Genomic DNA, 110921 nt, shown 5'->3' with positions numbered 1-110921 from the left:
ACCCCGCCGATCCCGGAGAACTCCATCGTGAAGCCGCCGAGCGCCGAGCTGCGCCCGGGCCAGGTGGACACGGACTCGCTGCCGGACTACCCGGTGCTCGACGCGATCCTGGAGCTGTACGTGGACCGCGACCAGGGCATCGACGCGATCGTCGGAGCCGGCTTCGACCGCGCGCTGGTGGCCAGGACCCTGCGGATGGTGGACACGGCGGAGTACAAGCGCCGCCAGTACCCGCCGGGCACGAAGATCTCCGCGAAGGGCTTCGGCAAGGACCGCCGGCTGCCCATCACGAACGGCTGGCGCGAGCACGCGTAGCCGCGGCCGCCGGGCCGGACGAGGGAAGGGGGCCCCGCCGCCCGGGCGGCGGGGCCCCCTTCCTCACCCGTACGGATGTACGGATGTGCGGATGTACGGGGGCTACGGCTTCACCGTCACCCGCGCGGCGACCGGCAGGTGGTCGCTGCCGGTGCGCGGCAGGGTCCAGGAGGCTTCCGGGGTGATCCCGCGCACCATGATCTGGTCGATCCGGGCCATCGGGAACTGGGCCGGCCAGCTGAACCCGAAGCCGTCGCCCGCCGCGCCCTGCGTGGAACGCATCTGCGAGGTGACGTCGGACAGGGACCGGTCGTTCATGGTTCCGTTGAGGTCGCCGAGCAGGATGACCTTCTTCAGCGGCTCGGCGGCGAGCGCGTTGCCCAGGGCCGCGGCGCTGTTGTCGCGCTGGTTGGCGGTGAAGCCGGCGTTGAGCTTGACGCGCACGGAGGGCAGGTGGGCGGCGAAGACGGCGATCTTGCCGTACGGGCTGTCCACGGTGGTGCGCATGGCGCGGGTCCAGCCCATCTTGATGTCGACGGGCGTGCTGGAGCTCAGCGGGTACTTGCTCCACACGCCGACCGTGCCCTCGACGGAGTGGTACTTGTACACGCCCGCGAGGGCCTGTTCGTAGACGGGGACGACACTGCCCTTGAGCTCGGTCAGGGCCAGCACGTCGGCGCCGGACCGGGCGATCTGGGCGGCGGTGCCGTGCGGGTCGGGGTTGTCGGCGTCGACGTTGTGGGTGGTGACCACCAGGTTGCCGCCGGAGCCGGACTTGTCGAGGACCAGGCTGCCGAAGAGGTTGACCCACACGACGGCCGTCAGCAGTATCGCGATCAGCGCGGTGGCCGACTTGCGCATGACGGCGGCGGCGAGCAGGAGCGGCACGGCCAGCCCCAGCCAGGGCAGGAAGGTCTCGGTGAGGCTGCCGAGGTTGCCCACGTCGTTCGGCAGCTCGGCGTGGAAGATCATGATCAGCGAGATCAGGGCGGCCAGGGCCGCGGTGACGATCCCGCGCCGCCAGATGCCCCGGTCCCGGCTCAGCCCGGCCATTCGGCGCCGGAGGCGGGATCGGGAGGGCTCGGGCTCCGAGCCGCCGTTCCCCGTCTCCGTCATGTACGCCTGTGCCATGCCACTGCCCTCGCTGCCGTGCTTGCGCTCCGTCCCCGCACCTTGACCCTAGGCGATCGACGAAGCCTTCCGTGCCGTTGTTCCGGCCGTACGTCCGGGAGGACGAACGGCCGTGTGGCCGAGGTTCCGCTTGTCACGAAACGCGCACATTGGCTCCGGCGCGCGCCGAATCGCCGGGGAGGGGACCATGAGAGGGCCAAGAGGGGGCCATGAGGGTGCAGGGGGTGCCCCTCGCGCGCGGCAGGAGTGTGACGCACGGGTCCTCCCACCACTTTCCCCACGGCCCCGGCAGGTGCCACCATGGTGGGTGAGTCCGGGGACGCCGTAAGGGCGCCTCGAGATGACATCAAGGAGCAGTTGCAATGACGCATGCCGTTTCGCCTGCCCGCGAAGCCGCCTCCCCCACCCTGTACGGAGGCACGGGCACCCGGCGGATCACCGTCCGCGACCTCACCCTCGCCAAGGAGCGCGGCGAGAAGTGGCCCATGCTCACCGCCTACGACGCGATGACCGCGTCCGTCTTCGACGAGGCCGGCATCCCGGTCATCCTCGTCGGCGACTCCATGGGCAACTGTCACCTCGGCTACGAGAACACCGTCCCCGTGACGATGGACGAGATGACCATGCTGTCGGCCGCCGTCGTACGGGGCACCGGCCGGGCCCTGGTCGTCGGCGACCTGCCCTTCGGCTCGTACCAGGAAGGCGCCGTGCAGGCGCTGCGCAGTGCCACCCGCCTCGTGAAGGAGGCCGGCGTCGGAGCCGTGAAGCTGGAGGGCGGCGAGCGTTCGCTGCACCAGACCGAGATGATCGTGCAGTCCGGCATCCCCGTCATGTCCCACCTGGGCCTGACCCCGCAGTCCGTGAACGCCATGGGCTACCGGGTGCAGGGACGCGGCGACGAGGCCGCCCACCAGCTGCTGCGCGACGCCAAGGCGGCGCAGGACGCGGGCGCGTTCGCGGTGGTGCTGGAGCTGGTCCCGGCCGAGCTGGCCGCCGAGGTCACCCGGTCCCTGCACATCCCGACGGTCGGCATCGGGGCCGGCGCGGAGTGCGACGCGCAGGTACTGGTGTGGACCGACATGATGGGTCTGACCGGCGGGAAGATGCCGAAGTTCGTGAAGCAGTACGCGAACCTGCGCGCGACGATGGGCGACGCGGCGAAGGCCTTCGCCGAGGACGTGGTCGGCGGAACGTTCCCGCAGGCCGAGCACAGCTTCCACTGATCGCGCAGCCCCGTACCGGAAGCCCGCCGACGCCCCGTCGGCGGGCTTCCGGCTTCCGGTCGGCTGCCGGTCCGCAAGCCGGTCGTCCGCCGGTCGTCTCCCTGTCGGTCGTCTGTCGGTCCGCTGTCGGTGCGTTGTCGGTGGCGGATGGTCCCATGGTGGACATGACGCGAAACGACAAGAATCCCGTGCACGGCTCGCACGCCGTCGAGGTACGGGGGCTGGTCAAGCACTACGGCGAGACCAAGGCCCTGGACGGGGTCGACCTGGACGTCCGCGAGGGCACGGTCCTCGGTGTCCTCGGCCCCAACGGCGCGGGCAAGACCACCCTGGTGCGCTGCCTCTCCACCCTGATCGTCCCGGACGCCGGGACCGCGACCGTCGCCGGCTACGACGTGGTCCGCCAGCCGCGGCAGCTGCGCCGGACCATAGGCCTCACCGGCCAGTACGCCTCGGTCGACGAGAAGCTCTCCGGCTGGGAGAACCTCTACATGATCGGCCGGCTGCTCGACCTGTCCCGCAAGGACGCCCGGTCGCGCGCCGACGAGCTGCTGGAGCGCTTCTCGCTCACCGACGCCGCCAAGAAGGCCGCGATGAACTACTCGGGCGGCATGCGCCGCCGGCTCGACCTGGCCGCCTCGATGATCGGCCGCCCGGCCGTGCTCTACCTGGACGAGCCGACCACCGGCCTCGACCCCCGCACCCGCAACGAGGTGTGGGACGAGGTGCAGCGGATGGTCGCCGAGGGGGCCACCGTCCTGCTCACCACGCAGTACATGGAGGAGGCCGAGCAGCTCGCGAACGAGCTGACGGTCATCGACAAGGGCAAGGTCATCGCCAACGGCAAGGTCGACGAGCTGAAGGCCCGCGTCGGCGGCCGCACCCTGCGGATCCGCCCCGTCGACTCCTCCGACCTGCCGGGCATGGCCCGTTCGCTGGCCGAGACCGGACTGGACGGGGTCGCCGGCTCGCAGGCCGTCCCGGACGAGGGCGTGCTGCTCGTCCCGATCCTGAGCGACGAGCAGCTGACCGCCGTGGTCGGTCTGCTGGCCGCCCGCGGGTACGCGATCGCCGACCTCGGCACCTACCTGCCCAGCCTCGACGAGGTGTTCCTGGCCATCACGGGCCAGCGCCCCACCCCCGTCGAGGACTCCGTTCCCACCGAGAAGACCGAGGAGGTCGCGGCATGAGCACCGTAACCACGACGAAGCCCGCTCCCACCGCGTCCGGTCCGGCTCCGGTGGACGGCCGCTCCGGCGAGGGCCGGATCGGCCTGCGGGCCAATCTGCGGCACATCGGCGCCCTCGTGCGCCGCAACGCCCTGCAGATCAAGCAGGACCCCGAGTCGATGTTCGACGTCCTGTTCATGCCGATCATCTTCACGCTGCTGTTCGTGTTCGTCTTCGGCGGCGCGATCTCCGGCAAGGGCCAGCAGGAGGCGTACGTCAACTACGTCGTCCCCGGCCTGATGGCCATGATGGGCATGAACATCGCGATGGGTGTCGGCACCGGCGTCAACGACGACTTCAAGAAGGGCGTGATGGACCGGTTCCGGTCCATGCCGATCGCCCGGTCCTCCGTCCTGATCGCCAAGATCGTCGTCGAGCTCGGCCGGATGATGGTCGCCATCGCGATCCTGCTGACCGTGGGCTTCATGCTCGGCCTGTCGATCAAGACCTCGGTGTTCGACCTGCTGCTGTCCATCGGCCTGTCGGCGGTCTTCGGCGCCTCGCTGATGTGGATCTTCATCCTGCTCGGCCTCACCATGAAGACCGCGCAGGCCGTCCAGGGCATGGCGATGCTGGTCCTGATGCCGCTCCAGTTCGGCAGCTCGATCTTCGCCCCGCCGTCGACCATGCCCGGCTGGCTGCAGTCCTTCACGGACTACAACCCGCTGTCCAACCTGGCCGACGCGGCCCGCGGCCTGATCAACGGGGGCGCCGTCGCCCACCCGGTGACGGTGACCCTGATCTGGTCGGTGGCCATCACGGCGGTCACCATGCCGCTGGCGGTCCGCAAGTTCCGCCAGAAGACCTGATCCGGTCCGGTCGGTCCGTTCCGGATCGCGTCCCGGACGGGCCCCGTACGGGGGACCGGGTCAGATGAGGGCGGTGGCCTCCTCCAGGGTGAGGCCGCCGCCTTCGGCGTACGCCGAGGCGTACGCGGCCCCGCCGAGCGCGGCCCGCGTCAGCTCCTCGGCGCGGGCCGCGTCCTCGCGTTCCGTGCTGACCGGGAAGTGCTGGGCCGGCAGGTGCGCCCGGTACGCGCCGAGCAGCCGCGCGGCGTCGTACGCGTGCCTCCCGCCGCCCAGGCTGACGTGCGAGACGGCCGCCGTCAGCAGGTACACGGCGGGCATCTGCGGGGCGACCATGAGGGCGAGGGGGTCCCGGGCGGTGTCCATGGCCTTGCGGAGCTGGGCGAGGGCGTCCGCGTACTCGCCGTCCTGGTTGTCCAGCCAGGCCATCGTGCCGAGCAGGAAGCCGTCGAAGATGGCGAAGGCGCCGAGCGCGAACTCCTCGCGCAGCAGCCGGAGCTGGCGGCGGGCCTCGGGGATGCGGCCGGTGCGGCCGTAGACGCCCGCGAGGAACATCCGGGCGGCCGGCATGGCCTCGTTGCCGTGGGTGAGGGGGGTGCCCACGATCTCGGTGAGGATCTCCTCGGCCCGGGCCGTCTCGCCGCTCTCGACGAGGGTCCCGGCCATCCGCACCCGCAGGACCGTGACCTGGGACAGGGCGCCGAGCCGCTCGGCGTGCTCGATCGCGGCCCGGAAGTCCTCGCCTGCCGCCGCGAACTCGCCGCGCTTCTCCCGGGATTCGGCGCGCGCGGAGAGCGCCTCGGCGCAGCCCCAGTCGTCGCCCAGCGACTCGAAGATGGCATGGCTCTCGTCGGCGTCGCGGGCCGCGTCCCCGGACCAGGCCGCCCGGTTGGCCAGCACGTTGGCCCGTACCTGGAGGGCGGAGGCCAGCTCCCAGCGGTAGTCGAGCTCCCGGCAGGTTTCCACGGAGGCGTCGAGGACCTGCTGGAGCAGGGGCGCGTCCCCCGCGATCATCACGGCGTAGATCCACAGACCTCCGGGGATCCGGCAGGTCTGCGGCAGCCCGGGACGGTAGGCGGCGACGATCCCCTCGATCCGGTCCCGGATCTCCGGCGCGTTCCAGCTCTCGTTGGTCTGGTCGCGGGAGGCGAGCTGGATCAGCCGGATGCCGCGCCAGGCTTCGGTGAGCAGCTCCCCGCCGTACGGCGGGGGCGTGTCGGTGAGTTCCGCGTACACCGGCTCGGCGGGGGTGACGGGCTCGCGGAAGGGGTCGGGGACGAGTGCGCAGGCGGCGTCGGACCAGTGCCGGGACTCGGCGCGCAGGTCGTGCATCTGCCAGTACCAGGCGAGGGAGTGGACGAGGCAGAGCACCTCGTCGGTGTCGCGTACGGCGACGGCGCGGCGCAGCGCGGTACGGAGGTTCTCGTACTCGGTGGCGAGCCGCCCGGTGGCCTCGCGCTGGCGGCGGCCGCGCAGCAGCGGCGAGGTGGTGCGCGCGAGTTCGCGGTAGTACGTGAGGTGGCGGCGTTCGGTGGCCTCGCGGTCCCCGGCGGCCTCGGCGAGGCGCTCGGCGGCGTACTCGGCGACGGTCTCCAGGAGGCGGTAGCGCATGCCGGCGCCGTCGGGGCCCGGCGCGGCGACGACGAGGGACTTGTCGACGAGGGAGCCGAGGAGGCCGAGGGTGTCGGGGTCGGCGCACACGGCTTCGGCGGCGGCCACGTCGCAGCCGCCGGCGAAGACGGAGAGGCGGCGCAGGACGGCGCGTTCCGGTGCGTCGAGCAGGTCCCAGGACCAGTCGACGACGGCGCGCAGGGTCTGCTGGCGGGGCAGTACGGTGCGGGCGCCGCCGGTCAGGAGCCGGAAGCGGTCGTCGAGCCGGTCGGCGATCTGGCGCGGGGTGAGCAGCCGCAGCCGGGCCGCGGCCAGCTCGATGGCGAGCGGCAGGCCGTCGAGGCGGCGGCAGATCTCGGCGGCGGCCCCGGGGTCGTCGTCGGTGGTGAACCCGGGCCGGGCGGCGGCCCCGCGCTCGGCCAGCAGCCGGAGCGCGACGGGGTCCGGCAGCGGCTCCACCGGCCGCAGGAACTCCCCCGGCACGCCGAGGGGTTCGCGGCTGGTGGCCAGGATCCGGACGCCGGGGCAGCGGGCGAGGAGCTCCTCGGCGAGCTCGGCGGCGGCGCCGATGACGTGCTCGCAGTTGTCCAGGATCAGCAGCATCCGCCGCCGGGCACAGTGTTCCGCGAGCCGCTCCAGGGGCTGGTCCCCGGAGCGTTCGGTCAGTGCCCGCAGCTCCTCGGCGGCGCCGCCGCGCAGCTTGGTCTCGCGTGCGCCGAGCGCGCTGAGGGCGGCCTCGGCGACGGCCTCGGCGACGTCCTCGGGGGCGTCGGGCCCGTCCGGGCCGTCGATGGGCGCCAGCTCCACGAACCACACCCCGTCGGGCCAGTCCTGGGGGGCGTGCTCGGCGGCCTCCTGGGACAGCCTCGTCTTCCCGGCACCGCCGGGCCCGAGCAGCGTGACGAGCCGCGCCCGCGCGAGGTCCTCCCCGATGACCCGGATGTCCCCCTCGCGCCCCACGAAGCTGGTCAGGCGCGTCCGCAGGTTCCCCGGCCGCGCGGCCCCGGCCCCGCCCGCCGGCGGTGCACCACCCGGCGCCCCGGCGGGGCCGGGCTGCGACGGGCCGGGCTGCGACGGGCCGGGCTGCGACGGGCCGGGGGCCGGCTTCGGGTCCGGGCGCACGGCACCGGGCGCCCCGGCCGGACCCGAAGCCGGCCCGCCGGGGGCGGAGGGCGGGGGCTCCGCGGCGCCGCCGTACCCGCCCGCCGCGGCCGGGGCCGGCCGCGCGGGCGCGGGCGGTGGTTCGGGGGGCGGGGCGAGGAGTTGGGCGTGGAGGGTGCGCAGGGCCGGTCCCGGGCTCGTGCCCAGGCGGGCGGCCAGGTCCCGCCGGACGGCTTCGTAGGCGGCCAGGGCCTCCGCAGGGCGGCCCGTGTCGCGCAGGGCCCGGATCCGCAGCACCTGGAACGGCTCGTCCAGCGGGCGCTCCCCGCACAGGACGGTCAGCTCCGGCAGCGCCCGCTCGGCCTCGCCCAGCGCGAGGGCCGCGGCGAGCCGGCCCCGGCGCGCGTCCAGACGCAGGGCCTCCCAGCGGGCGGACTCGCCCGCCGCGTCCGGCAGATCGGCCAGCGCAGGGCCGCGCCACAGCGCCAGCGCCTCCTCGTACAGCGCCGCCGCCTCGGCCGGGTGCTGGGCCGTCGCGCCGGCCCGGGCGAGCCGCTCGAAGCGGTACAGGTCGACGTCTTCGCCCGCCGCGGCGAGCAGGTACCCGCCCTCCACCGAGCGCACCGCCCCGTGCCCCAGCGCCCTGCGCAGCCGGCCCACCAGCGCCTGGAGCGCGGCCGGTGCGTCCGCCGGCCGGTCTCCGTCCCACACCTGCTGCACCAGCAGGTGCACCGGTACGGCCCGCCCCGGGCGCAGCGCGAGCGCGGTCAGCAGCGCCCTCAGGCGCGCTCCGCCGACGGCGACGGGGCTCCCGTCGTCGCGGCTGGCCTGGGCAATGCCGAGAATCGCGTAGCGCACCGGCCCATTGTCGCTGGCCCGGGGCCCGACCCCGTACTCCTTTTGGCTCCCTGCCCGAGGTAGGTTTCGCCGCATGGGTCATCAGGGCGGCCGCGGCGAGCGGCAGATCAGTTCCGTATTCCTCGGCATCTTCGCCGTCATGGCGGTCACCGGCTGGGCCGTGTGGACGGGGTACTCGACAAGCACCGGGCTCGCCGTGTTCCTCTTCGTCACCTCGGCCTGGATCGTCTCCCTCTGCCTGCACGAGTACGCGCACGCCCGCACCGCCCTGCACAGCGGCGACCTCTCGGTCGGGGCCAAGGGCTACCTGACGCTGAACCCGCTGAAGTACACGCACGCGCTGCTGAGCATCGTCCTCCCGGTGATCTTCGTGATCATGGGCGGCCTCGGCCTCCCGGGCGGCGCGGTCTACATCGAGCGCGACCGCATCCAGGGCCGCTGGAAGCACAGCCTCATCTCCGCGGCGGGCCCGCTGACCAACGTGGCCTTCGCCGTCGTCTGCACGGCGCCGTTCTGGCTGAACGCCCTCGACGGGGTCCCGATGGCGTTCCGCTTCGCGCTCGCCTTCCTCGCGTTGCTCCAGGTCTCGGCGGCGATCTTGAACTTCCTTCCGGTTCCGGGCCTGGACGGCTACGGCATCATCGAGCCCTGGCTCTCGTACCGGATCCGCCGCGAGGTCGCGCCGCTGGCCCCGTTCGGCCTCATCGCGGTCTTCGCCCTCCTCTGGATCCCGGAGGTCAACGGGTACTTCTTCGACGTGGTCCGCAACCTGCTGTCCGCCCTGGGCGTGTCCGACCTGGAGACCTTCTGCGGCCGCGACCTCTACCGCTTCTGGCAGGACACGAACGGCTTCTGCGCGGTCCCGCAGGGCTGACCCGGAGGCCGTCGGGACCGGCGGGGAGCCCCGTACGCCGGCCGGCGTGGGGCGGCAGCAGTACGAAGCGCTGCCCGGGCGCGGCGCGGGATCCGGCCGACGTGGGCCGGGTCCGGACCGTCCCCGACCGGAACCTGCGGCGCCGCCAGGGGTGTCTTGTCGATCAGGCCGCGAGCCCGGCGTGAGCGACTAGGGCGTGTCCGCAAAGTCCCGCCTGCCCCGCGACGCCCGGCACGCGCTCTCGGCGCACCGGGCGAAATCCCGAGTACGTCCAGTACAAGCGCTTCCGCCCGGCACACCGAGAGCACGCACCGGACGCCGCGCGACCACCCTCCGGGCGGACGGCGCTACTTTGCGGACACCCCCTAGGAGGTGCGCGCGGAGCCGGCGGCCTTCTCGGCCTTCGCCTTGCGCAGGTAGAACCAGGCCATGTTCGACGTGAGGCCGGCCAGCAGCACCCAGATGATCCCCAGGAAGCTGCCCTCCACGAAGGCGACCACGGCCGCGGCCACGGACAGGACGCAGACGACGATGGCGAACACGGCAAGGCGGGGCATGGGGCACAGCTCCTCGGCGACACCGAACGGGGTAGAGCCCCACCAGTGTCCCCCATGCCCCGCAGTGCTCCCGTAAAGGCGTCCCCTGCGCCCCGCATTCCGCTTGCGTCCCTCTTTCGGCGTTTCCCGATCTTCCGCGCGGCACGCCGCTACGGTCGCCGGGTAGGGAAGAACGACAGTCCGGCCCGCACGGTCCGCCACGGCCGGAGCCGGGCGAACCGGGGGGACGGACGGACATGCAGGAGATCTCAAAGGGCGCCAACGTCAGCCTGACGGCCCTCAGCGAGGACGCCGGGGCCGTTGTGGTGAGCCTGAGCTGGAGCAGTGTGTCGGGGGCCGGCGACGCCGACGTCTCGGTGCTCCTCCTGGACGCGAACGGCAAGGTCCGCAGCGAGGACGACTTCTACTTCTACAACAACCCGGCCGCCGCCGACGGAAGCGTGCAGCTGCTGGGGAAGACCCCGACCGGGAACGGGGACGAGGACCGGATCGGCGTGGACCTGACCGCCGTGCCCGAGGGGGTCGAGCGGATCGTGGTGGCGGCCAGCCAGTACGGGGGCGCCCGGTTCGGCGACCTGGACGACCTGAGGATGACGGTCGCGGACCGGTCCGGGGAACCGCTGGTCGGTTTCTCCATCCACGACGCGGGCGTGGAGACCGCGTTCATCTTCGGTGAGCTGTACCGACGCGGCGAGGAGTGGAAGTTCCGCGCGGTCGGGCAGGGCTACGAGACCGGACTGGCCGGGCTGGCCACCGATTTCGGCATCGCCGTGAACGAGGAGGCGGAGGGGCCGGAGGGGCCGGAGGAGGCCGGTGACCCGGGCGGGGCGGGCCACGGCGCCGACGCCGTCGCCATGGAGAAGGCACCCGACGCGGAGCCCGAACCGGTCGCCCCGGCCCCGGCCCCGGCGGAGCCCGTCGCCGTGCCCGCCCAGGCCCGCGGCCGGGGTCCCCGTACGACCACGACCAAGAAGAAGGTCACCCTCCCCAAGGTGGCCAAGAGCTCGCTCGCCGAGAACGATTCCTGGCGCCCGGCCCGGCTGTTCCCGGTGCCGACGCTCAAGAGCGACAAGGAGCGGGAGGTGCGGGCCACCTCCGTGCTGCTGTCCGTGATGGCGCAGGTCCCGGAGTTCGGCCGCCGCCTCACCGCCGCGTTCGGCGCCCCCGCCGGACGGATGCAGACCTTCACCGAGGTGTCCCTCCCCCACGGCGACACCCCGCGCCGCCCGGACGGCGTGATCCGGGTCGAACGCGCCGGGAAGCTCTGGACGGCCCTGGTCGAGACGAAGACGAACGGCAACCCGCTCAAGCCGGAGCAGGTGCAGGAGTACATGGACATCGCCACCCGCCGCGGCTACGAGGCCGTGATCACGCTCTCCAACGACGTGGCCCTCGAAGGCGCGCCCATGGTGGACGTCAAGATCGACGGGCGGCGCAAGCACAAGGTCAGCCTCTGGCACCTGTCCTGGGCCGAGGTGGCCCACCAGGCCCAGATGCTGATCCGCCACGAGGGCGTGGGCAACGCCGCGCACGCCTGGCTGCTCCAGGAGCTGCTGGAGTACCTCCGGCACGACCAGTCGGGCTGCCACGGGTTCCAGAACATGGGCGCCGCATGGGTGCCCGTACGCAAGGGGATCGAGGACGAGACCCTCGCCTGCGACGACCCGCGCGCCGTCGAGGTCGTCGAGAGCTGGGAGCGGCTGATCCGCCAGGTCTGCCTGCGCCTGGGCGGGGAGCTCGGGCAGAAGGCGCTCCCGGTGCAGCGCGTGCGGCGCGGCAGCGACCCGCGGGCGCGCCGTGCGGCCGCGGCCGAGAGGCTCTGTCTGGACGGGCGGCTCACCGCGGAGCTGCGCATCGACGGGACGAGCAGCGTCATCGCGGTGACCGCCGATCTGCGGACGGGCAAGGTCCGCACCTGCGTGGACGTGCCGGCGCCGGAGGGCTCGTACCCGCTGACCACGGTGAAGCGGCTGGTCCGGCTGCTGGCCGAGGCCCCGGCGGACCTGCACGTGGAGACCCTCGTCGAGGCCGGGAACGGACCGCGCGGCACGCTGGAGCGGCTGCGCCCCGAGCCGGGCGACCTGCTGCCCAGGGGCGGGGCGGCCCTCACCGGGTTCCGCCTGTCGCTGATCAAGGGCATGGGCAACACCCGCGGCAACACGGAGTCCGGTTTCATCCGCAGCGTCGACGAGGCCGTGGCCCGCTTCCACCAGGGGGTCGTGGCGCACCTGGGCCCGGTCGAGGCGCGCGCCGGCCGCCAGGGCTGACGCGGCCCCCGCGCCCGGCTGCCGCCGGGCGCGGGGCGGCGGGATCAGACGTCCGTGACGCGCAGGCCCGTGTGGGCCTTGTAGCGGCGGTTGGTGGAGATGAGGTTGGCCACCAGGGACTCGACCTGGTGGGCGTTGCGCAGGCGGCCCGCGAAGACTCCGCGCATGCCCGGGATGCGGGCCGCCAGGGCCTGGACGATGTCGGTGTCGGCGCGGACTTCGCCGAGGACCATCACGTCGGTGTCGATCTCCTCGACCGACTCGTCCTGGAGCAGGACCGCCGAGAGGTGGTGGAAGGCCGCCGTCACGCGGGAGTCGGGGAGCAGGGCGGCGGCCTGCTGGGCCGCGCTGCCCTCTTCGACCCGCAGCGCGTAGGCGCCCTGCTTGTCGAAGCCGAGGGGGTTGACGCAGTCGACCACGAGCTTGCCCGCGAGGTCCTCGCGCAGGGCTTCGAGGGTCTTGGCGTGGCCCTCCCACGGCACCGCGATGATGACGATGTCGCTGCGGCGCGCGCACTCGGCGTTGTCCGCGCCCTCCACGCCGAGGCCCAGCTCGTCGGCGGCGCTCTGCGCGCGGTCGGCGGCGCGCGAGCCGATGATCACCTTCTGGCCGGCCCGGGCGAGCCGGTAGGCCAGGCCCCGGCCCTGGTCGCCGGTGCCGCCGAGGACGCCGACGACGAGGCCGGAGACGTCCGGCAGGTCCCACGGGTCCTTGGCCGGTGCCTTCGCCGCTGCCGGGGCGGGCGGATTCTGAGTGCTGTCTGTGGAGGTCATGGGGGCGAGGGTAATGCCGTGATCCCGAGAGGCGAACGGACATGCACCGCCACCATCGGGCGAAGCGGGGCGAAGTCCTCCCGCGGGTCCCTTTCCTGCGGCAGGATGCCGATATGGACGCCGTCAGGGTCGCGCTGCTGCGCGAGGTGCTCGCCGGTACGCAGTGGCCCGGCGACGCGCGCCGCTTCGCCGGGTCGCTGCGGCACTCGGTCGTACCGGCCGGCGGGAACCTGCTGCTGGTGGGGACCGAGCAGTACGAGCCCTGGCACCTGGCGGCGCACCTGGTGGACGAGGCCGCCTGGTCCGGGCTGCCCGAGCTGGCGCCCACCCTCGTACGGCACCGGGTGCGGCCCGGGCAGCCGCCGCACCTGTCGGTGGGACTGGGCCGGCTGGAGGCGGCCCGGCGCGGGCACACGCTGCTGGTGGTGGCCCCGGAGCAGCCCGGGGCGGGGCTGCTGGAGCGGGTGCACGACGCCCGGCGCGCGGGGGCGACCGTACTGTCGCTGCACGGCGGCGTCCCGGACCTCGCCGCGCTCGCGCACGACGCCCTGTCCGTACGGGAGGGCGCCGGCGAGCCGGGCCTGGACACGGTGCAGCACCTGGTCGGCGCGGCGGCCGGGGAGAACGGCCTGCCGGTGCAGCGCGGGCCGCGGCGGCTGCGGGACCGGCTGGCGCGGCTGGCCGACCAGCTGACCGCGCCGCCGCCCGCCCGCTGGTAGCCCGCGGGGCACGGGCCCCGAGGCCCGGCGCCCCTGCGTTCCTACGGCGCGCTCGTGCCCTCGTCCTCTTCGCGGGACTTGTCGTTCCACTTGGGGTCGTTCTGCCATTCGAGGTTGCGTTCCTGCGCCGTCTCCATGGCGTGGTTCGCCTCCTCGGGCGTGGCGTAGGGGCCGAACCGGTCCTTCGCCGGGCAGTCCGGGCCTTCCTCGACCTTGTGGTGGACCAGGCAGTAGTACCACTCGCCGGCTTTGCCCACCTGGCGCTTCTTGAACAGGGCCATCGTCTCCGGGCTCCTCTCGATACCACTCTCTGCCGCCATGCTGCCCCATGCCCGCTGGATACACTCGCATGCATGTCTGGCCAGTCGCTGCTCGTACCAGGCGAGCTCTCTCCCGCCCGTTCCGTTCCCGGAAACATCCGTCGGCCCGAGTACGTGGGCAAGCCCGCGCCCACTCCGTACACCGGACCGGAGGTGCAGTCCGCCGCGACCGTCGAGGCCATGCGCATCGCCGGCCGGATCGCCGCCCAGGCGATGGAAGAGGCCGCCAAGCTGATCGCCCCGGGGGTGACCACCGACGAGCTGGACCGGGTCGCGCACGAGTACATGTGCGACCACGGCGCCTACCCGTCGACGCTGGGCTACCGGGGCTTCCCGAAGTCCCTGTGCTCCTCGGTGAACGAGGTCATCTGTCACGGCATCCCCGACTCCACCGTCCTGCGCGACGGCGACATCGTGAACCTCGACGTCACCGCGTTCATCGGCGGCGTGCACGGTGACAACAACGCCACGTACCTGTGCGGGGAGGTGGACGAGGAGTCGCGGCTGCTGGTGGAGCGCACCCGCGAGGCCCTGAACCGCGCCATCAAGGCCGTCAAGCCGGGCCGCCAGATCAACGTGATCGGCCGGGTCATCGAGTCGTACGCGAAGCGCTTCGGCTACGGCGTGGTCCGGGACTTCACCGGGCACGGCATCAACTCGTCCTTCCACTCCGGCCTGATCATCCCGCACTACGACAGCCCGCACGCCACGACCGTCATCGAGCCCGGGATGACCTTCACGATCGAGCCGATGCTGACCCTGGGCACGCACGAGTACGACATGTGGGCGGACGGCTGGACGGTCGTCACGAAGGACCGCAAGCGCACCGCGCAGTTCGAGCACACACTGGTCGTGACGGACACGGGCGCCGAGATCCTCACCCTTCCGTAGCGGCCCACCGGGAAAAGCTCCTCCCAAAAGTTCTCCGGAGGAGTTTTACCGACAAGGCGTCGGGAAGACATTGACTTAGGTAACCCTAAGCGCGAGGATCGGGCGTGGCGGCCGTGCCGTCACGCCCACCGGGCCCGTTGTTCCTCGTCCCGTCTCCGGAGGATTGTTTTGGACGCCTTCTCTACGGTCATCCGTGTCGCGTCGCACGAGCAGCACACCGAGGCAGAGACCTCGACCTTCATGAGCGACCTGCTCGGCGGCCGGCTCGGGGTGGACGCGTACACGCGCTACACCGAGCAGCTGTGGTTCGTGTACCGGGCCCTGGAGGACGCGGCCGAGTCCCTGAAGGACGACCCGGTGGCGGGCCCGTTCATACAGCCCGAGCTGATGCGCGTGGCCGAGATCGAGCGCGACCTGGCGCACCTGCGCGGCCCGTCCTGGCGCGAGACGCTGGTCGCGCTGCCCGCCACCGAGTCCTACGCGGACCGCGTGGCCGAGTGCGCGGCCACCTGGCCCGGCGGGTACGTCGCCCACCACTACACGCGGTACCTGGGGGACCTCTCGGGCGGCCAGATCATCCGCGACAAGGCGGAGCGGACCTGGGGCTTCACCCGCAAGGGTGACGGCGTGCGGTTCTACGTCTTCGCCGAGATCGCCAACCCCGCGGCCTTCAAGCGGACCTACCGCGAGCTGCTGGACGCGATCGCCGCGGACGACCTGGAGAAGCAGCGCATCATCGACGAGTGCAAGCGCGCCTTCGACTTCAACGGCGCGGTCTTCCGGGAGCTGGGCGCGGAGTTCCCGCTGAGCGCCTGAGCATCCCCGTCCGCGGGCGACGCGTCCGCGGACGACGCGGCACCCCCGGCACCGAGCCGCGCCGGGGGTGCCGTCGCCGTTTCGCCGTCAGTCGCCGTGGATCAGCCAGAGGGCCAGGCCGAGGAACATGAGCACGGCCTCGACGGCCTTGGCGCAGAAGAGGGCCAGTCCGGCGCCGATGCTGCCCGCCACAATGCGGTTCGTACGCTGCGCCGGGGTCCGGGGCCGTCGCCAGGCGAGGGCCGCCAGGCCCAGCGGGATCAGGTACGGGAGGGAGAACCAGAGCGGGCAGCGCGGCAGGTACGAGGAGGCGTAGCCGAGGCCCCCGGCCACGAGCGTCAGCGCCGTGAAGAGCGCCGGGACCAGCAGCCACCGCTGCGTCTCGTCGGGGTGCGGGTACGTCTGCGGCTGCGGCTGCGGCTGCCGGGGCCAGCCTGCGCTCGATGGCGTGTTCATGCAGCCATGGAACCGCTGCACGCCGCCGCGACCCCAGCGCCGAGGTACTCAATCGGGCGTGCGCACCTACTCAGTTCGCGTCCGCTCGGTGCGCCTGCTCGGTGCGCGGCGGCGGGAGCTTCGCGAAGCGGACGCGGCCGCCGATCTCGACGGTGCCGTCCGGTCCGGGTGCGGTGAGGATCTGGGAGCCCGCGCCCTGGGTGATGTTCAGGGCCCGGTTCAGCTCGGCGGTCAGCAGTATCGCGGCCGATCCGGTGGCCTCGTCCTCGGCGATGACCCCGTCGGGGCGGCGCGGGAAACCGCGGGCCCGGATGCGGCCCGCCGTCTCGTCCTCCCAGGCCCAGGCGTACAGCCAGCCCTCGCCGGGCGGCGGCGCGGGCAGCGCGTCGACCTCTGCGGGGCTCGCGTACTGCCGGGTGCGCTTACCCTCGACCCACTCGGGGAGGGCCGTGATCCAGGTGAACTCCCCGTCGTCACGCGCCCATACGGAGCCGGCCGGCGGCTGGAGCTCCTCGATGTCCAGCAGCCAGGCGACCCCGACCAGCGGATGGCCGGCGAAGGACATCCGCGTGCCGGGGGTGCGGATGTCGACGACCCCGCGCTCGGGGTCGTCGACGAACACCGTCTCGCTGTAGCCGAGTTCGGCGGCCAGCGCCTGCCGCGACGCGTCGTCGGGGCAGGTCCGGCCGTCACGGACGACGCCGAGCAGGTTGCCGTGCCGTCCGTCACCCGCACAGAAGACCTTGAGTACATCGAGATCGTTCACGCGGGAAATTGAAACACGGTTCAGATCTGGGCCGCGCGCCGCCTGCGGGCGAGGAAGACGGCTCCGGCACCGGCGGCGACGACCGCGCCGGAGGTGGCGAGCAGCGCTCCGGCCGGGATTTCGGCGCCGGTGCTGGCGAGGTTGCCGCCGACGCTGCCGCCACCGCCCACGGTGCCGCCCGTGCCGCCGGTCCCGCCGGTCCCGCCGGTGGAGGTGGGCGTGGTGGTGGGCGCCGTGGTGGGGATCACCACGTCCTTGTCGACGGAGACCGCGAGGGTCACGGGGTCGGTCGGCTTGCCCTCGGCGTAGTCCGGGCTCGGGGCGCCGATCGCGGCCGCGCCCTCGGCGGTGAAGGCGGCCGGGACGGCGTTCAGCGTGAGCAGGCCGCCCGAGGTCCGGTACTCGGCCTTCGACAGGTCGAGCGTGGCGAACGGGACGTTCACCTTGGTGGCGGTGGGCGACGTGACGTCCAGGACGAGGGTGCCCTTCTTGCCCTCGGCGTTGACGCGGACGTTGGCGAAGGTCATGTCGACGCCGTGGTCGGCGCGCTGGAAGCGCAGGCTGCCCGCGAAGGTGGCGCTCAGCTTCTGCTTCTTGACGTCGAGCTCGCCCTTGCCGAGGGGGAAGGCGAAGGTGTCGCCGCTCGCGACGGCCCCGCCCGCCGGGGTGACCGAGCCGCCGCCCTTCACCACGTACGAGCGGAAACCTTCCTTCACGCCCCAGGTGAGCCGGCCGCCGAGGAGCTGCTGCGGGCCGTCGGCCGCGGGGGAGCTCGTGCCCTGCGAGGGGGTCGCGGAGTTCGACGGACCCGAGGGGGTCGGGGACGGGGAGGCGGAGGCGGAAGACGAAGGCGAGGGGGTCACGGACGGGGACGGGGAGGGGGACGGCTGTCCGAACTGCAGGGCGGCCGTGAGCGGGTCGCCGGCCAGACCGGCGTACTTGTCCGAACCGAGCTGGTCCGCCGCCTCCTTGGTGAGGGTGGTGCCGAGCTTGTCCATGGACTGCCCGGCGAAGGCCACGTCGGCCATGGGGACGTTCGGGGTGAGGGTGCCGTTCTTGGTGACGTCGGCCGTCAGCTTCTTCGTGCCCGTGTCGAAGCGGAGGTTGGCGAGGGTCAGCTTGAAGCCGTGCATGGGGGCGTCGAAGGTGACGCTGCCCTTGAAGGCGGCGGTCACGACGTGCCCTCCGTCCTTGCCGTACTGGCCGGTCGCCGAGGTGAAGCGGAAGGTGCCGTCGGCGTTCAGGGCGGCCCCGTCCGCCGGGGTGATCGTGCCCTTGGCGATGTTCAGGACGTACGAGCGGTAGCTCGCCAGGACCCCCCAGTCGAGGGTGCCGTTCACGATCGGCATCGGCGCGGAGGCGACGGCCGCGGAGGCCTGCCCGCCGCCCGGCGCCGTCGCGGGCAGGACGAAGGCGGTGGCGCCGAGTGCGGCTGCCGTGGCGACGGCCGCGGCGAGTGCGAGCGAGCGGCGGTGGGACGAGGACATGCGAGGGCCTCCTGGAAGGCGACGGGGGTGAGGGTCGGGACGGGGGTGAGGTGAGGCGAGGCGAGGTGGGAGCGGGAGCGGGTCAGGGCTGGGACGTCGGCGGCGTGTCCGCGGCCCCCGCGGCCTCCGTGGCTTCCGCACGCTCCGCGGCTCCCGCGGCCTCCGCAGGCTCCGCGGCTCCCGCCGCCGCGGCGCGGTTGCGGCGCCGGAGGAGGAAGGCGGCGCCGGCGGCCAGGAGCAGGACGGCCACTCCGAGGGCGGCGTACAGGCCGGTGTTCGAGGACTCCCCGGCCTTCGCCGCGGGGGCGGGCGACGGGCCGGAGGCCGCCGGTGAAGCGGGCGGGGCCGTCGAGCCCAGATCGGGCAGGGCCGGCAGTTTCGCGGTGGCGTCCAGCGCGACGGAGAGCGAGACGGGGTCCATCTCGGTGCCGGCTTTGTACATCGAGTCGAAGGCCTGCGCACCGCCCTCGGTGAGCGTGGCGGGGGCCTCGGTGAGCGTGGCGAGTGACCCCTCGGTCTTCAGCCCCTCGGCGTCGAACTCGACGAGCGCGACCGCGCTCTTCGTCTCGGTGCCGGTGGTGACGTCGGCGGACAGGACGCCCTTGCCGTTCTCGACCTTGACGCTCACCTTGCCGAGCTTCAGGTCCAGATGGGCGCCGGTGAAGTGGACGGTGCCGGCGAAAGCGGCGTCAAGTGCCCCCTTCCGGCCGTCGTACGCGCCCTTGCCCTGCGGGAAGCGGAACAGCGCGCCGCCGTCCCGGGCCCCCTCGGCGAGGGTCCACTTGCCCTGGCCGACGGAGCCGGTGACGTACTCGCGGAACGTACGCCGCACGCCCCAGTCGACGGCGGCGTCGGCGAACGCCCCCTGGGGGGCCTGCGGATCCTGCGAGGGCTGGGCCGACGCGCTCGGGGAGGGCGCGGTCCCGGCGGCCGGGGCCTTGACGTCCGCGGAGAGCGAGACCGGGTCGAGCTGCGCGCCCGCCGAGTAGTAGCCGGCGAAGGCCCTGGCGCCCTGCTCGGTGAGGGTGGCCGGGATGCCCGTCAGGGCGATCGGACTGCCGCCGCCCTTCATGTCGACCCCGCCGAGGCCGAGCGTGGCGAAGGGGACCTGGATCTGGGTGGTGACCGCACCGGTGTCCTTGGCCTTGCTGGAGACGTCCGCGTACAGCGTGCCGCGGCCGCCGTCGATCTTGACGGTGGGGCGGCTGACCGTCAGGTCCAGCTCGTACGTGCCGTCCGGCTTCTGGTGGCCCTGGAAGCCGACGCCGCCGCTGAACGCCGCCTCGAACGCGCCGGAGTCCGGGTCGTAGGAGCCGGTGGCCGAATGGAAGCGGAACAGGCTGCCGCCGACCGTGGCGGCTCCGTTCTTCAGCTTGAAAGCGCCTTTCGCGACGGGACCGGTGACATAACTCTGGAACGACGACTTGATGCCCCAGTCGAGCCTGCCCCCCTGCACGGTGCGGCCGGCCGCATGGGCCGCGGTGGCTGGGAACAGGGCGCCGAGCAAGGCCGCCAGGGTCGCCAACAGGGCGACTGCCGACGCGCGGGCGGGTCTTGCGGGCATGTTGTCCCCTCCCAGGGCTGGTTAATAAGGTTAGGCTAACCTAAGCTACCTCCAGTCAGAGGGGAACCCCCGGTTCCCCGGAACCTCAACACGACAGCCGGACGAACAGCCGGACGATCAGGACGGTGCCTTCGTGTCCACGCCCGCCGCGTCAACCCGCTTCCTCCGCCGCGCCCTTGCCCTTGCGGTCGCCTTCTCCGCACTGGCCCTGGCCACCCTGACGGGCTGCGGGGGCACCTCCGCCACCGGCGCCGGACCCGGCACCGCCGCCCGCCCGGCCGCCGCGCCCGACCGGGTGGAGCCACTGGCCCCGGCGCCGCTGCCCGCCCTCCCGGTCACCGCGGCCTCGGCGGACGGCCGCCAGGTGACGGTGGCGGCGGCGGACCGGATCGTCCCGCTGAGCGGCAGCCTGAACGAGATCGTCCAGACCCTGGGCCTGGGCCCGCAGGTCGTCGCCCGCGACATCACGGCCACCTTCGAACAGGCCGCGCAGCTGCCGGTGGTGACCCGGGGCCATGACGTCTCGGCGGAGAGCGTGCTGTCGCTGCGCCCCACGCTGGTGCTGGCCGAGACCACCTCCGGCCCGGCCGAGGCGATCCGGCAGATCCGCGACGCGGGCATCCCCCTGCTGGTCGTCGCCCCGGCCAAATCGCTGGACGACGTACCGAAGCGGATCGAGACGGTCGCCGCCGCGCTGGGCGTCAAGGACGCGGGCGCCCGGCTGAACGAGCGCACCGCCGAGCGGATCGCCGCCGCCCGCAAGGCAATCCCCGCCTCCGCGGCCTCCGGTAAGAAGCCCCGGGTGGCCTTCCTCTACCTGCGCGGCACCGCCTCCGTGTACCTGCTGGGCGGCTCGGACTCGGGAGCGGCCTCGCTGCTCGAAGCGGCCGGCGCGGTGGACACGGGCAAGGAGTCGGGGCTCGGCAAGGACTTCACCCCGATCACGAGCGAGGCGCTGGCGGCCGCCGCGCCCGATGCCGTCCTCGTCATGTCCAAGGGGCTGGAGTCCGTGGGCGGTACGGACGGCCTCGTGAAGATCCCGGGCGTCGCCCAGACCCCGGCGGGGATGGACCGGCGCGTGGTCACCGTCGACGACGGGGTCCTGCTGAACTACGGTCCGCGCACCGACCAGGTGCTGAGCTCGCTGATCTCCCAGCTGTACGGAAAGACGGCGTGACGTGACGGAACAGGAATCGGGCGCGGTCACCCTGCCCGGGGCCGGCCCCCGAACGCCCGCGCCCGCGACGCCGACCGGTCCGGCAGCGCCGACCGGACAGAACGCGCCGACCGGGCAGGACGCGCCCACGAAGGCCGGGGCGCCCGGGGCCCGGACCGGGGCCGTGCTCATCGCGGTGCTCCTCGTCGTGCTCGCGGGCCTGGCCCTGGTCTCCGCCGGGGTCGGGGCCTACGGGATCCCCGTCGCCGACGTGCTCGGCTCGGCGCAGCACCGGCTCGGGCTCGGCGGGGCCACCCTCGACCGGGTCGGCGAGAGCGTGCTGTGGAACGTACGGCTCCCCCGGATCGTGCTCGCGCTGCTCGTCGGCTCCAGCCTGGGCTGCGCGGGGGCCCTGATGCAGGGGGTGTTCGGGAACCCGCTCGCCGAGCCCGGCGTCATCGGGATCTCCGCGGGCGCGGCCGTCGGCGCGGTGGCCGCCATCGGGCTCGGCCTCAGCTTCTTCGGCAACTGGACCATCACCGCCTGCGCGTTCGCCGCCGGACTGATCACCGTCGGCTCCGTCTACCTCCTCTCCCGCAACGGCGGCAGGACCGAGGTCGTCACGCTCATCCTCACCGGCATCGCCGTCAACGCCTTCGCCGGCGCCCTGATCGGCCTGTTCGTCTTCTTCGCGGACAGCGGCCAGGTCAACCAGATCACCTTCTGGCAGCTCGGCTCCCTCGCCCAGGCCACCTGGCCCAAGGTGCTCGCCGTCCTGCCCTGCGCGCTCGCCGGCCTGCTGATCGCCCCCTTCCACGCCCGCAAGCTGGACCTGCTCTCCCTCGGCGAACGCCCCGCCCGCCACCTCGGGGTGGACGTGGAGCGGCTGCGCCTCGCGCTCATCCTCGTCGTCGCGCTGCTCACCGCGGCCGCCGTGGCCGTGGCCGGCATCATCACCTTCGTCGGGCTGCTCGTCCCGCACCTGCTGCGCATGGTGAACGGGCCCGGGCACCGATTCCTGGTCCCCGGCAGCGCGCTGGCCGGAGCCGTGGTCCTGCTCGCGGGCGATCTGGCCGCGCGGACCATCGCCAGGCCCGCCGAGCTGCCGCTCGGGGTGCTGACCGCGCTGATCGGCAGCCCCTTCTTCTTCTGGCTGCTGCGCCGCACCCGCCGCAAGCAGGGGGGCTGGGCATGAGCATCCCGTTCCTGCGGCGCGGCAGGCGCGGCATCCCCGCCCGGCCGGCCCCCGGCACCGCCTTCGCCGAAGCGGTCGGCCTGCGCGTCCGGCTCGGCGAGCGCGAGGTGCTGGCCGGGATCGACCTGAGCGCCCGGGCCGGCGAGGTCCTGGCCCTGGTCGGCCCGAACGGCGCCGGCAAGTCCACGCTGCTGGCCGCCCTGTCGGCGGACCTGCCCGCCGCCGGGGGGATCGTACGGATCGACGGGCGGCCGGTGGGCGACTGGGCGGCCCCCGATCTGGCCCTGCGCCGGTCCGTGCTCCCCCAGTCGGCGCAGATGTCCTTCCCGTTCCCCGTCGCGGACGTCGTACGGATGGGCCGCGCCCCCTGGGCCGGCACCCCGCTCGCCGACTCCGACGAGGAGGCGGTGGCCGCCGCGATGGCCGCCACGGAGGTGGCCGGCTTCGCCGCCCGCCCCTTCTCGGCGCTCTCCGGCGGTGAACGCGCCCGGGTCGCGCTGGCCCGCGTACTGGCCCAGCGGGCCCCGCTGCTGCTGCTCGACGAACCCACCGCGGCCCTGGACCTGCGCCACCAGGAGCTGGTGCTGCGGATCTGCCGGGAGCGGGCCGCGGCCGGGGACGCGGTCGTCGTCGTCCTGCACGACCTGGGCCTGGCCGCCGCGTACGCCGACCGGGCCGCCGTGCTGCACGACGGGCGGATCGCGGCGGACGGACCGCCGGCCGGGGTGTTCGAGGGCGAGCTGCTGAGCCGGGTCTACCGCCAGCCGGTGGAAGTGCTGCCCCATCCGCGCACCGGGATTCCGCTCGTGGTCCCCGTACGGGACGGCGAGCGGGACCCCGCGCGGGCCGGGGACCGTTCCGCCATGCGGAACGACCACCCCGGCTTGACCTCCGCTTGACCCTCTCATGGGTTGGCCCTGGAGACCCCGTGACGGCCCCGTGTCCGGCGGCCCGCTGTGTGCGCTGAATCACTGGACGTGCGGGTATGAGTCAGGTAAGCCTCGGTTAAGTTAGGTCCGCCTCACCGGCCGCCCTTCCCGATCGGGGCGGCCGTCTGCCGAACGCCAGACAGCCAGGAGCCCGCATGCGTCCCGCCCGCCTCACCGTCCTCACCGCGGTCGCCGCCGTGGCCGCGCTCACCGCAGTCACCGGCTGCGCGGAGAAGAGCACCGGCGGCGACGGCACGATCAAGGTCGCGGCTTCCGACACCGCCTGCGAGCTCTCCAAGACCGAGTTCCCGGCCGGCAAGGTCTCCATCGAGGTCGAGAACAAGGGCTCCAAGGTCACCGAGCTGTACGTCCTCTTCCCGGACGACCGGATCGTCGCCGAGCGGGAGAACATCGGCCCCGGCACCAAGGCGACCATCACCGCCGAGATCAAGGCCGGCGACTACGAGTTCGCCTGCAAGCCCGGCATGAAGGGCGACGGCATCCGCCAGAAGGTCAAGGCCACCGGCGGCGCCGCCGAGAAGCGCAGCCCCGAGCTGGACGCCGCGGTCGCCGAGTACCGCAAGTACGTGCAGGCGCAGGCCGACGAGACCCTCCCCAAGGCGCAGGCCTTCGCGGACGCGGTCAAGGCCGGTGACCTGGAGGCCGCCAAGAAGGCGTACGCCGCGTCCCGCATCGGCTGGGAGCGCACCGAGCCGGTCGCCGAGTCCTTCGGCGACATCGACCCGAAGGTCGACGTCCGCGAGGACGGCCTGGAGGCCGGCCAGGACCCGGCCAAGGACTGGACAGGCTGGCACCGCCTGGAGAAGGCCCTGTTCGCCGACAAGAAGATCGGCGACGACGAGAAGAAGCTCGCCGACCAGCTGATGACCGACCTCACCGACTGGCAGAAGAAGGTCGGCCAGGCGGAGATCACCCCCACCTCGATGGCCAACGGTGCCAAGGAGCTGCTGGACGAGGTCGCCAGCGGCAAGGTCACCGGTGAGGAAGAGCGCTACAGCCACACCGACCTGGTCGACTTCAAGGCCAACGTCGAGGGCGCCGAGAAGGCCTACGAGCTGCTGAAGCCGGTCGCCGCGAAGAACGACCCGGCCCTCTCCGCCGAGCTGGACAAGCAGTTCGCCGCGATGAACACGCTGCTCGACAAGTACCGCGCCGACAAGAACGGCTACGACTTCACCGCCTACGACACGGTCGGCCAGGACCAGCGCAAGGAGCTCTCGGACGCTGTCAGCGCCCTCGGTGAGCCGCTCTCCAAGCTCGCCGCCGCCGTCGCCAAGTAACGCGTGATCAGGGGTACGGACCATGTCTGACGACACCAGCACCACCGGCTCGGGCGCCGAGGCCGCCGAGCCGGCCGACTCCGCCGCCTCCGCCGCGTCCGCCGCGGGCGGGCCGTCGCGCCGGTCCGTGCTCGGCTGGGGCGGTGCCGGGCTCGCGCTCGGCGCCGCCGCGGCGGGCGGCACCGTCGCCGCGCTGACCGGTGACGGCGATCCCGTCCCGGCCGCGCTCAGCGGCTCCTCGGTGCCCTTCCACGGCACCCACCAGGCCGGCATCGCCTCCGCCGTCCAGGACCGGCTGCACTTCGCCGCGTTCGACGTGAAGACGAAGGACCGCGCCGAGCTCGTCCGGCTCCTCAAGGACTGGACGCGGGCGGCCGAGCGGATGACCGCCGGGCTCCCCGTCGGCGAGGGCGCCGTCGGCGGCCTCCCCGAGGCCCCGCCGGACGACACCGGCGAGGCCCTCGGCCTCAAGCCGTCCCGGCTGACGCTCACCGTCGGCTTCGGCGCCTCGCTCTTCGCCAAGGACCGGTTCGGCCTGGAGGGCAGGCGCCCCGAGGCCCTGGTCGACCTGGAGCAGTTCCCCGGCGACAACCTCGACCCCGCCAAGAGCGGCGGCGACCTCTGCGTGCAGGCCTGCGCGGACGACCCGCAGGTCGCGGTGCACGCGATCCGCCAGCTCGCCCGCATCGGCTTCGGCAAGGTCGCGGTGCGCTGGTCGCAGCTCGGCTTCGGCAAGACCTCGTCCACCACCCCGGACGAGCAGACCCCGCGCAACATGATGGGCTTCAAGGACGGCACCCGGAACATCGCGGGCACCGACGGGGCCGCCCTCGACAAGTTCGTCTGGGTCGGGGACGAGGCCAAGGACGGCTCGGCGTGGATGGCCGGCGGCTCGTACCTGGTCGCCCGCCGGATCCGCATGCACATCGAGACCTGGGACCGCACTCCGCTCCAGGAGCAGGAGGACATCTTCGGCCGGGACAAGGGCGAGGGCGCTCCGGTCGGGAAGTCGAAGGAGCGCGACGAGCCGTTCCTGAAGGCGATGAAGCCGCAGGCGCACGTGCGCCTCGCGCACCCGGACACCAACAGCGGTGCCACGATCCTGCGGCGCGGCTATTCCTTCACCGACGGATCGGACGGGCTGGGCCGCCTCGACGCGGGCCTGTTCTTCCTCGCCTACCAGCGCGACGTCCGCAAGGGCTTCATCCCGATCCAGCGCAACCTCTCCAAGAACGACGGGCTCAACGAGTACATCCAGCACGTGAGCTCGGCCCTCTTCGCCATCCCGCCGGGCGTCCGCGACAAGGACGACTGGTGGGGCCGGGCGCTGTTCGCGTAGTTCCGCGGACTCGAAAGGAACCGACGTGTTCAGCAACTATCTGATCGGCCTGCGCGAGGGGCTGGAGGCCAGCCTGGTCGTCTGCATCCTCATCGCGTACCTGGTGAAGACCGGGAACAAGGACAAGCTGGGTCCGCTGTGGCTCGGCGTCGGCCTCGCGGCCGCGCTCAGCCTGGCCTTCGGCGCGGGGCTCGAGTTCGGCACCTCGGAGCTGACCTTCCAGGCGCAGGAGGCGATCGGCGGCAGCCTGTCGATCGTCTCGGTGGGCCTGGTGACGTGGATGGTCTTCTGGATGAAGCGCACCGCGCGGCACATGAAGGCCGAGCTGCAGGACAAGCTCGACGCGGCCCTCGCGATGGGCACGGGCGCCCTGGTGACCACGGCGTTCCTGGCCGTCGGCCGGGAGGGCCTGGAGACCTCGCTGTTCGTGTGGCGGTCGGTGCACGCGGCCGGTGACGGCGCGGGTCCGCTGGTGGGCGTGCTGCTCGGCATCGGATCGTCGATCCTGCTGGGCTGGCTGTTCTACCGCGGCGCACTGAAGATCAACCTGTCCAGGTTCTTCACGTGGACCGGCGGCATGCTGGTCGTGGTCGCCGCGGGCGTGCTCGCGTACGGGGTGCACGACCTCCAGGAGGCCGAGTTCCTGCCGGGCCTGATGAACAAGGCCTTCGACATCACCACGGCCGTCCCGCCGGACAGCTGGTACGGGACCCTGCTGAAGGGCACGTTCAACTTCCAGCCGGACCCGACCTGGCTCCAGGTCGGCGTGTGGGTGGCCTACCTGGTTCCGACGCTGCTGCTGTTCTTCGGCGTGTTCGCCCGTACGAAGGCGCCGGCGCCGGCCGCGCCCGCGCGGACCGGGAGCGGCTCGTAGGGCTGCGGCCCGCACGGCGTGCGGAAGGGGCCCGGATCATCTCGATCCGGGCCCCTTCCGCACGTCCGGGTCCGAGTCCGGGTCACCACAGCCTGTCGACGAGCCCCGGGTACAGGGCGATCCGCGCACCCGTGAACGCGGCGGCCTCGGTGTCCGTTCCGGGGAAGTCGGCCAGGACCTCCTTGGCGAAACCGGGCGCGTCCGTGGCCAGCGGCTGACCGGGCGTCCCGCCGAGCAGCACGGTCCCGGGCAGCCGGGTGAAGCCGGCCGCCTCGTAGAAGGGGACGAGCGGCCGGTCGCAGCTGAACAGGACGAGGTCCACCGCGGGATCGGCGGCCAGGGCCGTACGGGCCGCCGCCACCAGCCGCCCGCCGTACCCGCGCCCCCGCGCGGTGTCCCGGGTCACCACGGCGCTGAGCCCGGCGGCCCGGTACGTCCGCCCGCCGTGCCGGACCGGCTTGAACAGCAGTGCGAGGGAGGCGGCCACCGTGCCCTCCTCGTCGACGAGCACCATCACCCGCGGGGCCAGCGCCGGGTCGTGCCCGGGCGCGGCGCCGGGCCAGGCCTGTGCCTCCAGGCTCGCGACCTGCGCCGCGAGGTCCGGCGGCAGCTCGGCTTCCGCGTACGTCCGCACCCTCATCCGATGCGGACCGCGCTCCCGCCCACCCGGATCCGGGCGTCGCCCGGGCGCAGTTCCACCGTCAGGACGCCCGGGCGTCCCATGTCCCGGCCCTGGTGGAGGGTGAGGACGGCGGCCTCGGGGGCCAGGCCGAGTTCGCGCGCGTACGCGCCGAAGGCGGCCGCGGCGGCTCCGGTCGCGGGGTCCTCGACGACGCCGCCGACCGGGAAGGGGTCCCGTACGTCGTACAGCGCCGGGCCCGTGCGGTGCACCAGCTGGACCGTGGTCAGGTCCAGGCGCCGCATCAGCGCCTCCAGCCGGGGGAAGTCGTAGGCGAGGTCCGCGAGACGTGCCCGGGTGGCGGCGCCGAGCACCAGGTGGCGGGCTCCGGCGTAGGCGATGCGGGGCGGGATGCCCGGGTCCAGATCGGCCTCCGGCCAGTCCAGCGCGGCCAGCGCCTCGGCGAGGTCGGCCGGGTCGACGTCCTCGACGTACGGCTCGACGCTGGTCAGCACGGCCCGCAGGCCCCCGTCCGCCGCGGTGACCGAGACGGGCACGGTACCGGCCGGGGTGGCGAACACCAGCTCGCCCGGGCCGATCCGCTCCGCCAGCGCCACGGCGGTGGCCACGGTGGCGTGCCCGCAGAAGGGCACTTCCGCCTTGGGGCTGAAGTACCGCACGGTGAAGGACCTGCCCTCCGCGCCGCCGTGGCCCTCGGGCGGGGCGGTCAGGAAGGCCGTCTCGCTGTAGCCCAGGCCGGCGGCGATCCGGAGCATGCCGGCCTCGTCCAGTCCGCTCGCGTCGAGCACGACCCCGGCGGGGTTGCCACCGGCCGGGTCGTCCGAGAAGGCGGTGTAACGCAGTACCTCAGTCATGATCGTCCCAACTCCCGGGCCGGCGCCCGCATTCCCGCCCGGCCCAGCCCGGCTCCGCCCCGCCCCGGCCGGGCTCCGCCCGGTCCCCACCCGCCCCGTCGGGGGGTCAGCCGCGCCCGATGTACGGCATCGCCGTCGCCATGACCGTCGCGAACTGCACGTTCGCCTCCAGCGGCAGCTCCGCCATGTGCAGCACCGTGCGCGCCACGTCCGCGGCGTCCATCACCGGCTCCACCGCCAGTTGCCCGTTCGCCTGGAGGATCCCGGACTGCATCCGCTCGGTCATCTCGGTGGCCGCGTTTCCGATGTCGATCTGCCCGCAGGCGATCCGGTACGGCCGCCCGTCCAGCGAGAGGGACTTCGTCAGGCCCGTCATCGCGTGCTTCGTCGCGGTGTAGGCGATCGAGTTCGGCCGCGGCACGTGCGCGGAGATCGAGCCGTTGTTGACGATCCGGCCGCCCTGCGGGTCCTGCGCCTTCATCTGCCGGAAGGCCGCCTGCGCGCACAGGAAGGCCCCGGTCAGATTGACGTCCACCACCTGGCGCCAGGCCTCGTACGTGATGTCCTCCAGCGGGACCCCGCCCGGGCCGAAGGTCCCGGCGTTGTTGAAGAGGAGGTCGAGGCGCCCGTACCGCTCCCGTACCGCGGCGAACAGCGCGGCCACGTCGTCCGGGTCGCTCACGTCCGCCCGTACGCACAGCACGTCCGCGTCGGCCCCGGCCGCCTTCGCGGTCTCCTCCAGCGGTCCGGTCCGGCGGCCCGCCACGGCCACCGACCAGCCGGCGGCGGCCAGGGTAAGGGCGACGGAGCGGCCGATGCCGGAGCCCGCCCCGGTCACGACGGCGATCTTCTTCCCACTTGCGCTCATGGGGCCGCAGGGTACGTCACATGTCGCATCGGTCCACGGACGTTCCGATAGCTGAGAGCATGGGTCGGTCGGGGGTGTGAAAAGACGACGAAAAGACTGGAGTTCCGCATGTCGGAGAGAGGCCCCGCGACGGCCCCCTCGCACGAGCCGCCGCCCGAAACGCCCTCCGCACCGCAGACCGCTTCCGCGCCGAAGACCGTCGCCGTACCGGCGCAGGCCCCTTCCGCACCGCTCACGGCCGCCCGCCGTACCGGACTGCTCGTCACCTTCATACTCGGAGGGCTCAGCGCCCTCCCCCCGCTGTCCATGGACATGTACCTGCCGGCACTGCCGCAGGTGACCGGCGCCCTGCACAGCCCTGCCGCCACCATCCAGCTCACCCTCACCGCCTGCCTCGCCGGCATGGCACTGGGCCAGCTCGTCATCGGCCCGATGAGCGACAAGTGGGGCCGCCGCAAGCCCCTGCTGATCGGCATGGTCGTCTACGTCCTCGCCACCGCGATCTGCGCCCTCGCGCCGACCGCCGAGCTGCTGATCGGCTTCCGGCTGCTCCAGGGCCTGGCCGGGTCGGCCGCGATCGTCATCGCGCGGGCCGTCGTGCGCGACCTGTACGACGGGGTCGAGATGGCCCGGTTCTTCTCCACCCTGATGCTGATCTCCGGCGTGGCCCCGATCATCGCCCCGCTCATCGGCGGACAGATCCTGCGCTTCGCCGACTGGCGGGGGGTGTTCGTCGTCCTCACCGGCGTCGGCGCCGTGCTCACCCTCGTCGTCTGGCGCAGCCTCGGGGAGACCCTGCCGCCCGAGCAGCGGCAGACCGGCGGCGTGGGCTCCGCGCTGCGGACCATGCGCGGGCTGCTCGCCGACCGCGCCTTCGCCGGGTACACGCTGGCCGGCGGCTTCGCCTTCGCCACGCTGTTCTCGTACATCTCGGCCTCGCCGTTCGTGGTGCAGGAGATCTACGGGGCTTCGCCGCAGGCCTTCAGCCTGCTGTTCGGCCTCAACTCCGTCGGCCTGATCGCCGCCGGGCAGGTCAACGGCAAGCTGCTGGTCGGCCGGGTCCGGCTGGACAAGGTGCTGGGCTTCGGGCTCGCCGTCATCACGACGGCCTCGCTCTGCCTGCTGCTGATGTCCACCGGGGTGTTCGGGGAGGTCGGGCTCGTCCCGATCGCGTCGGCGCTGTTCGTCCTGATGTCGGCGATGGGCCTGGTCCTGCCGAACACCAACGCGCTGGCCCTGATGCGCACCCCGCACGCGGCCGGCTCGGCCTCGGCCCTGCTGGGCACCTCCTCCTTCCTGGTCGGGGCGATCGCCTCACCGCTGGTCGGCATCGCGGGCGAGGACACGGCGGTGCCGATGGCACTGGTCCAGCTGGTGTGCTCGCTGCTGGCGGTGGCCTGCTTCACCGCCATGTGCCGGCCCTGGCAGAACCGGGACGCCGCCGTCTGAGCCGGGCTTCCGCGCCGCCCCGGGGGGTGTCGTCGAAGGAGCGCCGGCCGCCCGTGAGGCCGGCCGGACGGGACTTCGACGACACCCCCCGGCGGCGTCCCGGACCCCGCGGGCGCCGTAAACTTCGCTGGTGAACGCCTCCGCCTCCGTGCCCACCTCCGCCGAATCCCTGCGCACCGCGCTGGGCGGACTCCTCGACGGGCTCCCGCCGAAGCAGGCCACGGCCGCCGTCGACCGGCTCATCGCCAGCTACCGCGGCCGGACCCCGACCGACGCGCCCGTCCTGCGCGACCGCTCCGACGTGGCGGCGTACGCGGCGTACCGGATGCCGGCCACCTTCGAGGCCGTACGGTCCGCCCTGGACGCCCTCGCCGAGGCCGCCCCGCAGTGGTCCCCGGGCTCCCACGTGGACGTGGGCGGCGGCACGGGCGCGGCGACCTGGGCGGTGGACGCCACTTGGGACGGCCCGCGCGGCACCACGGTCCTGGACTGGGCGGAGCCGGCACTGGCCCTCGGGAAAGAGCTCGCGGCGGCCTCCCCTTCGCAGGCGCTGCGCGCGGCCGAGTGGCGCCGGGCCGTCATCGGTGCCGGGCTGGTCCTGCCGGAGGCGGACCTCGTGACGGTGTCGTACGTACTCGGCGAGCTGACGCCGGAGGCCCGCCGGGCCGTGGTCGCCGAGGCGGCCCGCGCCGGGCAGGCCGTGGTGCTGGTGGAGCCGGGCACGCCCGAGGGGTACCTGCGCATCCGCGAGGCCCGCGACCAGCTGATCGCGGCGGGTCTGAAGGTCGCCGCCCCCTGCCCGCACGACGGCACCTGCCCGATCGAGGTCGGCCAGGACTGGTGCCACTTCTCGGCACGGGTCAGCCGGTCCTCGCTGCACCGGAAGGTCAAGGGCGGCTCCCTCCCGTACGAGGACGAGAAGTTCAGCTACGTGGCCGCGGCCCGCTTCCCGGTGGAGCCGGCCCCCTCCCGGATCACGCGCAGGCCGCAGATCCGGAAGGGGCTCGTCCTGCTGGACCTGTGCGGTCCGCAGGGCGAGGGTCTGACCCGGGCCACCGTGACCAAGCGCCACGGTGACCTCTACAAGGCGGCGCGGGACGCCGACTGGGGCCGGGAGTGGCCGCCGGCCACCCCGTGACCGCGCGGCGGGGGCTCACATCCGCAGCTCCTGGGTGCAGCACTTCACGCTGCCGCCGCCCTTGAGCAGCTCGCCCAGGTCCATCGGGACCGGCTCGAAGCCCCGCTCCCGCAGCGGCTCGAACAGCCCGGTCGCCGCCTGCGGGAGCAGCACGTTGAGGCCGTCCGAGACCGCGTTCAGGCCGAGGGCCGCGGCGTCCTCGTCGCCTGCGGTCAGCGCGTCCGGGAAGAGCCGCTCGAGCACGGCCCGGCTGCCGGGCGAGAACGCGGGCGGGTAGTACATGACCTCGTCACCGTCGAGCACGCAGAGCGCCGTGTCCAGGTGGTAGTAGCGCGGGTCCACCAGGTCGAGGCCGATGACCGGGCGGCCGAAGAACTCCTGGGCCTCGTCGTGCGAGAGCGGGCTGGAGCGGAAGCCCCGGCCGGCCAGGATGTAGGTGGCGGTGACGGCGAAGTCGCCCTCGCCCTCGTTGACGTGGGACGGCTCGTGGACGTGCTCGAAGCCGTGGGACCGGAACCAGTCGAGGTGGATCTCCGCCTCGGCGGCGCGCTCCGGGTAGGCGAACCGGGCGCCGAGCACCCGGCCGTCGACGACGAGGGCGCCGTTCGCGGCGAAGACCATGTCGGGGAGCTCGGGGTCCGGTACGAGCGTCTCGACCGTGTGGCCGAGCGAGCGGTAGCGGTCCCGGAGATCTTCCCACTGGGCGTGTGCGAGGGGCAGGTCCACCGGTTTCGTGGGGTCCATCCACGGATTGATGGAGTACGTGACCTTGAAGTGTGCGGGTGGGCACATCAAGTAGCGCCGGGGTGTGGCGACTCTGCGCAAAGAAGGCTCCTCACGGCTCACGAGAGTTGTCGAGAGAATCGTCTCTCCTCAAGGGAAACCGCGCAGTGAACTGATTGGGTGGTTTACGGAATGACACAAAGACGAGACGTCCCGCGTTGATAATTTGTCCGAATGAGCAGCAGATCACCTGACGCGAAGGCCCCCGACCCGGCCCGCCGCAACGACCGCTCCCGGCGGGCCATCCTCGACGCGTCGCTCGCGCTGGTCGCGGAGGTCGGCTACAACAAGCTGACCATCGAGGCCATCGCCGCCCGGGCGGGCGTCGGCAAGCAGACGATCTACCGCTGGTGGCCGTCGAAGGCGGCGGTCCTGCTGGACGCCTCGCTCGCGCTCGCCGATGACGCCAAGACCGAGGGCGGCTGGACCGGCTTCCCGGACACCGGGGACCTCGCGGCGGACCTCAAGACGGTGCTGCGGGCGACGGTGGACCAGTTCAACGACGAGAAGTACGAGGCGCCCATGCGCGCCCTGACCGCCGCCGGAGCGACCGACCCCGACCTGAGCGCCCGCTTCACCGAGCAGCTGCTGAAGCCGCAGCTGGCCCTGTACGAGGAACGGTTGCGGGCGGCCCGGGAGGCCGGCGGGCTCGCGCCGGACGCGGACCTTCCCCTGACGGTGGAGATGCTGGTGGGGCCGCTGACGTACCGCTGGCTGATGGGAACGGCCCCGCTGACGCACGCGTTCGCGGACGAGCTGGTGGACCGGGTGCTCGGTGGGGTGTCGAAGGTCACCGAGGGCTGACGGGGCGGTGACCGGTCAGGAACAATTGGCTGAATTTCACCGGAATGTGACGGTATTCCGCGTGCTGTCGTGCGCTCTCCGTGCACCCGTCCCCCACCCCCCGGTGGGGGAGAGCGGTCACCCGGACCGCAGGATGGTGGGACCATGTGAGGGTCTGCCGGGGAAACGGTGAGGTGAGGGGATAGATGGGGTCTGAGTCCGGCCGCGTCAAACGCGGCGAGCAGAGCAGGATTTCCCAGTGGCTGCGCCGACGGCCCAAACCCTCCCCCGAAGATCCCGAGCACGTACGCGAGGAGCTCCTGCTGTCCGCGGCCGCCGCGGGCCTGCCGCTCGCCCCCGCCGCCCATCCCGCCGGGTACCGGTGTTCGTGCGACCGGATCGGCTGTCCCACCCCCGCACGCCACCCCCTCTCCTTCGCCTGGCAGACGCAGTCGACGACCGACTCCGCGCAGATCGAGCGCTGGGCGCGCAACCAGCCTCAGGCGAACTTCATCACCGCGACCGGCATGGTCCACGACGTACTGGACGTCCCGCTCGAAGCCGGGGCGAGCGCGCTGGGCCGCCTGCTGGCGGCCGGCGTCGAGGTCGGCCCGGTCGCGGAATCGGGCGGCACGGGCGACCAGGCCCGGATGCTCTTCTTCACCGCGACGCGCGGCACCCCCGAGGACGAGGACGAGTGGTGGCCCTGCGAGCTGGACTGCCACCCCGAGACGATGGACGAGCACCCGGGCCTGCGCTGGCACTGCCGCGGCAGCTACGTCCTGGTCCCCCCGGCCACCCTCCCCGGTGACCTGGCGGTGACCTGGATCCGCGGCATGGAACACCCCCTCCCGGACCCGCTCACCCTCCTCGAGACCCTGACGGACGCCTGCGCCGCATACGCGGTCGCGGCCGACCAGACCCCCTCGGCGGCCTGGCCCCTGAGCCGCTAGGGGGTGCCCGCGAAGTGGCGCCGTCCGCCCGGAGGGCAGGCGGGACTTTGCGGACACCCCTAGGGCGTGATCCGTTGCGCGGGGCGGGCCCCGCGCAACGGAATCCCGGCCGGCGGCGTACCGGACCCGGGACGGGCGGCCGTCAGTGGATCTGGGTGACGACCACGTCGAGGGACCAGGCCTTCGCGGGCTTGGCGGGGGCCTCGGCCTCGACCGCGTAGCCCAGGTCGCGCAGCGCCGTGACCAGTTCGGCAGGGGTCGCGGGGGCGGCCCCGGCGACGAGCAGGTCCCGCACCAGCCGCCCCTTCGTGGCCTTGTTGAAGTGGCTCACCACCGACCGCTTCTCCACCCCGTCCACGATCTGCGAGTGCAGCACCCGCACCGTGGCCGTGCGCCCCGCCACCTCGCCCTTCGGCTTCCACGCCGACGCGTAGGCCGAGGACCGCAGGTCCAGCACCAGCCCCTCCCCCGCGGCTTGCGGCATCACCGCCGCCATCGGCTCCCGCCAGTACGCCCCCAGCGCGCCCAGCCCCGGCAGCTTCACGCCCATCGAGCAGCGGTACGAGGGGATGCGGTCGGTCACCCGGACCGCTCCCCACAGCCCCGAGAACACCAGCAGCGACCGCTCCGCCCGCGTCCGCGCCGCCGCCGGCAGGTCGGCCAGGCCCAGCGCGTCGTACAGCACGCCGGTGTAGATCTCCCCCGCCGGCCGGGCCACCGCGGAGCGCAGACCGGCGTTCTTCGCCACCTCGCCGCGCAGCCCCTCGCTCAGGCCGAGCACCTCGCGGGCCTTCAGCTCGTCACCCGCGCACAGCTCGACGAGCTCCTCCAGCACGGCCGCCCGCGCCCCGGCCAGTCCCGGCAACGACAGCGCCTGCGGCTCCAGGGGCGCGCCGGAGCCGCCGGCGGCCTTTCCCTCGGACGGCGGCAGCAGCACGAGCACGGTGGTTCTCCTTCGGTACGACACGGCGCAGGGGGTGCGGCCCCCGAGCCAGGGTAAGGCTCTCGCCGCGCCCCCGGCCGCCACCCGCAATACGCTCGACCCATGCCACGCCGTCATATGCACATGACCGGCGCAGACGGGGCTGCCCTGCGGGCCGCGCTGCGTGACCTGCGGACGGAGCTGGGCGTGCCCGGCGAGTTCCCGGCCCCGGTGCTCGCCGAGGCCGAGCGGGCGGCCCGCGCTCCGCGGCAGCCCGCCCTCGACGCCACCGACCTCCCCCTGTTCACCGTCGACCCGCCCGCCTCCCGCGATCTGGACCAGGCCATGCACCTGGCGAAGCGCCCCGGCGGCAACGGGTACCGCGTGCACTACGCCATCGCCGACGTCGCCGCCTTCGTCACCCCCGGCGGCGCCCTCGACGCCGAGGCCCACCACCGCGTCACGACCCTCTACTTCCCCGACGGCAAGGTCCCCCTCCATCCGCCCGTCCTCTCCGAGGGCGCGGCCAGCCTCCTGCCCGGCCAGACCCGCCCGGCGCTGCTGTGGCGCTTCGACCTGGACTCCGCCGGCCGCGTGGAGACCACCGAGGTCCGCCGCGCCCTGGTCCGCAGCCGGGCCAAACTGGACTACGACGGCGTGCAGCGGGCCATCGACTCCGGCACCGCCGAAGAACCCGTCGCCCTGCTCCGGGACGTCGGCCGGCTCCGCGAGACCCTGGAGCAGGAGCGCGGCGGGATCTCCCTGAACGTGCCCGAGCAGGAGATCGTCGCGAGCGGCGGCTCGTACACGCTCGCCTACCGGGCCCCGCTCCCCGCGGACGGCTGGAACGCCCAGATCTCCCTGATGACCGGCATGGCCGCCGCCGAGCTGATGCTCGCCGCCGGCGCCGGCATCCTGCGCACCCTCCCCAGCGCCCCCGACGGGGCCGTCGGCCGGCTCCGGCGGACCGCCGCCGCCCTGCGGATCGACTGGCCGCACCACGTGCCGTACGCCGAGCTCGTCCGCACCCTCGACCCGCACCTGCCCGCCCACGCCGCGTTCCTCCAGGAGTGCACGGCCCTGCTGCGCGGCGCGGGCTACACGGTGTTCACCGGCGGCCGGACCCCGGACCCCCTCCTGCACGCCGCGGTGGCGGCCCCGTACGCGCACTGCACCGCCCCGCTGCGCCGGCTCGTCGACCGGTACGCGGGCGAGCTGTGCGTGGCGGCGGTGGCCGGGGCCGAGCCCCCGCAGTGGGCGGCGGCCGCGCTGGAGGAGCTGCCGCAGCGGATGGCCGACGGGAACAGGCTGGCCAACACGGCCGAGCGGGAGTGCGTGGACCTCGTCGAGGCGGCCCTGCTGAAGGACCACGTCGGCGAGACCTTCGAGGCGACCGTGATCGACGTGAAGGAGCACGAGCCGCTCGTGGGCACCGTCCACCTGGAGGAGCCGGCGGTGGTCGGCCGGGTCGAATCCCCGTCCGCGCGGCTGCCGCTGGGCGACCGCATCCGGGTCCGGCTGACGGAGGCCGACCCGGGCCGCGCGAAGGTGCTGTTCGCGCCCGCGTGAGCGGACGGCCCCGGCCGGCTATGGCCCCGGGCGCCCGCCGCCTGTCATCATCTGCGCAGCAGGCGGGGGAGGCCGGCGATGGGTTCCGTCGACATGTCCGTACGGCCGGGCGCACCGGCCACGGCGACGCCGGCCGGGTCTTCGGACGCGCGCCGCCGCGGTCCCGCCGCCGTGCTGCGCCCGCACATCGTCAACTACACGGGATTCCGTACGGAGTTCACGGCCCCCCGGCGGCGGCTGGAGCTGCCCACCGGGTACGTGACGCTCGTCTTCCCCTTCGACGAGGGGCTGTGGGTCTCCCGGGGCGGGGAGGAGCCGTCCGCGCGGCTGCGGCCCGCCGCCGGGGTCCTGGTCAGCGGTCCGCGCACCGGCTGGGCGATCGGGGTGCACGCGGGCGCCGTCCACGGGCTGGAGGTCAACATGAGCCCGCTCGGCGCCTACCGGCTCTTCGGCACCCCCGTCGCGCACTTCGGTGAGACCCGCGTGGACCCCGCCGAGGTGCTCGGGCCAGGCGGCCGGTTCCTGGCCGAGCGGCTGCGGGCGCTCGGCTCCTGGCCCGAGCGGTTCGACCTGCTCGACGCGGTGTTCACCGCCCGCCTGGAGCGGGGTCCGGTCGCGGCGCCCGAAGTGCGCGGGGCGCTGTCCCGGCTGTGGGCCGACAGCGGTTCGCTGGCGCTGGCCGCCGCGGAGACCGGCTGGAGCGCCCGGACGCTGCGCGCCCGTTTCCGCGAACAGGTCGGCCTGTCCCCCAAGGGGGTGGCCCGGGTGTTCCGGCTCCAGCACGCCCTGCGGATGCTGGCCGCCGGGATGGCTCCGGCGCAGGTCGCCGCGGCCTGCGGCTATCACGACCAGGCCCACTTCGGCCGGGACGTGAAGGAGCTGACCGGGCTGCCGCCCTCCCGGCTGGCGGCCCTGCGCGGAGGGCTGCCGCCGGGCTCGGCCCTGGACCGCGTGCCGGGCCGGATCACCAGCCTGCTGCTCCCCGACGAGGGAGCTGCCGGGCAGGGTTCGTGAGCTGCGGTGCGGACCACGGTCCGTGAACGTCGGCCGGAAATCGCCCTCGCGTGCCGTTTTTGACAAGACACGGCCGCCTGTTCCTTGCCACGCTCGGCGCACGACTCCTCATCCCCCCGGAGAGTCCCGACGCAGTGCGGCAGCCCGTCACGGGGGTGCGGGTTGCCGCAGTGCGGCCACCAGCGTGCGCGGGTCGTCGGCGTGGAAGCGGATCGTACGGGCCTCGGCCCGGGCGCCGAGGGGCCGGGTGAAGGGGAGCGGCCGGGTCAGCTCCACCGTCACCGTGGTCTGGCCGCCGACGATCAGGTCGAGCACCCCGTCCTCGGAGAGCGCGACGAGCCGCCCCTGCGGGTAGCGCCGGTCCACCCGGACCGAGGCCACCGCCTCCGGCGGGACGACGAGGTCGAACAGGGCCCCGTACCGGATCCGCAGGGAACCGTCCCGGCGGACCACGTGCGGCCGGGTCACGCAGGCGGCGTGCATCGCGAGCATCAGCAGCACCCCGTACACGTCGAGGACGAGCACCACCCGGTGCACGGCCGGCCAGGGGACCAGGACGGACAGGGCGACCGTCTCGACCAGCGCCACGAACACCAGCCCGTACATCATGGCCGTCTGCGGTCCCGTGTACGCGGCGCCGAGCTCCCCCGCGCCCACCCCGTGCGGCGGCCGGCGCAGCGCCCACCGCCCCAGCGAGGCGGCCGCGCGCAGCTCGTGCCGCAGCAGCCTCCGTACGGGCACGGGCACGCGGGCCCGCACCGCCGCGCGCACCGTCCGGATCCCGCTCATCCCCGTCCCCTCTGCGTGAACGCCTCCATGACCCGGCGCACGACCTCCGCCTGCGCCGGGGTGAACTCCGCGAGCAGCGCCTCCTTGAACCCCTCGCCCGCCACCCCGCCGCCGGCCGGGACCGCGTCGAGGATCCCGGCGGGCACGGCCGCGACCATGGCGGCGGCGAGCGGCGGGATGCGCGGGTCGTCGACGGCGGCGTCGGCGAGCTCGTCGAGCCGCTCGTACAGGGCGAGGACCGCCGGATCGGCGGCCAGCGGGCCGAGCGCCGCGTACAGTTCGGCGCCGCCGACACCCGCCGCGTCCAGCAGCGTCAGGTGCTCGCGGTCCAGTGCGGCGGTCGGCGAGTCCGTATCCGGGGCCTTGGCGAGCAGCGCGGCGAGGGCGGGCGAGAGCGGCCCGTCCTCCCCGGGCGGTGCGGCGCGCAGCGCGGCGAGCCGCTGCCGGCGCTCCCCGATCGCGGCCTCCTGCCGGGCCAGGTCGGCGTCGAGTTCTTCGAGTACGTCGGCCAGCTCGCGCCCCGCGTCGTCCGCGAGGACGTCGCGCACCTCGTCGAGGCTGAGCCCGAGCTCGGTGAGCCGGCGCACCCGCGCCAGCAGGACGGCGTCGCGCACGCTGTACGCGCGGTAGCCGTTGGGGCGCCGCTCCGGCTCCGGGAGCAGTCCGACATGGTGGTAGTGCCGGATCGCCCGGGTCGTGACCCCGACGAGCGCGGCGATCTCTCCGATCCGCATGCCCTCCAGTAGAAACCCTGCCGCTGCGTCAAGGTCAAGCGCGGCGCCGGGCGCGGGTAGCATGGTCACTCGCAGAACAACCGGAGCGGGCGGCCGCGTCGGGATCCCCGGATCCCGCCGAGGAACGTCCGGGCTCCACAGGGCAGGGTGGTGGCTAACGGCCACCCGGGGTGACCCGCGGGACAGTGCCACAGAAAACAGACCGCCGGGGCTTCGGCCCTCGGTAAGGGTGAAACGGTGGTGTAAGAGACCACCAGCGCCTGGGGTGACCCAGGCGGCTAGGTAAACCCCACCCGGAGCAAGGTCAAGAGGAGTCGTCTTCGGACGGCTCTGCGCGAACGTTCGAGGGCTGCCCGCCCGAGTTCGCGGGTAGACCGCACGAGGCCGGCGGCAACGCCGGTCCTAGATGGATGGCCGTCTCCCCGGCGACCGCGAGGTCACCGGGCGACAGAACCCGGCGTACAGCTCCGGTTGTTCTGCACTCGACGAAGCCGAAGGGCCCGTCCCCGTCAGGGGGCGGGCCCTTCGGCGTCTCCGCCGTGCGTCCCGCTAGCGCAGGTGCGAGGTGTCGTTCAGGAGGCGGACCGAGGCGTTGCCGTCGGCGTAGTAGGCCACCGCCGAGAGGGAGGCCGCGGAGAGCTCCATCTTGAACAGCGCCTCCGGCGGGGCTCCCAGCGCGAGCCGGACCAGGATCTTGACCGGGGTCACGTGCGTGACCAGCAGCACCGTGCGGCCCGCGTGTGCGGCCAGCAGCCGGTCCCGGGTCGCCGAGATGCGGCGGGTGGCGGCCGCGAAGCTCTCGCCGCCACCGGTCGGGGCGGCCTTCGGGGAGTCCAGCCAGGCCTGGAGGTCGTCCGGGAAGCGCTCGCGCACCTCGGCGAACGTCAGGCCCTCCCAGGCCCCGAAGTCCACCTCGCGCAGCCCCTCCTCGACGGTGACCGTGAGGCCGAGGCGGTCCGCGACGGCCTGCGCGGTCTCCCGGCAGCGGCGCAGCGGGGAGCTGACGATCGTCTGGACGGTGCCGCGGGCGGCCAGGGCCTCGGCCACCGCCGATGCCTGGCGGCGGCCGGCCTCGGACAGCTCCGGATCGGTGCCGCCGCTGCCGGAGAAGCGCTTCTGCGGGGTGAGGGCCGTCTCCCCGTGGCGCAGCAGCACGAAGGTCGCCGGGGTCCCCATGTCGGGTCCCCAGCCCGGCGTGGCGGCAGGGGCCTCGGCCGGGCCCGGTGCCGGGGCGGGGATGCGTCCCGATGCGGTGGCGTCGTGCTCCGCGAACAGGGTGTCGGCCCCCGCCTCCTCGCGTGCCGGTGCGGTGGCCGACGTACCGGAGGCGGTGGCGAGGGCCGCCCGTACGGCCGCGGCCCCCTTCGCCGCGTCCCCCGGAGGGCCGGCGGGCGGGGTCGCCAGGGCGCGGGCCGCCGAGGCGTCCAGGGCCGCCGAAGAGGCCGACGGCTCCCACTGCCCGCCGCGCTTGCCCGCGTCCATCGCCTCGTTGGCGAGCCGGTCCGCGTGCTTGTTCCGCTCGCGCGGGATCCACTCGTAGGTGACCTGCGCGCGCGGCAGGATCTTCGCCGCCTCCGCCGCGAGCGGCTTCATGTCCGGGTGCTTGATCTTCCAGCGGCCCGACATCTGCTCGACGACCAGCTTGGAGTCCATGCGGACCTGCACGACGGCGTCCGGGGACAGCTCGCGGGCGGCCTTCAGGCCGGCGATCAGGCCCTTGTACTCGGCCACGTTGTTCGTCGCGACGCCGATGTACTCCGCGCGCTCGGCCAGCGTCTCGCCCGTCGCCGGGTCGAGGACGACCGCGCCGTAGCCCGCGGGCCCCGGGTTGCCCCGGGAGCCGCCGTCCGCCTCCACCACGAACCGGACACGGCCCTGCATCAGATGCCCGAGTCGGCCGTACGGACCAGGATGCGGCCGCAGTTCTCGTGGCGCACGACCTGGTCGCGGGCGGCGGCCTTGATCTCGTTCACCTCGGCCATGTCGAGCTCCAGGCGGCAGCCCTCGCAGCGGCGCTGGTACAGGCGGGCGGCGCCGACGCCGCCCTGCTTGACGCGGATCTTCTCGTACAGGGCCATCAGGTCGGTCGGCATCGACGCGACGATGACCTCGCGGTCCTTGGTCACCTTCGCGGCCTCGGCGTCGAGTTCGCCGGTGGCCGCGTCGCGGCGGGCGGTGGCGTCCGTCAGCTTGGCTTCGAGGGCGGCGACCCGCTCGGTCAGCTCGGTGACCCGCTCCTGGGCACCCTCCAGGCGCTCCATGACCTCCAGGACCACGTCCTCCAGGTCGGCCTGGCGCTTGGCGAGGGAGACGACCTCGCTCTGCAGGTTCGCCAGGTCGCGGGCGGAGATGCCCGCGCCGGAGTCGAGCCGCTGCTGGTCGCGGGCCGCGCGCTGGCGCACCTGGTCGACGTCCTGCTCCGCCTTGGTCTGCTCGCGGGCGGCGTCGCTCGCCTGCGTCTGGGCCGCGACGAGCAGGTCGCGCTGCTGCGTCAGGTCCTTGGTCAGGGACTCGACCTCGGTGTGCTCCGGCAGCGACTTGCGCTTGTGGGCGAGCTGAGACAGCCGGACGTCCAGGGCCTGGACGTCGAGAAGTCGGATCTGGTCGGCGGGCTCGGCGTTCAGTTGGGGGCTCCTGAGATAGAAGAGGGAGATGAAGGAACGTCGGACGGCGCGTGCGCCGTCCACGGGTCGGTGACCGTGCGCGAGACGTGGGTGCGCAGACCCCAGCCGTGGCGCTCGGAGATCGCGTCGAGCTGCGCGGCCGCCTGCTCGCACCAGGGCCACTCGGTGGCCCAGTGCGCGGCGTCGACGAGGGCGAGCGGGCCCCGCTCGCGGGCCTCGGACACCGGGTGGTGGCGCAGGTCGGCGGTGAGGAACACGTCCACGCCGGCGGCCCGGACCTGGTCGAAGAGGCTGTCGCCGGAGCCGCCGCTGACGGCGACGGTACGGACGAGTGCCTCGGGGTCGCCGGCGACGCGGATGCCCTGCGCGGTGCGCGGCAGCCGGGCGGCGGCGCGGGCGGCGAACGCGCTCAGGGTCTCGGGGTGGTCCAGTTCGCAGATCCGGCCGAGGCCCCGGCGGCCCTCGGGGTCGGTGGGATCGGGGACGAGCGGGCCGGTGATGCGCAGGTCGAGGGCGCCGGCGAGGGCGTCGGAGACGCCGGGGTCGGCGGTGTCCGCGTTGGTGTGGGCGACGTGCAGCGCGATGTCGTTCTTGATCAGCGTGTGCACGACGCGGCCCTTGAAGGTGCCGGCCTCGACGGTGGTGGTGCCGCGCAGGTAGAGGGGGTGGTGGGTGACGACCAGGTCGGCGCCCAGCTTCACGGCCTCGTCGACGATGTCCTGCACGGGGTCGACGGCGAACAGGACGCGCGAGACCTCGGCGTCGGGATCGCCGCAGACGGTTCCGACGGCGTCCCACTGTTCGGCCCGCGACGGGGGCCAGAGGGCGTCCAGCGCGGCGATGACTTCGGAGAGACGGGGCACAGGCCAAGGCTACCGTCCGTACGGGAGCGGGTCCGTCCCCGCGGGGCGGCGGCCTTGAGGGGGGCGCCCCGCCGCACGGCCTCCGCGCCCGGGATGCCGTCGCCGCCCGGTCGCCGTCCGGTCGTCGTCCGGCCGTCGTCCGGCCGTCGCACAGCACAATCGCCGCCGCGGGCAGAGCCGAACCGCCGGGCGGCCACCCGTACGTGTGAAGCGGGGAAGGTCGTGTTGTTCGGCCCGAACTGCGAAAACTAGCTTCCTCCCCGGAGGTGACGCACGGATGACTGTCTGTGCCATCGAGATCACGACGACTGCCCCGTTCACCATCGCCGCGGACGGGTCGTACGCGGCCCGGCTCGCCGGGGACGGGGAGGCCCGGTACCCGGAGCGCTGGACCCTGGCCGGGCCCGAGCCGTACGCGGTGCCGCTGCCGCTCGCCCAGCCCGAGGAAGCCGACAGCGAGGTGCTGGCGCTGGCCGACGGGCGGGTGCTGATCCACCGGCGGGTCGCGCAGCGGCACGCCTTCGCCCTGCTGTACCCGACGGGCGGCGGCGCGGACGGGCCGCGGACCGGGGAGCTCCCGCTGGGCTCGGTGGAGCCCGCGGACGACGGGGTACGGATCTCCCTGCTGCCCCCGTCGCCGGACGGATGCGGCGCCTTCGCCCTGGCCGCGTCGGCCGCCGGGACCACGGTCTGGCAGGTGGCCGGGGGCCCCTTCGGGCAGGTGGCCCGGATCCCGGGCCGGTGCTCCGGCGGCGTCTGGCTGGACCGGTCCGGCCGGATGCTGGCGCTGGACCGCGAACTGGACGGCACCACCAAGGCCGTCGCGGTGGACCTGGGCCGCGGCGGCGAGGTCTCCCCGCTGCTCCAGATCGCGGAGGGCAGCGACGACCGGCTGCTGCTGGCCGACCCCGACAGCGGGCTGCTGCTGATCCGCTCGGACGCCCCGGGCGAACCGCGCCTGGGCTGGGGGGTGCTGGGCAGCTCCCGTCCGGTGCGCTTCCCGGAGTGCCTGCGCGGGGAGGCGGGGACCCCGTTCGCGGTGCAGCCGGGCCAGGCCCTGATGCCGGAGAGCTGCGGGGTCGCGCTCCGGCTGGAGGACGGTGGGATCGGCCTGTGGCGCCCCGCCGACCGGCACGTGTTCCGGCTCCCCGCGCCCGACGGCTGGCTCGGGACCGGGCTGTGGAGCCCGCAGGGCCGCCTGCACCTCCCGTACGCGACCGCCGAGACCCCCTGCGGTGTCACGGGGCTGTCCCTGCCGGCGCCCCCGCCGCCCCCGGTCCGGCTGGATCCGCCGCCGGCGGCCGCACCCCGGCCCGTACCGCTGCAGCAGGCTCCGCTCTAGAGGGACCCCCGGGGGGGGATCCGCCGCGGGGTCAGCGAGGGCTGAGGAGGCAGAACTCGTTGCCCTCCGGGTCGGCCAGAACCGTCCAGGAGATCGCGGACTGGTCGATACCGGGGTCGGTGGCGCCCAGGGCACGCAGTCGGGCCCCCTCTGCCGCCAGGTCGTCACCGCGGTAGGGGGCGACGTCTAGGTGGACGCGGTTCCACACGCTCTTGCCGTCGTTCGCGCGGACGAACTCCAGGTAGGGGCCGACGCCTCGGGCGGAGCGCATGGTCGCGTGGTCGTCGGCGGCCTCGTGCAGCGTCCAGTCCATCACCCCGTCCCAGAACCGGGCCATCGCCCGGGGGTCGGCGCAGTCGACCACCACCGCGGCGATCGGCCCGGTGTCCCGGTAGACCGGGCGCGGCTCCAGGACGCAGAACTCGTTGCCCTCCGGGTCGGCCATGACCGTCCAGGGGACGTCGCCCTGGCCGACGTCTGCGAGCGTCGCGCCGAGGTCCTTCAGGCGCGCGACCAGCTCCGCCTGGTGGGCGGTCGAGGTGGTGGCCAGATCGAGGTGCACCCGGTTCTTCACCGTTTTGGGTTCCGGGCGGGCGACGATGTCGATGCAGACGGCCGCGGGGTCGGGGTAGGCGAAGCCGACGGGTTCGAGGTTCGTCACGCCGGGCCCCTCGCTGTCGATGCCCCAGCCGAGGGCCTCCGCCCAGAACCGGCCGAGCACGGAGTCGTCTTGGGCCTTCATGTTGACCTGCACGAGCCTTGTTGCCATGCGGCAGATCCTAGGCGGTGTCGATCTTCGATGGGGGCCGGACGGACGCCGGCGAGGGCGTCAATGAATTCTTGACAACTCGACCATGTCAATGTTTTCTTGACGCATGTCGATCTTGAACTCGAAGGCGCGGCAGCGGGTCGCCTTCCCCGCCGCGCCCTCCATGGCCGCCGCACTGCCGCTCGCCATCAGCCTGCCCGCCATGACGGTGGTCTTCGGCGACCGGCTCGGCACCGCCGCCACCGTCGTCCTGATCGCCCTGGGCCTCGTGCTCATCGCCTGCACGGCCGGCCTGGCCGCCCGGACGGCGGCCCGCGAAGCCGAGCGGACGCGCCGCGACGAGGAAGTCCTCGACTCCCTCGAACCGCTGGCGGGACTGCGCCGGTGAACGACGGACCCCTGCTCCACCCCGCGGAGATGGACCGGATCCGGGAAGGGATCGCCGCAGCCGTCCTCGGCGCCCCCGAAGGGCTGGCCGACTCGCTCGAACACGACCCCCACGGATACCTGCGCCTGGTGGGCGCCTCGCGCGTCGGAGCCGAGGAGGCGAGCCGACTGCTGCGCGAGGCCGTCCAGGGGGCCAGGTCCGCCGGCCACAGCTGGGACACGGTGGGCCGCGTCCTGGGCGTGAGCCGTCAGGCCGCCCAGCAGCGCTTCACGGACAAGACCGCGGGCTCGCCGCCGCGGCCCGCCGAGGGACCGGACGCCCCGAAGCGCCGCACCCTCGGCGGACTGACCGCGTTCAACGAGATGGCCGCCCTGGACGAGGCCGGCCGCGACGGCTGGCACATGGTCGGCTACGGCCCCTTCTTCCACGAGGTGGAGGCGTCCGGCCACCCGTGGGAGCACTGCCGGGTGACGCTCCCCTCCCTCGCGCGCCACCGCCGGATGGAATCCGAAGGCTGGATCCCGGTCGGCGCCGGCTGGTTCCCCTGGCGGTACTACAAGCGGCCCGTCACCCAGGGGTCCTGATCCCGCGGACCGGGGCGAGCGCGGAAGTGCCGGTCACGGCCGTCCGTCGACGGCTGTGACCGGCACGATCGCCTCAGCGGACCGGGACGGCGCCCAGGCCGCCGGTCAGAAGTGCGGGTCGAGCAGCGAGCCGAAGGTGTAGGTGCCCTGCGAGAAGTGGTGCTGGACGGGGTCGTTGAGGTAGGCGGTGTCCAAGCCGGGCTTCGAGAGGCTGGACGTCTGCAGGTAGTACCCGTCCTGCGGGCGGATGCAGTCCGTCCACGTGTAGGTGCCCGCGGCCAGGTAAAGGTCGCGGCTCGGCGTGCGGCTGCCCTCCCAGATCTGCGTCCACGTGTAGTTGCCGCTGGCCAGGGTCATGCTCCTGGTGGTGCACGCGTCGGCATCGCTCCACCTCGGCACGCCGTCCAGCCACACGCTCCGCGTGTTGTACGCCGTGTCCGCCGCGCTCGCGGGCGCCCCCGCCAGCGCCACGGCAGCCGTCGCCACGGCCGCCACGGCCGCCACCTTGCCGAACATTCCAGACATGCGATGTCTCCCCTTGTCGAATCGTCGTCCACCAGCACGCACACCGCGGGCAGCCGCCGACGGCCCTGATCGTGCAGGGCGCCCCCAGCGCGGCGACTCACGCTGTGGTGCTGTCTTCACCGGAGAACTTAGGTACGGGCCGGCCGCGATGGTGTGCATCGCGTGCCGGGTTCGTGTGCCCTGCGTGCTGCGGTGCGGCGGCCCGGGAGATCGCACGGTGTTCGGTCGGGCTGACGCCGTAGGCCTCGCGGAACGCCCGGCTGAACCCGGTGGCGCTGGAGAAGCCCCAGCGGGCAGCGATCGCCTGGACGGGCTGACCGCCCCGGTTCCCGGAGGCGAGTTCGGTGCGGGCCCGCTCCAGCCGGCCGTGGCGGATGCGTGCCGAGACGGTCAGGGGCTGGTCGCCGAAGAGGGCGTGCAGACTCCGCAGGGACATGTTGTGCCGGTCGGCGATCACCTGGGGGGTCAGGTCGGGGTCCCCGAGGTTGTTCTCGATGAAGCGGTGGATCCGCTGCAGCGTCTCCTGCGCGCGGGCCTCGGCCGGCGCCTGCCCCGGGTCGCCGAGCTGCCGTGCGAGGAACGCGGCGGCCAGGTCGAGGGCGACGGACCCCAAGGCCCGCAGTTCCTCCGGGCTGCAGCGCGGGCCGCGCCTGACGAGCGACTTCAGGAAGTCGGCGAGGACGGCCCCCGAGCCCCCGTCCGCGGCCAGGTTCCGCGCGAGGAGGCAGTCCAGCCGGTCGGGGTTCAGAGCGAGGTCTTGGCGGGGAATCAGCAGCCCGAGCGTCTCGATCAGCCCGCCCGTGCGGACCGCAAGGCTGGGCCGTGAGGTGTCCGTGACCACGAGTCCGCCCGCGACCAGCGATTCGTTGTGCTGCTGGGAGATCACGAGCGAGCCCCGTGCGATGAGGGCCAGCTGCACGTGCTCGGGATCGCCGCGCCGGACATGGGTCGCAGTGCGGCGCGAGAGCACCGGTGAGCAGGCCACGCCGGTCAGCCGTAACACCCCGAGGTCCAGGTCGGTGATGCCCGCCCGGAAGCCGGCCGCGTCCGAGGTTTCGAGCGACACTGGCATCAGCCGGTCGGACACCGTCTCGCGGAACCACTCGAACCGGTCCTCCCCCGCCCCGACGGCGTCCGACGCAACCAGCAGCCCCATGCGACCCCCCATGCCTCGCCCGTGGCGGCGACCCGGCCACTGACCGGATGGCCGCACGGCTCTGCGATCACTTGTCGAGGCACATGCTTTCGGACGCCGGGCCGGTCCGTCGTGGCATTTTCCCGGGGGGCGGTGCGCCTAGCCGTGCTTGAGGCCGAGGACCTCCGCCGCGGCGAAGGTCTCGCCGGCCGGTCGGGACGCGTAGTGCGCGCTGAGCAGTCCGTCCAGCTCCTCGTAGGAGAAGGCCTCCTTCGCGGTGTCGAACTTCGCGGCCACCTTCGGGCGTTCCATCACGACCACGATGCCGCCGTGGACCACGAAAAGCTGCCCGTTGGCCCTGGCCGAGGCCGGCGAGGCCAGGTACCCGACGAGCGGGGCGACGTGCTCGGGGGCCAGCGGGTCGAGCTTGCCGTCCTCCGGGAGCTGGAAGCCGGCGAAGACGTCCTCCGTCATCCGGGTCCGGGCGCGCGGGCAGATGGCGTTGGCCGTCACCCCGTACTTGGCCAGCGCCAGGGCGGTCGAGGTGGTCAGGCCCACGATGCCGCCCTTGGCCGCCGCGTAGTTCGGCTGGCCCGCCGAGCCGCCGAGGAAGGCCTCGGAGGAGGTGTTCACGATCCGGCCGTAGACCGGTCCGCCCGCCGCCTTCGAGCGCTCGCGCCAGTGCACGGAGGCGAAGTGGGTGGTGTTGAAGTGGCCCTTGAGGTGGACCCGGATGACCGAGTCCCATTCCTCCTCCGACATGGAGAAGACCATCCGGTCGCGCAGGATGCCCGCGTTGTTGACCAGGACGTCGAGCTTCCCGAAGCTGTCGACGGCCAGCTCCACCAGTTCGCGCGCCTGCTCGAAGTCGGCCACGTCGCCGAGGTGGGCCACCGCTTGCCCGCCCGCGGCGCGGATCTCCGCGGCCACCTCCTCCGCCGGGGCGGCCGAGGCCTCTCCTGAGCCGTCCCGTCCGCTCTGGCCGAAGTCGTTGACGACCACGCTCGCGCCCAGTCGCGCGAGCTCGACGGCCTCGGCCCGGCCGAGTCCGCGGCCGGCGCCGGTGACGATGGCGGACAGTCCCTCGAGTGGGAGTGACATCTACCGGATTCCTCTCAGAGTTCGATGCAGGTGCGCAGGGCCACGCCCGTACGCATCTGGTCGAGGGCGTCGTTGATCTCGCCGAGGTGCACCCGGTGGGTGATCAGGCTCGCCAGGTCCACCCGGCCCGCCCGCCACAGCGCGATGGTGCGCTCGTACGAACGGAGCACGTCCCCGCCCCCGTACATCGACGGCAGGATCTTCTTCTCGTCGAAGAACAGCGAGAACATGTTGACGGAGTAGTTGTCGTCGAGCGCGCCCGCGCCGACCACGACGACGGAGCCGCCGCGCCGGGTCATCTCGTACGCGGTGTGCGCCGTGGCGGACTTGCCGACGACCTCGAAGACGTAGTCGAAGCCCTCACCGGCCGTGATCCGGTTCTTGGCGTCGCCGAAGGCCTCCGGTGCGACCGCCTCGGTGGCGCCGAAGCGCAGCGCCGCCTCCCGCCGGGAGGCCACCGGGTCCACGGCGATGATCTGGGCCGCGCCCTGCACCTTGGCGCCCTGGATGACGGAGATGCCGACGCCGCCGCAGCCGATGACGGCGACCGAGGAGCCGGCCTCCACCTTGGCGGTGTTGATGGCGGCGCCGAGGCCGGTGGTCACCCCGCAGCCGATCAGCGCGGCGATGTCGTACGGCAGGTCGTCGGGGATCGGCACGGCGCACGCGGCGGGCACCACCATCTCCTCGGCGAAGGTGCCGGTGCCCGCGAAGCCGAAGACGTCCCCGCCGCCCGCGCGGCGGAAGTTGGGCGTGGCCACGTTCGCGAAGGACTCCAGGCACAGGTGGCCCTGGCCGCGCTTGCAGGCGGGACAGTGTCCGCACGGCGGCAGCCAGCAGACGAGCACCCGGTCGCCGATGGCATGGGTGGTGACCCCGTCGCCGACGTCCACGATCTCGCCCGAGCCCTCGTGGCCGGGTATGAAGGGGGCGGGCTGCGGCAGCACGCCGCTCATCGCGGAGAGGTCCGAGTGGCACAGGCCGGTGGCCTTGATGCGGATCCTGACCTTGCCGGGGCCGAAGCCCGCGGTCTCCATGTCGTCGACGACTTCGAGTTTGTCCTGGCCTATCTCGCTCTGCAGTGCTGCGCGCACGGTGCGGCTCCTTGTGTGTCGCGAAGGTCGGGCGTTACGCGTGTTCGACGACGGTGTCGGCGAGGACCGGCGCGTCGTCCCGTTCGACGGCGCTCACCGCGACCCGGACCTGCCCGGGCTCCTCCCACATGCGGATCCGCAGGGTCTCGCCCGGGAAGACGATCCCGGCGAAGCGCGTGCGGTAGGCGCGGACCCGGGAGACGTCCCCGCCGAGCGCCGTGTCGACGACGGCCTTGAGGGTCATCCCGTACGAGCACAGGCCGTGCAGGATCGGCCGGTCGAAGCCGGCCAGCTTGGCGAACTCGGGGTCGGCGTGCAGCGGGTTCCAGTCGCCGGACAGCCGGTACAGGAGCGCCTGCTCCTCGCGGATGTGCCGCTCCTCGATCCGGTCGGGCGCCCGCTCGGGCAGCTCGGACGAGACGGAGGGGCCGCGGTCGCCGCCGAAGCCGCCCTCGCCGCGTACGAAGATCTGCGCGTCGCTGGTCCACAGCGGCCCGTCGGCGTCCGCCACCTCCGTGCGCAGCACGATCACCGCCGCCTTGCCCTTGTCGTACAGGGCAGCGACCTTGGCGGAGGAGGTGGCGCTGCCCTTGACCGGGATGGGCCGGTGCAGCTCGATGGACTGGCCGCCGTGCAGGACGTGGGCGAGGTTGACCTCGATCCCGGGGGCGGCGAGGCCGCCCATCATGGCCATGCCGGCGCCGGCCACGGTCGCGAAGCTGGGGAGCACGTGGAGCTTGGACTCCAGGGTGTAGCGCAGTTCGTCGGGGTCGGTGGCGGGGCGGCCGGCCCCGAGGCCGAGGTGGTAGAGCTGGATGTCCTTGTGGTCCCAGGCGATCTCCCCCTGGCGGGGTTCTGCGGCGAGGGCCCTGGCGGCATCGATCGGCATTGAGGATGCTGCTCCTTGTTCGGTTCTTCGGTTCGCATTGCGTGGAAGACCTCGGTGCGGCCGTCCGCACCGTCGGCCGCACCGAGGTCGATTGCGGGACCGGTTCTAGAACGCGTTCTAGGGTCGGTGAAGGCATGTATAACGCACGCCCCACCAGTTGGGAAGACTCCTGACTACGTGTCAGGACGCGTTTGGCCGAGGCGTGTTGCCGGGGCGGGCGACGGGTCGGGACCTAGGCTGGCGGGGTGGACGAGATGCCCCGGAATTTCCGTACGACGAGGTCACTGCGGGTCCTGCTGGCGGAGGGTCCGGGCACGCCGGCCGGCGCTCTCGCGGTCCTGCTCGCACTGGAGCCGGATCTCGACGTGGTCGCCCGGGTCGCGCCCGGCGCGGACGTGGGCGCCGCGGCGCTGACGGCCTGCCCCGCGGTGGCGCTCGTGGACGCGGACCGGCCGGACGTGCTCGCGGAGGTGGCGGTGGTGTGCCGCGAGGCCCCGGAGTGCCGGGTGCTGCTGCTGGCCGGTTCGGCCCGGCCGGGCCTGGTCGAGGGGGCGCTCGCCGCGGGGGCGGCGGGGGTGGTGCTGCGCGACGACCCTCCCGGAGCGCTGGCCGACGCCGTCCGCCGCGCCGTGACGGGCGAGGCCGTCACGGACCCGACGCTCGAGGCGTAGGGCGGCGCGCGAGGGGCGGGACAGGGCGGGGGCGCGGCGAAACGGCGGCGCAGCGGGGCGGGGGCGCGGCAGGGCGGGCGGGCGGGCGGCCGATACCGACCGGGGATTTTTGACGGATTCCACCGCAGCGCCGGTCCGCTCGCCGGACCAGGATGAGGCTCCCTCAACCAAGCTTCGTGGAGAAGGAATCATGCGCATATCCGCCCTTCCCGCCGCCATCGCCCTGGTGGCCGCCACGCTCGCCGCGGGAGCCGTTCCGGCCGCCGCCGACACCCCCGGCCCGATCCTCACGATGGAGCTGGAGGCCGGCACCGCCGCCCTCCACCACAACACCGCGAAGGTGACGTACCAGCGCATCGACGACGCGGTGAACTCGGTCAAGATCATCTCGGTGGAGATCGTCAGCGGCGAGCGCGACTGCGCCTGGGTGTCGTGGAACGACCCGCACGACGTGAACGGCTGGTCCAACCTGACCAGCGAGCCGTCCTGCAACGGCACCGGGCTGATCGAGTCGCACGACCAGATCATCAAGGCGCCGGCCGGCCACCCGCTCAAGGTGCGCCTGGCCGGCGACCACCTCGGCGTCATCGTGCACAAGGACATCGAGAAGCTCTGACCGGCGCCCCGGACGGGGTCAGTCCCTGCGCAGCATCGTCACCACCGCCGCGCCGCCCAGGCCGATGTTGTGGGCGAGGCCGACGCGGGCCCCCTCGACCTGGCGGGGGCCCGCCTGGCCGCGCAGCTGCCACACCAGTTCCGCCGCCTGCGCCAGACCCGTGGCGCCCAGCGGGTGCCCCTTCGAGATCAGGCCCCCGGAGGGGTTCACCACCCACCGCCCGCCGTACGTGGTCGCGCCCGACTCCACCAGCTTGCCGCCGGCGCCCTCCGCGCACATGCCCAGCGCCTCGTACGTCAGCAGCTCATTGATCGAGAAGCAGTCGTGCAGCTCGATCACGTCCACATCCTCGATCCCCAGTCCGGAGGACTCGAAGACCTGCCGGCCCGCCGCCCGCGTCATCGGCTTGCCCACCACGTCGATGCAGGAGCCGGAGGCGAACGAGTCCTCCGTGTCCGTCGTCATCGCCTGCGCGACGATCTCCACCGCCTTGTCGTGCAGCCCGTGCCGCACCACGAACCGCTCCGAGACGACGACGGCCGCCGCGGCCCCGTCGGAGGTCGGCGAGCACTGCAGCTTCGTCAGCGGCGTGTGGATCGGCTTGGCCCCGAGGATCTCGTCGACCGTGTACACGTCCTGGAACTGCGCGTTCGGGTTGTTCGCCGAGTGCCGGTGGTTCTTCGCCCCCACCATCGCCAGCTGCGCGGCCGTGGTCCCGTACCGCTCCATGTGCTCGCGCGCCGCGTTCCCGAAGATCTGCGCGGTCGGCGGGGACATCTCGAAGCCGTGCCCGGCGGCCATGATCCCGTAGTGCCGGGCCACCGGCGAGGTCTTGAAGTCCCCTCCGTCGGCGCCGCCGCCCAGCGCGCCCCTCTTCATCTTCTCGAAGCCCAGCGCCAGCACGCAGTCGCCGATCCCGCCCTCCACGAACTGCCGCGCCATCATCAGCGCCGTCGAGCCCGTCGCGCAGTTGTTGTTGACGTTGTAGACCGGGACCCCGGTCAGCCCCAGCTCGTACGCGGCCCGCTGGCCGGCCGTGGAGGCCTGGAAGCAGTACCCCACCGGGACCTGTTCCACCTGGTCGTACGCGATCCCCGCGTCCGCCAGCGCCGCCGTCCCGGCCTCCTTCGCCATGTCCCAGTACTGCCAGTCCCGCGACTGCGGCTTCTCGAACTTCGTCATGCCGACGCCCACGATGTACGACTTCATCACTGCTGCCCCTCAGTCCCTGGGAAGGCCGAGAATCCGCTCGGCGACGACGTTGAGCTGTACCTGCGTGGTGCCCCCGGCGATGGTCAGGCAGCGGGACATGAGCATCCCGTGCACCGCCCGCTCCCCCGCCCCCTCCCGCACCGCGCCCGCCGGTCCCAGCAGTTCGAGCGCGAGCTCGGCGGTCCGCTGCTGGTGGGGCGTCTGGACGAGCTTGCGCACGGAGGCACCGGCTCCGGGCTCCAGACCCGACACCTGCTGGAGCGTGGTGCGCAGCCCGATGCAGGCCAGGGCGTGCGCCTCGGCGGTGAGCGCCCCGATCCGCGCCCGGTACGCGCCGTCGAGCTCGGCCGAGCGGGCGATCAGCGCCTCCAGGCCGGTGTCGAAGGTCATCTGGTCGGCCATGTGGACCCGCTCGTTGCCGAGGGTGTTGCGGGCCACCTTCCACCCCTCGTCGGCCGCCCCGACGAGGGCGTCCGCGGGCAGCACCACGTCGTCGAACCAGACCTCGTTGAACAGGGCCTCGCCGGTGATCTCCTTGAGCGGGCGCACGTCGATGCCCGGTGTACCCCGCATGTCGACCACGAAGTAGCCGAGCCCCTTGTGCTTGGGGGCGGTCGGATCGGTCCGGGCCAGCAGGATCCCGAAGTCGGCGCTGTGCGCGGAACTCGTCCACACCTTCTGTCCGTTGACCTTCCAGGAGCCGTCCGCCGCCCGCTCCGCCCTGGTCCGCAGCGAGGCCAGGTCCGAGCCCGCGCCCGGCTCGGAGAAGAGCTGGCACCAGGTGAGCTCCCCGCGCAGCGTGGGCGCGACGTACGCCTCGCGCTGCTCTTCCGTCCCGTACGCGAGCAGCGAGGGCACGACCCAGGTGGCGATGCCGAGGTCGGCGATCTTGACCCCGGCGGCCGCCAGCTCCTGCTGCACGACGAGCTGTTCGGCGGGTCCGGCGCCGAGCCCGTACGGGGGCGGCAGGTGGGGGGCCGCGTACCCGGTGGGCGCCAGGATCCGGCGGGCGGCGGCCGGACCGAGACCGCGGGCGTCCTCGGCGGCGGCCCGGGCCCGCTCCCGGTACGCCTCGGCCCTGGCGGGGAGTTCGAGGCGCAGCTCCCGCCGCGCACCGCCGGCCGCGAGCCGTACCGCCCGTACGCGGTGCCCGTCCCCGGCGCCGAGCAGCTGCCGGGCCACGATCGTGCGGCGCAGGTGGATGTGGGCGTCGTGCTCCCAGGTGAAGCCGATCCCGCCGAGGATCTGGATGCAGTCCTTGGCGCAGGAGTACGCGGCGTCGAGCGCGCTCCCGGCGGCGAGCGCGGCCGCGAGCGAGCGCACCGGTGCCGGCTCGTCAGCCGCCCGGGCGGCGTCCCAGGCCAGGGCCCGGGCCTGTTCGAGGCGTACCAGCATGTCGGCGCACAGGTGCTTGACGCCCTGGAACCGCCCGATGGGGCGGCCGAACTGCTCGCGCACCTTGGCGTGTTCGGCGGCGGTGTGCACGGCCCAGGCGGCGGTGCCGCAGGCGTCGGCGGCGAACAGTGCGCAGGCCAGGTCGCGGACGAGGGCCGCGTCGAGATCGAGGGCGCGGTCGGCCGTGACGGCGACCCCGCGGGCGCGCACCTCGGCGGTGGGCCGGGTCGGGTCGGCGCTGTCGTGCGTACGGATGTCCAGCGCGGCGGCGTCCACGGCGAACCAGCACGTCCCGTGCGCGGCTTCGGCGGCGAGCAGGACGAGGTCGGCCTCGCCGGCGCCGAGCACCGGGGGCGCGAGCCCGTCGAGCAGGTACCCGCCGCCCTCGACGGCGACGGCGGTCAGGCTGCCGGGGCCGAGGGCGACGGCGCCGACCCGCCCCGCGAGCGGCGGCGCCCCGGCCCGGTCGAGCAGTACGGAGGCCAGCGCGCTCGGCAGGAACGCCCCGGGCAGCGCCGCCCGGGCGGCCTCCTCGACGACGACGGCCAGGTCGAGGAGGGTGCCGCCCTCCAGGTGCGGCTCCAGCAGCCCCTGCGCGGCCATCGCGTCCCAGTAGGCGGGCCGCACCCCGGTCCGCGGCGGGGTGTCGAGCAGTTTGCGCACCTCTTCGGGCGGCACGGCGCGCGCCGCCCAGCCGCGCACCGCCGCGGCCAGCTCCCGCTGTTCTTGCGTGATTCCGATGCCCATGGCGGGCAGGCTAGAACACGTTCCAATCTGACGGAAGGTCAGATGACTGTGTTCCTTCGCGCCGGGGCACCGGAACCGCGGGTTCAGGAACGCTGGTAGTAGTAGCCGTCGCCGTGCGCGGGCCCCACGTTGTGCTGGAGTCCGCTCGGCTCGCTCTTCGTGAAGAACGACGCGTCCAGCACCCCGCAGAACTGGCTGCTCGACTTGCTCTTGTCCACGGCCGCCGAACCGATGTTGATCCGGCTGCCGCCGGAGGCCACCGAGACCACCTTGGCAATGTTCTCGCAGTGCCCCATCTGGGTGTCGCTGATCAGGCGGACGGCCCCGGAGCGCGCGATGGTCACCGTGACCGGCTGGTCGATGTTGAACTGGGCCGCGTAGTTCCAGGAGCCGACGAAGTACGAGGGGACCGCGTCGCCCCCGGTGGAACCCCCGCCGCCCGGCGTGCCCGAGCCGCCGGGAGTCGAGCCCGAGCCGCCGCCCTGGCCCCCTCCGGCGGCAGCCCCTCCCCCGGCCGCGGCGCCGGACCCCTTGGCCGGGTCCGTCCCCGCACCCCCGGCCCCGCCGGGACTGCCGGCACCGCCACCCTGGGCTGCCCCGCCGGGGGAGCCCGCGCCGCCCGGGGCCGCCCCGCCCGCCGCGGCGCCACCCGGTGCGGCTCCGCCGACCTGGCCGGGCTGCTCGCCCGGGACCGACGGGTTCGGGGAACCCGACGCCCCCGGGGATGCGGAGGCATCCGCCGCCCCCGACGGGGTCCCGGCGCCGGGGGTCACGGGCCCGCTCGCGGCCGGCGGCGCCGCCTTCGCCTCGTCGCCGGCGCCGTTGCCGAACGGCTCGATCAGCGCCACCGTCCCGCCGCCGACCGCGAACACGAGGACCACCGGCACTCCGATCCGCCACCGCCGCTCGCGCCGCCCGCCTCCGGTGGTGGTTCCTCCGGCCACCGGGCCCACGAGCGGCCCGGCCCCCGGTTCCTCCGACGCCCCGGTCCCCTTCCGCAGGTCGAGCGTCGCCCGGTCGACGGCCCCGGAGCCGCCTTCCGGCGCGCTCTCCCGCTGCGGCACCGCCTCCGCGTCGAGCAGTCGCCCCGCCTGCCGGGCGAGGCGCGCCACCACCTTGGGCGGCAGCCAGGCCCCGGCCCGCTTCGCCGGACGGACCCGCTCCGGATCCGCCAGCAGCTCGTCCACGCCGGGCCGCTCGTCGACGCCCTTGGCCAGGCAGCGGCCGATGAACGCGCGCAGCGCCTCGTCCTCGACCTTCTCCAGCGCGGGCTCGCCCTCGACGATCTGGTACATCACGGCGTGCTGGTTGCCGGCGCCCTGTCCGAACGGCAGCTCGCCCGTGGCCGCGTACATCAGGACGCAGCCGAGCGTGAACACGTCACTCTTCGCCCCGACGCGCTGCCCGCGCACCTGCTCGGGCGACATGAACCCGGGCGAGCCGACGGCCATGCCGGTGCTGGTGATCAGCGACTCGACGGAGGTCTCCAGGGCGCGCGAGATGCCGAAGTCGATGACGCGGACGCCCTCGACGGTCAGCATCACGTTCGACGGCTTGAGGTCGCGGTGCACGATCCCGGCCGTGTGGATGTCCTTGAGGGCGCGCAACAGCCCTTCGGCGAGGGCGTGCACGGAGTCCACGGGCAGCGGACCGTGGCGCCGCACGATCTGCTCCAGCGAGAGCCCGGGCACGTACCCCGTGGCCACCCAGGGCCGGTCGGCATCGGGATCCGCGTCGAGGACGGGCGCGGTGTACCGCTCGCCGACGCGCCGGGCGGCGTCGATCTCGCGCCGGAAGCGGGCACGGAACTGCGAGTCCGACACGTGCTCCTCGTGCACCACCTTCACCGCGACGGTGCGCCCGCTCTCGGACCGGGCCAGGAACACCCGCCCCATGCCCCCGGCCCCGAGCCGCCCGAGCAGCAGGTACGGTCCGATCCGGGTCGGATCCTGGGCCGCGAGCGGCTTGATGCCCCCCTCGACGTTGTCGTCGTCGTCCAACGCGTTGCTCATACTGCCCCGTCCCCCGTCGGTCCCCTACGGCAAGCCCGGATGGTCGTCCGGCCGTTCGAACTCAGGACAGGGTAGGGGGATTTGGATGCAGGACGAAGGCAAGGGCAGCCGGGTCAGAGACCGCGCACGAAGGCGGAGAAGGCGGCGGGGCTCACGGTGAAGGCGGGCCCTTCGGGGTTCTTGGAGTCCCGGACGGCGACCAGGCAGGGCTGGGCGGCGACCTCGACGCAGTCGCCGCCGGTGTCGGAACTGTACGAGGCCGTGCGCCAGTCGGCGGCGCCGAGGGGGGCGCACTCGACGCACTCGCCGCCGGTGTCGGAACTGTACGAGGACTTACGCCACTGCGCGCCCTTCAGGCCCTGGATGGTGTCCATAACGCTCCTCCATTACGCGGGCGATCCGTGCCGCCGAGTCCTCCACGGAGAGCGCGGCGGCCTGCAAATGATCGTATCGGAGCGAACCCTCCCTGAGGGCCTGCGGATTGGCCGTCATATGGCCCTGGACGAAGTCCTCGGTGTAGACAAGGTCGGGGTCATCGTCGAACCGCATGACGGTGAACGTGCCCGGCAGTCCCGTATGGGCGCCCGCCTCGAACGGCAGGATCTGCACCTGCACCCACTCGCGCCCCTGCAGATCCAACAACTGGGCCAGTTGGCTCCGCATGACCTCCCGGCCGCCGATCTCCTGGTGCAGCACGGCCTCGCTCATCACCACCCACATCAGTGGCGGGATCTCGCGGTCCAGGATCCGCTGCCGCTCCAATCGGGCGGCCACCTTCGCGTCGAGGTCCCCCTCGGTCCGCACCCCCAGCACCGCCCGCGCGTACTCCTGCGTCTGCAGCAGCCCGTAGACCAGCTGCGCCTGGAAGGTGGAGATGTACGCGGCCTTCGCCTCCATCTCCGCGTACGGCTGGAACCACGTCGGCAGCTGACTCCTCAGCACCAGCCCCACCAGCCGGGAGAACACCCCGCCCGTACCCAGCGCCGCGTCCACCCGCTCCGAGAACTCCCGCGTCGGCACCTTCCGCGCCGTCTCGATCTGGCCGATCAGGGAGGCCGTGCAGAAGACGATGCGTCCCAGCTCCCCCTGTTTCAGCTTGGCCTCCTCCCGCAGCCGGCGGAGCTCCGAGCCGTAGTAGTCCAGCGGGGAGGCGCTGGGGTCGAGATCGCGGATGTTGACCATGAGGCGGTCACCCCCAAGTACACGCCTCGCGGCGTTCGTTTCGGTCTGTAGCCGAGCGTAACCACGCCACCGCAGCCTGGTGCCGTGAATCACGTAACTGAGCATTCAGCAGCCGCACTTGGCGAGAGCTACCGCATGACCTTCACCGTCAGTGAGCACTCGGCCCGGCACATGCGGCGCGTCCTGCGGATCCACCTGGCCAGTTGGGGCCTGTCCGCACTGACCCACTCCGCCGAGCTGGCGCTGACCGAGCTGGTCTCCAACGTCGTGCGGCACGTGCCGGGCCGGGGCTGCTCGGTGCTCATCCTGTGCGGTCCGGAAGGGCTGCGGGTCGAGGTGGCGGACGACTGTCCGGGGCCGGTCCGCCCGGCGCGCGGCGGGGAGCTCGCCGACGGCGGGCGGGGGCTGCTGCTGGTCGAGGCCGTGACCGACCGCTGGGGCGTGGAGCCGACGGCCTCCGGCAAGACGGTGTGGTTCGAATGCCACGGGACCGGAACAGGTCATGTCCGGAAATCGCTCTAGATCCCTCCGCGCCAAATGACCGAATCTGGGGCGTTGACGCCGGGCCCAATTCATTCCAGGAAGGAAAATACCGTGAATTGCATCACGTACGTGGACCTCCACCGGCACGTAGCCCAGGACATCCAGGCAGAATTAGAAGCCGCCGTCTCGACGCTCACTCCCGCTTCGGGCGCGGGCGCCGCCAGGAACGCCGTGAGCAGACTCCTCAGGCATCAAAAAATGCGGCATCCCCTCTCCGTGCTCCCGATGATGGTGCACGCCATCGAAACGGGAAATGCCGGACCGGCCGCCCCGCTGGCCGCCGTGCACGTGCTCTGGTGGACCTCGGCCTGCTACCTCGACGACCTCGCCGACGGGCACGGCACGACGGCCTCCGCCGGCATCGGCCAGGACGAAGCACTGCTGGCCTCGGTACTCAGCGGCACGGTGCTGCCGATCCGGATCATCCGCTCGCTCCCGGTGCCGGCCGAAGTCCGGGTCGCCCTGACGGCCGAAGTCGCGACGGGCTGGGCGGTCGGCGCCGAGGGGCAGCTGACCGATATCGACGCGGACGCCGAGCACGCCACCCGGAAATCGGTGATCGAGACCTATCGCGGGAAATCCGGCGGGCCCTACTCGATGATCACGGCGATGGCCGCGATATTGGCGGGCGCGAGTGACGAAAGAGTCGAACTGTGGCGGGAGTTCGGATACGTATTCGGTATCCTGTGGCAGTTGTTCAACGATCAGGAAGACATCCTGACCGGCCGCGATGAAGACCTCCGCAACGGGACGGTCACCTATCTGCTCACCTGCGCCCTCGACGACGCGGCCACACCGGCGGACCGGGCGGACATCCTGGGCCGGAGCGTCGCGGCCCGCCGCTGCGGACAGGCGCGCGCGGAGCTGGGCGGCCTCCTCCTCGCGCCGGACGTGCTCGGCCGGTACGCCGCGGACCTCGACGCCTTCCGCGTCGAGGCCCACCGCCTGCTCTCCGTGCTCGGGGGCGACGAGCACCACCTGCCGGTCATGCGGCATCTGGTGGACCACTCGTCGCGGATGCTCCTGCGGGCACACCTCGTCCCGGCGCCGGCCGCCGTGTAGGACGCGTCAGTCGGCGCAGTCGGCGAACACGCCGGGGGCGCAGTTGGTCGGGTAGTTGTCCGCCACGGTGGTGGCGGTCAGCGACACGGTGCTCGCGTGGTTGAAGATGCCGCCCGGAGCGCCCCCGGCGTAGTTGCCGGTCACCGAGCTGTTCCGGAGGATGAGCGAGGCGCCGGAGATGTTGGAGATCCCGCCGCCCGTCGCCCCGGTCTCGACGACCCGGTTGGCGAAGACCGTGGTCCGCTCCAGGGTCAGGGTCGACTGCCGGTTGAGGATGCCACCGCCTCCGTCGTTGTCCTCGGCCGTGTCGTTGCCCTGGACGAGGGTGTCCGTGACGGTCCCCGTCAGCATGAAGGCGCTGATGCCGCCGCCGTCGAGCCGTGCGGCGTTGTCCGTCACCCGGCTGCCGCCGAGGGTCAGGCTGCCGCGCGCGTCCAGTCCGCCGCCGGCGTCCTTGGCGGTGTTGCCGGTGATGGTGGTGTTCGAGATGTTCGCCGTGCCGGAGCTGTGGACGCCGCCGCCGTTGTGGGTGGAGACGTTGTGGCTCACGGTGCTGTCGCGGAGGTTGAGCGTGCCGGAGCTGATGATGCCGCCGCCCGCCCCGGAGAGCGCCGAGACGTTCCCGGTCACCGTGACGGAGTGGAGGGTGAGCACGCCCGCGCTGGCGATGCCGCCGCCGCCCGCGCCGCCGCTCTCCGAACGGCCGCCGCGGACCGTCAGGTCGTTCAGGGCGAGTCTGCCGGGAGCGGTGACCTCGAAGATCCGGAATCCGGTCGCCGACCGGCGCCGGATCGTGCTGCCGTTGCCCACGACCGTGATGTCGCCGGTCACCTGCGGCAGACCGTTGCCGGGGTTGTCGGGGTCCGTGAGGGTGTACGTGCAGCCGGGCGAGAGGAAGAGGTGCGCGGGCCCGGCGGCGTCGTTGGCGGTGGTGAGGGCGTTCCGGAGCGCGGCGGCGGTGCACGGCACGAACTGCTGCGCGTGGGCCTCGGCGGCGGGCGGGGCGACCACGGTCGCGAGGGCTGCCGCCGCGGCGGCGAAGACTCCGAGTCTGAACATGGCGGTCAAAGTACGCATGTCGGATGAGCGGACCAGGACTCGGAAGGGGGCGCGCCGCAGCCCGTCCCCCCGGCGAGGGAGCCCCGCCCGCCACTCGGACGGGCCCCGCCGTCCGGGCGCGACGGAAGGGTCGGCCCCCGCCATGGTGCGCTACCAGCCGGTAGGGCACCATGGGCGCCCAGCCCAGCCCACCACAGCACTGCCGGAGGAACCCCATGGCGCCCGCCACCCCCAAGCCGGAGATCCTGGCCGCCTTCGAGGCGGCCAAGGGGTTCATGCCCGTACGCGAGGGCCTCGCCCTGTACGAGGCGGCCGCCGCCGCGGCGGCGCTCGGGCTGCCGCTCCTGGAGGTCGGCACGTACTGCGGGCGCTCCACCGTCCTGCTGGCCGACGCCGCCCGCGAGGCCGGGGTCGCCGCGATCACGGTCGACCACCACCGCGGCAGCGAGGAGCAGCAGCCGGGCTGGGAGTACCACGACCCGAGCGTCGTGGACCCGGAGGTCGGGCTGATGGACACCCTCCCGACCTTCCGCCGCACCCTCCACAAGGCGGGCCTGGAAGAGCACGTCATCGCGATCGTGGGCCGCTCCCCGCAGGTCGCGGCAGCCTGGGGCGGCAAGCTCGGCTTCGTCTTCATCGACGGCGGCCACACCGACGAGCACGCCGCCGGCGACTACGAGGGCTGGGCCCCGCACGTCGCCGAGGGCGGCACGCTCGCCATCCACGACGTGTTCCCCGACCCGGCCGACGGCGGCCAGGCCCCGTACCGGATCTACCTGCGCGCCCTGGCCTCCGGCGCCTTCGAGGAGGTCTCGGTGACCGACTCCCTCCGCATCCTGCGCCGCACCGCCCCGGGGATCTAGAGGACGTCCTGCCGTGCACCGCCGGGCGCGGGCCCGCGCCCGGCGGTGCACGTATAAGCGGATAAGCGCACCACGCCCCCGTATGGCCCACGGTCCGCGCCGACGGCGGACGGCCGGTCTAGCATCGCGAACGTGCGCTACGACGACAGTCCCCCCTCCCCCGAGTCCGCCTCCTCGGTCAGCCCGGACCGGCGGTGGTTCACGCGCCGCTCCGGCCTCGCCGTCGGAGCCGCCGTACTCGCCCCCACCCTCCTGGCGGGGTGGGTCCTCGTCCAGGTGACCACCGGCGCGGGGGCGGACGACGCCCGCCCGCCCCGGATCGTGATGCCGGCCGCCACCCCCTCGCTCACCCCGGCCTCGACCCCGACACCGACGGCGACCGCCCCCGAGGCCAAGGGCCCGCTCGCCGGCAAGACCGTGGTCATCGACCCGGGCCACAACACCGGCAACTTCCAGCACACCTCCGAGATCGACCAGAAGGTCGACATCGGCACCACCCGCAAGGAATGCGACACCACCGGCACCACCACCAACGCCGGTTACAAGGAAGCCGAGTTCACCCTCGACGTGTCGCGCCGGCTGCGCACCGTCCTGGAAGCCAAGGGCCTCAAGGTGGTCCTCACCCACGAGGCCGACCGCGCCTGGGGCCCCTGCATCAACGAACGCGCCCGCATCGGCAACGAGGCCGCCGCCGACGCCGTGGTCTCGGTCCACGCGGACGGCGTCTCCTCGGGCAACCGCGGCTACCACGTCATCCTCCCGGCCAAGGTCAAGGGGGGCGCCGCGGACACCGCCAAGATCGTCGGCCCTTCGCGCGACCTCGGCGAGAAGATCGGTTCGAACTTCGCCCGCACCACCGGCTCCGCCCCCGCCAACTACCTCGGCAGCGGAACCGGCTTGGTGGTCCGCGACGATCTGGGCGGACTCAATCTCTCGACCCGGCCCAAGGTGTTCATCGAATGCGGCAACATGCGTGACGCCAAGGACGCGGCGCTGCTGACGAGTCCGGAGTGGCGGCAGAAGGCTGCCCAGGGCATCGCGGACGGCATCGTCGGCTTCTTGGGCGGGTAGTGCCCCGGGGACAGCCTGCCGCCCCGATCCTCTCGGTTGCCGGGAACCTCCGTACCATGGTCCCGCCCGCCCCGCTCCTGCACGTGCGCGACCGCGGCACCACGAGACGACCGAGACCGAGAAGGACACCTAACACGTGAACATCCGCTCCCTCACTCGAGGCGACGGCGTGGTGATCGGAGCAGCGGCGCTGCTGTTCATCGCCTCGTTCCTCGACTTCTACTCCGCGACCGGCCTCGACCTGCCGAGCGTGTGGGACACCGACGTCTACCGTCTGGCGCTCCCCAGCATCTTCCTGCTCGGCTTCATCGCGGCCGGTCTGCTCATCGCGGCCCGCTTCCAGCCGGAGACCCGCAAGCTCGCGGGCCTGCCGCTGGCCGCGTGGGGGACGGTGCTCGCGGTCTCCGCCGCCTGGTCCTCCCTCTGGTCCCTGATCACCAGCCCGAGCGGTGCCGACCTCGGCGCGGGCTGCATCATCGCCTTCCTCGCCACCCTCGCGCTGGCGGGAGTGGCCGTCGCGGGCGCGAAGGTCCCCGCGCTCGCCGGCGGTCTGGTGCCCGAGCCGAAGCCCGCCGCCCCCGCGCCGTACGGGGCCCAGCCCCAGCCCGGCACCGGGTACGGCTACCCGGGCGCCCAGCAGGGCCAGCCGTACGGGTCCACCCCGCAGCCGGTCCCGCCGTACGGCGGCACCCCGCAGCCGAACCCGGCTCCGGGTCCGCAGGAAGCGGCGCCCGCCCCGGCGGCGGACTTCACCCCGTTCTGGTTCGCGGTACCGGTGGCGCGCCCCCTCTTCCCGGAGGACGGCTCCCCCACCCCGATCGCCGAGCTCGCGCCGGGCACCTGGTACCTGGCCGTGGACCAGCGCGGCCCCGCCACGCTGATCGCCCAGACCCAGGACGGCCGCCGCGGCGTCCTGAACGACACCTCGGGCATCCAGCGCGGCTGACGCCGCCTCCCGCGCACGGCCGACGGCCCCCCGCCCTTCCGGGCGGGGGGCCGTTGCCCTACAGTCACCTGACGCATCGTCAGATACGGCTGGAGGGAACGTACATGCGCCTCGGACTCGCACTCGGCTACTGGGGCCGCGGCCCCGACCGGACCCACCTCGACCTCGCCGCCGAAGCCGAGAACCTCGGCTACGACTCGGTGTGGACCGCCGAAGCCTGGGGCTCGGACGCCTTCACCCCGCTCACCTGGATCGCCGCGCACACCTCGCGGATCCGCCTCGGCACCGCCATCGCCCAGATGGCCGCCCGCACCCCCACCGCCACCGCCATGCACGCCCTGACCCTGGACCACCTCTCCGGCGGCCGGATGATGCTGGGCCTCGGCCTGTCCGGCCCCCAGGTGGTCGAGGGCTGGTACGGGCGCCCCTTCCCCGCGAGCCCGCTCACCGCCACCCGCGAGTACGTCGACGTCATCCGCCAGGTGCTGCGCCGCGAAGGGCCCGTCACCCTCGACGGCCGCTTCCACCAGCACCCGTACCGCGGGGAGGACGGCACCGGCATCGGCAAACCGCTGAGGCCCATCACCCACCCGCTGCGCGCGGACCTGCCCGTCCTTCTCGGCGCGGAGGGCCCGAAGAACATCGCCCAGACCACCCGCATCGCGGACGGCTGGCTCCCCCTCTACTGGTCGCCGACCCGCACCGACGTCTACCGGGCCTCGCTGGCCGACCTCCCCGAGGGGTTCATGATCGCCCCGATGGCCCGGGCGAAGGTCTGCGACGACGTCGCCGAGGGCCTGCTCCCGGTCAAGGCGATGCTCGGCTTCTACATCGGCGGGATGGGACACGCGGCCCGCAACTTCCACGCCGACCTGATGGCCAGGATGGGCTACGAGGAGGAGGCCCGCCGCATCCAGGAGCTGTTCCTCGCCGGGCGCAGGGAGGAGGCGGTCCTCGCCGTCCCGGACGCCTTCGCCGACGAGATCTCGCTCATCGGCCCGCGCGAGCGCATCGCCGAACGCCTCGACCTGTGGCGCAAGGGCCCGGTCACCGACCTGCTCGTGACGGCCCCGGACCCGCACACGCTGAGGGTCCTGGCGGAACTCAACAACTAATCACATGTGACAGAGACTGACCGAAAGTAGATGATGATCGTCGCCATTCGTCTCCTGCCGGAAAGAACCCCCTGGTGCGTCCCACTCGTACGTCCGTCCTGCTGACCACAGGCCTCGTCACCCTGCTCGGGATCCCGGCCGCCGCCGCTGCCGACACCCCGTCCACGCTGTACGTGGACAACAACCGCAACGTGATCGACTGCTCCGACGACGGTCCCGGTTCGAAAGACCTCCCGTTCTGCACCATCTCGGCGGCCGCCAAGGTGGTGCAGCCCGGGCAGACCGTCCGCATCAAGGCGGCCACCCCGTACGCCGAAGCCGTCACCATCGACCGCTCCGGCGAGCCCGGCAAGCCCATCACCTTCGTCCCCGACGGGCCGTCGGCCGCCAGCCTCGTGCAGCTGTCCGGCGGCAAGGCCCTCAAGGTGTCCGGTGCCTCCCACGTGGTGGTGCGCGGGCTGCGCACCAGCGGAGGGGTCCAGGTGAGCGGTTCCTCCGACGTCGAGCTGGACCGGATCAACAGCGCCGTGGCCGCCTCCGCCGCTCTCGTCGTCGACCAGGGCAGCACCGACGTCCGCGTGACCAGGAGCCGGCTCATCGCCCCCGTCCGGATCGAGGGCGGCTCCCGGGGCACCGTGCTGAGCCGCAACGAGATCGACGGCCGCATGGCCGCCTCCGTCGCCGCGGTCGACGCACCCGGCACCGTCGTCACCAACAACACGCTCCGCCTCAACTGCGAAGCTGCCGTCTCCTTCCGCGGCGCCTCCACCGGCTCCGGGGCGTTCAACAACCTGATCTACACCGCCACTTCCCGGGAGTGCACCGACCCCGCCGCTCCCCGCAGCGGCATCCTGGTGGGGCAGAGCGCGGCGTCCGGAACCCGCGTCGACTACAACATGCTGGCCGGCTTCCCGGCCGACGGACCGTCCGCCTACATGTGGGCCGACACCGGCCACGCCACCCCGGCGGCGCTCGCCGCCGCGACCGGACAGGGCGCGCACGACCTCCTGGCCCCCAACGCGAACGGCATCGGCCCGGTGGACGGCTCCCCCACCGTCGACTCCGGCGACCCGACGGCTCCGGGCGCCCTGCCCACCGACTACAACGGGTTCCCGGTGACGGACGACCCGCGCGTGCCCAACACGGGCAAGGACGGCGGGTTCATCGACCGCGGCGCCCGCGAGTCCGAGGACGACCTGCGCGGCGTCCAGCTGGAGATCGCCCAGGCCTGGGCCCCGGCCGGCACCGCCGTCCAGGTGAAGGCCGTGGCGGACAACAACTGGCCCGGGACGCTGACGTACCGCTACGACTTCGGAGACGGAACGGCTCCGGTCGTCGGCAAGTCGGCCACCGCCGAGCACGTCTACGCATCGCCCTGCGCCTGCACGGTCAGCGTGAAGGCGATCACCGCCGCGGGCCGGGAGGCCTACCGCCAGCAGTCGATCAAGGTGACCCCGGCCGCCCCGCTGGCCACGGCCTTCACCGCCCAGCCGTACCTGCCGACCGAGAGCGACCCGAACCGGCTGGTGAAGCCGCTGACCGTCGAGGTCGACCCGCAGAGCGCCGCCGCCCCGTGGCCGATCGCGCGGATGGACGTGGACTACGGCGACGGCACGAAGGACACGGACGGCAACGCGAACCCGGTCCAGCACGCCTACAAGCAGCCCGGCACGTACAAGGTGGCCGTGACCCTCACGGACATCAAGGGCGCCACCTCCACCGCCGAGCGGTCGGTGCAGGTCGCCTACACCCCGGCCGGCTACGTCGCCGTCCGCCCGACCCGCGTCCTGGACACCCGTACGACCGGCTCCCCCGTCCAGGGCGGCGCCGCCACCCCGATCGACGTTCCCGTCCACTACTACAGCTCCGGCCCGCACCACACGGCCGGCGCCTCCGCCGTGGTCCTGAACGTGACCGTCACCGGTGCCACCGAGGACACCCACCTCAGCGTCTGGCCCTCGGGCCAGCCCCGCCCCGTCACCTCGAACGTCAACGTCAAGGCGGGCGGCACCTCCTCCAACACCGTCACCGTGCCCGTCGGCGCCGACGGCCTGATCTCCGCTCAGCTCAACTCCGGCAAGGCCGCGCTCATCGTGGACTACGTCGGCCACTACCAGCCGAACACCGGGCAGCGCTTCACCCCGCTCGCCCCGACCCGCGTCGCCGACACCCGCACCGCGGGCGGCGCCCTGGGCGGCGGCCAGACCCGTACGGTCAAGGTCGCCGGCGTGAACGGGATCCCCGCCGACGCCACGGCCGTCGCCCTCAACCTGACCGGTACGGGCTCCACCGAGAACGCGCACGTCATCGCCTACCCGGAGGCGGACAAGCGCCCGACCACCTCGAACCTCAACCTCGAACCCGGCAAGGACAAGTCCAACCAGGCCATCGTCCCCGTCGGACCGAACGGCACCATCACCCTCTACACCAACACCGGCTCCACCCACCTCGTCCTGGACGCGGTCGGCTACTACGCCAAGGACGGCAAGGCCCTCTTCACGCCCGTCGTCCCGCAGCGCCTCGCCGACACCCGCACCACCGGCAAGCTGGCCCCCGGCGCGACGGCCACCGTCGCCGGGATCCCGGCGAACGCGGTCGGCGCGGCCCTGAACGTCACGGCCACCGACACCACCGGCCCGGGCTTCCTCACCGTGTACGGGTACGGCGGCACCCGTCCCGAGGCCAGCAGCCTCAACACCCGTCCCGGTGAGACCGTGCCGAACCACGTCACCACCCCGGTGGCCGACGGCCGCGTCTCCGTCTGGAACAGCCACGGCGGCGCCAACCACGTGATCACCGACCTGTTCGGCTACTTCACCCAGGGCTGACCCCGCCCGCAGCACACCGGAGCCCCGGCCACCGCGCGCACACCGCGGTGACCGGGGCTCCCGGCGTGTCAGGGGGCTGAGGCGTCCTGCCCGGCCTGGGGGACGGCCTCCAGCAGTTCCCGCAGGTCGAACGGCATGACGGCGATGTCGATGGTCCCGCCGGGCTCACCGCTCCCGTAGGTACAGGTCACGATCCGCGAGCCGGGGTTGATCGAGATGCCCTCCTTCACGGACGGGGGCCGCACACCGGTCGCGCGGCCGCCGGGCAGCGGTACGGGCTCACCGCGCCGGGGTTCCCAGCGGACCCCGCCCGGGCCCGTGAGCACCCGGCCCACGCGCCAGCGGCCGGCTCCGGCCGGATGGCGGACCATGCACGGGATTCCGTCCGGGGTCCCGGCGGCGATCCGCTCGCGCCGCTTGCGCCGCAGGAAATCGATCATCCGTCCATTGAAACAGCCCGCGGGCCGGCCGGGCGACGCTGCCCGGCCGGCCCGCGGAGCACGAGGAGCCGCGGGCCTATCCGCCGCTCAGCTGCGACAGGCTCGGGACCCTGTCGGTCACCGTGGCGCCGGCGCCCGCACCCGCGCCCTTGACACCGGTGATGACGTCCTGGAGGGAACCCAGGTCGGCGTCGGTCGCATCGCCCTTGCGCAGCTTGGAACCCAGCCCCTTGAGGGACTCGATGCCCGCCGTCAGCGGGGCCACCGCCTTCGACAGCAGCGGGTCGCCCTTGGCGTTGTCCGCGGCCGCCTTCAGCCGGTTGTACGCGAACGCGCCCGCGAGGCCCGCCTTGATCAGGGCGAACGTACGACCGCTGGCGCCCTTCTTGAACTTGCCCGCACGATACGGCTTGATGATCCACTGGTAGGTGGCCCCGGCCGCGAGCCCCGCGTTGGCGACGAACCGCGTCTTCGCGAACTTCTGCTTCTCCGCGGAAGTGGTGGGCGCGGGCGTGGCGGCGGCCGCCGCCTCGTCGGCGGTCTCCTGCCAGGCCGCCGCCTGCGCGGTCAGCGCCTGCACGGCGAGCGCCTCGTCAACCGCCTCCTGTTGCGCGGCCACGGACATCGCGATGTCGGAGCGCGCGGGCTCACCGCCGCCGGATCCACTGGCGGAGCCGCTGCCGCAGGCGGTGGCGCCCGCGAGCAGCGCGCCGGACACGAGCAGGGCCGTGACGGCGCGGCGGAACCGGGTGCTGGTGGGTATGGACTCGCTGGGTTTCGACACGGTGGACCTCCGGGGAGTGAGGTGTCTCCCGCAGCGTCACCCGGGCCCCGGCGCTGCGCCACTTGGCTGACCCGTTCGGGTTTGCTTCACCCGGACGGGGCAAGACGCGCTGCATGCGCACACACACCGGAGTACACGCCCGTGGAGGCGTTCAAGCCGGCCGGGCCGTCGCCGCGGTGGCGGACGTCATGGCCTTCACGATCGGCTTGTGGGTCCTTCTCTACTTCCTCGACGCCAACCGGGGCAACGGCCTCGTGGAGTTCGTCCACGACGCCGCCACCTGGCTGGCCGGATGGTCCTACGACCTGTTCACCTTCGACCGGGAGTGGGTCCAGGTCGTGGTCGGCTACGGCGTGGCGGCCGTGGCCTACCTCGTCATCGGCCACTTCATCGCGGGCCGGCTCTACCGGCGCTGACCGCGGGTTCCCCCTCAGGGGCAGGCCCCGTCCGCGGCGGCCTGCCCCTCTGCGTGCTCAGCCCTGCCGGCAGCAGTCGGGCTCCAGCCCGGACGGCAGCTCCAGCCCCCCGAACACCGCCCCGGTGGCCTCGTCGCCGCCCAGCGCCGCCACGGCGAGCAGCAGCGACCCGGCCGTCCAGGTCGTCTGCTCCACCGGCCACACCGCCTTGTCCTCGAAGACGTAGCCCGTCCAGTACATGCCGTTGTCCGCACGCAGGTGCGTGATCGACCGCAGGATCTCCAGCGCCCGGTCCGACTCCCCCACCGCCCACAGGGCCAGCGCGAGCTCGCAGGACTCCCCGCCCGTCACCCACGGGTTCGGCAGGACGCAGCGCACACCGAGCCCGGGGACCACGAACTCGTCCCAGCGCTCCTCGATCCGCGCCCTCGCCTGCGCGCCGCCGAGGGCGCCGCCCAGCACCGGGTAGTACCAGTCCATCGAGTACCGGGACTTGTCCAGGAACCGCTCGGGGTGGCGCCGGATCGCGTGTCCGAGGGCCCCCGCCGCCAGCTCCCAGTCCGGCTGCGGCTCTTCGCGGTGCTCGGCGATCGCCAGCGCGCAGCGCAGCGCCTGGTGGATCGAGGAGGAGCCGGTGAGCAGCGCGTCCGTGACGGCGCCGCCGTCGGCCTCCCGCTTCCAGCCGATCTCCCCGCCCGGCTGCTGCAGCGCCAGCACGAACTCGGTCGCCGCGTAGACGACGGGCCACATGCGGTCCAGGAACGGGTCGTCGCCGGTGGCCAGGTAGTGGTGCCAGACACCGACGGCTATGTACGCGACGAAGTTGGACTCCCGGCTCGCGTCCTGCGGCACGGCGGTGTCCACCCCGTCCGGCCGGTCCGCGTACGCCGCGTACCAGGAGCCGTCGGCGTTCTGGTGCCGGGCCAGCCAGTCGTACGCCCGCTCCGCGGCCTCGTGCTCGCCCGCCACGTCCAGGGCCATCGCGGCCTCGGTGTGGTCCCACGGGTCCAGGTGGTGGCCGCGGAACCACGGGATCGCCCCGTCGGAGCGCTGCGCGGCGAGGATGCCGGCCACCGTCCCGGCGGCCTCCTCCGCTGTCAGTACGCCGTCCAGCACCAGGCGTTCGGTGCGCCCGGGCGAGCTCACTTCGCTGCGCCGACGGGAAGGTGCGGCTTCGTCGCGTACGCCACGAAGCTCTTGCCGATGACCGGGTTGAGCGCCTGCTCCGCGAGCCGCGTGGCCAGCGGCTTCTTCATGATGTCCCAGACCAGGAGCTTGTGGTACGCCTTCACCGGCAGCGCCTTGTCGTTGTCGACGCCGAACGCGCACTTGAGCCACCAGTACGGGGAGTGCAGTCCGTGCGCGTGGTGGGTGCCGTACGGCTTGAGGCCGGCGGCCTCCATCTTCCCGAGCAGCTCGTCGGCCTTGTAGATGCGGATGTGCCCGCCCTCGACCTCGTGATAGGCGTCGCTCAGCGCCCAGCAGATCTTCTCCGGGCCGTAGCGCGGGACCGTGATGGCGATGCGGCCGCCGGGCTTCAGGACGCGGACCATCTCGGCGAGCACGCCCTTGTCGTCGGGGATGTGCTCCATCACCTCGGAGATGATGACGACGTCGAAGGACTCGTCCGGGAAGGGCAGGGCGAGCGCGTCGCCCTCCATCGCGGTGGCGGTGGCGCCGGCCGGGGCCTCACCGGCCTCCTTCATCGCGGCGAACCACTTGGCGACCTCGCGGATCTCCTCGCCGTTGCGGTCGACTGCGACCACCTGGGCACCGCGCCGGTAGCACTCGAAGGCGTGCCGGCCGGCGCCGCAGCCCAGATCGAGCACACGGTCGCCTGCGGCGAGCGGGAACCGGGAGAAATCGACGGTCAGCACGGGGTCCTGCCTTCGCGGTCGCGGGGGTGTACGGGGGTGGTGTGGAAAAGGCGGAAGGTCACCGCGCGCGGCGGCTGCGGGCTGCCTGCTCGACGGCGGCGCGGTAGAGCGCGGCGGTGCCCTCGGCGGCTCTGGCCCACGTGAACCGGGACAGCACCCGCTCGCGTCCGGCCGCGCCGAGGCGGGCCCGCAGCTGCTCGTCGCCCAGCAGCCGCCCCAGCGCGGCGGCCAGCGCACCCGCGTCGCCGGGCGGCACCGCGAGACAGGTCTCGCCGTCCGGGCCCGCGACCTCGGGGATCGCGCCGCCGGTGGTGGCGACCAGCGGGGTACCGGTGGCCATGGCCTCGGCCGCGGGCAGCGAGAAGCCCTCGTACAGCGAGGGCACGCAAGCGATCTGCGCGCTGCGCACCAGGTCGACGAGCTCGGCGTCGGTGATGCCCTTGACGAAGCGGACCGCGTCCTGGAGCCCGTACGTCTCGATCGCGCGGGCGACGGGACCCTTCTCGGCCCGCTTGCCGACGACGACGAGATGGGCGTCGGGCTGCTCGGTGCGCAGCTTCGCGAGTGCCTCGACGAGGTGGACCAGGCCCTTGAGCGGGACGTCGGCGCTGGAGGTGGTGACGATCCGTCCGGGCACCTCGGCCACGGACGCGTCGGGCGACCACAGGTCGGTGTCGGCGCCGATGTGGACGACGTGGATGCGCTCGTCGCGCACGCCCAGGTGCTCGGCGATCTCCTGCTTGGAGGAGCCGGAGACGGTCAGCACGGAGGGCAGCCGGCGGGCGACGCGCCCCTGCATGCGCGTGAAGCCGTACCAGCGGCGGACGGAGAGCCGCTTCTTGCGGTCCTGCGCGGCGTCCAGGTCCAGCTGCCGGTCCACGGTGATGGGGTGGTGGATGGTGGTGACGAGCGGGGCGCCGAGGTCGGCGAGCAGGCCGTAGCCGAGCGTCTGGTTGTCGTGGATGACGTCGAACTCGCCCGCGCGGGCGGCGAGATGGCGCCGGGCCCGCAGCGAGAAGGTCAGCGGCTCGGGGAATCCGCCGGTCCACATGGTGGCGACCTCGAGTGCGTCGATCCAGTCCCGGTACTCGTCGCGCTTGGGCGTGCGGAACGGGTCGGGGTGCCGGTACAGGTCCAGGCTCGGCAGCTCGGTGAGCGTGGCGCCGGTGTCGAGGACCGGATACGGCTGCGCGCCGATGACCTCGACGCTGTGGCCGAGCTTCACGAGCTCCCGCGAGAGGTGCCGGACGTAGACGCCCTGACCGCCGCAGAACGGGTTCCCCTTATAGGTGAGGAGTGCGATGCGCAACGGGCGGTCGCCGTCGGTGGCGGAACCCGCGAAAGGGCTCGTCACCATGGCCTCAGCGGTCACTCTCGGCCCCCTTCTCCCTGCACTTTCGCCGGAGCGTAACCGCTCGCATAATGTAGAACAAGTTTCAGACTTGATCCGTCGAAGACCATTGAATCTACCGGCCGGAAACCACACCGTAAGAGGCGGAGCAGGTGATTCGCGCCACGGCTTCGACGCCTGACATGCTGGCCGCAGATCACCTGTCGACACACGACGCGAACAGGCCGGAAGTCAGCACCGCAACGACACGGAACGCCATGGAACGGGACAGATGACAGCGGATGCGAAAGCCGTCGCCATGACGGCGTCCCCTCCCCTGACGGAGCGCCAGGAGGCGCGCCGCCGCCGGATCCTGCACGCCAGCGCGCAGCTGGCCAGCCGGGGCGGCTTCGACGCCGTCCAGATGCGGGAGGTCGCCGAGGCCGCCGGGGTCGCACTGGGCACGCTGTACCGGTACTTCCCGTCGAAGGTGCACTTGCTCGTCGCCACCATGCAGGACCAGCTCCAGCACATGCACACGACACTCCGCAAACGCCCCCCGGCGGGCGAGGACCCGGCCGCCCGGGTCGCGGAGACCCTGATGCGCGCCTTCCGGGCGCTGCAGCGGGAACCGCACCTCGCCGACGCGATGGTCCGCGCACTGACGTTCGCGGACCGCAGCGTGAGCCCCGAGGTGGACACGGTGTCCCGGCTGACCACGGCGATCATCCTGGACGCGATGGGCCTGGAGGCCCCGCCGACGGCGGAGCAGCTCTCGGCGGTCCGGGTGATCGAGCACACCTGGCACTCGGCGCTGATCACCTGGCTCTCGGGCCGCGCCTCGATCGCCCAGGTCAAGATCGACATCGAAACGGTCTGCCGCCTGATCACGCTGACGGCGCCGGGGTCGGGGTCGGGGGCGGGGTCGGGGGCAGGGTCCGCGGATTCGGCCTGAAAGGGGGGTCGGCGGGGGCTCGTCGGGGGCTTCGGGGGCGGGATTCGCGCAGTCGGGGTCGGTGGTGTGTCCGGGGGCGTCCCGTCAGTCCACTGTCCTTCCGTGTCGGGGCGGTCCCTCAAGGGCGCTCCCTGCGGTCGCGTCGCTCCGCGATGTCGCTTCGCTCCACCCTTGACCGACCGCCCCGCCCCGGAAAGACAACAGACTGCCGGGAAACCCCCGAAGGAATGGCCGGGAGGTTCAGCAAGAGGGACGGGCCCTCAGCGATGCCGATCGGCGCCTCCTGCCCATCAGCACCCCCAGAGGCCTCCTGATCGGCCCGTCCGGACCTCGACGGGCCTCAACCTGCACCGGATGACGATGAGATGACCGTCCCCCGCCGACAAGCCCAAGAACGCATCGGATCGCTACGCACTTCTCCCGACTGGCGTCCGACGACCGTCCGGGGCTGGTCAGAGGGCTTCGTAGGCGGTGGGGTTCGTCAGTCGGTGCAGCGCTTGCTGTCGAGTGCGGTCGCGGCGCCCTTGTCGTAGCCGGCCTGCCAGTTCGGATCCGGTGCGACCTGCTTCGGCGCGTTCTTCTGGCAGGTCGCAAGGGTGTCCTTGAGTCCTTGCTGGAAGCCCGTGCTGTATTGGTTCTCCCCTTGGTTCGTCGTCATGCCGTCGCCGACGCATACGGTGCGCTGGCTCTCCGCGGGGGTCGGCGCGTTGGACCACTCGACTACGTAGTTGCCCGGCGGCAGCTTCGAAATGGTCGGCGTGCCCTTGTGGATGATCTTCGAGACGTTGCTGCCCGTCTCCGTCACCCGCAGGTCACCGCTGAACCCGGAGACCGTGAGTGTCACGGTGTTCGACGGGCCGGCCGCGGCCGTGCAGGTGGCGGTGACCAGGGTCGGCGGGGCCGCCACGGCATGAGCCGCCGGGAAGAGTCCGGCCAAGGAGACGATGAGGACTCCGGCGAGAGCCGGTCGGCTGGGTCCGTTCATGGTTTCGCCTTCCCCTTCGCACCTCCCCTCTCCATGCTCCTCCCCCGCCCCACCCCTGTCGACCGGGCGCCGCGCGGTGTGCGATCAGCCCCGGACGGTCGTCGGACGCCGATCGGGAGAAGCGTGTAGCGATCTGAGGCGTACCGGTGGGGGATGGTCATCTCATCGTCATCCGGTGCGGGTTGCGGCCCGCCGAGGTCCGGTCAGGCCGATCGCGAGGCCCTTGGGTGTGCCGGTGGGCAGGGGGCGCCGATCAGGATCGCTGAGGGCCCGTTCCTGCCCGGTATCCTCCCGGCCATTCCTTCGGGGGCTTCCCGGCAGTCTGTTGTCTTTCCGGGGCGGGGCGGTCGGTCAAGGGTGGAGCGCAGCGACATCGCGCAGCGACGCGAACGAAGTGAGCGCCCTTGACGGACCGGCCCGACACGGAAGGACAGTGGACTGCCGGGACGCCCCCGGACACGCCACCGACCCCGAGCGCGTGGGTCCCGCCCCCCGAAGCCCCCCACGAGCCCCGCCCCTACTCCTCCGGCGGGAACACCGCCTCCCCGCTCCCGGCCAGCGTGATCAGGATGGCCTCCACCGGGCAGCCCTCCGCCGCCGTCAGGACCGGTTCGTTCGCGTCCGTCTCCGGGTCCCGCGGATGCGACTGGCGCGCCGAGTCCAGCTCGAAGCCCTCCGGCGCGTGGTTCACGCACATGCCCGAGCCGATGCAGACCCCCCGGTCCACCTCCACCACCCAGCGGTCACCCACGGCGCTCACGCACCCGCCGCGTAGCCCGCCGGCAGGTGGATCATCTTGTGCTCCAGGTACTCGCTCAGCCCCTCGGGCCCGAACTCCCGCCCCACACCGCTGTTCTTGTAGCCGCCGAACGGCCCCAGCATGTCCAGGCTGAAGGTGTTCACGTTGAAGGTGCCCGTCCGCACCTGCCGGGCGAAGTCGATGCCGTGCTCGACGTCCCCCGTCCAGACGCTGCCGCTCAGACCGAACTCCGAGTCGTTGGCCACCCGTACCGCCTCGGACTCGTCCGCGTACGGGATCAGGCAGACGACCGGCCCGAAGATCTCCTCACGGGCGATCCGCATCGAGTTGTCCACGTCCCCGAAGAGCGTCGGTTCCACGTACCAGCCCCGCTCCAGCCCCGCCGGGCGGCCGCCGCCCGCCAGGACCTTCGCGCCCTCCTCCTGGCCGATCCGGATGTAGTCCAGCGACCGCTGCTGCTGCCGCCTGGCCACCAGCGGCCCGAGCTGCGTCGCCGGGTCCAGCGGGTCGCCGACCACCAGCGCTCCGGCCGCGGCCGCGAGCGCCTCGGCGACCTCCTCGTACCGGCTGCGCGGCGCGAGCACCCGGGTCTGGGCCACGCAGGCCTGCCCGTTGTTCATCCAGGCCGCCGGGACGATGCCGGCGACGGTCGACTCCAGGTCGGCGTCCGGCAGGATCACGGCGGCGGACTTGCCGCCGAGTTCGAGCGTGACCCGCGTCAGGTTGCGGGCGGCGACCTCCATCACGCGCCGGCCGGCCGCGACCGAGCCGGTGAAGGCCACCTTGTCGACACCGGGGTGGCCGACCAGGTACTCGCTGACCTCGCGGTCGGCGGGCAGGATCGACAGCACCCCCTCCGGCAGCCCGGCCTCGCGGGCGATGTCGGCGAGGATGTACGAGTCCAGCGGCGACTCGGGGGACGGCTTGAGGATCACCGTCGACCCCGTCAGCAGCGCGGGCGCCAGCTTCGCGGCGGCCACGAACTGCGGCACGTTCCACGGGATGACGGCCGCGACCACACCCACCGGCTCCCGGCGCACCAGGATCGGCCCGAGCGCCCCCTGGCGGTGCTCCTCGTACGGGTAGGCGCGTGCGACCTGGATCGCGGCGTCGTAGACCATCATCGGGCCGAGTGCCTGCGCGAGGACGCTCCAGGAGTACGGGGACCCGTTCTGCGAGCTGATCGACCGGGCGATCTCCTCGTGCCGGACGGCGATCGCGTCCTTGATCCGGGTGACGACGGCGATCCGCTCGTCCAGGGACGTCCGGGGCCAGGGCCCCTCGTCGAAGGCCTTGCGCGCGACCGCGACGGCGCGGTCCACGTCCGCGCGGGAGGCGTGCGGGACGCTGCCGATGACCTGCTCGGTGTGGGGGGAGACGATCTCGATCGTGTCGCTGCCCAGCGGATCCGTCCACTCCCCGCCGATGAACAGGTGTCCGTGTTCCACGAGCTCGGTCATGGCTGCTGCCTCCTGCGGCTTGGCGTTCCCGAACTGATACCAGTTCTAGTTCGAGGAGTCCACGGCCAGGACGGAACGATCCGGAAGATCCAACAAGGGGTTGCGACTAGTCAGAACCGCCCGCAGATGGTCGACTTGGGCGACTACTGGAACACGTTCTCGTGAGAGTGAGCCGGGCGGCGCAGACGCGGCCGGGCGCAGACAGGGAGCCCTCATGCCTCAGGACACGCCTCAGGACACGACGCCGCAGGCCGCACCGCCCGCCGGCCCCGGGGCCACGCCCCCGGCCGCCGCGGCCGCGGCCCCCGTCACCCCCCACGTCACCGACCACGGCGGCGGCGTCCGCGGCATCAAGGTCCCGATCCCCGACAACCCGCTGGGGCACACCCTCGTCCACGTCCTCGACACCGACCGCGGCCCGGTCCTCGTCGACACCGGCTGGGACGACCCGGAGTCCTGGGACACCCTCGTCGCCGGCCTGGGCGCGCTCGGCGTCGCGATCGCCGACGTCCACGGCGTGGTCATCACCCACCACCACCCCGACCACCACGGCCTGTCCGGCCGGGTCCGCGAGGCCTCCGGGGCCTGGATCGCCATGCACGCCGCCGACACCGAGGTCGTCGTACGGACCCGCTCCGCCGAGCCCGGCACCTGGTTCGACTACATGAGCGGGAAGCTGGCCGCCGCAGGAGCCCCCGAGGAGCACATCGCCCCCCTGCGGGCCGCCCGCGCGAGCGGCCGCATTCGCACCCTGCCCGGCCTGCGCGCCGCGGTCCCCGACCGGGAGATCGTCCCCGGCGAGCTGCTGCCCCTCGCCGGACGCCGCCTGCGCGCCATCTGGACCCCGGGGCACACCCCCGGCCACGTCTGCCTGCACCTGGAGGAGCGGCATCCGGCGAACCTCCCCGGCAACGGCCGCCTCTTCTCCGGGGACCACCTGCTGCCCGGGATCTCCCCGCACATCGGCCTCTACGAGGACCCGTCGTCCGAGCTGGTCACCGATCCGCTCGGCGACTACCTCGACTCCCTCGAACGCATCGGCCGCCTCGACCCGGCCGAGGTCCTCCCGGCCCACCAGCACGCCTTCACCGACGCCCCGGCCCGGGTGCGCGAACTCCTGCACCACCACGAGGAACGGCTGACCGGCCTCCGTGAGCTGCTGGCCGAGCCGCTGACCCCGTGGGAGCTGGCGGAGCGCATGGAGTGGAACCGGCCCTGGGAGCAGATCCCGTACGGCTCCCGCAACATCGCCGTCTCGGAGGCGGAAGCCCACCTGCGGCGGCTGGTGAAGCAGGGCCGGGCGGAGGCGGTCCCGGGCAGCGATCCGGTCACCTACCGCGCACTGTGACGCGGCAGGCCCCGTGGGTAAGGGGCGCTACGGCCGGACGCCACCCTCCCGGGCTGCTACGGGCCGGTACAGTGAACCCGTCGTCCACCCTTCCGTACGGGGGGAAGCCGGTGCGATTCCGGCGCTGACCCGCAACCGTGACCCGCCCAGGCCCCTGCCGGGCGGGGAGCCGGACTGCCCCGTACGCGAGGTGCGCGGCTCGCGCCGCCGGAGTCCCCGGCGGCCGGCACCGTCGAGGTAAACGGAGCCGGAGCCCGGTGCCCTGTGCGGGCCTGCTCTCCTGCTCCCCAGCACGAGAGGCACCCGCCCCCATGAACGTCCGACGCAGCGCCGCCGCGCTCGCCGCCTCCGCCGTGCTCTGCGTGGGCGCCGCCCCCGCAGCCCTCGCCGCGCCCTCCCCCTCCACCCCGGCGGCCCCGGTGATCCCCTCCGGCCTCTACGGCAAGAAGGACCCGACGTACGACGGCGTGTGGCGGCAGTCCTTCGCGCTGCTGGCCCAGAACACGGTCGGCGTGAAGCCGGCCAAGGAGGCCGTCGACTGGCTGGCCGGGCAGCAGTGCGCGAACGGCGGCTTCGCCTCCTTCCGCGCGGACGCGGCCACCGCCTGCGACGACAAGACGATGTTCGACACGAACGCCACCGCGGTGGCCGTGCAGGCGCTGAAGGCGACGGGCGGCCGGGACGCGGCCGTGAAGAAGGCCGTGGACTGGCTGAAGTCCGTCCAGAACGAGGACGGCGGCTGGGCCTTCGTCCCCGGCACCCCCAGCGAGGGCAACTCCACCTCCATCGTCATCAGCGCGCTGGTGGTGGCGGGCGAGAAGCCGGCCGAGGTGAAGTCGAAGGCCGGGAAGTCCGCGTACGAGGGCCTGCTCGCCTTCCAGCTGGGCTGCGCCGCCGAGCCGGCCGCCGACCGGGGCGCCTTCGGGTACCAGCCGGCGCCGGACGGCAAGCTCGCGGCCAACGCCGACGCCACGGCCGCCGCCGTCCTGGCCGGCCTGGGTCAGGGCTCGGTCGTCGCCCCCTCCGCCACGGACACCCCCGCGGCCGCACTGGCCTGCCCGGCGGGCGCCGCCGACCCGGCGGCCGCGGCGCAGGGCGCGGCCGGCTACCTGGCCGAGACCCTGAAGAAGGACGGCCACCTCACGGCCGTCACCCCGGGCGCGGACCAGCCGACCGCGGACACCGGCAACACCGCCGACGCGGTGATCGCCCTGGCCGCGGCCGGGCACAAGCAGTCGGCGGCGGGCGCGCTGGAGTGGCTGAAGACGAACTCGGCGGAGTGGGCCAAGGACAGCCCGGCGGCCCTGGGCACCCTGGTCCTGGCCGCGCACGCGACGGGCGCGGACCCGAAGTCGTTCGGCGGCACCGACCTGGTGACGGCCCTGAACGCGACGGGCCCGGCCCCGCAGACCGCCACGACGGCGGAGCCCAAGTCGGACGCGAACGACGAGGGCAGCGACTCGAACGTCTGGTGGATCGTGGGCGCGGGCCTGGCGGCCGGCATGGGCATCGGCGTCCTGCTGAGCGGCCGCCGGAAGAAGAACCAGCTCTGATGCGCCGCGGCCCGATCCCGCTGGTCCTCGCGTTCGGCATCCTCCTCACCCTCCTGGCGTCCTCCCCGGCCCTGGCGGCGGGCTACCGCTACTGGTCGTTCTGGGAGGGCTCGGGAGGCCAGTGGCAGTACGCCACCCAGGGCCCCTCGACGGCCCGCCCGGCGGACGGCTCGGCCCTGGGCTTCCGCTTCTCGGTGAGCCAGGACGCGGCGGCCGAGGCGGCGAAGCCGCGCGCGGCGGCCGATTTCGCGGCGGTCTGCGGGGACACCGCGGCCGTGGAGGGCCGCAAGCGGATCGCGGTGGTCGTGGACTTCGGCATCCCGCAGGACGCCCCGGCGGGCGACGCCCCGCCGCAGGACGCCCCGCGCACGGCCTGCGCCCAGGTCGCCCCGGACGCCACGGCGGCCGAGGCCCTGGCGCAGGCCGCCAAGCCGCTCCGCTACAACAGCGCCGCGCTGCTGTGCGCGGTCTCGGGCTACCCGAAGCAGGGCTGCGGCGAACCGATCGCGGACGCGCAGGAGAAGCCGCGGGCGGATGCGGCGCCGAAGCCTTCGGCGCAGGCCGAGCCCGCCGACGGCGGCCCGTCGACCTCCCTGCTGGTCGGCCTGGCGGCGGTGGCCGCCCTGGCCGCGGCCGCGGTCTGGCAGTCCCGCCGCCGCCGATGACACCCCCCACCACCCCCGCCTCACCCGAGTCCCCCCGCCCGCCGGAGCCGGCGGACGCGGCGGTGGCCGGTGTGCGCGGGGCCGGGAACTCCCCCCGCGCCGGTGGCGCCGGCGGGTACGGCGGCCTTGGGCCGGCCACGGCGGGCGGTGCGGGCACGGTCCGCCCCCGCCGGCCCGCGGACGAAAACGTGACACGGCCCGGGCCCGGGCCGGCCGGGGCGGGTGGTCCCGGGCCGGGGCCGGCGTACGAGAAGAGCCGGGTGCTCCGGCTGGCGGCTCCGCGGGCCCGCCGGGGCAACGCCCTGCACGCGGGGGCGTGGTGGCTCTGGGCGCTCGGCCTGGCCACCGCCGCCTCGCGCACCACCAACCCGCTGCTCCTGGGCCTGATCGCCGGCGTGGCCGGCTACGTCGTGGCCGCCCGCCGGACCGCCGCCCCCTGGGCGCGTTCCTACGGCGCGTTCCTGCGGCTCGGCCTCTTCGTCATCGGGCTCCGGCTCCTCTTCTCCGTGCTGCTCGGATCCCCGATCCCCGGCGCGCACGTCCTGTTCACCCTCCCCGAGGTGCCGCTGCCCGACTGGGCGGCCCAGGGGATCCGCCTCGGCGGGCGCGTCAGCGCCGAGCAGCTCGTCTTCGCCTTCTACGACGGCGCCAAGCTGGCCACCCTCCTCGTCTGCGTCGGCGCGGCCAACGCCCTCGCCAACCCGGCGCGGCTGCTGAAGTCCCTCCCGGCCGCCCTCTACGAGGCCGGGGTCGCCGTCGTCGTCGCCATGACCTTCGCGCCGAACATGGTCGCCGACGTCGCCCGCCTGCGCACCGCCCGCCGCCTGCGCGGGCGCCCCACCGGCGGCGTCAAGGCCGTCGTCCAGATCGGCCTGCCCGTCCTGGAGGGCGCGCTGGAGCGCTCCGTCGCCGTCGCCGCCTCGATGGACGCGCGCGGCTACGGCCGTACCGCCCAGGTCCCGCCAGCCGTCCGGCACACCACCAACGCCCTCACCCTGGGCGGCCTGCTCGGCATGTGCGCCGGCACGTACGGGCTGCTCGCCGCCGAGGGCGCCGCGTACGGTCTGCCGGTCCTCGCGATCGGGCTCGCTCTGGCACTGGCCGGCCTGCGCCTCGGCGGGCGGCGCAGCATCCGGACCCGCTACCGGCCCGACCGGTGGGGGTGGCGCGCGTGGGTGGTCGCCGGGTCGGGTGCGGCGGTCGCCGCCGCCCTGATCCGCGCCGGGTCGCTCGACCCGGCCGCCCTGCAGCCCGGTGTCGTCCCGCTGGTCGCCCCGGCCCTGCCCCTGTGGCCGGCGGCGGCGATCCTGATCGGCCTGCTCCCGGCGTTCGTCGCCCCCGTGCCTCCGAAGGAGTCAGCGCAGTGATCCGCTTCGAGCAGGTGTCGGTCACGTACGACGGCGCGGCGCGGCCCAGTCTCCGCGATGTGGACCTGGCGATCCCGGAGGGCGAGCTCACGCTCCTGGTCGGCCCGTCGGGCGTCGGCAAGTCCACCCTCCTCGGCGCCGTCTGCGGCCTGGTCCCGCACTTCACCGGGGGCACGCTGCGGGGCCGCGTCACGGTCGACGGCCGCGACACCCGTACGCACAAGCCGCGCGAGCTCGCCGACGTGGTGGGCACGGTCGGTCAGGACCCGCTCGCCCACTTCGTGACGGACGTGGTCGAGGACGAGCTGGCGTACGGGATGGAATCGCTCGGCCTGGCCCCGGCCGTCATGCGCCGCCGCGTCGAGGAGACCCTGGACCTGCTCGGCCTGAACGAACTGCGCGACCGCCCCATCGCCTCCCTGTCCGGGGGCCAGCAGCAGCGGGTCGCGATCGGCTCGGTCCTGACCCCGCACCCGAAGGTCCTGGTCCTGGACGAGCCCACCTCGGCCCTGGACCCGGCCGCCGCCGAGGAGGTGCTCGCGGTCCTTCAGCGGCTGGTGCACGACCTGGGCACGACGGTCCTGCTGGCGGAACACCGCCTGGAGCGGGTGGTCCAGTACGCGGACCAGGTGCTCCTCCTCCCGTCCCCGGGCGCGGCCCCCGTCCTCGGCAGCCCGTCCGAGATCATGGCCGTCTCCCCCGTCCACCCCCCGGTGGTGGCCCTGGGCCGCCTGGCGGGCTGGTCCCCCCTCCCCCTGTCGATCCGCGACGCCCGCCGCCAGGCCCCACCCCTCCTGACCCGCCTCCCCGCACCCCCGCCCCACCCGACGCCGGCGGCCGCTACGGCGCCGGCGGGTGCGGGCGAGTCGGGGTCCGGGGGCGAAGCCCCCGGTTCCGGGACGGGGCGGGGCGGGGAGAAGGCCCCGCACAGCGGCCCCGCACCCCGCCCCGGCCTCCTGGCGCGCCTGCTCCGCCGGAGCGAGCCGGCCCCCGGCCCCGCGCACGACACCGGCGCCGGCAGCGCCCCGGCCGAACCGGTGGCGCGGATCTCCGCCCTGTCCCTCCGCCGCGGCCGCGCCGAGGTCCTCCACGGCATCGGCCTCTCCGTCGCGGCGGGCGAGACCATCGCCCTCATGGGCCGCAACGGGGCCGGCAAGTCCACCCTTCTCGCCACCCTCGTCGGCACGCTCGCCCCCACCACCGGCACCGTGACCGTCGGCGGCCGCACCCCCCACCGCACCGCACCGCAGGAGATGGTCCGCCGCGTCGGCCTCGTCCCCCAGGAGCCCCGCGACCTCCTCTACGCCGACACCGTGGCCGCCGAGTGCTCCGCCGCCGACTCCGACGCCGGCGCGGCCCCCGGCACCTGCCGGGAGCTGGTCTCCTCCCTGCTCCCCGACGTCCCCGACGACACCCATCCCCGGGACCTCTCCGAGGGGCAGCGCCTGGCCCTGGCCCTGGCGCTCGTACTCACCGGCCGGCCCGCCCTGCTCCTGCTCGACGAGCCGACCCGCGGTCTGGACTACGCGGCAAAGGCCCGGCTGATCGAGATCTTGCGGGCGCTGGCCGCCGACGGGCACGCGATCGTCCTCGCCACCCACGACGTGGAGCTCGCCGCCGAGCTGGCCCACCGGGTCGTGATCCTGGCCGGCGGTGAGATCGTCGCGGACGGCCCGACCGCCGAGGTCGTCGTGTCCTCCCCCGCGTTCGCACCGCAGGTGGCCAAGATCCTGGCCCCGGCCCACTGGCTCACGGTGACCCAGGTCGCGAAGGCCCTGACCGAAGCGACACCCCGGGCCCAGACCGCCCCGGAAGCCGAGGCCGCCTCCCGAAGCGAGGCCACGCCCCGGGCCGAGGTCACGCCATGAGCGCCCGCCCCCTGCGCATCGGCCCCCGCGCCGCCGCCGCGCTGCTCCTCGTCACCCTCATCGGCATCGCGGCCTTCGGCTGGCCCCTCCTCGCCGACCGCCAGTCCGGCCTCGCCCACTCCCAGGACGCCCCCTGGCTCTTCGCCGGGCTGCTCCCCCTCCTCGTCGCCGTGGTCGTCGCGACCATCGCGGACCAGGGCATGGACGCGAAGGCCGTGGCGATGCTCGGCGTGCTCGCCGCGGTCGGTGCGGCCCTGCGGCCGCTGGGCGCCGGCACGGCCGGCCTGGAGCCGATGTTCTTCCTGATGGTGCTCAGCGGCCGCGTCCTCGGTCCCGGCTTCGGCTTCGTCCTCGGCTCGGTCACGATGTTCGCGTCCGCCCTGCTCACGGGCGGGGTCGGGCCGTGGATGCCGTTCCAGATGCTGGCCATGGGCTGGTTCTCGCTGGGCGCCGGGCTGCTGCCCGGTGCGGAGCGGCTCCGGGGCCGGGCGGAGCTGCTGATGCTGGCGGCGTACGGGTTCGCCGGCTCGTTCGCGTACGGCACGATCATGAACCTGCAGGGCTGGGTGCTCCTGCAGGGCATGGGCCAGGGCATCTCGTTCCACCCGGGGGATCCGGTCCCCGCGAATCTGGCGCGTTTCGCCGCGTACTGCGTGGCGACGTCGCTGGGCTGGGACCTGGGCCGGGCCGTGCTGACCGTCGTACTGACCCTCGCGATCGGCGGCACGCTGCTGAAGGCGCTGCGGCGGGCGGTGCGGAAAGCGGCGTTCGAGGCGCCCGTTTCCTTCGGTTCGCGTTGAGGGTGGCCTGGCGCACAGCCCTATTCGCGTAGCGGACCGCAACGGAACGTGACATTCGGGCCTCCTGCCCGTGACTCACCCCATAGGACCCACGTCACATACGAGCGGCTCTAGTAGGCCGCCCACCCCGTTCCCCCGCGGCCCGGAGCCCTGATCCGGGGCCGGGCGCTGCGAAGCCCGCTAGTAAGGGGGGACGTTGCCAGCGCCCCGCCGGCCTGTCTAACTGGTGATGTCGCCACGGCGGCGGGCCACCACGGCCCCCGCCCGACGAACCCCTCTCCACCGCGTGAAGGGCTCACGCATGCCCCCGGCATGCCGCGACCGTCCTTGTCCCCGTCGGAAGGTTTCCTCCGTGTCCCACGTCATCCGCCGCATCGCCGCCTCCAAGAAGACCCTCGCCGGCTCCATCGTCGCCCTGGGCGTCGCCGGCACCATGCTCGCCACGGTCCCCGCCCAGGCGGCCCCGACGAGCGCCAAGGCGATCGCCCAGCAGATGATCAAGGACCCGGCGCAGTTCGCGGCCTTCAACAACATCGTTTCCCGCGAGAGCGGCTGGAACCACACCGCCACGAATGCCTCCTCCGGCGCCTACGGCCTGGTCCAGGCCCTCCCGGCCTCGAAGATGGCCTCCGCCGGCTCCGACTGGAAGACCAACCCCGCCACCCAGATCAAGTGGGGCCTGGACTACATGAACTCCCGCTACGGCAGCCCCGTCGGCGCCTGGAACTTCTGGCAGACCCACCACTGGTACTAAGCCACCAGCGGACAGCCCGACGGCGCGAGCAGACGGCGCGAGCAGACGGCGCGAGAGCAGTGCGAAGGCCCCGGTGGCCGGACCTCCCCAGGTCCGGCCGCCGGGGCCTTCTGTTTCCCATCCCACAGGGTCCGTGCGGCCGGCGCCGGCGAAGGCGCCCTCGGCCGCCGCATGGCCGCCTAGAGCCGCTGGATGATCGTCCCGGTCGCCAGCGCGCCGCCGGCGCACATGGTGATCAGCGCGAATTCCTTGTCGCGGCGCTCCAGCTCGTGCAGCGCGGTGGTGATCAGCCGGGCGCCGGTCGCGCCGACGGGGTGGCCGAGTGCGATGCCGCCGCCGTTGACGTTGACCTTCTCCAGGTCCTGGTCGAAGACCCGGGCCCAGCTCAGCACGACCGAGGCGAAGGCTTCGTTGATCTCGACGAGGTCGATGTCCTTGAGGGACATCCCCGCCTTGCCGAGGACGGCCCGCGTCGCGTCGATCGGCCCGTCCAGGTGGTAGTGGGGGTCGGCGCCCACCAGGGTCTGGGCGACGATCCGGGCGCGCGGCCTGAGCTTGAGCGCGCGGGCCATCTTGCGCGAGGCCCACATCACGGCGGCGGCCCCGTCCGATATCTGCGAGGAGTTCCCCGCGGTGTGCACGGCGGTCGGCATGACCGGCTTGAGCCGGGCCAGCGCCTCCATGCTCGTGTCCCGCAGGCCCTCGTCGCGGTCGACCAGGCGCCACATGCCCTGCCCGGCGCCCTGTTCCTCCTCGGTCGTCGGGACCTGGACGGCGAAGGTCTCGCGCTTGAACCGCTCCTCCGCCCACGCGGCGGCGGCCCGCTCCTGGGAGAGCAGCCCGAGCCGGTCGACGTCCTCGCGGGTCAGGCCCCGGTGGCGGGCGATCCGCTCGGCGGCCTCGAACTGGTTGGGGAGGTCGACGTTCCACTCGTCCGGGAAGGGCTTGCCCGGGCCGTGCTTGGAGCCGGAGCCGAGGGGCACCCGGCTCATCGCCTCGACGCCGCACGCGATGCCGATGTCCATGACCCCGCCGGAGATCATGTTGGCGACCATGTGGTTGGCCTGCTGGGAGCTGCCGCACTGGCAGTCCACGGTGGTCGCGGCGGTCTCGTACGGCAGGCCCATGGCGAGCCAGGCGTTGCGCGCCGGGTTCATGGACTGCTCGCCCGCGTGGGTGACGGTGCCGCCGACGATCTGCTCGACGCAGTCGGGCTGGATTCCGGTCCGGGCGAGGAGTTCGCGGTACGTCTCGCCGAGCAGGTAGGCAGGATGGAGGTTGGCGAGCGCTCCCCCGCGCTTGCCGATGGGGGTGCGTACGGCTTCGACGATGACGGGTTCCGCGGCCATGAGCTCGTCCTCTCCTGCACTGTGCCGGCGCGGCGGGCCGTCCCGGCGCCCCGCCCGAACTAGTACGCGTTCTAGTTCTCCCCGCAGTCTTATGACCTGCAACCCCGGCACGCAAGGGTCTTGCACGCGCCTTACACGGATTCCACACGCAACAGTTGACGCGAGGACCCTTGTCACTTCTAGAACTCGTTACTACCTTCAAGCCAACTTCTGATGGGCCGTCAGACTTTGGAGTCGCCCGATGTCGTGTCCCGCGCTGCCCGAAGGCTTCGACGCCACCGATCCCGACCTGCTCCAGGACCGCGTCCCCTTCCCCGAGTTCGCCCAGCTGAGGCAGACCGCACCCGTGTGGTGGTGCCCCCAGCGACGCGGCGTCACCGGCTTCGACGACGACGGCTACTGGGTCGTGACGCGGCACGCGGACGTCAAGTACGTCTCCACGCACCCCGAGTTGTTCTCCTCGACCACCAACACGGCGATCATCCGCTTCAACGAGCACATCCAGCGCGAACAGATAGATGCCCAGCGCCTGATCATGCTGAACATGGACCCGCCGGAACACACCCGCGTACGGCAGATCGTGCAGCGCGGCTTCACCCCGCGGGCCATCCGCGGACTGGAGGGCGCCCTGCGCGACCGGGCCCGGAAGATCGTCGCCGAGGCGCTGGCCGCATCGGCCGACGGCAGCTTCGACTTCGTCACGCAGGTCGCGTGCGAGCTCCCGCTCCAGGCCATCGCCGAACTGATCGGCGTACCGCAGGAGGACCGGCTGCGCATCTTCGACTGGTCGAACAAGATGATCGCCTACGACGACCCCGAGTACGCGATCACCGAGGAAGTCGGGTCCAACGCGGCCGTCGAACTCATCGGCTACGCCATGAACCTGTCCGCCGCCCGCAAGGAGTGCCCGGCCAAGGACATCGTCACGCAGCTCGTGGCGGCCGAGGGCCAGGGCAACCTGGGCTCCGACGAGTTCGGCTTCTTCGTGCTGCTGCTCGCGGTCGCGGGCAACGAGACCACGCGCAACGCCATCAGCCACGGCATGCACGCCTTCCTGACCCACCCCGAGCAGTGGGAGCTGTACAAGGCGACCCGGCCGGCCACGGCCGCCGAGGAGATCGTCCGCTGGGCGACCCCGGTGGTCTCCTTCCAGCGCACCGCCACCAAGGACACCGAGCTGGGCGGGCAGAAGATCAAGGCCGGCGACCGGGTGGGCCTGTTCTACTCCTCCGCCAACCACGACCCCGAGGTGTTCACCGACCCCGACCGCTTCGACATCACCCGCGACCCCAACCCGCACCTGGGCTTCGGCGGCGGCGGACCGCACTTCTGCCTCGGCAAGTCCCTGGCCATCATGGAGATCGACCTGATCTTCAACGCGCTGGCCGACTCGCTGCCCGACCTGCGGCTCGCCGGGCCGCAGCCGCGGCGGCTGCGCGCCGCCTGGCTCAACGGCATCAAGGAGCTTCGGGTCAGCCACGGTTGACGGCCGGCCCGTGGTCCACGACGGCAGGGGCCGCTCCTCCCACGCCCCGGCCCCTGCCGTCCGCGACCCGGCGGGTCCCGCCGCAGCCCTCGGGCCCGGCCGCGCCCCGTCCTTCGCGTTCCTTCGGGTTCCCTCGCGTTCCTTCACGTCCGGGGCATTGTCCCGGGGGCGGGCTGCCGTCAGACTGCGCGGATGAACCTTCAGGCAAGCGGGCCTGCCGACTGCGTGGAAGCGCGCTGGCAGCGCCTGCCGACGACATGGCGGCTGATGCACGAACGGGGCGGTTCCCCGGTCCTGAGCCGGGGCGTGCTCGCGCTCATCGACGCCGCCTCCGCAGAACCGTCACTGCGCCGGCTCTACCCGTTCACCAGCCACTTCACCCTGTGGTTCAGCGCCCGCACCAGCCACCCCTTCGAGGTGGCGGCGCCGGCGGTCGAGCCGCTGCGCGACGGCCGGTTCCGCGTCCTGAGCCCGACCCACAAGCGCGTGATCGGCGAGGCCGACACCGCGCAGGCGGCGGTCGCCCTCGTCGTGGCGGGACTGTCCGAGGCCCCGGACCCGGCCGCCTGACCCGTACGGGACGCCGCGCGATCCGTACGCGACCGGCGGCCCCCGATCCGTACGGCCGCCGGGCCCCGATCGCGCCCGAGTGGCGCGCCGGCCTCACCCGGCGGATCCTGACAGGACGCGGCGATCCGTCGAAGGGGTGCCGGGACGGGTACGAGACCCTCCCGGCACCCCTTCGTCGCGCCCGCTCCCCGCCTGCCCTACGCCCGCGTACGCGAGGTGGCGGCCACCCGCTCCGGCTCGCGCGGCCGCGGAACCCTCAGCCCGGCCGGCAGGGCGGCCCCGCGCGGCCCCGACAGTACGTAGACCAGCCCGAACCCGGCGGTCACGACGGCCGCGCCGCCGACCGCGTCGAGCACCCAGTGGTTGGCGGTGGCGACGATCGCGCACACAGTGATCAGCGGGTGCAGCGCCCCGAGCAGCTTCTGCCAGCCCTTCGGCGCGAGCGTGACGATCACGATCCCGCACCACAGCGACCAGCCGAAGTGCAGCGAGGGCATCGCCGCGTACTGGTTGGAGATCGCGGTCATCGCCCCGTACTGGGGATGGGCGAGGTCCTGCGGTCCGTGCACGGTGTCGATGAAGCCGAGGCCGGGCATCAGCCGCGGCGGCGCCAGCGGGTACAGCCAGAAGCCGATGAGCGCGAGGACGGTGGCCAGGCCCAGGGAGGCGCGGGCCCAGCGGTAGTCGCCCGGCCTGCGCCAGTACAGCACCGCGAGGATCGTCAGCGGCACCACGAAGTGGAAAGACGTGTAGTAGAAGTTGAAGAACTTCTCCAGCCAGGGCGTGTTCACCACGGCGTGGTTCACGGCGCGCTCGATGTCGATGCCCAGCGCCCGCTCAACGGCGTGGATCTGGCTCCCGTGACCCTCGGCGAGGCTGCGGCTGGTGGGCGCGGCGGCCCGGATGTGCGAGTAGAGGGAGTACCCCACCCGTATCAGCAGCAGCTCCAGCAACAGGTTGGGGCGCGACAGCACGCGCCGCCAGAACGGCATCAGCGGCACCCGCGACCACCGGGCGGCCGCCGGCCGGCCGTACGCCGTCGGGACGGGCTCGCGCCAGTACGGCGAGGAGCGCGGCAGGAACGGCACGGCGCAGGCCGCCGCCAGCGCGGCGAGCAGCAGCACGTTGTCCCGTACGGGGGCCAGTACGGCCAGGTTGGGCAGCAGCACGTCGGCGGGCAGGCTCATGGCGAGCACCACGGCCACCGGCCACACGGGCCGGTCCGCCGCACGCGTGCCGACCTTGCCGGCCACCGCGAGCAGCACCCACAGCAGCTGGTGGCGCCAGCCGGTCGGCGCCACGGCGACGGCCACGCAGCCGGTGACGGCGACGGCGAGGAGCAGCTGGCCGTCGCGGGCGTAGCGGGCGGCGCGGCGCAGGCCGATCCAGCCGATCCCGGCCGCGAGGGCCACGTACAGGATGATCTCGGCGGGGCCGCTCAGGCCGAGCCGCAGCAGCGCGCCGTGCACGGACTGGTTGGCGAGGCCGTCGGGGGCGCCGCCCAGGCCGGTGCCGGCCAGGTGGTGGACCCAGTACGTCCAGGAGTCGCGCGGCAGGGCCGCCCAGGACAGGGCGGTGGCCGCGGCGAAGGTCACGGCGGCGGCCTTGGCGGTGGGGCGGCGGCCGGTCAGCCACAGCAGCGGCGCGAAGAGCAGCAGGGCCGGCTGGAACGCGGCGGCGAGGCCCACGAGGAACCCGGCCGGGCGCTCGCCGGGCACCCGGAACACGGCCAGGAGCACCAGCAGCACGGGCAGGACGGCGGTCTGGCCCGGCGAGGCGGCCTCGCGGACCGGCAGCGACACCATCATCAGGGCGACCAGCACGGGCGCCGCGAGGAGCGCGGTGCGCCGCGGCACCGGGTCGGGCAGGCCGCGCGCGGCGACCAGCCCGACGGCGGCGACGAACAGCAGCGTCACGCAGGTCCAGGCCACCTCCAGGGAGGGCGCCGCGAGACCGAGGAACGGCTTCAGGACCAGCCCGGCGAAGGGGGTCCCGGTGAACTGGCCGCCGTCGTACAGCGAGCCGGGAAAGCCGCTGGGGAGCCGGAACCCGTCCAGCCATTCGCCCGGCGGCACCCGCAGCACGGCGGCGGCCTGTCTGACGGCGAGGACACCGGCCAGTGCCCACAGGAGGAGCCGTGCCGCCCCCAGCCTGCCGCTACCGCCTATGACCCCGGCATGTCCGTTCGCACCACCGTGCTCTGCCGCGTTAGCCACGCCTCGCCGGCCTCCCGCCCTGTTGACCGCAACCTTGACTTCGCCTGGCTGCCGCGTTTCGTGCACCGCTCGATTACCTGGGACGACGATATCCCGCATGGGATCCCTAGGATGGCGTGCATGAGCATCGTGAAGATCAACGCGCTGACCGTCCCCGCTGAGCAGCGGGAAGTCCTGGAGCAGAGGTTCGCCTCACGCGCGGGCGCCGTGGAGGGTTCGGACGGGTTCGAGTGGTTCGAGCTGCTTCGTCCCGTCGAGGGCACGGACCAGTACCTGGTGTACACGCGGTGGCGGTCGGAGGAGGACTTCCAGGCGTGGATGGAGGGACCCATGAAGGCGGCTCACCAGGGTGGCGGCGCGGGCGGGGGCGAGCGCCCCAAGCCGGCGGCCTCCGGGTCGGCGGTGTGGTCGTTCGAGGTCGTGCAGCAGGCGGCGCCCAAGCCGCAGGGCTGAGCTTCGCCGAGGCCTGGCCGGAGGGCGCGGGCGGCAGGACGTGGAGGGCGCGGGCGGCGGCGGGCGGGGCCGCCGCCGCTCAGCTCCAGAAGCGGTCCTCCTCGTCGATGTCCTGCGTGCACTCGTCGATGTCGCTGACCTTCCCGCCGACGATCGTGAAGAAGAGGCCCTCCTGGATCTCGATCCCGCGGTCGCCGCGGTCCGCGCGCGCCGTGTGGAAGGACATGGCGTGGCCGCGCCCGTCGACGAGCACCGCGTGCAGCTCGACCCGGAGGGTGCCGTTCGTCTCCGCACCGAAGCGGCGGTACAGGTCGAGGACGGCCTCACGGCCCTTGTGGTGCCCCGAGAGCGGGTTGCTGCCGGGCACGTGATGGATGACGTCGGCCGTCATCAGCGTGCCCATCGTCTCCATGTCGCCCTTGCCGAAGGCCTCGTAGGCGCGGCGGATCAGGGCGGCGTCAGGGTGCTCGGACATGGCGTCTCACGCCCTCCATCTGGGTTAAATGCGTCTTTTCCTATCATCAGCCCGTACCTGTGGATATTCCACGCGGCGGACGGCGCCCGGACTCCACAATGACGCCATGGACATCAACGCCACGAGCACCCGATCCACCCTCCCCGCGGCCGGCAACTGGACCGTCACCGCCGAGCACTTCGGCACACCGGACGCCACCGCGCTGCGCCGCGCGTACTACGCGGAAGTCGCCGGCCGGTACTGGAAGCGGCCCGCCACGGAGACCGAGATCGATGAGGGCCTGCGGGACGACCCGGCCGACGGCCTCGCACCGCCGACCGGCCAATTCGTGGTCGGCCGGCTGGACGCGGCGCCCCGGGCCTGCGGCGGCATACGGCTGCTCGACCCCGTCACCGCCGAGCTCACGAGGGTGTACGTGGCCCCGCGCGCCCGCGGCACCGGCGGCGGGGCGGCGCTGCTCACGGCCCTCGAGGCGGCGGCCCGCGCGCTCGGCGCCGAGCGGGTGCGTCTCGACACCCGCTCGGACCTGGTGGAGGCGCGGGCCCTGTACGCGCGGCAGGGCTACCGGGAGATACCGGCGTACAGCGCGGGCCCGTACGCGGAGCACTGGTTCGAGAAGCCCCTGGCCTGACCGGCTGACCGCCTGACGGCCTGACGGCCTGGCCGCCTGGCCGCCTGGCCGCCTGAACCGAGTCGGGGTCAGTGGGCGGCGTGGTCGCGGGGGGCCTCGGCGCCGAAGGGTTCCTCCGCGTCGGAACCGCACAGCTCCGCGTTGATCTCCTTGACCAGCTTGACCAGGTCGGTCGGCCGGTCCGGGCCCCACCAGTCGCCGAGCAGTTCGGCGAGCGACTCCTCGCGGGCCTCGGCGAGTCTCCCGGCGACCTCCCGGCCGCGCTCGGTCATGACCAGCGGCAGTCCGTCCCGTACGGCCAGTTCGCGCTCCTCGAGCTGGCGGGCGGCGTCGGTGATCACCTTCAGGGGAACGGTGGTCCGCTCCGCGAGCATCGCCGGCTCGGCGGACCCGTACTTCTTGATCCGCAGCAGCAGCCAGCTCGCCGCGGGCAGCAGGTCGTAACCGGCCTTCTCGGTGATCTTCTCGTAGACGTGGCGGCGGCCCTCGCGGGTGCCGAGGACGGTCAGTGCGCGGGCGACCTCCTCGCGGGAGGAGCGGTGGACGGGGTTGGAAGCGAGGGTCTCGGTGACGTCGGGCGCGGTGACCGAGCCGCGGAGCACGTCCTCCTTCAGGAACCAGGCGATGACGAAGGCGACGAGGACGACGGGCACGGCGTAGAGGAAGACGTCGGTGATGGAGGAGGCGTAGGCGTCCAGCACGCGCGGCCGCAGCTCGGCGGGCAGCCGTCCGATGGCCCGCGGGTCGGCCTCGACCAGCGCGGCCGTACCGGGCGGCACCGGCAGCCCGGCGAAGGCGGCGGCGAGCTTGCCGTCGAGCCGGTTGGTGAAGACCGTGCCGAAGATCGCGACGCCGAAGGAGGCGCCGATGGAGCGGAAGAACGTGGCACCGGAGGTGGCGACGCCGAGGTCGGCGTAACTGACGGAGTTCTGCACGACCAGCACCAGCACCTGCATGACCAGACCCAGTCCGGTGCCGAAGACGAAGAAGTAGACGCTCATCTCCCAGGTGCCGCTGGTGCGCGTCAGCTGGTGCAGCAGGAGCAGGCCGATCGCGGTCACTCCCGTGCCCGCGATCGGGAAGACCTTCCACCGTCCCGTGCGGCTGACGATCTGGCCGGAGGCGGTGGAGGAGATCAGCATGCCGAGCACCATCGGCAGCATGTGGACACCGGACATGGTGGGCGAGACGCCCTGGACCACTTGGAGGAAGGTCGGCAGGTAGACCATCGCGCCGAACATCGCGAACCCGACGACGAAGCTGATCACCGAGCAGAGGGTGAAGGTGCGGATCCTGAACAGGCCCAGTGGCAGGACCGGTTCGACGGCCCGCCGCTCGACGAACAGGAACACGGCGAGCAGGAAGGCGCCGAGCACGGCCAGGCCGACGATCCGGCCCGAGCCCCAGCCCCAGGTGCCGCCGAGGGAGGCGACGAGCACGAGGCAGGTGGCGACGCAGGCGATGAGGAAGGTGCCGAGGTAGTCGATGGTGTGCTTCATGCGGCGCACGGGGATGTGCAGGACCGCGGCGATGACGACGAGCGCGACGAGACCGATGGGGAGGTTGATGTAGAAGACCCAGCGCCAGGACAGGTTGTCGACGAACAGACCGCCGAGCAGCGGTCCGAGGACGCTGGTCGCGCCGAAGACGGCGCCGAAGAGACCTTGGTACTTGCCGCGCTCGCGCGGCGGGACGATGTCGCCGACGATCGCCATCGACAGCACGATCAGCCCGCCGCCGCCCAGGCCCTGCAGGGCTCGGAACCCGATGAGCTGCGGCATGTCCTGGGCGAGCCCGCACAGCGCCGATCCGATGAGGAAGAGGACGATGGCGCCCTGGAACAGCTTCTTGCGCCCGTACTGGTCGCCGAGCTTGCCCCACAGCGGGGTGGCGGCGGTGGCGGCCAGCATGTAGGCGGTGACGACCCAGGACAGGTGCGCCATGCCGCCCAGCTCGCTGACGATCGTCGGCAGGGCCGTGGAGACGATGGTCTGGTCGAGCGCCGCGATCAGCAGGCCGAGCAGCAGGGCGCCGATGGAGACGAGGACCTCGCGGGAGGCGTGTTCGGCGGTGGGGCCGGACGGGTGCGGGTCGGGAACGGGTTCCGCGGCGTCCGTGGTCGCATCCTGAGCCATCCGCTCCTCCTCGGGCCGGATCAACATGTCCATCCTGAGCGGTGTGGCCGGATATGGCCTCTCGGGCGGGTTGGGCGGGCCCCGGAGGGTCTGCATAATCGCAGGCAATGGCCAGGGAGGGATTCCAGTGAGCACTGAGCGCTGTCCAGAATGCGACGCCGTAGGCGTCGACTGCGGGTGCGCGCCGGGGGGCGGTTTCGAGCCACTGCGCGTCCGGCCGTACGTGACGCTCCCCGAGCCGCGCCAGTCCGGCGGTCTGCCGCCCCCGCAGCCGGTACGGGGCGTGGTGGCCGGCCCCGCGGGCGGGTACGTCCACCCCGGCGAGGCGCCGCCGCGGGACGACACCCCGGCGTACGGGATACCCGTGGCCTGGCCGGACTCACCGCCGCAGGCGACCTGGCCGGCCGAGACGGTCCGGCTCCGGGCAGCAGCCCCGGCGGCGGGCCCCGCAAGCGAAAACGGGGGCGGGGGGAGGGGTGGGGGTGGGGGCCCCGAAAAGCGGTCCGGCGGCACCCGCCGCCGTCGGCTCCCGACGATCCTGGCCGGCGCCGGCACGGTGGTCGCCGTGGGCACCGCGGCCCTGGCGCTGGGGATGCTCCCGCGCTCCGGCGACAGCGACACCGTCCTGCTGGACGCCAAACCCTCGGCGCCCGCCGCGAGCGTGGCTCCGGCCGGCCCCACGCAGCCGGCGGCCACGCGCAGCCCCTCCCGCTCCTCCTCGGCCTCGGCTTCGGCCTCGGCTTCACCGAGCGCTTCCAAGTCGGCCTCCCCTTCCGCCTCCCCCACCGCCTCCCGCAGCTCGGCACCCCCGTCCCCGAGCCCGTCGACGACTGCGAGCCGCGCACCGAGCTCGGCTCCGCCGAAGGCGCCGACGCTGAGGTACGGGGATGCGGGCCCGGAGGTGGAGAAGATGCAGCGCCTGCTGGCGGGGCAGGGCTACTACCGGGGCAGGATCAACGGCAAGTTCGACAGCCGTACGGAGAACGCGGTCTCGGATTTCCAGTGGCAGAACGGCATCGACGACGACTGGGGCGTCTACGGCCCGCAGACCCGGCAGGCCCTGGAGGGCGCCCGGTGATCGCTCGCGCGGCGGCCTTCGTGACGCGGAGTGGCGCAGACCGCCCAAGGTTTTGTATCGTGTAGGAACAAAGTGGTTCCGCCCGCAACCCCTGACCGGTGGGCGGAACCGCTTGTTCTCTTTCCCGCCCCGTCTGGAGCACCGCCGATGTCGGCCAGCACCACCAGCACCGCGACCACCGCACCCGTCGTCCTCAAGGCCAAGGCCCTGCTCCTGGACATGGACGGCACCCTCGTCAACTCGGACGCGGTGGTCGAGCGCTGCTGGCGGGAGTGGGCCGTGTCCCACGGGCTGGATCCGGAGGAAGCCCTGAAGGTCGTCCACGGCCGGCAGGGCTACGCCACGATGGCCATCCTCCTGCCGGAGCGCCCGATGGAGATCAATTACGCGGAGAACAGCGTGATGCTCGCCCGCGAGACCGCCGACACCGACGGCGTGGTCCCGGTCGGCGGAGCGGCGGAGTTCATGACGGCGATCGACGGCCTGCCGCACGCCCTGGTCACCTCGGCCGACGCCGCCCTGGCCACGGCCCGGATGACGGCCGCCGCCCTGCGCATGCCCGAGGTACGGGTCACGGCCGAGTCCGTCAAGGCCAGCAAGCCGGACCCCGAGGGCTTCCTCATGGGTGCCGCGGAACTGGGCGTGGACCCCGCCGACTGCATCGTCTTCGAGGACTCGGCGGCGGGCATCACCGCGGGCCTGGCCGCGGGCATGCGCGTGATCGGCATAGGCCCGCGAGCCGCGGCCCACGCCCCGACGGCCCACGTCCCCGACCTGACGTCGATCCACGTGACAACGACCCCGGACGGCAGGATCCACCTGACGCTGACGCCGGCGGCCTGAACGCGGAGCGGGGTCACCGACTGGCGGGGTCCCGGTAACCGGGGTCAGGGGAAGTCCGGGGGTTTCCCGGCAGTCCACTGTCCTTCCGTGTCGGTCCGGGCCGTCAAGGGCGCTCACTTCGTTCGCGTCGCTTCGCGATGGCCTTCGGCCACCCTTGACTGCCCGGCCCGCCCCGGAATGCCATAAGACTGCCGGGAAGCCCCCGAAGGAACGGTCAGGGGGACGGCCAGGCCCACGGGTGCGTCAGGGATGCGGCCCTTGCCACCCGGTTCGGCAGCATCCCGCCTCACCCGCACCACCGACCGCCGGCCAGTCCCGGGGGCGCCCCAGATCGCTACGCGCTCCTGTCGGCATGGCGTCCGGCGACCGCCTGTGGCCGGACATAAGCCGCCCACGACCAGCCCCAACCCTCCAGCAGGGCGCCTGCGGCCTGTTTGTCCCTTTTGGTGGTCGATTGGGAATCACGAACCGTCTTGCCGGAGTGGGAGGTTGGGAAATCCGGCATGAGACTCCCCCTCGCCCGTTTTCGTCCGCAGACAGTTCGCAGGCGCCCGCAAGCAGCCCATGACGGTCCTTTGGCGTCCTCCAGCGACCCGCAGACGCCGAAATAGTCACCCATAGAGGACGTCTGGGCGGCTTATGTCCGGCCACAGACGGTCGTCGGTCGCTGAGACGTGAGGAGCACGTAGCCATCTGACGCGCCCCGGCGTCATGGCCGGGGATGGTGGTCCCGGGACGGGAACAGGGCCGGCGAAGAGTGCCGGTCAGGGTCGCTGAGGGCTCGTTCCTGTTGCTGAACCTCCCGGCCATTCCTTCGGGGGCTTCCCGGCAGTCTGTTGTCTTTCCGGGGCGGGGCGGTCGGTCAAGGGTGGCCGAAGGCCATCGCGAAGCGACGCGACCGCAGGGAGCGCCCTTGACGGACCGCCCCGACACGGAAGGACAGTGGACTGACGGGACGCCCCCGGACACACCACCGACCCCGCCCGCGTGGGTCCCGCCCCCCGAAGCCCCCGCCCCACCCTCCCGTCCCCCACGGCCTCAGCCCGCGATCGCCTCGTACAGCGAGAACGCGGCCAGAGCCGCCATCACGCCCGCCGCCACCTTCGTGATCAGGCGCAGCGGCACGTACTTCATCAGCGTCTTCCCGCCCAGGATGCCGATGCCCGCGACCGCCCACAGGGCCAGGACGGCGCCGAGGCCGACCGAGACGGGGTTGTCGTAGCGCGCGGCGAGGTTCGCGGTCATGATCTGGGTCAGGTCGCCGAACTCTGCCACCAGGATCAGCATGAATCCGGCGCCGGAGACCTTCCAGAAGGACTGGTCGGCAGGGGCCTTGACCTCCTCGTCCCCGTCGCTCTTCTTCAGGAGCAGCATGGCCGCGCCCGCGAGGAAGAGCACTCCGACGACGGCCTGGACGAGGCGGTGCGGGAGCAGGGTGAGCACGCTGCCCGCGGCGATGGCGAGTGCGACGTGTACGGCGAATGCGGCGGCGACGCCGGCGAAGACGTACGAGGCGCGGTAGCGCGTGCCGAGCATCAGTCCGGCGAGGGCCGTCTTGTCGGGGAGTTCCGCGAGGAAGACGACTCCGAAGGCGATCGCCGTGACGGTGATGCTGAAGGTACTGCTGAACACGGGGCGGAACCTCAATCGGTCGGGCAAGGACGCCTTCGAGCCGAGAGACCTGGGGTGTTTCAGGGGTCGCTTCGGCACGGCGGCGCCCTGACTGCGTCCATGCACCCGCCGTGGACGGGTGCAGATGAACAAGAACAGGACACTGCGGCCGAAGGTCTCGCTGGCCGACCGCTGTGCGCGGCCTGCCTCCGGGCGCCGGCTGGGGTGACCCAGCAGTATGTCGACGGTCCGGCGAAGAGCTACTCCCCTTCTGCACTCCACAGGATACGTGACGGCCACCGCGGCCCGAAATAGGCCGTTGGTCCCACGGCGGCCGGACCGCCCGGCGGGGTGCACACCCCACCCCCGGCCCCGCCCTCGCCCCGCGCCCCCCACCCCCGGCGCTCGACCCCGACCCCCACCCCCACCCCCACCGGCGCGAACACACCCCCTGCGCGGAATCTCAACTTCCGCTTAATCACGGGGAATTGACCCGTCCCGCATGTGACGTGCTCATGTCGCAAGCCTGTAACCTTGCGCCCGCCGCCACGCAATCTGGCGCCGCCACCATGGCCGCGCCCCTCCGGGGCTGACCGGCCACAAACCCCCCGCATACAGGGAGCCTCCTCATGGCCCTCAAGACCCTCATATCCGGTGTCTACGCGCGTCGAGTTGGCGTGCTCGCGTCAGCAGCCACGCTCGCCGCCCTCACCTCCCTCGTGAACGCGCCCGTCGCCCAGGCCTCCCCGCCCGCCCCCATCAGCGCCGCGGCCGCCCGCTCGTACCTGGCCACCGTCACCCCGAAGACGGAGGGCTCCCTCAGCGGGTACAGCCGCAGCCTCTTCCCGCACTGGAGCACCGTCTCCGGCAGCTGCAACACCCGCGAGACCGTCCTGAAGCGCGACGGCGTCGGCGTCGTCACCGACTCCGCCTGCGCCGCCGTGAGCGGCAGCTGGTACTCCGAGTACGACGGCGCCACCTGGACCAATGCCGCCGACCTCGACATCGACCACGTCGTCCCGCTCGCCGAGGCCTGGCGCTCCGGGGCGAACGGGTGGACCACGGCCAAGCGCCAGCAGTTCGCCAACGACCTCACGCGCCCGCAGCTCATCGCGGTCACGGACAACGTCAACCAGGCCAAGGGCGACCTCGACCCGGGCAAGTGGCTGCCCTCGCGGACCGCCTACCGCTGCACGTACGCGCGGATGTGGGTCGAAGTGAAGCAGTACTGGGGTCTGAGCATGGACTCCGGCGAGAAGTCCGCCCTGGTGGGCATCCTCAACGGCTGCTGACGGGCCCCCGCTCCCCCACCCCCGCGCACCGGCCCGGCCGTTCACCCGGCGTCTCCCCCGCCAGGGGGAGGCCACACCCCCCTTCCCCGTCGTACCGTGATCGAAGGGGCTACGGAGGAGGGGGAGTTGCATGGCCGGATTGCGTCTGGGGCCACTGCTTCGCTACGTCGACTGGGACACGGGCGGTTCGGCCACGATATGGGTCGAGGCCGACCGCCCGTGCACGGCCGAAGTGCGGTGCACGGGCGGGGCCGGCGGCAGCGTGCGCACCTTCCAGGTCGCCGGGCACCACTACGCGCTGGTGCCGGTGACCGGCCTGGCTCCGGGGAGCACCACGGCGTACGAGGTGCTGCTCGACGGCGTGCGCGTCTGGCCCCTGCCGGGCTCGGCCTTCCCACCGAGCACGATCACCACCCCCGCCGTCGCCGCGGGCGGGCGGCCGGCCCCGGGGCTGCGACTGACGTTCGGGTCGTGCCGGCAGTCCGCGCCGCCGGCCGGCAGTCACGGGCCGCACGGTCCGGACGCCCTCGACACGCTCGCGGCGCGGCTGGCCGCCGATCCGGACGAGGTGCGGCCGGATGTGCTCCTGCTGCTGGGCGACCAGGTGTACGCGGACCAGCTGTCGCAGGAGACGAGACGGTGGCTCGCGGCCCGGCGGGATCTGCGGGAGGCTCCCGGCGCCCAGGTCGCGGACTACGAGGAGTACACGCGGCTGTATTACGAATCCTGGCTGGACCCGGAGATCCGCTGGCTGCTGTCCACGGTCCCCAGCCTGCAGATATTCGACGACCATGACGTCATCGACGACTGGAACACGAGCGCTGCGTGGCTGGCGGAGATGCGGGCGACGCCGTGGTGGCGGGAGCGTGTGCTCAGCGGGCTGATGTCGTACTGGGTCTATCAGCACCTGGGCAATCTCTCGCCGGCCGAGCTCGCGGCCGACCCGCTGTACGGGGCCGTGCGCGAGACCCCGGACGGTACGGATGCGCTGCGCGCCTTCGCCTCCGCGGCCGACGCCGATCCGGGCTCGGTGCGCTGGAGCTACCGGCGTGACTTCGGCCGGTCGCGGCTGCTCATGGTGGACACGCGGGCTGCGCGGGTGCTGGCCGAGGGCGGGCGGGCGATGCTCGACCCCGCGGAGCAGCAGTGGTTGCGTGACAACGCCCTGTCCGGGCACGGCGGTTACGACCATCTCCTCATCGGGTCGTCGCTGCCGTGGCTGATGCCGCCGCTGATCCATGACGCGGAGGTGTGGAATGCCGCGCTGTGCCGGGGGGAGCGGGGGGCGCGGTGGGCGCGGATCGGGGAGGATCTGCGGCGGCGCAGCGATCTGGAGCACTGGGCGGCGTTTCCCGCTTCGTTCGCGGCGTTGAGCGATCTGATCGAGGAGGTGGGGACGGGGCCGCGGGCGCCGGCGACGGTGTGCGTGCTGTCCGGGGACGTCCATCACGCGTATGTGGCCGAGCCTCGAATACCCAGTACGGCGCGGGTGTTCCAGTTGACGTGCTCGCCGGTGCACAACTCGATCCACGCGGTGGTGAAGTGGGGTTTCCGGCTGGGCTGGTCGCGGGCGGGGCGGTGGCTGGGGCGCGGGTTCTCCCGGCACGGGAGGACGGGCCGGCCGCCGCTGAGCTGGCGGCGTACGGGTGGGCCGTGGTTCGGGAACCAGCTGATGACGCTGGCGCTGGCGGGCCGTTCGGCCAGGCTCCGGTTGGACCAGGCGCACAAGGGCCGCGGGGGGCGGAAGGCGGCCCGGCTGGTGACGGTGCTGGACCGGGAGCTGACGTCGGCCGATTGAAGGGGCGGGTCCGTGCACGGCGGGGCAGAACGGCATGAACGGGACGAATAGAGGGGCCGATGGCCCGAGCTGACAGACTGTGCGTCCGGGCAGCCCCCGGACATACGGCGTGCCAACTCCAGGCGTACGCTGTATGGCTGTCAAGCCGCCCCTGCCGCTCCCCCGCGACGTCGCGGCGCTTCACGTCGAAGCACGTCAACCGGACTGGGGAGTCCCGCCTTGTTTGAGACTCTGGGGTCGCTGACAGCGAGTCCATGGATCTACGCCGTGGTGGCGGTGTCCGTCGTGCTCGACGTCTTCCTGCCGGTGCTGCCGAGCGGGGTTCTGGTGATCACGGCTGCGGCGGCCGCGGCGGCCACCGGTGCGGCAGGTCCGGTGCCGGTGGCGGTTCCGGCGCAGGTGCCGGACATCCTCGCGCTGCTGGTGATCGCCACGACCTCATCGGTGCTGGGTGACATGGCCGCGTTCCGGCTGGCCCGGCGCGGCGGGGCCCGGCTGGACCGCGCGATCGCCCGGTCCCGTCGGCTGACGCGCGCCCACGAACGCCTGGGCACGGCCCTGGCCCGTGGCGGCGGCGCCCTGGTGGTGATCGCCCGCTTCGCCCCGGCCGGGCGCTCGGTGGTGTCTCTCGGCGCGGGCAAGACGCACCGCAAGGTCATGGAGTTCCTGCCCTGGTCGGTGCTGGCGGGCATGGCCTGGGCCGGGTACAGCGTGGCCCTGGGGTACTTCGGCACCCAGTGGCTCGGCGCCACCTGGCTCGGCACGGCGGTCTCCGTGATCGCCCTCTTCGCCGCGGGCGCCCTCGCGGCCTTCGTCATCCGCCGCCCCGTCCCGGCGGCGGCCCCGGCGGCGTAGGGACCGCCCCGGTCCGGCTCTTCGGAGTCCGCCGGGATCCCCCGGGTGGAGCAGCGGCTCACCCGTTCACCCGGCCCCGATCGCCGCCCCGGGCCCGGGCTCCTAGCGTCCACAGCACGGCGCGCAACCGAATCCGCGTCACATCCGTGCCCTGGCCGCGCCGTTTCGAGGAGCCCGAGGAGTTCTCTCCATGCCCGCCACGCCGCTCGCCCAGCCGCCGAACCGCCGCCTCCTGGCAAGGGTCGCGGCCGCGACCCTCGTCCTCGCCGCGGCCGCTCCCGTCACGGTCGCCCACGCGGCGTCCCCGTCCGCCACCGTCTCGCCCACCGCCGTCGCGCCGGGCGGCCGGGTCAGTCTGAACGTCACCGGCTGCGGGACCAAGACCGGTACCGCCTCGTCCAGCGCCTTCGGCGACGTACGCCTGACCCCCGGCAACCTCGAGGCCACCAACCTCTTCGGCAGCGCCACCGTCTTCAGCAACGCCGGCTCTGGCACGTACACCGTCACCTTCAAGTGCGGCGGCGGACAAAGCGTCGACGTCACCCTCCAGGTCGCCTCCGGTGCGGCCCGCGGCGGACTGGGCGGCAGCGTCGGCGCGATGAGCCCCGGCCAGATCGCCCTGGGCGGCACGCTGGCCGCGGGCGCGCTGGGCACCGGCATCTGGATCCTGCGCCGCCGCTCCCGTCTGACCTGACCCCACCGCGGCACTCGTGTCCGGACGGGCGGGGCGCCTTCCGGACCGGGACGTCTAGGCGGTGGCGGTGGCGCTGACGGCCGCGCCGGCGCCTCTGACCTGCAGACCGTCCAGCAGGTCCCGCGTCGCCTCGGCGATCGCCTCCACGGCGGCCTCGAAGACCTCCTGGTTGTGCGCGGCGGGCGCCCGGAACCCGGACACCTTCCGTACGTACTGCAGCGCGGCGGCGCGGACTTCCTCCTCGGTGGCCTTCTCGGGGATGGCGGGCGGGCGCAGGGTCTTAATGGAACGGCACATACACCCACTATCCCGCTACCGGGGCAGCTCGGCGCCGGAAAGTTTCATGATCAGGCCCGCTTGCAGCCGCGCCCTCAGCACCGGGTCCGCGACTTCGTCCAGCAGCTCGGCGGCCTGCTGGAGGGCGGCGGCGGCCCGCCGGTCCTCGCGCAGGGAGGCGGTCTGGTCGGCCATGTGCCGCAGCGCGATGTCGGCCCGCCGGTGGAAGAGCTGTCCGACGAGGGTGATGACCAGGCCGACCGAGCTGGTGACCACGCCGAGGTACAGCTCCCCGCTGGTCTCGGCCTTCCACACCGCGAGCGCCACCCCGAGCAGCAGGACGGCCGCCCCCGCCCCGGCGAACCGCTGGCTGGTGACGAAGCTGCTGCGTGCCTGCGTCAGCCCGTACGCGTAGTACTCGACCAGCACGGACGTGAACTCGGCGTCCCCGTGCCCGCCCCGCCGGCCCGCCGCCGACCCCGCGACATCGGCGTACTTCGGATCCCCCGCCCCGGCCGCGGGCTGCGCCACCTGTGCCAGCAGCCGCGCCCGCTCGGCATCCCGGCGCCGCTCGAACCCCTCCCTGGCCACCCGGTCCAGCCGGACGTACGCCACACCACCGCCGACGAAGGCCAGCAGCCCGACACCCGCCACCACCCACTCACCCATCCCCCGACCATCCCACGCCCCCTCAACGCGCGGTCAAGCCTCCGGCGACACCGAACCCCACCCCCAGGCCCCCCAGTTGCCCGGGCCCGCCGCACCCGCCGGACATGACGAAGGCCCCCAACCATGATCGGTTGGGGGCCTTCGTGCTGGTGGGCGTGGACGGTTTCGAACCGCCGACATCTGCTTTGTAAGAGCAGCGCTCTACCCCTGAGCTACACACCCGTGGATGAGTGGACAGCCTACATGCCAGGCGCACCCCCCACGCAAACCCGTATCCGTGGGGGAGAATGGACCGGGGCATGGCGGAGGCGGTACGGGAGAGGGATTGTGACGACGGCATCCCGGCGGTGGTTCGGCGGGCGGGACGAGAGTCGGCGGGCGGATGCGCAGGCGGCGAAGGATGCCGCCGCGGCCGCGTTCTACGAGCTGGACACCGCGCAGCGGGATCTGCGGATCTCCATGGAGACCATCGCGGCGGCGGACGGGTCGCCCGCGGCCCGGCAGGCCGGGGAGGGGTTCGCCGCGCTCGGGCAGCGCATCGACCAGGTGAGCCACGTGTACATCGAGGCCGTGGACGCGCACGACCTGGACCGCGTCGACCTCGAGGGGTCCGTCGCCGCGCGGGCGCGGGAGCAGCTGACCCGGGCCCGCGAGGAGCTCGTACGGGTCAAGGGCGAGCTGGACCGGTTCGCGCAGGGGCTGCAGCCGCTGCTGGACAAGGCCGAGACGCAGCTGGCCCGGGTGGCGCCCGCGCGGGAGCGGGCCCGGGCCGCGCTGCTGGCGGCGAGCAGCGCCCTGGACGACGTACGGGGCAAGGGGGTGCGGGCCGACGAGTTCGCGGCGCGGCTGGCCGCGCTCGGGCCCGAGCTGACCCTGCTGAACCAGGGTGCCGCGCAGCACGGCGTGCAGGAGACCATCCAGCGCGCGGACCGGATCCTGCGGGACGCGGAGGCCATACGGGCCGAGGTGGCGCGGCTTCCGGAGCGGGCGGCGGAGATCGACCGGCGGCTGGTGAGTCTGCGGACCCGGGCGCAGGCGCTGCGCAATCGGGCGGACCGGGTGGACCCGGTCCTCAGTGAGCTGCGCCGGCGGTTCAGTGCCGCGTGCTGGCAGGACCTTCAGCAGGTGCCGGAGCAGGCAGTGCGGGACGTGGCGCGGGCCGAGGAGCAGTTGGGGGAGGCCGCGCGGGCGCGCGAGGAGCAGCGCTGGGCGGACGTGGCGGCGCTGATCGATTCGGTCCGGGGTGCGCTGGACGCCACCGACGAGGCGGTGTCGGCGGCGCAGGACCGGCTGTCGCGGCTGGAGGCGGTGGCGCGGGATCCGCAGGCGGAGGTGCAGCGGACCCGGTTCGCGATCCGGGATGCGCAGCGGCTGGCGATGGAGGGCCGCAGTGTGCCCGATCCGCGGCACGCGCGGCCGCTGGACGGGTCGGTGGCGCGGATGGAGCGGGCGCTCGCGGCGCTGGAGGAGCGGCACCCGGACTACTGGCACTTCCTTCAGGAGATGGAGCAGGTGCGGGCGGACGTGGGCCGGGTCGTCTCCGACATCCGCGGCGGGCGCGCGAGCGGCTGAGAACCGCCGCGTCCGCGCTTGTCGCGGCGGGGGCGCGGGCGGATGCTGGAAGGTGGCTGGAATAGGAGGGCGTGATGGCTGCCCACGTTTCGTACACCTCTCGTGCGCCCGGCGCACCCCGCACGACCGCACCCCCCGTGAACGCGCCGCACGCGGCCTACGGGTGCCACGAGCCCCACGAGCACTACGCGCCGTACGTGTCCCACGGGCCGATCGAGCTCCCCGCGCCGCACGTCCCCTACCTGGTGCGGCGCATCGCGCGCCCCGTCAACACGCGGCTCGACGAGCACCTGCCCACCGACCACAAGCTCAGCCAGGTGTACCGGGTGGGCGCGGGCCTGATGGGGCTGCTGCTCGTCGTCTTCGGCATCCTGGGGCTGATCGACCGGATCGGGTTCTTCGACACCGGCGGCGCCACGGTGCTCGCGCTGAACACCAACGGCGCGCTGAGCGTCCTGTCGATCTGCATCGGGCTGCTGCTCCTGGCAGGGATGGTGATCGGCGGGAACTTCGCCTCCACCCTCAACATCGTGCTGGGGATCGCCTTCATCGTCAGCGGGTTCGTGAATCTGGCCCTGCTCGACACGGGGATGAACTTCCTGGCCTTCAAGATCCAGAACGTGCTGTTCAGTTTCGTCGTCGGCGTGATGCTCATGTGGTTCGGGATGTACGGGCGGGTGGGCAGCGCCCTGCCGCACGACAATCCGTACTGGCGGGCCCGCAACCCCGAGCAGGCCGCTCGCGAGGACCGCGCCGCCAGGCTGGGTCACGGCGTCCGGCCCTGATCGGAAAGACGCGGTCCAGGGCCGCCGGCGGCGCCCGGCTCTGTAGCCTGGGGCCATGCCTCGTTACGAATTCCGCTGCCGGACCTGCGAAGACACCTTCGAGGTCAGCCGGCCCATGGCCGAGTCCTCCGCTCCCGCCGACTGCCCGGCCGGGCACGCCGACACCGTGAAGCTGCTCTCCGCCGTCGCCGTGGGCGGGACCGGCAGCGCCCCCGCCCCGTCCGGCGGGGGCTGCTGCGGCGGCGGGGGCTGCTGCTAGGCCGTGCCCGCCGGCACCGGCACTCGCGCCGGCACTAGCGCTTGCGCGAGAGGGTGAGGCCGTCCGAGATCGCGAGCAGGACCGACTCCATGCGGGTGTCCGCCGCGACGTGCTCGTTGTACGCGCGGACTCCCGCCGCCGAGCCCGTCGCGGACTCGTCCAGGACGCTGCCGTGGAACAGGGTGTTGTCCGTGACGATCAGCCCGCCCGGGCGCAGCCGCGGAACGAGCTCCTCCCAGTAGGCGATCTGGCTTTCCTTGTCCGCGTCCACGTAGGCCATGTCGATGTGCGGCTCCTGCGGCATGGCGCGCAGCGTGTCCAGTGCCGGGGCGATGCGCAGGTCGATCCGGTCGGCGACGCCCGCCGCCTTCCAGGCCTCGCGCCCGTACGCCGTCCACTCCTCGGAGACGTCGCACGCGATGATCAGGCCGTCCGACGGCAGCGCCTGCGCCATGGACAGGGTGGAGAACCCGGTGAAGGTGCCGACCTCGACGATGCGGCGGGCGCCGGTCAGCCGGACGAGGAAGGCCAGCAGCGGCCCCTGCTCCTCCGCCGACTGCATGCCGGCGACGTCGGGGAACTTCTCGTACGTCGTGGCCACCAGCCCCCGCTGGACCGGGTCCAGCGGGGGGTTGTGGTCGAGCATGTAGCGGTACAACTCGTCAGTGATCTTCGTGCTGTTGCCCTTGGTCATGTACCCAGTGTGCCGAGTCCGCCCGCCGGTCGGCCCACGGGTCGGCCCACGGTCCGGGCACGGGTCGGCCCATCGGCTGACCTACCGGCCGGCCTCCCGGGCCACCGCCGCCGCGAACGCCCGGACGATCTCCTCGCCCGCCAGCACGCCCGCCGCGGCCAATGCCGTGACCGTCGGCGCCGTCCAGCCCGAGTCGGCCAGCTCGCCGTGCCCCGGCCGCCAGGCCGCGTCCGCGGCCAGCAGCAGGTCCGCGTCGAGCAGCGAGTCGCCGGCGGCGAGGGTCGTGGTCGCACCCGTACGGCGGGCCACCTCGCGCATCGCCGCGCTCTTCGTCAGCGGCCGCGGCACGGCGTAGATCTTGCGGCCCTGGAGCGAGACCGTCCAGCCGCGCGCGCCGGCCCACTCCGTCAGCGCCTTGACCCACTCGTCCGGCACCAGGTCCCGCTCGACGACCAGGTACGTGAACAGGTCCTCCGCGATCCTCGCCTTGCGCAGCCAGGCCGCGTCCGCCGTCGCCAGCAGGTGCGCGTGCACCTCCGCCAGCGGGGCGCACTCCTCGGCCAGGCGCGCCGCCACCTGGCGCCGCCAGTCCCGGTCCGGGAGGCCGTCGACCAGCAGCTGTCCGCCGTTGGCGCAGATCGCGTACGGCGCAGGCCGCCCGGGGAAGCGGATGCGCTGGTACTGCTTGCGCGTACGGGTCGTCGTCGGGACGAAGACCACCGCGGGATCGGCCGCCAGCTCGGTCAGCAGCGCCGCCGCGGTCTCCGTCATGTACGACAGCGGCTTGCTCTCGTGCACCTCGACGCAGAGCAGCCGCGGGGCCACCGGGTCGGGCATGGTCAGGCCGAGCGCGGCCGTCGAGTAGATGAGCGTGCGGTCGAGATCACTGGCTACCAGGACAGTCACTTGGAGGTCACGGCCTTTCCGTCGGCGCCGGTCGCGCCACGCGTGAAGCGGGGGTGGATGAGTCCTACGCAGGTGTAGGGCAGCCCGTCGACCTCTTCGACCGGCACGCCCCGCTGCTCGGCGAGCAGCCGTACGTGGTCCAGGTCGGCCCCGGCGCCGCGCTGCGCCAGGATCTTCCACGGCACGCGGCGCAGCAGCACGCGCGTCGTCTCGCCGACGCCGGGCTTGACCAGGTTCACGTCGTGGATGCCGTACTCCTCGCTGATCCGCTCGACGGCCGCCCAGCCCTCCCAGGTGGGTGTGCGGTCGGCGGCGAGGAGCTCCTTGACCTCGGCGTCGACGGCCTCGGCCACCTCGTCGAAGTGGGCGGCGACGGTGTCGATGAAGCCGGTGGAGACATCGGCTCCGGCGAGCTCGCGGTAGAACTTCGCGCCGTGGAAGTCGGCGGGTCCGACCAGGTCGGACCTGAGGACGGTACGCGAGATCAGTCCGGAAACGGTGGAATTGAGGCAGGCGGAGGGGATCAGGAAGTCCTCGCGGGTGCCGTACGTGGACACGCAGGATCCGGGGTCGGCGAGGACCACGATCTCCGGGTCGAAGCCGGGGAACTCGCGGAGGGCCTCCGCGAGCTCCCGCGTGATGGCCCCCTTGCCGGTCCAGCCGTCGACGAAGACGACGTCGGAGGGGTCGTGGTGGGCGGCCAGCCAGCGCAGGGCGTTGGGGTCGATGCCGCGGCCGCGCACGATGGAGACGGCGTAGTGCGGCAGGTCCAGGCCGTGCCGGGACTGGGCCCAGCGGCGCATGAGGACGCCGACGGGGGTGCCGGCGCGGGCCAGCGAGACGAGCACCGGGGAGGGGGACCGCTCGGCGAGCACGGTCTCGGTGACGGTGCCGACGGCCCGGGCCATGCGGGCGGCGGACGCGGTCAGCGCGCTCCGGTACAGCTCCTGGTACCGGAGGGACGGCTGGTACTCGACGGGCAGTGACTCGGCGTAGTGCGCGCCGCCCGCCTGGATGGCCTCCTCGCGCTCCTCGGTGGGGGCCTCCAGTGCCACGTCGGAGAGGTCCTGGAGCAGCCAGCCGCAGTCCTGCGGGGCGTACGAGGAGAAGGCGGGTCCGCGCAGCGGCTCGGGCAGGACCGGCTCGGGCATGATCGGCTCCCGCCGGTCGCAGGAATCGTGAGGGGAGGGCTCGGGGGCGTACGAGGGGACCAGGGCGAGCAGGACCCGGCCGGCGTGCGGGGCCAGGCGGGCGAGGAGGCCGTCGGGGCCGTGCAGCGCGGCGGTGTCGCCGTGGCTGTCGACGACGGCGACGACGGTGTCGAAGCCGGCGCCCGCGACGTTGTAGGCGTACCGGTCGCCGGGCCCGTCGGCGGGGGCGTCGTGGGCGGGGAAGACGAGGCGGGATCGGATGGCGTACCCGGGGTCGTCGACGGCGAGCACGGGCGAGCGGGTGGTGGTCGAGAAGCGGACCTCGGCCGCCGCCCCGGACTCCTCCAGGGCCGTTGCGAGGCGCAGCGGGGCGTACATCAGCTCTTCGTTGCCGAGTACGAGGACCCGCCCGGCCCCGGCTCCGAGCGCGTCGGCGAGCCGGCGGCCCAGGGCGGGCAGCGCCGCTTCGAGCCGGGCGCGGTGCTCGGGGGTGAATCCGTGCCGGCCGCCGTCGGGGACCCCGGCGGGCCAGTCCAGCACGATCCGCCGGGCGGGCGCGGGGACGGCCGCGGCGGCCGGGACCGGGGCGGGGTCGGCCGCGCCCCGGCCCTCGTGCTCCTCGACCAGTGCCCGGCCCTTGGCCAGGACCCCCTCGGGGAGGTGGACCGTCCCGGAGGCGAGCGCGATCAGGTCGACGCGCGCGCCGATCTCGGCGGCGAAGTCGGTGAGCCGCGCGCGGTCGGCCGGGGAGCGCATGTCGACGAGGGCGACGACCACGTAGTGCCGGCGGGGGTGGCGGGCGTGCAGGTCGCGGATGGTGTTCAGGACCGTGTTGCCGGTGGAGAACTCGTCGTCGACGAGGACCAGCGGCCCGCTGCCGGCCAGCAGCTTCGGGTCCTCGGGCAGCAGGAGGTGCGAGGTGGCGTGCGAGTGGGCCTCCTCGAACCCGCCGGCGGGCTCGACACCGGGCACGGGGCGGCGGGTGGAGTGCAGGTAGGGGGCGGCTCCGAGCCCGTCGGCCACGCAGTGCCCGAGTCCGGTCGCCGTCTCCGCGTACCCGAGGACCACCGCGGCGGCGGCCTCGTCGCCCAGCAGGGCCCGCACCCGCTCGCCGAGTCCGTACCCGGCCGCGTACACGGCCCGCGGGGACTGCGGGACGTGCTTGCCCAGCACCTGCGAGACCAGCAGGTGGGCCCGCTTCGGATTGCGCCGCAGGGCCAGCCCGAGCAGCTCGTCCAGCCGTGGCGACCCGGGGTCGCCGGCCTCCTCCAGGCGTACGCCCAGCCGCTCGGCCACCCAGGTTCCCGACCACACCGCGTCGATCGTCTTGCCCTTCTCCGTAGTCTTCGTGCTCTTCGTGCTCTTCGTGCTCTTCGTGCTCTTCCCGGTCTGCGCCGGCCCGGCTCCGCTCACAGCCGGAGCCCGGCCGTCAGGAGGTCGACGAAGCCGACCTCCTCCTTCGCCACGCCGAAGACCTCGGCGCGCAGCATGGTGCGCTCGGCCCAGGCCCGGTGGGGCTTCACTTCGTTCATCTTGTTCGTATAGGCGGAGCGCATGACTCCGCCGCCGCCGCGCTCGGGGCGCAGGATGTCCTGGGCGTCGCTGAACTCCTCGTGGGAGACCACGGACAGCGCGTGGACGGGGGTGACGTGGGCGGGGTGGATGCAGGTCTTGCCGAGGAGTCCGTTGGCCCGGTCGAGTTCGATCTCGCGCAGGAGCCCGTCGAGGTCGTGCTCGATGAGGGTGGTGCGCAGTTCCTCGGCGCCCTCCTCGAGGAAGGGGCTGCGGCGCAGCTGGGGCTTGAAGAGGCGCTGCTGGCTGCGGAAGTACTCCCAGACGGGTCCGGTCACGGTGAAGCCGGTGCCGTCGGCGCGGCTGAGCACGTTCACCACGTCGGCGATGACCCCGGCGACGATCTGTACGTCGTAGGCGGTCATGTCGGGGGTGCGGCGCAGTCCGTAGACCGAGCAGAAGTCGGTGACGCCCAGGCGCAGGGCCAGGACGCGGTCGCGGTACCGGTTCACGGTGCGGGAGATGCCGGCGAGGGCTTCGACGCGGGTTTCGAGGTGGA

Annotated in this window: 105 protein-coding genes, 1 tRNA gene, 1 other RNA gene and 1 riboswitch (2 of these 108 running past the window's edge); of the genes, 56 read left to right on the top strand and 51 right to left on the bottom strand. The window is 73.3% G+C overall.

Going from position 1 to position 110921, the window contains the following annotated elements; all coding sequences use genetic code 11:
- Window positions 1-315 carry the final stretch of an NAD+ synthase gene (locus tag ACFY1T_RS06535; RefSeq protein WP_390787223.1) on the top strand. Its footprint begins 1440 nt before the window's first position, so only the last 315 of its 1755 coding nucleotides appear in the window; its start codon lies off the left edge, out of view; the stop codon is at window positions 313-315.
- Between the two features lie 102 nt (window positions 316-417).
- Here the strand turns inward: ACFY1T_RS06535 and ACFY1T_RS06530 are convergent, their stop codons facing one another.
- Window positions 418-1368, bottom strand: a complete 951-nt coding sequence (locus ACFY1T_RS06530; RefSeq protein WP_390787435.1) for an endonuclease/exonuclease/phosphatase family protein — start codon at window positions 1366-1368, stop codon at window positions 418-420.
- A gap of 440 nt (window positions 1369-1808) precedes the next feature.
- On the opposite strand from ACFY1T_RS06530, the gene panB reads away from it, so the two are divergent.
- From panB to ACFY1T_RS06515, 3 genes are all read left to right on the top strand, one after another.
- Window positions 1809-2669 carry a 3-methyl-2-oxobutanoate hydroxymethyltransferase gene (panB, locus tag ACFY1T_RS06525; protein ID WP_030866904.1) on the top strand — a complete coding sequence of 287 codons (861 nt, stop codon included), beginning with the start codon at window positions 1809-1811 and terminating at the stop codon, window positions 2667-2669.
- Between the two features lie 155 nt (window positions 2670-2824).
- Window positions 2825-3859: an ATP-binding cassette domain-containing protein gene (locus ACFY1T_RS06520; RefSeq protein ID WP_390787222.1), complete on the top strand. Its 1035-nt coding sequence runs from the start codon at window positions 2825-2827 to the stop codon at window positions 3857-3859.
- Window positions 3856-4707: an ABC transporter permease gene (locus tag ACFY1T_RS06515; RefSeq protein WP_030866898.1), complete on the top strand. Its 852-nt coding sequence runs from the start codon at window positions 3856-3858 to the stop codon at window positions 4705-4707. The genes ACFY1T_RS06520 and ACFY1T_RS06515 overlap by 4 nt, the downstream gene beginning before the upstream one ends.
- A 60-nt stretch (window positions 4708-4767) precedes the next feature.
- Here ACFY1T_RS06515 and ACFY1T_RS06510 read toward each other — a convergent pair whose 3' ends face one another.
- Window positions 4768-8349 (bottom strand): BTAD domain-containing putative transcriptional regulator, encoded by a 3582-nt coding sequence (locus tag ACFY1T_RS06510; RefSeq protein ID WP_390787221.1) that lies wholly within the window; start codon window positions 8347-8349, stop codon window positions 4768-4770.
- On the opposite strand from ACFY1T_RS06510, the gene ACFY1T_RS06505 reads away from it, so the two are divergent.
- Complete coding sequence (locus ACFY1T_RS06505) at window positions 8348-9148, top strand: site-2 protease family protein (RefSeq protein WP_390787220.1); 801 nt, start codon at window positions 8348-8350, stop codon at window positions 9146-9148. The genes ACFY1T_RS06510 and ACFY1T_RS06505 overlap by 2 nt on opposite strands.
- 365 nt (window positions 9149-9513) lie before the next feature.
- On the opposite strand, the gene ACFY1T_RS06500 is transcribed toward ACFY1T_RS06505, so the two are convergent.
- A complete protein-coding gene (locus ACFY1T_RS06500) occupies window positions 9514-9705 on the bottom strand; it encodes a hypothetical protein (protein ID WP_384715526.1) in 192 nt (63 codons plus the stop codon).
- A 236-nt stretch (window positions 9706-9941) separates the two neighbouring features.
- Between ACFY1T_RS06500 and ACFY1T_RS06495 the strand changes: the two genes are divergently transcribed.
- Entirely contained in the window at window positions 9942-11972 is a 2031-nt protein-coding gene (locus ACFY1T_RS06495; protein ID WP_390787219.1) for a TerD family protein, read from the top strand.
- A 44-nt stretch (window positions 11973-12016) separates the two neighbouring features.
- On the opposite strand, the gene npdG is transcribed toward ACFY1T_RS06495, so the two are convergent.
- Entirely contained in the window at window positions 12017-12745 is a 729-nt protein-coding gene (npdG, locus tag ACFY1T_RS06490) for an NADPH-dependent F420 reductase (RefSeq protein ID WP_390787218.1), read from the bottom strand.
- Window positions 12746-12858: 113 nt separating this feature from the next.
- Between npdG and ACFY1T_RS06485 the strand changes: the two genes are divergently transcribed.
- Window positions 12859-13464, top strand: coding sequence for a hypothetical protein (locus ACFY1T_RS06485; RefSeq protein WP_390787217.1), 606 nt, complete (start codon window positions 12859-12861; stop codon window positions 13462-13464).
- A 41-nt stretch (window positions 13465-13505) separates the two neighbouring features.
- Here the strand turns inward: ACFY1T_RS06485 and ACFY1T_RS06480 are convergent, their stop codons facing one another.
- Window positions 13506-13745, bottom strand: a complete 240-nt coding sequence (locus ACFY1T_RS06480) for a hypothetical protein (protein WP_390787216.1) — start codon at window positions 13743-13745, stop codon at window positions 13506-13508.
- Window positions 13746-13817: 72 nt separating this feature from the next.
- On the opposite strand from ACFY1T_RS06480, the gene map reads away from it, so the two are divergent.
- Together map and ACFY1T_RS06470 are read left to right on the top strand one after the other, a co-directional pair.
- Window positions 13818-14675: a type I methionyl aminopeptidase gene (gene map / locus ACFY1T_RS06475; protein ID WP_390787215.1), complete on the top strand. Its 858-nt coding sequence runs from the start codon at window positions 13818-13820 to the stop codon at window positions 14673-14675.
- Window positions 14676-14843: 168 nt separating this feature from the next.
- Window positions 14844-15491, top strand: a complete 648-nt coding sequence (locus ACFY1T_RS06470) for a heme oxygenase (biliverdin-producing) (RefSeq protein WP_390787214.1) — start codon at window positions 14844-14846, stop codon at window positions 15489-15491.
- An 87-nt stretch (window positions 15492-15578) separates the two neighbouring features.
- Here the strand turns inward: ACFY1T_RS06470 and ACFY1T_RS06465 are convergent, their stop codons facing one another.
- The 4 genes from ACFY1T_RS06465 to ACFY1T_RS06450 form a co-directional block, all read right to left on the bottom strand.
- Window positions 15579-15947 carry a hypothetical protein gene (locus ACFY1T_RS06465; protein ID WP_390787213.1) on the bottom strand — a complete coding sequence of 123 codons (369 nt, stop codon included), beginning with the start codon at window positions 15945-15947 and terminating at the stop codon, window positions 15579-15581.
- Between the two features lie 70 nt (window positions 15948-16017).
- Window positions 16018-16713: a PhzF family phenazine biosynthesis protein gene (locus ACFY1T_RS06460; RefSeq protein ID WP_390787212.1), complete on the bottom strand. Its 696-nt coding sequence runs from the start codon at window positions 16711-16713 to the stop codon at window positions 16018-16020.
- Window positions 16714-16733: 20 nt separating this feature from the next.
- A complete protein-coding gene (locus ACFY1T_RS06455; RefSeq protein ID WP_390787211.1) occupies window positions 16734-18200 on the bottom strand; it encodes an HtaA domain-containing protein in 1467 nt (488 codons plus the stop codon).
- An 82-nt stretch (window positions 18201-18282) separates the two neighbouring features.
- Window positions 18283-19764 carry an HtaA domain-containing protein gene (locus tag ACFY1T_RS06450; protein WP_390787210.1) on the bottom strand — a complete coding sequence of 494 codons (1482 nt, stop codon included), beginning with the start codon at window positions 19762-19764 and terminating at the stop codon, window positions 18283-18285.
- A gap of 133 nt (window positions 19765-19897) precedes the next feature.
- Between ACFY1T_RS06450 and ACFY1T_RS06445 the strand changes: the two genes are divergently transcribed.
- From ACFY1T_RS06445 to efeU, 6 genes are all read left to right on the top strand, one after another.
- Window positions 19898-20941: a hemin ABC transporter substrate-binding protein gene (locus ACFY1T_RS06445; protein WP_390787209.1), complete on the top strand. Its 1044-nt coding sequence runs from the start codon at window positions 19898-19900 to the stop codon at window positions 20939-20941.
- A gap of 163 nt (window positions 20942-21104) precedes the next feature.
- A complete protein-coding gene (locus ACFY1T_RS06440; protein WP_390787434.1) occupies window positions 21105-22115 on the top strand; it encodes a FecCD family ABC transporter permease in 1011 nt (336 codons plus the stop codon).
- Window positions 22112-23014, top strand: coding sequence for a heme ABC transporter ATP-binding protein (locus ACFY1T_RS06435; protein ID WP_390787208.1), 903 nt, complete (start codon window positions 22112-22114; stop codon window positions 23012-23014). The genes ACFY1T_RS06440 and ACFY1T_RS06435 overlap by 4 nt, the downstream gene beginning before the upstream one ends.
- A gap of 185 nt (window positions 23015-23199) precedes the next feature.
- Complete coding sequence (gene efeO / locus ACFY1T_RS06430; RefSeq protein WP_390787207.1) at window positions 23200-24345, top strand: iron uptake system protein EfeO; 1146 nt, start codon at window positions 23200-23202, stop codon at window positions 24343-24345.
- Window positions 24346-24367: 22 nt separating this feature from the next.
- A complete protein-coding gene (gene efeB, locus ACFY1T_RS06425) occupies window positions 24368-25684 on the top strand; it encodes an iron uptake transporter deferrochelatase/peroxidase subunit (RefSeq protein ID WP_390787206.1) in 1317 nt (438 codons plus the stop codon).
- Between the two features lie 25 nt (window positions 25685-25709).
- Window positions 25710-26558 carry an iron uptake transporter permease EfeU gene (gene efeU, locus ACFY1T_RS06420; protein WP_390787205.1) on the top strand — a complete coding sequence of 283 codons (849 nt, stop codon included), beginning with the start codon at window positions 25710-25712 and terminating at the stop codon, window positions 26556-26558.
- A gap of 82 nt (window positions 26559-26640) precedes the next feature.
- Here the strand turns inward: efeU and ACFY1T_RS06415 are convergent, their stop codons facing one another.
- From ACFY1T_RS06415 to ACFY1T_RS06405, 3 genes are all read right to left on the bottom strand, one after another.
- Window positions 26641-27198: a GNAT family N-acetyltransferase gene (locus ACFY1T_RS06415; protein ID WP_390787204.1), complete on the bottom strand. Its 558-nt coding sequence runs from the start codon at window positions 27196-27198 to the stop codon at window positions 26641-26643.
- On the bottom strand, window positions 27195-28052 hold the full coding sequence (locus tag ACFY1T_RS06410) for a PhzF family phenazine biosynthesis protein (protein ID WP_390787203.1): 858 nt from the start codon (window positions 28050-28052) through the stop codon (window positions 27195-27197). The genes ACFY1T_RS06415 and ACFY1T_RS06410 overlap by 4 nt, the downstream gene beginning before the upstream one ends.
- Window positions 28053-28158: 106 nt before the next feature.
- Complete coding sequence (locus tag ACFY1T_RS06405) at window positions 28159-28920, bottom strand: SDR family oxidoreductase (RefSeq protein WP_390787202.1); 762 nt, start codon at window positions 28918-28920, stop codon at window positions 28159-28161.
- A 108-nt stretch (window positions 28921-29028) separates the two neighbouring features.
- On the opposite strand from ACFY1T_RS06405, the gene ACFY1T_RS06400 reads away from it, so the two are divergent.
- Both ACFY1T_RS06400 and ACFY1T_RS06395 read left to right on the top strand, forming a co-directional pair.
- Window positions 29029-30369 carry a Bcr/CflA family multidrug efflux MFS transporter gene (locus ACFY1T_RS06400; RefSeq protein ID WP_390787201.1) on the top strand — a complete coding sequence of 447 codons (1341 nt, stop codon included), beginning with the start codon at window positions 29029-29031 and terminating at the stop codon, window positions 30367-30369.
- Window positions 30370-30499: 130 nt separating this feature from the next.
- A complete protein-coding gene (locus ACFY1T_RS06395) occupies window positions 30500-31507 on the top strand; it encodes a small ribosomal subunit Rsm22 family protein (RefSeq protein WP_390787200.1) in 1008 nt (335 codons plus the stop codon).
- 15 nt (window positions 31508-31522) lie between these two features.
- On the opposite strand, the gene ddaH is transcribed toward ACFY1T_RS06395, so the two are convergent.
- Window positions 31523-32353 carry a dimethylargininase gene (ddaH, locus tag ACFY1T_RS06390; RefSeq protein WP_390787199.1) on the bottom strand — a complete coding sequence of 277 codons (831 nt, stop codon included), beginning with the start codon at window positions 32351-32353 and terminating at the stop codon, window positions 31523-31525.
- A gap of 111 nt (window positions 32354-32464) precedes the next feature.
- Between ddaH and ACFY1T_RS06385 the strand changes: the two genes are divergently transcribed.
- On the top strand, window positions 32465-33094 hold the full coding sequence (locus tag ACFY1T_RS06385; RefSeq protein WP_390787198.1) for a TetR/AcrR family transcriptional regulator: 630 nt from the start codon (window positions 32465-32467) through the stop codon (window positions 33092-33094).
- 185 nt (window positions 33095-33279) lie between these two features.
- Window positions 33280-34026: a bifunctional DNA primase/polymerase gene (locus ACFY1T_RS06380; protein ID WP_030866812.1), complete on the top strand. Its 747-nt coding sequence runs from the start codon at window positions 33280-33282 to the stop codon at window positions 34024-34026.
- A 142-nt stretch (window positions 34027-34168) separates the two neighbouring features.
- Here the strand turns inward: ACFY1T_RS06380 and yaaA are convergent, their stop codons facing one another.
- Complete coding sequence (gene yaaA, locus ACFY1T_RS06375) at window positions 34169-34969, bottom strand: peroxide stress protein YaaA (RefSeq protein ID WP_390787197.1); 801 nt, start codon at window positions 34967-34969, stop codon at window positions 34169-34171.
- A 102-nt stretch (window positions 34970-35071) separates the two neighbouring features.
- Here yaaA and ACFY1T_RS06370 point away from each other — a divergent pair, with 102 nt between their 5' ends.
- Together ACFY1T_RS06370 and ACFY1T_RS06365 are read left to right on the top strand one after the other, a co-directional pair.
- Entirely contained in the window at window positions 35072-36517 is a 1446-nt protein-coding gene (locus tag ACFY1T_RS06370) for an RNB domain-containing ribonuclease (RefSeq protein WP_390787196.1), read from the top strand.
- 78 nt (window positions 36518-36595) lie between these two features.
- Window positions 36596-37531, top strand: coding sequence for a helix-turn-helix domain-containing protein (locus tag ACFY1T_RS06365; RefSeq protein ID WP_390787195.1), 936 nt, complete (start codon window positions 36596-36598; stop codon window positions 37529-37531).
- 147 nt (window positions 37532-37678) lie between these two features.
- Here the strand turns inward: ACFY1T_RS06365 and ACFY1T_RS06360 are convergent, their stop codons facing one another.
- Both ACFY1T_RS06360 and ACFY1T_RS06355 read right to left on the bottom strand, forming a co-directional pair.
- Window positions 37679-38320, bottom strand: coding sequence for a hypothetical protein (locus ACFY1T_RS06360; RefSeq protein ID WP_390787194.1), 642 nt, complete (start codon window positions 38318-38320; stop codon window positions 37679-37681).
- Window positions 38317-39054, bottom strand: coding sequence for a MerR family transcriptional regulator (locus tag ACFY1T_RS06355; RefSeq protein ID WP_390787193.1), 738 nt, complete (start codon window positions 39052-39054; stop codon window positions 38317-38319). Before ACFY1T_RS06355 ends, ACFY1T_RS06360 begins: the two co-directional genes overlap by 4 nt.
- Window positions 39055-39131: 77 nt before the next feature.
- On the opposite strand from ACFY1T_RS06355, the gene rnpB reads away from it, so the two are divergent.
- Window positions 39132-39532: RNase P RNA component class A (rnpB, locus tag ACFY1T_RS06350), an RNA gene on the top strand.
- A 71-nt stretch (window positions 39533-39603) separates the two neighbouring features.
- Here rnpB and ACFY1T_RS06345 read toward each other — a convergent pair.
- Genes ACFY1T_RS06345 through ACFY1T_RS06335 form a run of 3 tightly spaced genes read right to left on the bottom strand, consistent with a single transcriptional unit; the run spans window position 39604 to window position 42541 of the window.
- Window positions 39604-40935, bottom strand: coding sequence for a bifunctional RNase H/acid phosphatase (locus tag ACFY1T_RS06345; RefSeq protein WP_390787192.1), 1332 nt, complete (start codon window positions 40933-40935; stop codon window positions 39604-39606).
- On the bottom strand, window positions 40935-41678 hold the full coding sequence (locus ACFY1T_RS06340) for a zinc ribbon domain-containing protein (RefSeq protein ID WP_390787433.1): 744 nt from the start codon (window positions 41676-41678) through the stop codon (window positions 40935-40937). Before ACFY1T_RS06340 ends, ACFY1T_RS06345 begins: the two co-directional genes overlap by 1 nt.
- Complete coding sequence (locus ACFY1T_RS06335) at window positions 41675-42541, bottom strand: Nif3-like dinuclear metal center hexameric protein (protein ID WP_390787191.1); 867 nt, start codon at window positions 42539-42541, stop codon at window positions 41675-41677. Before ACFY1T_RS06335 ends, ACFY1T_RS06340 begins: the two co-directional genes overlap by 4 nt.
- Before the next feature lie 277 nt (window positions 42542-42818).
- Here ACFY1T_RS06335 and ACFY1T_RS06330 point away from each other — a divergent pair, with 277 nt between their 5' ends.
- Complete coding sequence (locus ACFY1T_RS06330; RefSeq protein WP_390787190.1) at window positions 42819-43883, top strand: hypothetical protein; 1065 nt, start codon at window positions 42819-42821, stop codon at window positions 43881-43883.
- A gap of 31 nt (window positions 43884-43914) precedes the next feature.
- Here the strand turns inward: ACFY1T_RS06330 and ACFY1T_RS06325 are convergent, their stop codons facing one another.
- Complete coding sequence (locus ACFY1T_RS06325; RefSeq protein ID WP_390787189.1) at window positions 43915-44652, bottom strand: VOC family protein; 738 nt, start codon at window positions 44650-44652, stop codon at window positions 43915-43917.
- A gap of 106 nt (window positions 44653-44758) precedes the next feature.
- Here ACFY1T_RS06325 and ACFY1T_RS06320 point away from each other — a divergent pair, with 106 nt between their 5' ends.
- Both ACFY1T_RS06320 and ACFY1T_RS06315 read left to right on the top strand, forming a co-directional pair.
- Complete coding sequence (locus tag ACFY1T_RS06320) at window positions 44759-45040, top strand: hypothetical protein (protein WP_390787188.1); 282 nt, start codon at window positions 44759-44761, stop codon at window positions 45038-45040.
- The gene (locus tag ACFY1T_RS06315) at window positions 45037-45624 is read left to right on the top strand and encodes a hypothetical protein (RefSeq protein WP_390787187.1); all 588 of its coding nucleotides are present in this window, start codon (window positions 45037-45039) and stop codon (window positions 45622-45624) included. Before ACFY1T_RS06320 ends, ACFY1T_RS06315 begins: the two co-directional genes overlap by 4 nt.
- A gap of 105 nt (window positions 45625-45729) precedes the next feature.
- Here the strand turns inward: ACFY1T_RS06315 and ACFY1T_RS06310 are convergent, their stop codons facing one another.
- From ACFY1T_RS06310 to ACFY1T_RS06290, 5 genes are all read right to left on the bottom strand, one after another.
- Window positions 45730-46149, bottom strand: coding sequence for a hypothetical protein (locus ACFY1T_RS06310; protein ID WP_390787186.1), 420 nt, complete (start codon window positions 46147-46149; stop codon window positions 45730-45732).
- 97 nt (window positions 46150-46246) lie between these two features.
- Window positions 46247-47305, bottom strand: coding sequence for a helix-turn-helix domain-containing protein (locus tag ACFY1T_RS06305; RefSeq protein WP_390787185.1), 1059 nt, complete (start codon window positions 47303-47305; stop codon window positions 46247-46249).
- A 138-nt stretch (window positions 47306-47443) separates the two neighbouring features.
- On the bottom strand, window positions 47444-48385 hold the full coding sequence (locus tag ACFY1T_RS06300; protein ID WP_390787184.1) for a 3-oxoacyl-ACP reductase: 942 nt from the start codon (window positions 48383-48385) through the stop codon (window positions 47444-47446).
- A gap of 14 nt (window positions 48386-48399) precedes the next feature.
- A complete protein-coding gene (locus tag ACFY1T_RS06295; protein ID WP_390787183.1) occupies window positions 48400-49479 on the bottom strand; it encodes a Zn-dependent alcohol dehydrogenase in 1080 nt (359 codons plus the stop codon).
- A 34-nt stretch (window positions 49480-49513) separates the two neighbouring features.
- The gene (locus ACFY1T_RS06290; RefSeq protein WP_390787182.1) at window positions 49514-50368 is read right to left on the bottom strand and encodes a MaoC/PaaZ C-terminal domain-containing protein; all 855 of its coding nucleotides are present in this window, start codon (window positions 50366-50368) and stop codon (window positions 49514-49516) included.
- A 254-nt stretch (window positions 50369-50622) separates the two neighbouring features.
- On the opposite strand from ACFY1T_RS06290, the gene ACFY1T_RS06285 reads away from it, so the two are divergent.
- Both ACFY1T_RS06285 and ACFY1T_RS06280 read left to right on the top strand, forming a co-directional pair.
- Window positions 50623-51039: a DNA-binding response regulator gene (locus ACFY1T_RS06285; protein ID WP_390787432.1), complete on the top strand. Its 417-nt coding sequence runs from the start codon at window positions 50623-50625 to the stop codon at window positions 51037-51039.
- Between the two features lie 190 nt (window positions 51040-51229).
- The gene (locus tag ACFY1T_RS06280) at window positions 51230-51655 is read left to right on the top strand and encodes a hypothetical protein (RefSeq protein WP_363123843.1); all 426 of its coding nucleotides are present in this window, start codon (window positions 51230-51232) and stop codon (window positions 51653-51655) included.
- A gap of 18 nt (window positions 51656-51673) precedes the next feature.
- On the opposite strand, the gene ACFY1T_RS06275 is transcribed toward ACFY1T_RS06280, so the two are convergent.
- The 5 genes from ACFY1T_RS06275 to ACFY1T_RS06255 all read right to left on the bottom strand — a co-directional run bounded on the left by ACFY1T_RS06275 (window position 51674) and on the right by ACFY1T_RS06255 (window position 58203).
- A complete protein-coding gene (locus tag ACFY1T_RS06275; RefSeq protein WP_390787181.1) occupies window positions 51674-52864 on the bottom strand; it encodes a lipid-transfer protein in 1191 nt (396 codons plus the stop codon).
- Between the two features lie 12 nt (window positions 52865-52876).
- Window positions 52877-55009 (bottom strand): acyl-CoA dehydrogenase family protein, encoded by a 2133-nt coding sequence (locus ACFY1T_RS06270; protein WP_390787180.1) that lies wholly within the window; start codon window positions 55007-55009, stop codon window positions 52877-52879.
- Window positions 55010-55092: 83 nt separating this feature from the next.
- Window positions 55093-57021 (bottom strand): serine/threonine-protein kinase, encoded by a 1929-nt coding sequence (locus tag ACFY1T_RS06265; protein ID WP_390787179.1) that lies wholly within the window; start codon window positions 57019-57021, stop codon window positions 55093-55095.
- Between the two features lie 113 nt (window positions 57022-57134).
- Window positions 57135-57395, bottom strand: a complete 261-nt coding sequence (locus tag ACFY1T_RS06260) for a DUF397 domain-containing protein (protein ID WP_390787178.1) — start codon at window positions 57393-57395, stop codon at window positions 57135-57137.
- The gene (locus ACFY1T_RS06255; protein ID WP_390787177.1) at window positions 57355-58203 is read right to left on the bottom strand and encodes a helix-turn-helix transcriptional regulator; all 849 of its coding nucleotides are present in this window, start codon (window positions 58201-58203) and stop codon (window positions 57355-57357) included. Before ACFY1T_RS06255 ends, ACFY1T_RS06260 begins: the two co-directional genes overlap by 41 nt.
- Window positions 58204-58287: 84 nt before the next feature.
- Here ACFY1T_RS06255 and ACFY1T_RS06250 point away from each other — a divergent pair, with 84 nt between their 5' ends.
- Window positions 58288-58725, top strand: a complete 438-nt coding sequence (locus tag ACFY1T_RS06250) for an ATP-binding protein (protein WP_390787176.1) — start codon at window positions 58288-58290, stop codon at window positions 58723-58725.
- A 72-nt stretch (window positions 58726-58797) separates the two neighbouring features.
- Window positions 58798-59808: a polyprenyl synthetase family protein gene (locus ACFY1T_RS06245; RefSeq protein WP_390787175.1), complete on the top strand. Its 1011-nt coding sequence runs from the start codon at window positions 58798-58800 to the stop codon at window positions 59806-59808.
- 6 nt (window positions 59809-59814) lie between these two features.
- Here ACFY1T_RS06245 and ACFY1T_RS06240 read toward each other — a convergent pair whose 3' ends face one another.
- A complete protein-coding gene (locus ACFY1T_RS06240; RefSeq protein ID WP_390787174.1) occupies window positions 59815-60867 on the bottom strand; it encodes a right-handed parallel beta-helix repeat-containing protein in 1053 nt (350 codons plus the stop codon).
- Between the two features lie 215 nt (window positions 60868-61082).
- On the opposite strand from ACFY1T_RS06240, the gene ACFY1T_RS06235 reads away from it, so the two are divergent.
- From ACFY1T_RS06235 to ACFY1T_RS06215, 5 genes are all read left to right on the top strand, one after another.
- Complete coding sequence (locus ACFY1T_RS06235; protein ID WP_390787173.1) at window positions 61083-61730, top strand: class I SAM-dependent methyltransferase; 648 nt, start codon at window positions 61083-61085, stop codon at window positions 61728-61730.
- Window positions 61731-61862: 132 nt separating this feature from the next.
- Window positions 61863-62801, top strand: a complete 939-nt coding sequence (locus ACFY1T_RS06230) for an N-acetylmuramoyl-L-alanine amidase (RefSeq protein WP_030866755.1) — start codon at window positions 61863-61865, stop codon at window positions 62799-62801.
- Between the two features lie 136 nt (window positions 62802-62937).
- A complete protein-coding gene (locus ACFY1T_RS06225; RefSeq protein WP_390787172.1) occupies window positions 62938-63747 on the top strand; it encodes a hypothetical protein in 810 nt (269 codons plus the stop codon).
- A 104-nt stretch (window positions 63748-63851) separates the two neighbouring features.
- The gene (locus ACFY1T_RS06220; RefSeq protein ID WP_390787171.1) at window positions 63852-64862 is read left to right on the top strand and encodes an LLM class F420-dependent oxidoreductase; all 1011 of its coding nucleotides are present in this window, start codon (window positions 63852-63854) and stop codon (window positions 64860-64862) included.
- A 74-nt stretch (window positions 64863-64936) separates the two neighbouring features.
- Window positions 64937-67690 (top strand): PKD domain-containing protein, encoded by a 2754-nt coding sequence (locus ACFY1T_RS06215; RefSeq protein WP_390787170.1) that lies wholly within the window; start codon window positions 64937-64939, stop codon window positions 67688-67690.
- Between the two features lie 68 nt (window positions 67691-67758).
- Here ACFY1T_RS06215 and ACFY1T_RS06210 read toward each other — a convergent pair whose 3' ends face one another.
- Window positions 67759-68130, bottom strand: coding sequence for a hypothetical protein (locus ACFY1T_RS06210; RefSeq protein ID WP_390787169.1), 372 nt, complete (start codon window positions 68128-68130; stop codon window positions 67759-67761).
- A gap of 76 nt (window positions 68131-68206) precedes the next feature.
- Window positions 68207-68893: a hypothetical protein gene (locus ACFY1T_RS06205; RefSeq protein ID WP_390787431.1), complete on the bottom strand. Its 687-nt coding sequence runs from the start codon at window positions 68891-68893 to the stop codon at window positions 68207-68209.
- Between the two features lie 134 nt (window positions 68894-69027).
- On the opposite strand from ACFY1T_RS06205, the gene ACFY1T_RS06200 reads away from it, so the two are divergent.
- A complete protein-coding gene (locus tag ACFY1T_RS06200) occupies window positions 69028-69330 on the top strand; it encodes a hypothetical protein (protein WP_390787168.1) in 303 nt (100 codons plus the stop codon).
- A 57-nt stretch (window positions 69331-69387) separates the two neighbouring features.
- Here the strand turns inward: ACFY1T_RS06200 and ACFY1T_RS06195 are convergent, their stop codons facing one another.
- Genes ACFY1T_RS06195 through ACFY1T_RS06185 form a run of 3 tightly spaced genes read right to left on the bottom strand, consistent with a single transcriptional unit; the run spans window position 69388 to window position 72579 of the window.
- Window positions 69388-70476, bottom strand: a complete 1089-nt coding sequence (locus ACFY1T_RS06195) for a prenyltransferase/squalene oxidase repeat-containing protein (protein WP_390787167.1) — start codon at window positions 70474-70476, stop codon at window positions 69388-69390.
- The gene (locus ACFY1T_RS06190) at window positions 70473-71207 is read right to left on the bottom strand and encodes a class I SAM-dependent methyltransferase (protein WP_030156375.1); all 735 of its coding nucleotides are present in this window, start codon (window positions 71205-71207) and stop codon (window positions 70473-70475) included. The genes ACFY1T_RS06195 and ACFY1T_RS06190 overlap by 4 nt, the downstream gene beginning before the upstream one ends.
- A 58-nt stretch (window positions 71208-71265) precedes the next feature.
- Window positions 71266-72579 carry a glycosyltransferase family 4 protein gene (locus ACFY1T_RS06185; RefSeq protein ID WP_390787166.1) on the bottom strand — a complete coding sequence of 438 codons (1314 nt, stop codon included), beginning with the start codon at window positions 72577-72579 and terminating at the stop codon, window positions 71266-71268.
- A gap of 250 nt (window positions 72580-72829) precedes the next feature.
- Here ACFY1T_RS06185 and ACFY1T_RS06180 point away from each other — a divergent pair, with 250 nt between their 5' ends.
- Entirely contained in the window at window positions 72830-73492 is a 663-nt protein-coding gene (locus tag ACFY1T_RS06180) for a TetR family transcriptional regulator (RefSeq protein WP_390787165.1), read from the top strand.
- A 481-nt stretch (window positions 73493-73973) separates the two neighbouring features.
- Here the strand turns inward: ACFY1T_RS06180 and ACFY1T_RS06175 are convergent, their stop codons facing one another.
- The 3 genes from ACFY1T_RS06175 to ACFY1T_RS06165 all read right to left on the bottom strand — a co-directional run bounded on the left by ACFY1T_RS06175 (window position 73974) and on the right by ACFY1T_RS06165 (window position 76697).
- The gene (locus ACFY1T_RS06175) at window positions 73974-74477 is read right to left on the bottom strand and encodes a hypothetical protein (RefSeq protein WP_390787164.1); all 504 of its coding nucleotides are present in this window, start codon (window positions 74475-74477) and stop codon (window positions 73974-73976) included.
- A gap of 517 nt (window positions 74478-74994) precedes the next feature.
- Window positions 74995-75228: a ferredoxin gene (locus tag ACFY1T_RS06170; protein WP_390787430.1), complete on the bottom strand. Its 234-nt coding sequence runs from the start codon at window positions 75226-75228 to the stop codon at window positions 74995-74997.
- Between the two features lie 5 nt (window positions 75229-75233).
- On the bottom strand, window positions 75234-76697 hold the full coding sequence (locus ACFY1T_RS06165; RefSeq protein WP_390787163.1) for an aldehyde dehydrogenase: 1464 nt from the start codon (window positions 76695-76697) through the stop codon (window positions 75234-75236).
- A gap of 214 nt (window positions 76698-76911) precedes the next feature.
- On the opposite strand from ACFY1T_RS06165, the gene ACFY1T_RS06160 reads away from it, so the two are divergent.
- The 7 genes from ACFY1T_RS06160 to ACFY1T_RS06130 all read left to right on the top strand — a co-directional run bounded on the left by ACFY1T_RS06160 (window position 76912) and on the right by ACFY1T_RS06130 (window position 85052).
- A complete protein-coding gene (locus ACFY1T_RS06160) occupies window positions 76912-78045 on the top strand; it encodes an MBL fold metallo-hydrolase (protein WP_390787162.1) in 1134 nt (377 codons plus the stop codon).
- A 100-nt stretch (window positions 78046-78145) separates the two neighbouring features.
- Window positions 78146-78225, top strand: a riboswitch (cobalamin riboswitch).
- Window positions 78226-78356: 131 nt separating this feature from the next.
- Window positions 78357-79598, top strand: a complete 1242-nt coding sequence (locus tag ACFY1T_RS06155) for a prenyltransferase/squalene oxidase repeat-containing protein (protein ID WP_390787161.1) — start codon at window positions 78357-78359, stop codon at window positions 79596-79598.
- Window positions 79598-80263, top strand: coding sequence for an SCO2322 family protein (locus ACFY1T_RS06150; protein ID WP_390787160.1), 666 nt, complete (start codon window positions 79598-79600; stop codon window positions 80261-80263). The genes ACFY1T_RS06155 and ACFY1T_RS06150 overlap by 1 nt, the downstream gene beginning before the upstream one ends.
- A gap of 260 nt (window positions 80264-80523) precedes the next feature.
- Entirely contained in the window at window positions 80524-81630 is a 1107-nt protein-coding gene (locus ACFY1T_RS06145; protein ID WP_390787159.1) for an energy-coupling factor transporter transmembrane protein EcfT, read from the top strand.
- A complete protein-coding gene (locus ACFY1T_RS06140; protein WP_390787158.1) occupies window positions 81627-83498 on the top strand; it encodes an ABC transporter ATP-binding protein in 1872 nt (623 codons plus the stop codon). The genes ACFY1T_RS06145 and ACFY1T_RS06140 overlap by 4 nt, the downstream gene beginning before the upstream one ends.
- Window positions 83495-84298, top strand: coding sequence for an ECF transporter S component (locus ACFY1T_RS06135; protein WP_390787157.1), 804 nt, complete (start codon window positions 83495-83497; stop codon window positions 84296-84298). The genes ACFY1T_RS06140 and ACFY1T_RS06135 overlap by 4 nt, the downstream gene beginning before the upstream one ends.
- Window positions 84299-84599: 301 nt before the next feature.
- Window positions 84600-85052 carry a transglycosylase SLT domain-containing protein gene (locus ACFY1T_RS06130; RefSeq protein ID WP_390787156.1) on the top strand — a complete coding sequence of 151 codons (453 nt, stop codon included), beginning with the start codon at window positions 84600-84602 and terminating at the stop codon, window positions 85050-85052.
- A gap of 179 nt (window positions 85053-85231) precedes the next feature.
- Here the strand turns inward: ACFY1T_RS06130 and ACFY1T_RS06125 are convergent, their stop codons facing one another.
- Window positions 85232-86401 carry a steroid 3-ketoacyl-CoA thiolase gene (locus tag ACFY1T_RS06125; RefSeq protein ID WP_390787155.1) on the bottom strand — a complete coding sequence of 390 codons (1170 nt, stop codon included), beginning with the start codon at window positions 86399-86401 and terminating at the stop codon, window positions 85232-85234.
- A 241-nt stretch (window positions 86402-86642) separates the two neighbouring features.
- Here ACFY1T_RS06125 and ACFY1T_RS06120 point away from each other — a divergent pair, with 241 nt between their 5' ends.
- Window positions 86643-87887, top strand: a complete 1245-nt coding sequence (locus ACFY1T_RS06120) for a cytochrome P450 (RefSeq protein ID WP_390787154.1) — start codon at window positions 86643-86645, stop codon at window positions 87885-87887.
- Window positions 87888-88079: 192 nt separating this feature from the next.
- On the top strand, window positions 88080-88457 hold the full coding sequence (locus ACFY1T_RS06115) for a DUF6193 family natural product biosynthesis protein (RefSeq protein ID WP_390787153.1): 378 nt from the start codon (window positions 88080-88082) through the stop codon (window positions 88455-88457).
- A 197-nt stretch (window positions 88458-88654) separates the two neighbouring features.
- Here the strand turns inward: ACFY1T_RS06115 and ACFY1T_RS06110 are convergent, their stop codons facing one another.
- Complete coding sequence (locus tag ACFY1T_RS06110) at window positions 88655-90673, bottom strand: bifunctional glycosyltransferase 87/phosphatase PAP2 family protein (protein ID WP_390787152.1); 2019 nt, start codon at window positions 90671-90673, stop codon at window positions 88655-88657.
- 120 nt (window positions 90674-90793) lie between these two features.
- Here ACFY1T_RS06110 and ACFY1T_RS06105 point away from each other — a divergent pair, with 120 nt between their 5' ends.
- Window positions 90794-91126, top strand: a complete 333-nt coding sequence (locus tag ACFY1T_RS06105; protein WP_327283233.1) for an antibiotic biosynthesis monooxygenase — start codon at window positions 90794-90796, stop codon at window positions 91124-91126.
- 79 nt (window positions 91127-91205) lie between these two features.
- Here the strand turns inward: ACFY1T_RS06105 and ACFY1T_RS06100 are convergent, their stop codons facing one another.
- Window positions 91206-91601 carry a nuclear transport factor 2 family protein gene (locus ACFY1T_RS06100; RefSeq protein WP_030873752.1) on the bottom strand — a complete coding sequence of 132 codons (396 nt, stop codon included), beginning with the start codon at window positions 91599-91601 and terminating at the stop codon, window positions 91206-91208.
- Window positions 91602-91707: 106 nt separating this feature from the next.
- On the opposite strand from ACFY1T_RS06100, the gene ACFY1T_RS06095 reads away from it, so the two are divergent.
- Window positions 91708-92232: a GNAT family N-acetyltransferase gene (locus tag ACFY1T_RS06095; RefSeq protein ID WP_390787151.1), complete on the top strand. Its 525-nt coding sequence runs from the start codon at window positions 91708-91710 to the stop codon at window positions 92230-92232.
- Between the two features lie 68 nt (window positions 92233-92300).
- Here the strand turns inward: ACFY1T_RS06095 and ACFY1T_RS06090 are convergent, their stop codons facing one another.
- The gene (locus ACFY1T_RS06090) at window positions 92301-94367 is read right to left on the bottom strand and encodes a DHA2 family efflux MFS transporter permease subunit (RefSeq protein WP_390787150.1); all 2067 of its coding nucleotides are present in this window, start codon (window positions 94365-94367) and stop codon (window positions 92301-92303) included.
- 223 nt (window positions 94368-94590) lie between these two features.
- On the opposite strand from ACFY1T_RS06090, the gene ACFY1T_RS06085 reads away from it, so the two are divergent.
- Window positions 94591-95445 carry a peptidoglycan-binding protein gene (locus ACFY1T_RS06085; RefSeq protein ID WP_390787149.1) on the top strand — a complete coding sequence of 285 codons (855 nt, stop codon included), beginning with the start codon at window positions 94591-94593 and terminating at the stop codon, window positions 95443-95445.
- A 147-nt stretch (window positions 95446-95592) separates the two neighbouring features.
- Entirely contained in the window at window positions 95593-96288 is a 696-nt protein-coding gene (locus ACFY1T_RS06080) for an HAD-IA family hydrolase (RefSeq protein ID WP_390787148.1), read from the top strand.
- A 1038-nt stretch (window positions 96289-97326) separates the two neighbouring features.
- On the opposite strand, the gene ACFY1T_RS06075 is transcribed toward ACFY1T_RS06080, so the two are convergent.
- Complete coding sequence (locus ACFY1T_RS06075) at window positions 97327-97920, bottom strand: TMEM165/GDT1 family protein (RefSeq protein WP_099892692.1); 594 nt, start codon at window positions 97918-97920, stop codon at window positions 97327-97329.
- A gap of 626 nt (window positions 97921-98546) precedes the next feature.
- Between ACFY1T_RS06075 and ACFY1T_RS06070 the strand changes: the two genes are divergently transcribed.
- The 4 genes from ACFY1T_RS06070 to ACFY1T_RS06055 all read left to right on the top strand — a co-directional run bounded on the left by ACFY1T_RS06070 (window position 98547) and on the right by ACFY1T_RS06055 (window position 102538).
- The gene (locus ACFY1T_RS06070) at window positions 98547-99191 is read left to right on the top strand and encodes an HNH endonuclease family protein (protein ID WP_390787429.1); all 645 of its coding nucleotides are present in this window, start codon (window positions 98547-98549) and stop codon (window positions 99189-99191) included.
- Between the two features lie 130 nt (window positions 99192-99321).
- The gene (locus tag ACFY1T_RS06065; protein WP_390787147.1) at window positions 99322-100989 is read left to right on the top strand and encodes an alkaline phosphatase D family protein; all 1668 of its coding nucleotides are present in this window, start codon (window positions 99322-99324) and stop codon (window positions 100987-100989) included.
- A 219-nt stretch (window positions 100990-101208) separates the two neighbouring features.
- Window positions 101209-101844 carry a DedA family protein gene (locus ACFY1T_RS06060; protein WP_030869102.1) on the top strand — a complete coding sequence of 212 codons (636 nt, stop codon included), beginning with the start codon at window positions 101209-101211 and terminating at the stop codon, window positions 101842-101844.
- A 190-nt stretch (window positions 101845-102034) separates the two neighbouring features.
- A complete protein-coding gene (locus tag ACFY1T_RS06055; RefSeq protein ID WP_390787146.1) occupies window positions 102035-102538 on the top strand; it encodes a hypothetical protein in 504 nt (167 codons plus the stop codon).
- A gap of 54 nt (window positions 102539-102592) precedes the next feature.
- Here the strand turns inward: ACFY1T_RS06055 and ACFY1T_RS06050 are convergent, their stop codons facing one another.
- From ACFY1T_RS06050 to ACFY1T_RS06040, 3 genes are all read right to left on the bottom strand, one after another.
- Window positions 102593-102835: a DUF2277 domain-containing protein gene (locus ACFY1T_RS06050; RefSeq protein WP_030869100.1), complete on the bottom strand. Its 243-nt coding sequence runs from the start codon at window positions 102833-102835 to the stop codon at window positions 102593-102595.
- 15 nt (window positions 102836-102850) lie between these two features.
- Window positions 102851-103483: a hypothetical protein gene (locus ACFY1T_RS06045; protein ID WP_390787145.1), complete on the bottom strand. Its 633-nt coding sequence runs from the start codon at window positions 103481-103483 to the stop codon at window positions 102851-102853.
- Window positions 103484-103630: 147 nt separating this feature from the next.
- Window positions 103631-103705 (bottom strand) — tRNA-Val (locus ACFY1T_RS06040).
- A 105-nt stretch (window positions 103706-103810) separates the two neighbouring features.
- Between ACFY1T_RS06040 and ACFY1T_RS06035 the strand changes: the two genes are divergently transcribed.
- The 3 genes from ACFY1T_RS06035 (at window position 103811) to ACFY1T_RS06025 (ending at window position 106099) form a co-directional block, all read left to right on the top strand.
- Window positions 103811-105055, top strand: a complete 1245-nt coding sequence (locus ACFY1T_RS06035; RefSeq protein ID WP_390787144.1) for a hypothetical protein — start codon at window positions 103811-103813, stop codon at window positions 105053-105055.
- A gap of 74 nt (window positions 105056-105129) precedes the next feature.
- Complete coding sequence (locus ACFY1T_RS06030; protein WP_390787143.1) at window positions 105130-105840, top strand: DUF4383 domain-containing protein; 711 nt, start codon at window positions 105130-105132, stop codon at window positions 105838-105840.
- A gap of 55 nt (window positions 105841-105895) precedes the next feature.
- The gene (locus tag ACFY1T_RS06025; RefSeq protein WP_030869054.1) at window positions 105896-106099 is read left to right on the top strand and encodes a zinc ribbon domain-containing protein; all 204 of its coding nucleotides are present in this window, start codon (window positions 105896-105898) and stop codon (window positions 106097-106099) included.
- A 34-nt stretch (window positions 106100-106133) separates the two neighbouring features.
- On the opposite strand, the gene ACFY1T_RS06020 is transcribed toward ACFY1T_RS06025, so the two are convergent.
- The 4 genes from ACFY1T_RS06020 to ACFY1T_RS06005 all read right to left on the bottom strand — a co-directional run.
- Window positions 106134-106793: an O-methyltransferase gene (locus ACFY1T_RS06020; protein ID WP_390787142.1), complete on the bottom strand. Its 660-nt coding sequence runs from the start codon at window positions 106791-106793 to the stop codon at window positions 106134-106136.
- 81 nt (window positions 106794-106874) lie between these two features.
- On the bottom strand, window positions 106875-107699 hold the full coding sequence (locus tag ACFY1T_RS06015) for a hypothetical protein (protein ID WP_030869046.1): 825 nt from the start codon (window positions 107697-107699) through the stop codon (window positions 106875-106877).
- A complete protein-coding gene (locus tag ACFY1T_RS06010; RefSeq protein WP_390787428.1) occupies window positions 107696-110173 on the bottom strand; it encodes a phosphoribosyltransferase in 2478 nt (825 codons plus the stop codon). Before ACFY1T_RS06010 ends, ACFY1T_RS06015 begins: the two co-directional genes overlap by 4 nt.
- An 86-nt stretch (window positions 110174-110259) precedes the next feature.
- A protein-coding gene (locus ACFY1T_RS06005) for an HpcH/HpaI aldolase/citrate lyase family protein (RefSeq protein ID WP_390787141.1) crosses the window boundary here: on the bottom strand, window positions 110260-110921 show its 3' portion. 505 nt of this gene lie beyond the right edge of the window; the window shows 662 of its 1167 coding nt (coding positions 506-1167); the start codon falls outside the window, past its right edge — the gene reads right to left on this strand; it ends in the stop codon at window positions 110260-110262.

The organism is Streptomyces sp. NPDC001194 (assembly GCF_042896985.1).
Classification (GTDB): domain Bacteria; phylum Actinomycetota; class Actinomycetes; order Streptomycetales; family Streptomycetaceae; genus Streptomyces.
Note: the sequence above shows the minus strand (reverse complement) of the source record. Positions and strands in the feature narration are given on the sequence as shown.

Excerpts from the sequence above, each read along its gene's own strand:
- ACFY1T_RS06465 (WP_390787213.1), bottom strand. The coding sequence starts at position 15,947 with ATGAACACGCCATCGAGCGCAGGCTGGCCCCGGCAGCCGCAGCCGCAG.
- ACFY1T_RS06520 (WP_390787222.1), top strand. The coding sequence starts at position 2,825 with ATGGTGGACATGACGCGAAACGACAAGAATCCCGTGCACGGCTCGCAC.
- ACFY1T_RS06220 (WP_390787171.1), top strand. The coding sequence starts at position 63,852 with ATGCGCCTCGGACTCGCACTCGGCTACTGGGGCCGCGGCCCCGACCGG.
- map (WP_390787215.1), top strand. The coding sequence starts at position 13,818 with ATGTCTGGCCAGTCGCTGCTCGTACCAGGCGAGCTCTCTCCCGCCCGT.
- ACFY1T_RS06495 (WP_390787219.1), top strand. The coding sequence starts at position 9,942 with ATGCAGGAGATCTCAAAGGGCGCCAACGTCAGCCTGACGGCCCTCAGC.
- ACFY1T_RS06385 (WP_390787198.1), top strand. The coding sequence starts at position 32,465 with ATGAGCAGCAGATCACCTGACGCGAAGGCCCCCGACCCGGCCCGCCGC.
- ACFY1T_RS06115 (WP_390787153.1), top strand. The coding sequence starts at position 88,080 with ATGAACCTTCAGGCAAGCGGGCCTGCCGACTGCGTGGAAGCGCGCTGG.
- ACFY1T_RS06180 (WP_390787165.1), top strand. The coding sequence starts at position 72,830 with ATGACAGCGGATGCGAAAGCCGTCGCCATGACGGCGTCCCCTCCCCTG.
- ACFY1T_RS06485 (WP_390787217.1), top strand. The coding sequence starts at position 12,859 with ATGGACGCCGTCAGGGTCGCGCTGCTGCGCGAGGTGCTCGCCGGTACG.
- ACFY1T_RS06405 (WP_390787202.1), bottom strand. The coding sequence starts at position 28,920 with ATGAGCGCAAGTGGGAAGAAGATCGCCGTCGTGACCGGGGCGGGCTCC.
- efeO (WP_390787207.1), top strand. The coding sequence starts at position 23,200 with ATGCGTCCCGCCCGCCTCACCGTCCTCACCGCGGTCGCCGCCGTGGCC.
- ACFY1T_RS06240 (WP_390787174.1), bottom strand. The coding sequence starts at position 60,867 with ATGTTCAGACTCGGAGTCTTCGCCGCCGCGGCGGCAGCCCTCGCGACC.
- ACFY1T_RS06270 (WP_390787180.1), bottom strand. The coding sequence starts at position 55,009 with ATGGGCATCGGAATCACGCAAGAACAGCGGGAGCTGGCCGCGGCGGTG.
- ACFY1T_RS06175 (WP_390787164.1), bottom strand. The coding sequence starts at position 74,477 with ATGAACGGACCCAGCCGACCGGCTCTCGCCGGAGTCCTCATCGTCTCC.
- ACFY1T_RS06130 (WP_390787156.1), top strand. The coding sequence starts at position 84,600 with ATGCCCCCGGCATGCCGCGACCGTCCTTGTCCCCGTCGGAAGGTTTCC.
- ACFY1T_RS06415 (WP_390787204.1), bottom strand. The coding sequence starts at position 27,198 with ATGAGGGTGCGGACGTACGCGGAAGCCGAGCTGCCGCCGGACCTCGCG.
- ACFY1T_RS06095 (WP_390787151.1), top strand. The coding sequence starts at position 91,708 with ATGGACATCAACGCCACGAGCACCCGATCCACCCTCCCCGCGGCCGGC.
- ACFY1T_RS06300 (WP_390787184.1), bottom strand. The coding sequence starts at position 48,385 with ATGTCACTCCCACTCGAGGGACTGTCCGCCATCGTCACCGGCGCCGGC.
- ACFY1T_RS06055 (WP_390787146.1), top strand. The coding sequence starts at position 102,035 with ATGCCCGCCACGCCGCTCGCCCAGCCGCCGAACCGCCGCCTCCTGGCA.
- ACFY1T_RS06275 (WP_390787181.1), bottom strand. The coding sequence starts at position 52,864 with ATGAAGTCGTACATCGTGGGCGTCGGCATGACGAAGTTCGAGAAGCCG.
- ACFY1T_RS06125 (WP_390787155.1), bottom strand. The coding sequence starts at position 86,401 with ATGGCCGCGGAACCCGTCATCGTCGAAGCCGTACGCACCCCCATCGGC.
- ACFY1T_RS06530 (WP_390787435.1), bottom strand. The coding sequence starts at position 1,368 with ATGGCCGGGCTGAGCCGGGACCGGGGCATCTGGCGGCGCGGGATCGTC.
- ACFY1T_RS06285 (WP_390787432.1), top strand. The coding sequence starts at position 50,623 with ATGCCCCGGAATTTCCGTACGACGAGGTCACTGCGGGTCCTGCTGGCG.
- ACFY1T_RS06235 (WP_390787173.1), top strand. The coding sequence starts at position 61,083 with ATGGCGCCCGCCACCCCCAAGCCGGAGATCCTGGCCGCCTTCGAGGCG.
- ACFY1T_RS06120 (WP_390787154.1), top strand. The coding sequence starts at position 86,643 with ATGTCGTGTCCCGCGCTGCCCGAAGGCTTCGACGCCACCGATCCCGAC.
- ACFY1T_RS06050 (WP_030869100.1), bottom strand. The coding sequence starts at position 102,835 with ATGTGCCGTTCCATTAAGACCCTGCGCCCGCCCGCCATCCCCGAGAAG.
- ACFY1T_RS06025 (WP_030869054.1), top strand. The coding sequence starts at position 105,896 with ATGCCTCGTTACGAATTCCGCTGCCGGACCTGCGAAGACACCTTCGAG.
- ACFY1T_RS06255 (WP_390787177.1), bottom strand. The coding sequence starts at position 58,203 with ATGGTCAACATCCGCGATCTCGACCCCAGCGCCTCCCCGCTGGACTAC.
- ACFY1T_RS06365 (WP_390787195.1), top strand. The coding sequence starts at position 36,596 with ATGGGTTCCGTCGACATGTCCGTACGGCCGGGCGCACCGGCCACGGCG.
- ACFY1T_RS06450 (WP_390787210.1), bottom strand. The coding sequence starts at position 19,764 with ATGCCCGCAAGACCCGCCCGCGCGTCGGCAGTCGCCCTGTTGGCGACC.
- ACFY1T_RS06380 (WP_030866812.1), top strand. The coding sequence starts at position 33,280 with ATGGGGTCTGAGTCCGGCCGCGTCAAACGCGGCGAGCAGAGCAGGATT.
- ACFY1T_RS06290 (WP_390787182.1), bottom strand. The coding sequence starts at position 50,368 with ATGCCGATCGATGCCGCCAGGGCCCTCGCCGCAGAACCCCGCCAGGGG.
- ACFY1T_RS06100 (WP_030873752.1), bottom strand. The coding sequence starts at position 91,601 with ATGTCCGAGCACCCTGACGCCGCCCTGATCCGCCGCGCCTACGAGGCC.
- panB (WP_030866904.1), top strand. The coding sequence starts at position 1,809 with ATGACGCATGCCGTTTCGCCTGCCCGCGAAGCCGCCTCCCCCACCCTG.
- ACFY1T_RS06510 (WP_390787221.1), bottom strand. The coding sequence starts at position 8,349 with ATGCGGCGAAACCTACCTCGGGCAGGGAGCCAAAAGGAGTACGGGGTC.
- ACFY1T_RS06355 (WP_390787193.1), bottom strand. The coding sequence starts at position 39,054 with ATGCGGATCGGAGAGATCGCCGCGCTCGTCGGGGTCACGACCCGGGCG.
- ACFY1T_RS06505 (WP_390787220.1), top strand. The coding sequence starts at position 8,348 with ATGGGTCATCAGGGCGGCCGCGGCGAGCGGCAGATCAGTTCCGTATTC.
- ACFY1T_RS06020 (WP_390787142.1), bottom strand. The coding sequence starts at position 106,793 with ATGACCAAGGGCAACAGCACGAAGATCACTGACGAGTTGTACCGCTAC.
- ACFY1T_RS06310 (WP_390787186.1), bottom strand. The coding sequence starts at position 46,149 with ATGTCTGGAATGTTCGGCAAGGTGGCGGCCGTGGCGGCCGTGGCGACG.
- ACFY1T_RS06105 (WP_327283233.1), top strand. The coding sequence starts at position 90,794 with ATGAGCATCGTGAAGATCAACGCGCTGACCGTCCCCGCTGAGCAGCGG.
- ACFY1T_RS06370 (WP_390787196.1), top strand. The coding sequence starts at position 35,072 with ATGCCACGCCGTCATATGCACATGACCGGCGCAGACGGGGCTGCCCTG.
- ACFY1T_RS06480 (WP_390787216.1), bottom strand. The coding sequence starts at position 13,745 with ATGGCCCTGTTCAAGAAGCGCCAGGTGGGCAAAGCCGGCGAGTGGTAC.
- ACFY1T_RS06165 (WP_390787163.1), bottom strand. The coding sequence starts at position 76,697 with ATGACCGAGCTCGTGGAACACGGACACCTGTTCATCGGCGGGGAGTGG.
- ACFY1T_RS06045 (WP_390787145.1), bottom strand. The coding sequence starts at position 103,483 with ATGGGTGAGTGGGTGGTGGCGGGTGTCGGGCTGCTGGCCTTCGTCGGC.
- ACFY1T_RS06260 (WP_390787178.1), bottom strand. The coding sequence starts at position 57,395 with ATGGACACCATCCAGGGCCTGAAGGGCGCGCAGTGGCGTAAGTCCTCG.
- ACFY1T_RS06435 (WP_390787208.1), top strand. The coding sequence starts at position 22,112 with ATGAGCATCCCGTTCCTGCGGCGCGGCAGGCGCGGCATCCCCGCCCGG.
- ACFY1T_RS06515 (WP_030866898.1), top strand. The coding sequence starts at position 3,856 with ATGAGCACCGTAACCACGACGAAGCCCGCTCCCACCGCGTCCGGTCCG.
- ACFY1T_RS06320 (WP_390787188.1), top strand. The coding sequence starts at position 44,759 with ATGTCGATCTTGAACTCGAAGGCGCGGCAGCGGGTCGCCTTCCCCGCC.
- ACFY1T_RS06455 (WP_390787211.1), bottom strand. The coding sequence starts at position 18,200 with ATGTCCTCGTCCCACCGCCGCTCGCTCGCACTCGCCGCGGCCGTCGCC.
- npdG (WP_390787218.1), bottom strand. The coding sequence starts at position 12,745 with ATGACCTCCACAGACAGCACTCAGAATCCGCCCGCCCCGGCAGCGGCG.
- ACFY1T_RS06500 (WP_384715526.1), bottom strand. The coding sequence starts at position 9,705 with ATGCCCCGCCTTGCCGTGTTCGCCATCGTCGTCTGCGTCCTGTCCGTG.
- ACFY1T_RS06090 (WP_390787150.1), bottom strand. The coding sequence starts at position 94,367 with ATGGCTCAGGATGCGACCACGGACGCCGCGGAACCCGTTCCCGACCCG.
- ACFY1T_RS06330 (WP_390787190.1), top strand. The coding sequence starts at position 42,819 with ATGACTGTCTGTGCCATCGAGATCACGACGACTGCCCCGTTCACCATC.
- ACFY1T_RS06065 (WP_390787147.1), top strand. The coding sequence starts at position 99,322 with ATGGCCGGATTGCGTCTGGGGCCACTGCTTCGCTACGTCGACTGGGAC.
- ACFY1T_RS06080 (WP_390787148.1), top strand. The coding sequence starts at position 95,593 with ATGTCGGCCAGCACCACCAGCACCGCGACCACCGCACCCGTCGTCCTC.
- ACFY1T_RS06400 (WP_390787201.1), top strand. The coding sequence starts at position 29,029 with ATGTCGGAGAGAGGCCCCGCGACGGCCCCCTCGCACGAGCCGCCGCCC.
- ACFY1T_RS06360 (WP_390787194.1), bottom strand. The coding sequence starts at position 38,320 with ATGAGCGGGATCCGGACGGTGCGCGCGGCGGTGCGGGCCCGCGTGCCC.
- ACFY1T_RS06030 (WP_390787143.1), top strand. The coding sequence starts at position 105,130 with ATGGCTGCCCACGTTTCGTACACCTCTCGTGCGCCCGGCGCACCCCGC.
- ACFY1T_RS06200 (WP_390787168.1), top strand. The coding sequence starts at position 69,028 with ATGCGCACACACACCGGAGTACACGCCCGTGGAGGCGTTCAAGCCGGC.
- ACFY1T_RS06280 (WP_363123843.1), top strand. The coding sequence starts at position 51,230 with ATGCGCATATCCGCCCTTCCCGCCGCCATCGCCCTGGTGGCCGCCACG.
- ACFY1T_RS06210 (WP_390787169.1), bottom strand. The coding sequence starts at position 68,130 with ATGATCGATTTCCTGCGGCGCAAGCGGCGCGAGCGGATCGCCGCCGGG.
- ACFY1T_RS06135 (WP_390787157.1), top strand. The coding sequence starts at position 83,495 with ATGAGCGCCCGCCCCCTGCGCATCGGCCCCCGCGCCGCCGCCGCGCTG.
- ACFY1T_RS06305 (WP_390787185.1), bottom strand. The coding sequence starts at position 47,305 with ATGGGGCTGCTGGTTGCGTCGGACGCCGTCGGGGCGGGGGAGGACCGG.
- ACFY1T_RS06265 (WP_390787179.1), bottom strand. The coding sequence starts at position 57,021 with ATGAGCAACGCGTTGGACGACGACGACAACGTCGAGGGGGGCATCAAG.
- ACFY1T_RS06410 (WP_390787203.1), bottom strand. The coding sequence starts at position 28,052 with ATGACTGAGGTACTGCGTTACACCGCCTTCTCGGACGACCCGGCCGGT.
- ACFY1T_RS06160 (WP_390787162.1), top strand. The coding sequence starts at position 76,912 with ATGCCTCAGGACACGCCTCAGGACACGACGCCGCAGGCCGCACCGCCC.
- ACFY1T_RS06155 (WP_390787161.1), top strand. The coding sequence starts at position 78,357 with ATGAACGTCCGACGCAGCGCCGCCGCGCTCGCCGCCTCCGCCGTGCTC.
- ACFY1T_RS06150 (WP_390787160.1), top strand. The coding sequence starts at position 79,598 with ATGCGCCGCGGCCCGATCCCGCTGGTCCTCGCGTTCGGCATCCTCCTC.
- ACFY1T_RS06345 (WP_390787192.1), bottom strand. The coding sequence starts at position 40,935 with ATGCAGGGCCGTGTCCGGTTCGTGGTGGAGGCGGACGGCGGCTCCCGG.
- efeB (WP_390787206.1), top strand. The coding sequence starts at position 24,368 with ATGTCTGACGACACCAGCACCACCGGCTCGGGCGCCGAGGCCGCCGAG.
- ACFY1T_RS06325 (WP_390787189.1), bottom strand. The coding sequence starts at position 44,652 with ATGGCAACAAGGCTCGTGCAGGTCAACATGAAGGCCCAAGACGACTCC.